This window comes from Lentibacillus daqui (assembly GCF_027186265.1).
Taxonomy (GTDB): domain Bacteria; phylum Bacillota; class Bacilli; order Bacillales; family Amphibacillaceae; genus Lentibacillus_C; species Lentibacillus_C daqui.
On sequence record NZ_CP114176.1, the window covers coordinates 57,672 to 173,014 of the forward strand.

Consider the following 115,343-nt stretch of genomic DNA (forward strand, 5'->3'; position numbering starts at 1 on the left):
ATTAGATTATTTGCCAAATGATGGATTGATTGTACTCGATGAAATGAGCAGAATCCAGGAAACCGCAACCCATTTGGATACGGAAGAGGCGGAATGGTACAGCAGTTTACTGGCTTCCAACCAAATGGTACAACATCATACATTTTCCTTTGATTGGCATGATATTTTCGATGGGATGCAGCAGCGGCAGCGTCTATATATGTCAGTGTTTCTGCGGCATATTCCCAACACACAGCCGGAAAATATCATCAATTTATCAACGCGGGCGATGCAAGAATTTCATGGACAAATGAACTTATTTCAAAACGAATTAAAACGTTGGGAAAAAGGTGGCTATTCCGTTGTGATTATAGCTCCTAATGAACAACGTGCAGAGAAGGTTCAAGCCATTCTTTCTGATTATGATATGGATGCAACGGTAGTTAAGCAGCTAACTTTACCGGTAAGCAAACCAATCATAACCATTGGCCATATCAGCAGTGGTATTGAATTTCCCATGCATAAACTAGTCATTATCACAGAAAATGAATTATTTAAAAAGGTTCCCAAACGTGCCCGAAAGAAACAAAAAATTTCCAATGCTGAACGGATAAAAAATTATCAGGAACTAAAAATCGGTGATTATGTCGTCCACGCCAACCATGGGATTGGTAAATACATCGGCATTGAGACATTGGAAGTCAATGGTTTACACAATGATTACATGCTGATTAAGTACTCCGGTGACGACAAGCTATATGTACCGATCGATCAAATAGATCTGGTACAAAAATTTGTTGCATCTGAAGGAAAAGAACCGAAATTATATAAACTGGGCGGAAGTGAATGGACCAAAGTAAAACGAAAGGTGCAATCATCTGTTGAGGATATTGCCGATGATCTGATCAAGCTTTATGCCGAACGTGAGGCAAGAAAAGGGTATGCATTTTCCGAGGATACAGAACTCCAGCGTGAATTTGAAGCGGCCTTTCCATATCAGGAAACAGAGGATCAATTACGTTGTATTGCAGAAATTAAACAGGATATGGAAAGACAACGGCCAATGGATCGTTTGTTATGCGGAGATGTTGGATATGGCAAAACTGAAGTAGCCATTCGTGCAGCATTTAAAGCGGTTGTCGATGGTAAACAGGTCGCCATTTTAGTACCAACAACGATTTTGGCCCAGCAGCATTTTGAAACGATACGTGAGCGGTTTCAAGACCAGGCAGTAACGATTGGATTGTTAAGCAGATTTCGAACCAAGAAACAACAAAAAGAGACACTTGAGGGCTTGAAACGAGGCACAGTTGATATTGTTATCGGGACACACAGGCTGTTGTCAAAGGATGTTCAATACCGTGACCTTGGTTTATTGGTAGTCGATGAGGAGCAGCGCTTTGGTGTCAAACATAAAGAAAAGATTAAACAATTAAAAACAAATGTGGACGTGCTAACTTTAACAGCAACTCCGATTCCAAGAACATTGCACATGTCCATGCTGGGTGTCCGTGATTTATCCGTTATCGAAACACCACCGGAAAACCGCTTCCCAATTCAAACGTATGTTATGGAATATAACCCTGTTTTTATTAGGGAATCCATTGAGCGTGAAATGGCTCGTGGCGGACAGGTATTCTTTCTTTACAACCGTGTGGAGAATATTGATCGTATTGCCAGGGAAATCGGAATGCTCGTTGATGCCAGAATTGGTGTTGCCCATGGACAAATGAATGAGTCGGAACTGGAGAGTGTCATGTTTGGGTTTTTAGAAGGTGAATTTGATGTGTTGGTTAGCACCACTATTATTGAAACTGGAGTGGATATTCCAAATGTCAACACATTAATTGTCTATGATGCTGACCGTATGGGGCTAAGTCAACTATATCAATTGCGCGGAAGAGTTGGCCGTTCAAACCGGGTTGCCTATGCCTACTTTACGTATCAACGGGATAAAATATTAAGTGAAGTTGCTGAGAAACGATTACAGGCTATTAAAGAATTTACCGAACTTGGATCAGGGTTTAAAATTGCCATGCGGGATTTATCGATCCGCGGAGCAGGTAATCTGCTTGGCGCACAGCAACATGGGTTTATTGACTCAGTAGGTTTCGATATGTATTCACAAATGTTAAAAGATGCTATTGATGCGCGTAAGGAAGGAAAAGAACTGGACGAAATAAAGGCTTTTGAACCAGAACTTAACATTGATCTGGATGCATATATTCCTCAAAGCTATATTAAAGATGGGAAACAAAAAATTGACATGTACAAACGCTTCCAAACGGCGACATCTGCAGACGATCTGGCTGATTTACAAGAAGAATTAATTGACCGATTTGGAGATTATCCTGAAGAAGTGGGTAATTTGTTTATTGTTTCCAAATTGAAAATGTATGCCAAACGTGAAAGAATAGAATCCATCCGGGAGAAAAATAACAAACTCGAGCTGCTCATGGAGGATAAGCGCAGTCAGCGGGTTGATGGTTCAAAACTGTTTGCACTGGCGAATGAATTCGGAAGGGAAGTACAGCTTGGCACAGAAGATAAAAAGTTGAAGATCGTATTTAAATGGTCAAATAAAACGAAAGACAAAAGGTATGATATTGTGACGGAGTTATTGGATCGGCTTTCCACTGTTGATCGGGACAATTAGAGGATGTTCAAAAAGTCCGGTAAAAATGACGCTTCGAATTTCTGCGTTGGCTTGCTTTTCCGCTCCTCATGTACCTTTTATGTACACTCCGGTGCTCAAAGCTACGCCGCCTTGAACTTCTCGGTCCTTTTTATCCTCCTTTTTGAACACGGACAATTAGAAAAAAATGTGTTTTATGCATAGTTCTTACTAGATGATTTATACTAAAATCACACCTGGTGCTTTTTCACATTCGGAACTTAAATGACCGTTCAAAAATAGTGATAAGTGGGCTAGAGTAAAAGATAAAAAAACTTCTGTTGTACAGCTCGAGTGTCATACCAAGGATAATGAAAGAAAAAAGTGGCGGACGCATTTGAACGAAGCGAGTGAAATGGATACCGGAGACGATCATCATAGGAAAGTGAGGCTTCATAGAGATGAAAGCAACAGGAATTGTACGTCGAATTGATGATTTAGGAAGAGTAGTAATCCCGAAAGAAATCAGGAGGACATTACGAATTCGAGAAGGAGATCCATTGGAAATTTTTGTTGACCGGGAAGGTGAAGTGATTTTAAAGAAATACTCCCCAATCAACGAGTTAGGCAACTTTGCACAGGAATATGCTGAAGCATTATTTGATTCATTAAACTATCCCGTTATTATTTGTGACCGAGACGAGATTATTGCCGTTGCCGGAGATTCTAAAAAAGATTACTTAAATAAAAACATTGGAACCAAGCTGGGAAGAACAATTCAGGATCGTTCATCCTTATTCGTGACAGAAACAAGCACATTGGAAATCCTGGAGGGTAATGAGGAAGAGCTTGTTTCCTACAGTGTCAGCCCAATCATTGCTAATGGTGATCCGATTGGTTGCGTAATGATATATGCGAAGGAAGGAAATGCATTAAGCAATGTGGAGCAAAAGGCAACCGAAACAGCTGCGCACTTCCTTGCCAAACAAATGGAATAAACCGGGTCAGTCCCCCACCACACTAACGCATTAAAGTGGTGGGGGACTGACCACTTTTGTTGTACGTTGTTAACCGGGCGCTTGCTCCTTTTATATATGCTATAATGTCAACATGGATAATAAATTAGTAAAAGGTGCCTTGCTCTTAACAGTGGCAGGGTTTATTAGTAAGTTGTTAAGTGCCGGATATCGAATACCGCTACAAAATATGACGGGTGACCTGGGATTTTACATATATCAGCAAGTCTATCCTATCCTCGGAATCGCCCTTGTTTTATCGTTGTATGGATTTCCCTCGGCAATATCAAAGGTAACAGTCGATATGAAAGGGGCGAATAAACAGCTCTCCATTACAAATTTTTATATTCCGCTCTTGTTTATTTTATTCACCATCAATGGAGCGATTGCTGTTGTTCTGTATTTCAATGCCGATACAATAGCCTGCTGGATGGGGAATATCCATTTGCAACAGGGATTGAAGCTTAGTGCCTTTGTTTTTATATTCATTCCCTTTACAGCATTGTTACGTGGGGTATCCCAAGGTAATTATCAAATGAAACCTACTGCGTTATCACAAATTGGTGAGCAATGTACGCGTGTTTGTATTATAATCGCTGCTGCAGCAGTTATCGCGGGAAAACACAATCATATATATGATATTGGTTCAGCAGCCGCAATTGCTGCGATTGCTGGTGGCGTGGTTGCACTTATCATCTTGGTTGGAAGTTTGCAGAAACAAAATTTGCTGAATCGTACCGTTTTTTTCCCGATACCATGGAGATATTATTTAAAAACGGTAGCTATTTTTGGGCTAATTGCTGCCTTGAATCATATGTTGTTATTGCTGATTCAATTTGCGGATGCGTTCACACTTGTACCAGGGTTAGTGAAACATAGCCTGTCTGCGTTTGAGGCAATGGAAGCCAAAGGTGTGTTTGACAGGGGGCAGCCATTGATTCAGCTTGGTACAGTGGTTGGTTCATCGTTTGCCCTGGCATTGATCCCCTCCATCAGCAAAGAAGAACGCTCCCAATCACCCGGGCCATTTTATTTTCATATTCGTGCCGCCATGAAGTGCAGCATCTACTTGGCGATTGGGGCAACAATCGGGTTAGTGATGATTTTTCCGGAAGTTAATATGCTGCTGTTTCAGGATGATAAAGGGACAGGCAGCCTTAGAACTTTGGTGGTTGCTATCCTGCTTTGTTCAGTCGCGATTACTGCTGCTTCTATCCTCCAGGGGTTAGGGTATGTTAAACGTACAGCGATGTTTATTTTGCTGGCACTATTGATTAAATGGCTTCTCAATCAGTTGCTTGTTCCATTATGGGGTCTTACAGGCAGTGCAATAGCCACGGTCACTAGTCTACTTGTTTTGTGCTGTTTGGACTTAATCGAACTCAAACGAAAATTGCCAAAACTGCACTTGGTCAAATCCTTAAAATGGCGATCTTTGATAATACCTGGACTTGGGATGGCCGTTTACCTTTTTTTCATTCAGATAATCACTACCATGGTTGGGATTGAGACGAGGGTTGGCTTACTTATTTATGTTCTGGTGGTTGTATTAACAGGTGCGCTCGTTTATTTGCTATTACTCATAAAGATCGGTGCATTTACAAAAGAGGAAATAAAGTTGCTCCCGTTTTCCTCGTTATTAGCCCGGTTTGGCAAAGGAGAGGATGTCTGCGTATGGAGAAGAAAATAGAAATTATCGGCCTTGGGGCAGGGGATCTTGATCAGTTGCCACTGGGGATTTATAAAAAACTGATTCATTCCCGGGAAAAAATTTATGTTCGGACAATGGACCATCCGGTTATTGCAGCTTTACAGGACGAAGGGGTAATGTTTGCCTCGTTTGATGATGTGTATCAGTCCAAAGACCAGTTCGCTAATGTTTACCAGGAGATTGCGGACCAATTAATAGACATAGCGGCAAATTCTCCGGTGATTTATGCTGTTCCGGGCCACCCGATGTTAGCTGAAAAAACAGTTCAATTGCTACTGGAGCAAAAGCAGGCAGAAGTTACGATAGCGGGCGGGAAAAGCTATCTGGATGATTTGTTTACCAGCTTGCAAATAGATCCAATTGACGGGTTTCAATTTGTTGATGCTACATCATTTAAACGGAATCAACTCGATTATACGCATCATATCATTTTCTGTCAGGTGTATGATCAGTTTGTTGCCTCAAATATCAAGCTTGCCTTATTGGAAGATCTTCCAGCCGATTATCCGGTTACGATTATTGTTGCGGCAGGAAGCAAGGAAGAACATTTGCGAACCATTCCATTGGAAGAACTCGATCACAGGCTTTCAATCAGTAATTTAACCAGTGTTTATATCCCGCCCGTAGCAGCGGATTACCTTCATCATACCTTTAACCGGCTGCGTGAAGTAATTGCAACACTCAGGGGGCCAAACGGTTGTCCGTGGGATAAGAAACAAACACATGAGACATTGCGTCAATATGCGATTGAAGAAGTTTATGAATTAATTGATGCGATTGATGAGCAGGATGATGAAGGGATTATCGAGGAACTCGGTGATGTGCTGTTACAGGTGATGCTGCACAGTCAAATCGGTGAGGATGCCGGTTATTTTACAATTGATGATGTGATTCGGTCTATTACCAATAAAATGATCCATCGTCATCCCCACGTGTTTGCCGATAAAGAGGCCAAAACAGTTGCCGATGTCAATCGAAACTGGGATGCTTTAAAGCAAGCAGAAAAAGAAGGTCAGCGAAAATCTGTGTTGGATGGTGTTCCAAAGAGCATGTCAGCTTTGACCAAAGCGTATCATTTACAGAAACAAGCGGGTAAAGTCGGGTTTGAATGGAAATCCGTTGGAGAAGTTTGGGACAAGTTAAACGAGGAAATTAATGAGGTGCAAGCGGCGATTAAACAAGGAAACGATAACGAGATAGAATGTGAATTTGGCGATGTGCTATTTGTCCTTGCGAATATTTCCAGGTATTATAAAATAAACCCTGAGCTAGCCCTAAATCGAACCAATCAAAAATTCACTTCCAGGTTTTCTTTCATTGAACAAAGGTTAAGCGAAGAAAATAAGGATATCCATAATGCCGATCTTGAGGAAATGGATCAATATTGGAATCAAGCAAAAAGAAATGAGTGATAGTATTGCGTCTTGATAAATTTTTAAAAGTATCCCGGTTAATCAAACGCCGCACACTTGCCAAGGAAATTGCAGATAAAGGGCGAATTACGATAAATGGCAACCAGGCAAAAGCAGCAACTGATGTAGCCATCGGTGATATACTGACCATTCAATACGGACAAAAACTGGTAACTGTTGAAGTAACCGCGTTGAAAGAAGCAGTCAAAAAAGATGAGGCCCAAAACTTATATAAGGTTGTCAAAGAAGAAAAAAGTTAAGTTCTAACCTTGTCCATCCTTTCATAAGCTAATAACGATAAGGAGGGACAAGGCATATGAATTATTATGAGAAAAATTCCACACAAAGCGTACAGCAAGATCACTTTATAAAAATTAACAACCGAAAAAACCTGGAAATCTCCGGTGTTAAAGAGGTAGATAGTTTTGATAATGAAGAGTTTTTATTAGAAACGGTAATGGGCTACCTGATTATTCGTGGACAAAACTTGCAATTGAAAAACCTTGATGTTGGTGAAGGACTAGTTTCTATCAAAGGCAAAATATATGAGCTTTCCTATGTAGACGAACAACATCAGGAGAAAGCTAAAGGAATCTTTAGCAAGCTATTTCGATGACATTAGACGTCCAGTTCCTGACAATGATCGTCATGATTATTAGTGGTATCTACTTGGGAGCGGCACTGGAAACCTTCCTGCGATTCAAGCCATATTGGAAATCCAATTGGTTTATGTTATATTTCATGGAGATTGCCTTTTGGCTGTCACAAGTACTGCTGTTATTTTATGTATTATTTCTTGTTAATGCGGGTGAATTACGTGTTTACGTATTCCTCGCCCTATTTATGGGGTTTGCTGCTTACAAGGCTTTGTTTGCACCGCTATATAAACGTCTGCTGGAATTATTTATTCGGATTATCCTGACGTGTTACCATTTTATTGAAAAGTTGATTAAGACATTGGTGATAGCGCCAATAAAATATATCATTCAATTGTTAATAACACTGATATTATTTATCGTTCAGCTCCTTGTAAAGGTTTTCCTTTTTGTCGTCAAAGTCATTTTCTTCCCAATAAAATGGATATTGATACTTCTTTATCGGATGCTGCCCAAAAATATCCGAAACTTTTTACACAAAACAGCAGGATTTTATAGTACAATGGAGAATATATGTAAAAAGGGCTTGGATTATATCAGGTTTAAAAGGAGGTAGCAAGGCTTTGTCGGCAAATAAACAAACAGTAACACGTTTGGATTCCGAGTATATGCAACAATATGATGCATATATGGAACGCCAAAAAAACAAAAAGAAGCGTCTTGTCCGTCGTCTGATGCTTTTTGCGATCGTTGTTTTCATCGCTTTTGGCAGTATGACTGCATACCATGTTAAACAACGGGCAATACATGCGGAGAAAAAAGAACAATATGCCGAGATGCAGGATAAACTGTCAACACTGCAAGAGGAAGAAAAAACGTTGAATGAGGAAATAAAACTGTTAAAAGATGAGGATTATGTTCTTGATATAGCACGAACGAACTATTTTTTCTCAGACAAAGGGGAAACCATCTTTAAAATTCCTGATGAAGATCCGTCATATTGACACGCTTTCATGTATGTCGCTATAATATAATAGAGGAAGTTCAAAAAGTACGGTAAAAATGAACCATGGAATTTCGACGCACTCAGACGTGCTAGTGTCGGCGTTGCAACAGGACGCCTGAGAACTTAGCCGATCCTGTTCTTTTTATCTCCTTTTTGAACCCGCACTAATTAGTTATATATTTTATACTTTTAAGGAGGAGCATTTTTTTTATGTCAATCGAAGTAGGCAGCAAGCTGCAGGGAAAGGTAACCGGTATTACTAATTTTGGGGCCTTTGTTGAACTCGCGGAGGGTAAAACAGGTCTTGTTCATATTAGTGAGGTTGCCGATAACTATGTGAAAGACATTCATGACCATCTTAGTGTCGGTGATGAGGTTAAGGTAAAAGTCATCAATGTCGAAAAAGATGGCAAAATTGGTCTGTCAATCAAGAAAGCAAAAGATCGGCCACAACGCCAAAGGAACACCCGTGAGCGGACTGAATCATTTGAATCCAAAATGAATCGCTTTCTCAAAGATTCCGAAGACCGTTTAGCCTCTTTAAAGAAGCACACGGAATCCAAACGTGGAGGTCGAGGTGCTAAAAGAGGATAGCAACTGCTGTCTATTTAGGATGCTCTTGTCCAATAAAACAAAAAACAGGTATCAACTGTTGAAAAGTTGATACCTGTTTTTTTATGCGGGGTTTTATTTAAGTTAATGGCGGCGGAGGGGATCGAACCCCCGACCTTACGGGTATGAACCGTACGCTCTCGCCAGCTGAGCTACACCGCCGTAAATAAGTCACAAATGACATATTACAATAGCCAGACTAAGGTGTCAATAGCATAGATCGTATACAGAATAAATAAAAAACACCTTGTTATATTAGAAAGTTTCATGCAATATTCGAGCAATCCCGATAGTAATAAACACTAGTTTACGGGGATTGAACGACAAAACATCTTAAGGTTAGCCGCGATCATTTGTCGCTGCTTTGGGTTAAATGATGGCACGATCAGGTAAATCAAAAGCAGCTGGTACGATAAACTTGCTTGTACACTTGTAGAAAAATTGTTTATTTGGCTGAAACTTAGTCGAACGATTTTGGGAATACACCCCGTTGTTTTGACAAAAAAAGAATCTATCCTATGATTTAATAACTGAAAGTGCATGTTCAAAAGTAGGATAAAAAGGACCGAGAAGTTCGAGGCGGCGTAGTTTCGAGAACGGGCTTGCACGAATGTGCTGACTTCTGCGTTGCCCGAATGGGCGGTTTTAGCAGAAGATCCCCTGAGCAATTAGATACATGAGCAGCGGAGAAACAAGCCAACGAGCTTCTTCAAAGGAAGGCCGACTAAAAACGGGCTTGCGCTCAGGCGTCGGCATACCCCTTTTGCAGGGGCATGTCATTTTTACCGGACTTTTTGAACATCCCTTGAAAGAAGGAGTGGTATTGTATGATGGATTCAATTACTGGAGTAGAAGCGAAAGCAATTGGAAAAGGTGCAAAAAGCGGGCACAAACTGAAGAAAAAGTTACCATCTATAAGTAAAACCATCTTATTGGAAAAAGGATGGCTATTTGTGCTTGTTGGCTTTTTACTTGGACGAGCTGTTATTTTATCGGCTGTATCACCATTTGCTGTCGCGTTTTTGGCGACCATCTGGTTTGCACACAAGAAAAATGCTCTCAAGGTAATGTTGGCCATCATTGCAGGAGCATTAACCTATTCCGGCACACAGGGGATATTTGTTACATTATCAATGGTTTTATTTGTCCTCTTAGCTGGCGTGTTTAAAAAAGCAAATAACCAGCAGATGATCATTCCGCTATTTGTGTTTCTATCTACGATTGCACCGCGATTGTTTCTTTATTCTCTGGCGGGGCAGCTTACATCGTATGAATGGATACTGTTATTTGTTGAGGGTGTGCTTGGTACGGTGTTAGTATTAATTTTTATGCAGAGTATCCCATTATTATCACCAAAAAGGTATAAACCGACCTTAAAAAATGAAGAGATTGTCTGCATGATCATTTTAATTGCTTCCATCTTGACAGGGATGATTGGCTGGCATATATATGATGCATCATTTGAGCAGATATTTTCACGCTATTTTGTCCTGCTGCTTGCTTATGTGGGCGGGGCAGCAGTCGGATCGACAGTTGGTGTTGTTGCAGGCCTCATACTATCCCTGGCAAATGTGGCTAACCTCTATCAAATGGGTCTGCTCGCATTTTCCGGGTTGCTAGGTGGATTACTGAAGGAAGGAAAGAAGATCGGTGTCAGTGTTGGATTATTGGTGGGAACGTTTCTGGTTGGTATTTATGGAGACGCTTCCTCATTGATCCCTTCGATTACAGAGTCATCCATAGCGATTGCTTTCTTCTTTCTTACCCCGGCAAGCTGGTTTAAGCGATTGTCACGTTACATACCCGGAACAGAAGAATACACGAATGAGCAAGAACAATATTTGCAAAAGGTGCGAAATGTAACTGCAAAGCGGGTGGAGCAATTCTCCAATGTGTTTGCCGCCCTGTCAAAAAGTTTCTCGAGTACAGAGAGTATACCTGACGAGGAAACTCACAAAAAACGAGAGACCGATTTTTTCCTTAGTCAGGTAACTGAAAAGACCTGTCAAAATTGCTTTATGAAAAACAAATGCTGGCAGCAGGAATTTGATAAAACATATTCATTGATGGGTGAAATTAAAGATGAACTTGATAAAGGCAAGGAGCCGAATATTAAATTGCATCGGGATTTTGCCAATCATTGTGTTAAGTCTAAACGGGTAATGAATACAATGCGGGATGAAATGACGTTCTTTGAAGCGAATCAACAGTTAAGGGAACAGGTAATGGAGAGTAAGCGATTTGTGGCAGATCAACTGCAAGGTGTCTCTGAAGTCATGGAGAACTTTGCCAAGGAAATAGTAAAAGAAAGACAGCAACATGAAAAACAAGAGGTACAAATTGTTCATGCATTAAAGCATATGGGCATTAATTTGGACAAGCTGGATATTTTTTGTCTGGAAAAAGGGAATGTTGATATTGAAATGACTGTCTCCTTTTACGATTATCACGGAGAAGGCAGCAAATTAATTGCACCAGTGCTTTCAGATATATTGAATGAGATGATTGTTGTCAAACAGGAAGAAATTTCGCCAATCCCTTATGGCTATTGCTACCTAACCTTTGGCTCAGCAAGGGAATTTGTGGTGGAAACTGGGGTAGCCAATGCTGCGAAAGGTGGTGGATTAATTTCCGGTGACAGTTTTACAACGATTGAACTCGGGGCTGGGAAGTATGCTATGGCTATTAGTGATGGGATGGGAAACGGAAAACGAGCCCATGAAGAAAGCGATGAAACACTACGGTTGCTTCAGCAAATATTACAGACCGGTATCCCGGAGAAAGTCGCCATTAAATCAATTAATTCTATCATGTCATTACGGTCGACGGACGAGATGTATGCAACATTGGATCTGGCCGTGATCAATTTGCATAATGCGTTCGTCCGCTTTTTAAAAATCGGGTCAACACCCAGCTTTATTAAACGGGACAATGAAATGATAAAAATTGAAGCAAGTAATTTACCAATGGGCATCATTCGTGAGTTCGATGTGGACATTGTCAGTGAACAGCTGCAGGCAGGGGATATCCTGATTATGATGAGTGATGGCATTTTCGACGGCCCTAAGCATGTAGAGAATACAGATCTTTGGTTGAAACGAAAAATCCGTGAAATAAACACGGAGGACCCACAAGAAATTGCTGATTTATTATTAGAGGAGGTTGTTCGTACCAGATCAGGGATGATTGAGGATGATATGACCGTCATGGTAGCGAAAATCAAAACGAATACACCAAAATGGGCAAACATCCCTGCCTATAGTAAGGAAGCACAATAATAGAGCGTATGCAACGACCCGATGAAAATTGCACTATCGAATTTCCCCCTCTTTTGAACATGGTTTAATAGGAACCTGTCTCTCGATGTAGATGTATATTCCTCTCGTATTCTGGTGATGATGGTACTGGAATAGTTGGGAGGTAAACGAATGAAAAAGGGTACACTAAAGCAAATTTTGTTGCTGACCGATGGATGCTCTAACCGCGGAGAAGATCCGGCTGCTGTGGCGGCAATTGCTGGCCAGCAAGGAATCACAGTGAATGTTATCGGCATATTGGACGATGACCAGACTGAAGATCCGGAGGGACTGCAAGAGATTGAAGACATTGCTTTGTCCGGAAATGGTGTCAGCCAATTGGTGTATAAACAATCATTGGTACAAACGGTGCAAACGGTTACGAAACAGGCGATGACGCAAACATTGCAGGGGTTTGTTAATCAGGAATTAAAGCAAATCCTTGGTCCGGAACAATCGATGGATGATTTGGAACCACAAAAGCGCGGAGAGATCATGGAAGTTGTAGAAGATATGGGTGAGACATGTGATTTAGAAGTGCTTGTGCTTGTCGACACAAGCGCAAGTATGGGTGACAAACTGCCAACAGTAAAAGAGGCATTAATTGATCTGTCTATCAGCTTAAATGCACGAATTGGCCGTAATCGGTTTTGTATTTATAGTTTTCCAGGCCGGCGAAAAAATATTCAAAAGGTTTTTGACTGGTCACCTAAACTTGATGCTGTCTCAACCGCATTTCCCAAACTGACAAGTGGAGGGATTACACCGACAGGACCAGCCATTCGCGAGGCGATGTATCAATTCGGTAAAAAAAGCTTGTTAAGGGGCTTTAAACATGAAGATGAATCAGTCGCAGAAGAAGAAACAGGGTATTGATTTATATGCAGGTATGACGATACAAGGCAAGTGGCACCACCAACATTATGTCATTAAACGAAAACTGGGAAGTGGTGCAATTGGATCTGTCTATCTCTGTGAACATAATGGCAAAGAACGTGCGTTAAAAATTAGTGATAACAGCGCATCGATGACGATGGAAGTCAATGTATTACAATCGCTGGCAAAGGTCCAAGGATATCGACTTGGACCTTCTTTGTTCGATGTGGATGATTGGATATCACCACAAGGGACAACATATGTATTTTATATCATGGAATATTTGCATGGTGAAGGAATTTCCACGTTCATCAAGCGTAACGGCAGTGAATGGATTGGTGTATTGATGCTGCAGTTGTTAGATGATTTGGAAAGGCTGCATAAGCAAGGGTGGATATTTGGTGATTTAAAGACAGATAATCTCCTGGTTTTATCCTCGCCGGTAAAAATTCGTTGGGTGGATGTTGGGGGGACAACAAAGCAAGGCAGGGCAATTAAGGAATATACCGAGTTTTATGATCGAGGATACTGGGGAATGGGATCGCGTCAGGCAGAACCAAGCTATGATTTGTTTGCGTTTGTAATGGTGTTTTTAGAAATATTTTATCCAAAGCGATTTAGCAAAGATACCCATCCAAAAAAACAGTTGCTTCACAAAGTTGATCGAATTCGACCGTTAAAGATGTATCGGCCCTGTCTGCAAAAGGCAATAGAGGGAAACTACCAAACGAGTGCACAAATGAAAGAAGATATCGCAAAAATACTCTATCGGGTACAACCTGACAAGCCCTCTGTACGGCGTATGATGAGAAATCATGCAACAGTGAAAACACCAATAACAATCGAACTTGCCGGGATTTCTGTTTTATCAATTTTCTATTACGTATCCTCTCTTTTGCTTCCATAAGAAACAGGATGCTATAATAGTAACGATCGTATCAGTTTAATTGCGTGTTCAAAAAGAACAGGACGTGGGCGATTTTGGCAGAAGATCTTTTTTTAGAGGCACGTCATTTTTACCGGACTTTTTGAACATCCTCGAAAATGGGGTTGTTGATATATGCGTGAAGCGGTAACAGCGTTTATGAACAAACATCAACTACTGGCCAAGCAAAAGACAGTGATCATCGGAGTATCCGGCGGCCCTGATTCAATGGCATTACTGCACTTTTTTGAATCGATAAGAACATCATATCAATTGCAGATCATCGCATGTTCAGTTGATCATCAGCTGCGTGGTGAACAATCCCAAGCAGATCTTTTATATGTTCAGCAGAAATGTGCAGAATGGGATATTGAATTTTTTGGTACCTCTGTAGATGTTCCCGCCTATGCGGAAAATAAAAAAATTGGTGTAGAGGTTGCAGCACGGGAATTACGTTACCGGGTTTTCGCTGAGCAAATGCAGAAATATCATGCTGATTACCTGGCGCTTGGACATCATGGGGATGATCAGGTTGAAACGATGCTAATGGCCCTTGTGCGCTCGGCAAATGTAAAAGCTTTGGCAGGAATTCCGGTCACCCGGCCATTTGCATGTGGGTTTATTATCCGTCCTTTCCTGGGGGTAACGAAGGATGAAATTGAAACCTATTGCAAAAAACATCGTATTGTTCCAAGACGGGATTCTACAAATGATGAAACCAAATTCACCAGAAATTATTTCCGGAAAAAAATTGTTCCGTTAATAAAAGTGAAAAATAATAATATACATACTACAGTACAGCATTTAAGTAATGCCTTGCAACAAGATGAGCAGTTTTTGCATGAAGAGGCAAAACGGCTATTTGATGATGTCGTTACATTGGATCAAACTTACAGATCAGCGGTTTTTCAAATTGATCATTTTCAATCCTTTCCCAATGCTTTACAACGGAGGTTCTATCATCTAATATTAAACTATCTATATGATGAATTACCTAAAGATTTGTCCTATACTCATGAGGAACAGTTTTTTGCGTTATTATTAAGTAAAAAAGCGAATACTGGCGTAGACTTTCCATTACACCTTAAAGTGGAAAAGTCCTACCAAAAAGTGTATTTTCGTTTCCATGTTCATGAATCACAATCAATTCATGAAACCCTTCATATTCCAGGAGAAATTCGTTTGCCGGACGGATCAATCATAAGTGCTGAATGGACGGATATGCCAACCTGGACGGAGGATACATATGTTTGTGGAACAGATCAAATCGCATTGCCTCTACATATTAGAACACGATGGGCTGGAGACCGGATGAGCTGGAAGGGCTTAAACGGCAGTAAAAAGGTGAAAGATATCTTTATCGATGCAAAAATTCCGCCAAAAGAACGGGATAAATGGCCGATTGTTACCGATAATAATGGGGAGATCCTTTGGCTTATCGGTTTGAAAAAAGGGCAGCCAAAAAAGCAGACAAACAGTGCCTCATTGATTAAACTGAGTTATAAGAATAGCGCAAAAGACTGTTAAAAACGACTTGAAGGGGACATTGCAGGAGGATTGAAAATGCATCAGGATATTGAAAAAATATTGGTTTCACAAGAGGAGATTGCCAAAAAATGTGCTGTGATCGGCAAGCAACTGACGGAAGAATATGAAGGCAAATTTCCGTTAGCGGTAGGGGTGTTAAAGGGTGCATTACCATTTATGTCAGACGTACTGCGGTATACCGAAACCTATCTGGAAATGGACTTCATGGATGTATCAAGCTATGGCGGGGAAATGCGTTCATCCGGTGAAGTGAAAATTGTCAAGGATTTGGATACAAAGGTAGAGGGCCGTGACCTGTTGATTATTGAAGATATTATTGACAGTGGGTTAACGTTAAGCTATTTGGTAGATTTGTTTAAATACCGTAAAGCAAAGTCCATTAAGATTGTAACATTGCTTGATAAGCCATCAGGACGGACGGCAAATATTAAAGCAGATATGATTGGTTTTAAGGTGCCCAACGAATTTGTTGTTGGGTACGGTCTGGATTACCAGGAAAAATATCGTAATTTGCCATACATTGGTGTATTAAAGCCAAAAATTTACGGCGGAGAAAAATAAAAGGCCTTAGAGCAAATTCCCGATAGCATATCGTGTTAACCTATAAAAAACCAGTAAGAAATTTAACGCTATTGAAGAGGAATTAGTTGTATTTGAACTTTTTCATATGGTACTATGTAATATAGTTTTTCCCGCTTGGGAGGAGGTAGGCAATGAACCGACTATTTCGGAATGTGATCTTTTATTTCCTTATATTTCTTGTCATTATTGGCGTAATAGGAGTATTTAAAGGACAAAATGATCAAGCAGAACAATTAAATGTTGAAGAGTTTATGCAATCGTTAAATAATGGTGAAGTCGCCGAAATGACGATGCAGCCTGCAAATGGGATTATTCGCTTAACAGGGACGTTACAAAAGGATGACAAACAATTCGTTGCCCAAGTCCCGGATAATACTGACATTGTTGCTGATATAACCGCAAAAGCGCAGGAACAAAGCGTACTCAAAGTCAAGGAAGAGGAACAGCCAAGCGGGTGGGTTACCTTTTTGACGACGATGATTCCATTTTTGATTATAGGACTATTTTTCTTCTTTATTCTTAGTCAATCGCAAGGCGGCGGCGGTCGCGTGATGAATTTTGGTAAGAGTAAAGCGAAAATGTATAGTGAAGATAAAAAGAAAGTTCGTTTTAAGGATGTAGCAGGAGCTGATGAAGAGAAACAGGAACTTGTAGAAGTTGTTGAATTTCTGAAGGATCCGCGTAAATTTGCAACTATTGGTGCGCGTATTCCAAAAGGTGTCCTGTTGGTAGGACCACCGGGAACAGGTAAAACTTTATTAGCGCGCGCTGTTGCCGGTGAAGCAGGCACACCGTTTTTCTCCATAAGTGGATCAGATTTTGTGGAGATGTTTGTCGGTGTCGGTGCATCACGAGTACGCGACTTATTTGAAAATGCGAAGAAGAATTCGCCATGTATTATATTCATCGATGAGATTGATGCTGTTGGTCGTCAACGTGGAGCCGGACTTGGCGGTGGCCATGATGAACGGGAACAAACCTTAAACCAATTGCTTGTTGAAATGGATGGGTTTGGAGCAAATGAAGGAATCATTATTATCGCTGCAACCAACCGTCCGGATATCCTTGACCCGGCATTGCTTCGTCCGGGCCGATTTGACCGTCAAATTCCGGTAGGCCGGCCAGATGTAAAAGGTCGTCAGGAAGTATTAAAAGTACATGCTAAAAACAAACCGCTTGATGAATCAGTCGATCTGAAGGTTATCGCAATGCGGACCCCTGGTTTCTCGGGGGCTGATTTGGAAAACCTGCTAAACGAAGCTGCATTGGTCGCTGCACGTCGGGATAAGAATAAAATCGACATGTTTGACATTGATGAAGCGACCGATCGTGTAATTGCCGGTCCTGCTAAGAAAAGCCGGGTGATCTCTGAAAAAGAACGAAAAATCGTGGCATATCATGAAAGTGGGCATACGATTATCGGTATGGTCCTTGATGATGCCGATATGGTTCATAAAGTCACCATTGTCCCCCGCGGGCAAGCTGGGGGTTATGCTGTCATGCTTCCAAGAGAAGATCGTTACTTTATGACCAAACCGGAGCTATTTGATAAAATTACAGGTCTGTTGGGTGGCCGGGTATCAGAGGAAATTAATTTTGGTGAAGTAAGCACAGGCGCATCCAATGACTTTGAACGTGCGACAAGTATTGCCCGCAAAATGATTACCGAGTACGGAATGAGTGACAAAATTGGTCCGCTGCAATTCAGCAGTGGCGGCGGTGGAAATGTCTTCCTCGGCCGTGATATTCAAAACGAGCAGAATTACAGTGATACCATTGCTTATGAGATTGATAAGGAAATGCAAAGCTTTATCAATTACTGTTATGACCGTGCGAAGAAAATTCTTACCGAGCATAAAGATAAGCTGGAACTTATGGCCCAAACATTGCTTGAAGTGGAAACATTAGATGCCAAGCAAATAAAAGGTCTGTTTGAAGATGGCGTCCTTCCTGAACCGGCAGAACCGGAAGAGGCAATGCGGAAACCATCTGATTCGGATGATCTGCGTGTAAACATTCAATATAAAGATGACGAAGAAAGTCCGGAAAGCTATGATGAGGCAAAACAAAAAGCAGAAGAAAAGCTGAACCGCGATCAGGATGAGCAAAACCCGGATAAAAATGACTCATCCGATGACAAAAAAGAATAGATTTCAAAAATAACCTCCGCATGTAAATGGGAGGTTATTTTATGGTGTTTTTGCAAAAATAAGGTATAGTGTAAGAAAGTATACGGGTATTGATAACTAAGAAATGAAAACAAAGTAACTTAAAAAAGAAGAAACCAGATAAGAAGGGTTGAGGCGCCGATGCTTTTTGTACTTGATGTAGGGAATACGAATACGGTTCTTGGTGTATTCGACAATGACAAGTTAAAACATGAATGGCGAATAAAGACGGACAAACATAAAACGGAAGATGAGTTTGGTGTATTAATCAAATCATTATTTGATCATAAGGGTGTCGCATTTTCCGATATTCATGGAGTGATTATTTCTTCTGTGGTTCCGCCGATGATGCGTGCATTGGAACGGATGTGTGCCATTTATTTTAATATACAGCCACTTATCATCGGCAGGGATACCGTTCATTCCTATTTAAAAATGGGATATCCAAATCCAAAAGAAATTGGTGCTGACCGGATTGTCAACGCGGTTGGTGCCATTGCTGAATATGGCTCACCACTAATAATTATTGATTTTGGTACGGCAACCACGTATTGTTATGTCGATGAAGAGGAAAAATATCAAGGTGGACTAATCGCCCCCGGAATTCAAATTTCCATGGAGGCGCTATACACAAGGGCATCGAAATTACCCAAGATTGAAATAGAAGCACCAGAGCATGTGATTGGCAACTCTACAGTGGAGGCCATGCAATCCGGCATGTTTTACGGATATGTTGGCCAGGTAGACGGTATTGTAGCGCGTATGAAACATCAAACGAAAATGGATCCTAAAGTAATTGCAACTGGAGGTCTTGCCCCGCTTATTTCCGATGCATCACCGGCAATTGATATTGTGGATCAGCATCTAACATTAAAGGGACTCCATATAATTAACCAAAAAAACAGATAAGGAGGTTGTACATATGAATGATTACTTGGTAAAAGCAACAACATTCCAGGGAATGGTACGGGCATATGCAATTATCTCAACCAATTTGGTAGAAGAGGTCAGACAGCGTCAGGATACATGGGCTACAACATCCGCTGCGATCGGACGTACGGTTACGATTACCGCCATGATGGGTGCGATGCTAAAAGGTGATGACTCGTTAACGGTAAAAGTAGAGGGAAATGGTCCAATAGGTGCGATGGTTGCGGATGCCAATGCCAAAGGGGAGGTTCGCGGTTATGTAACCAATCCGCATGTCGACTTTGACCTGAATGACCGGGGGAAGCTGGATGTTGCTCGGGCAGTTGGTACCCAAGGAAATCTGAGTGTGGTGAAAGATTTAGGCTTAAAAGATTATTTCACTGGTCAGGTACCAATCGTTTCCGGGGAAATTGGTGAGGATTTCACATATTATTATGCAAACTCGGAACAAATTCCTTCTGCTGTCGGTGCAGGTGTATTGGTCAATCCGGATCAATCGATTTTGGCCGCTGGCGGGTTTATCGTTCAGGTGATGCCTGGCGCTGATGAAGAGGTAATCACCAGACTGGAGGAACAAATTCAATCATTTCCGGCAATCTCCGCATTAGTTAGGGAAGGAAATAATCCAGAGCAAATTTTACAGCGGTTGTTTCCGGATGAACAGGTAACCATTCATGAGCAAATGCCTGTTGCGTTCCATTGCAAATGTTCCCGTGAACGTTTTGCCAATGCAATTAAAGGTCTTGGGGATGAGGAAATCGAGGACATGATTAACGAAGATCATGGTGCAGAGGCAATTTGCCACTTTTGTAATGAAACTTATCATTTTTCAGAGGCTGAACTCAGGGCATTACAATAAGGGCTCTATTTACGGGTATTATTTTGCTTTTTCTGTTGACAAATTACAGTTTAAAACGTACATTATAATTAAATCCTATTATTTTACTAGGGATTGAGGAGGTAATCATCAAATGAGAGTTGCTAATAACATTGCTGGGCTAGTTGGTAAAACACCAATAGTGAAATTGAATCGTGCAGCCGAAAAAGATGGTGCAGACATTTATTTAAAATTGGAATTTATGAATCCGGCAAGCTCCGTTAAAGATCGGATAGCGGTTGCCATGATTGAGGCTGCAGAGAAAGCAGGAGTATTAAAAGAAGACGATACAATTATTGAACCTACCAGCGGGAACACAGGAATTGGTTTAGCTATGGTCGGTGCCGCAAAGGGATATAAAACAGTGATTGTTATGCCGGATACGATGAGTAAGGAGCGTCGGAATTTATTACGTGCGTATGGAGCAAAATTGGTATTAACCCCTGGAGCCGATGGCATGAAGGGGGCCATTCAGAAAGCGGAAGAACTGAAAGAAGAAAATGGCTATTTTATGCCGCAGCAATTTAGTAATCAGGCGAACCCGGAGGTACATGCACGTACAACCGGTGAAGAAATTGTTGAACAAATGAAAGATGGTGTAGACGCATTTGTATCTGGAATCGGAACAGGCGGTACGATCACAGGTGCAGGGAAAGTATTGAAAAATCACTTTGACAACGTAAAAATTTATGCAGTTGAACCGGAGGACTCAGCCGTATTATCGGGTGGAAATCCCGGACCGCATAAAATTCAGGGACTGGGTGCCGGTTTTGTCCCTGAGGTTCTTGATACAGATGTTTACGAGGATGTCATTCGCATTTCCACTGATGAAGCATTTCAAGCAGCTCGCGAGGCAGCAAGATTGGATGGAATTCTGGGGGGCATATCTTCCGGTGCTGCTATTGCTGCTGCAAAAAAGGTTGCCAAAAAGTTAGGTGAAGGAAAAAAAGTGCTGGCGGTCCTTCCAGATAATGGGGAGCGTTATTTATCAACACCGCTTTATCAATTTGATGAAGAATAATACAAAAACGCACATAGCTTGGGTCAGTACCAATTTATCTGATACTGATCCTTTTTTTGTAGTACGATAAAAGCAATGCCTGTTTTAGTCACCAGGCTAGGAGAAAAGCGTCAAAAGGAGGATCAGGAATATGATGTTAAAGACAAGTACAAAAGCATTTGATTTAACGGCACGGACTCATATCATGGGGATTTTAAATGTGACCCCAGATTCATTTTCAGACGGTGGCAACTATGTATCTCTTGAAAATGCAGTTAAACAGGCGATATTGATGGAACAACAGGGTGCGGATATGATTGATATCGGTGGTGAGTCCACAAGACCAGGTCATCAGCAAGTTTCTGCAAAAGAGGAATTAAAGCGGATTTTACCAGCCATTACGGCTGTGAAACAAGAAATTAATATCCCGCTCTCTATCGATACATATAAGGCGGAAACAGCTAGACAAGCAGTGGAAGCCGGTGCTGAAATCATTAATGATATATGGGGTGGGAAAAAGGACCCCGAAATCCTGAACGTTGCCGCCATATACAATGTTCCGATTATCCTGATGCATAACCGGACCGACATGAATTATACGTCTTTAATTGATGATATGAAGCGTGATCTACAAGAAAGCATTGATATGGCTATTCAAAGAGGAGTGCCTGAAAAGAACATTATTCTTGATCCTGGTATTGGTTTTGCTAAAACAGCCGCCGATAATTTGGTTGTCATGAATCATCTGGAGGAGTTTTCCGATTTAGGGTATCCTATTTTACTAGGGACATCAAGAAAAGGTTTTATCGGGAAAATTCTCGATCTCCCCGCGGCTGAACGGGATAATGGTACAGGTGCAACAACATGTCTTGGTATTGTAAAAGGGGCACACATCGTCAGAGTTCATCATGTAAAAATAAATGTGGAGCTGGCCAGGATGATGGATGCCATGTTAAGTGAAGGAGTGACAGCAAATGGATAAAATTATTATCAAGCAAATGGAATTTTACGGCTACCATGGTTTATTCCCGGAAGAGACGAAACTGGGTCAACGATTCCTGGTGGATGTCGAGTTATTTCTCGATTTAAAGAAACCGGGGACGAGTGACCAGATGGAAGATTCAATTGATTATGGACATGTATATGGTATCATTAAAGATATTTTGGAAGGCGAACCTAAGAATCTAGTTGAGGCCGTTGCTGAGCAAGTAGCCAATGAGTTATTACAATCCCTGGAGTTATTAAACGCTTGTACAGTGAAAGTAATCAAACCGGATCCGCCAATACCTGGTCATTACCAATCCGTAGCCGTGGAAATTCACCGGGAGAAAACAAAATGACACGCGTATATATTGCATTAGGGTCAAATATTGAACCACGATATAACTATTTGATGGATGCCATTTTATTACTGGGGGAACAGGAAACAATCACTCTTAACAAGCAATCATCTGTTTATGAGACAAAGCCTGTTGGATATACAGAGCAAGCGGATTTTTTAAATATGGTTATTGAGATAGATACATCCCTTTCCGCTTCCCAATTACTTGTTGCTTGCCAAGCAATTGAGCAGCAACTGGGAAGGAAAAGGGAAATACGATTCGGACCACGCACAGTGGATCTGGATATTTTGCTTTATCGTCAGAAACAAATGGAAACGAAACGACTGACGATACCCCATCCAAGAATGCATGAACGGGCCTTTGTGCTGGTTCCATTAGCGGAAATAGCTCCCGATTTAAAAATAACGGGTTTTAATCGCACTGTCTCTGAAATGGTCAAAGACTTACCGGCAGCGGACAGGCAAGGTGTTGTAAAGTGGGCCCCAACAGATATTTCGGATTGATAAATGAGCTTTATAATTGATATCAGGAATCATATAAGGATCAAGATGTATTAATTGGTGATATATCGTTCCGAACTGGTCGCGCTAGCTTCGATGGCCAATATTTCCAACTATGCGTTTCATTTGACTGCCAATGAGTTTGGGGTAAGATTGGTTACAGTGGAAATGGAAAGCGGTATGGGGAGTATCAGCCAAAGATAACGATGAAAATGCTCTGCTGGTTGCTTGACCCTGCATGATTGACTCTATCAGCTGATTTTTCTATACTATTGATGGAGCGTATCTGCCAGCAAGTCACTGGCAGTTTTTTATTTAATAAAGGATGTTCAAAAGATTGGAAATCCTCTTGAACGGTAATTAAAATATTGGAGTTGATGATGGTGTCAGAAGAAGCAAACATGCATATGCAGGTAAGGAAGGAAAAGTTGGATACGTACCGCGAACATGGACTTGACCCGTTTGGAAATAAATATAATCGAACAGATATGGCACAAGATTTGTTCGATAAATATGAGCAATTTACCAAAGAAGAATTGGAAGAAAAACCGGACAAGGTTACCATTGCAGGCCGGATTATGACCAAACGTGGCAAAGGAAAAGCGGGATTTGCCCACTTGCAGGATTTATCTGGACAGATTCAGATTTATGTTCGTAAAGATGCAATTGGTGAGGATGCCTATGAAATTTTTCAATCCATCGATTTGGGGGATATTGTCGGTGTAACAGGTGTCATGTTCCGAACCAAAGTCGGTGAGCTATCTGTCAAAGCAACCGAATTTGTTTTATTGACGAAATCACTGCGTGCCTTGCCGGAAAAATATCATGGATTAAAAGATGTAGAACAACGGTATCGTCAACGTTATCTCGATTTAATTACAAATCCTGAAAGCAAGGAGACGTTCATCCTCAGAAGTAAAATAATAAGATCAATGCGGCGTTATTTGGATGAACAGGGCTTTTTAGAAGTAGAGACACCAATGATGCATGCTATTCCCGGAGGAGCCGCTGCACGCCCATTTAAAACACACCACAATGCCTTGGATATCCCCTTGTATATGCGCATAGCCATTGAATTACACTTAAAACGTCTAATTGTCGGCGGCATGGAGAAAGTCTATGAAATTGGGCGTGTATTCCGTAATGAAGGTGTATCCACACGGCATAATCCCGAATTTACCATGATGGAATTGTATGAAGCATATGCTGATTTTCACGATGTTATGACGCTAACCGAGAATTTAATTGCGCATATTGCAGATGAAGTATTGGGCAGCACAACAATTACGTATGGTGAGCATGAGGTATCTCTTAAGCCGGAATGGACAAGGTCGCATATGGCTGATGCGGTAAAAGAATATACTGGAGTAGACTTTTGGGATCATATGAGTGATGAGCAGGCAAGGGCACTGGCGCACGAACATGGCGTTGAAATAAAAGAAACAATGACATTTGGCCATGTTGTAAACGAATTTTTTGAACAAAAAGTGGAAGAAAAGCTGATTCAGCCTACGTTTATCTATGGGCATCCAGTGGAAATCTCCCCACTTGCGAAAAAGAATAAAGAGGATAGTCGTTTTACCGATCGATTCGAACTATTCATTGTCGGTCGTGAACACGCAAACGCATTTAGTGAGTTGAATGATCCGATTGATCAGCGTGAACGTTTTGAAGCACAACTAAAGGAACGGGAACAGGGAAATGATGAAGCACATCTAATGGACGAGGACTTTCTCGAGGCATTAGAGTACGGGATGCCGCCGACTGGAGGATTAGGTATAGGTGTTGATAGACTCATCATGCTGTTAACCAATTCGCCATCAATACGGGATGTTTTATTGTTCCCGCAGATGCGGAATAAATAATGGAATGATAAAGAAGCCAGGTGATTGAGAATTCTTTCAACATCTGGCTTTTTCTTATACCCCGGTGTAACTGTGGTTTTTGGTTTGGGTGGATGATTGCCATACCGTTTGAGCAATGTATTACAGCTATCAGATGGGTGATAATATAATTTGAAAATAGGAACATTAATTTTACTATTGCGCTTGGGGAATATTCGTGGTAAATTAGTAAACGTTGCGCTGCTAGTTCAGCGAAACAAAAAAGCGACAAAAAATAATTTAAAAAGTTATTGACAACAATCAATAAAGTTGCTATACTAATCAAGTCGCCAAAAACGAAGGCGATCAGAAATTTGCTCTTTGAAAACTGAACAAAACAACCAGTATGTAACAGATGTCAGAGGTTGAGGTTAGAAGTTAGATCAATTGATTTGATGGAAAACGCAGACCCTGGAATCAATTTTTGCAGCTAAGAATTTAGATAAAATTAATTGGTGTTAATTTTATCACAAACTTTTTGGAGAGTTTGATCTTGGCTCAGGACGAACGCTGGCGGCGTGCCTAATACATGCAAGTCGAGCGCGGGAAGCAAGTGGATCCTCATCTGAGGTGACACTTGTGGAACGAGCGGCGGACGGGTGAGTAACACGTGGGCAACCTGCCTGTAAGATCGGGATAACTCGCGGAAACGTGAGCTAATACCGGATAATACTTTTTCCTGCATGGGAGGAAGTTGAAAGATGGCTTAGGCTATCACTTACAGATGGGCCCGCGGCGCATTAGTTAGTTGGTGGGGTAAAGGCTCACCAAGGCGACGATGCGTAGCCGACCTGAGAGGGTGATCGGCCACACTGGGACTGAGACACGGCCCAGACTCCTACGGGAGGCAGCAGTAGGGAATCTTCCGCAATGGACGAAAGTCTGACGAAGCAACGCCGCGTGAGTGATGAAGGTCTTCGGATCGTAAAACTCTGTTGTGAGGGAAGAACAAGTATTGTTCGAACAGGGCAGTACCTTGACGGTACCTCACCAGAAAGCCCCGGCTAACTACGTGCCAGCAGCCGCGGTAATACGTAGGGGGCAAGCGTTGTCCGGAATTATTGGGCGTAAAGCGCGCGCAGGCGGTCTTTTAAGTCTGATGTGAAATCTTGCGGCTTAACCGCAAGCGGTCATTGGAAACTGGAGGACTTGAGTGCAGAAGAGGAGAGTGGAATTCCACGTGTAGCGGTGAAATGCGTAGAGATGTGGAGGAACACCAGTGGCGAAGGCGACTCTCTGGTCTGTAACTGACGCTGAGGCGCGAAAGCGTGGGTAGCGAACAGGATTAGATACCCTGGTAGTCCACGCCGTAAACGATGAGTGCTAGGTGTTAGGGGGTTTCCGCCCCTTAGTGCTGAAGTTAACGCATTAAGCACTCCGCCTGGGGAGTACGGCCGCAAGGCTGAAACTCAAAAGAATTGACGGGGGCCCGCACAAGCGGTGGAGCATGTGGTTTAATTCGAAGCAACGCGAAGAACCTTACCAGGTCTTGACATCCTCTGATGACGGTAGAGATACCGAGTTCCCTTCGGGGACAGAGTGACAGGTGGTGCATGGTTGTCGTCAGCTCGTGTCGTGAGATGTTGGGTTAAGTCCCGCAACGAGCGCAACCCTTAATCTTAGTTGCCAGCATTAAGTTGGGCACTCTAAGGTGACTGCCGGTGACAAACCGGAGGAAGGTGGGGATGACGTCAAATCATCATGCCCCTTATGACCTGGGCTACACACGTGCTACAATGGATGGAACAAAGGGCAGCGAAGCGGCGACGCATTAGCTAATCCCATAAAACCATTCTCAGTTCGGATTGCAGGCTGCAACTCGCCTGCATGAAGCCGGAATCGCTAGTAATCGCGGATCAGCATGCCGCGGTGAATACGTTCCCGGGCCTTGTACACACCGCCCGTCACACCACGAGAGTTGGCAACACCCGAAGTCGGTGAGGTAACCTTTTGGAGCCAGCCGCCGAAGGTGGGGCCAATGATTGGGGTGAAGTCGTAACAAGGTAGCCGTATCGGAAGGTGCGGCTGGATCACCTCCTTTCTAAGGATTATATTACGGAACGGGAAGTTTATTCCTAAGACATACTCGGTTGTTTGGTTCAGTTTTGAGAGAGTAAATCTCTCTATTTGTACCTTGAAAACTAAATAAGAGCAAGACAAACAACGACATCAACTTTTAAAGTTCTTAAATATAGTTAAGTGAAAAAGAGCGCACGGTGGATGCCTTGGCACTAGGAGCCGATGAAGGACGGGACTAACACCGATATGCCTCGGGGAGTCGTAAGTAGACTGATCCGGGGATTTCCGAATGGGGGAACCCGCTGCTCGTAATGGAGCAGTACACCTATCTGAATACATAGGGTAGGTGAGGCAGACCCGGGGAACTGAAACATCTCAGTACCCGGAGGAAGAGAAAGCAAACGCGATTTCCCAAGTAGCGGCGAGCGAAACGGAAACAGCCCAAACCAACAGGCTTGCCTGTTGGGGTTGTAGGACACTCCAATGGAGTTACCAAGAAATTCTTTAGATGAATCGATCTGGAACGATCAGCCATAGCGGGTAAGAGCCCTGTAATCGAAAGAGAATTTCCTCCGGAGTGGATCCTGAGTACGGCGGAACACGTGGAATTCCGTCGGAATCCGGGAGGACCATCTCCCAAGGCTAAATACTCCCTAGTGACCGATAGTGAACCAGTACCGTGAGGGAAAGGTGAAAAGCACCCCGGGAGGGGAGTGAAAGAGAACCTGAAACCGTGTGCTTACAAGTAGTCGAAGCCCGTTAATGGGTGACGGCGTACCTTTTGTAGAATGGACCGGCGAGTTACGATCGTATGCAAGGTTAAGTGGAAGACACGGAGCCGTAGCGAAAGCGAGTCTGAACAGGGCGTTTGTAGTATGCGGTCGTAGACCCGAAACCGTGTGATCTACCCATGTCCAGGGTGAAGGTCAGGTAACACTGACTGGAGGCCCGAACCCACGTATGTTGAAAAATGCGGGGATGAGGTGTGGGTAGGGGTGAAATGCCAATCGAACACGGAGATAGCTGGTTCTCTCCGAAATAGCTTTAGGGCTAGCCTCAAGAAAGGGAAGTACTGGAGGTAGAGCACTGATTGGACGAGGGGCCCTCACCGGGTTACCGAATTCAGTCAAACTCCGAATGCCAGCTACTTGATCTTGGGAGTCAGACTATGGGTGATAAGGTTCATAGTCGAAAGGGAAACAGCCCAGACCGCCAGCTAAGGTCCCAAAGTATACGTTAAGTGGAAAAGGATGTGGCGTTGCTTAGACAACCAGGATGTTGGCTTAGAAGCAGCCATCATTTAAAGAGTGCGTAATAGCTCACTGGTCGAGTGACGCTGCGCCGAAAATGTACCGGGGCTAAACGTATCACCGAAGCTGCGGATTGTTCTGAAAGAACAATGGTAGGAGAGCGTTCGAAGTGCTGTGAAGTCAGACCGTGAGGACTGGTGGAGCGCTTTGAAGTGAGAATGCCGGTATGAGTAGCGAAAAAAGAGTGAGAATCTCTTTCACCGAATGCCTAAGGTTTCCTGAGGAAGGCTCGTCCTCTCAGGGTTAGTCGGGACCTAAGCCGAGGCCGACAGGCGTAGGCGATGGACAACAGGCAGATATTCCTGTACCACCTCATGACCGTTTGAGCAATGGGGAGACGCAGAAGGATAGGGAAAGCGCACCGATGGATGTGTGCGCCCAAGCAGTAAGCGAGTTGGATAGGCAAATCCGTCCAGCAATCGCAAGCTGTGATGGGGAGTGAAAATGGTCACGAAGTTCCCGATTTCACACTGCCAAGAAAAACCTCTAGCGAGGTCACAGGTGCCCGTACCGCAAACCGACACAGGTAGGCGAGGAGAGAATCCTAAGGTGATCGGGAGAACTCTCGTTAAGGAACTCGGCAAAATGACCCCGTAACTTCGGGAGAAGGGGTGCTTCTTGCATGAGAAGCCGCAGTGAATAGGCCCAAGCGACTGTTTAGCAAAAACACAGGTCTCTGCGAAGCCGAAAGGCGAAGTATAGGGGCTGACACCTGCCCGGTGCTGGAAGGTTAAGGGGAAACGTTAGCTCACAGGAGCGAAGCGTTGAACCGAAGCCCCAGTAAACGGCGGCCGTAACTATAACGGTCCTAAGGTAGCGAAATTCCTTGTCGGGTAAGTTCCGACCCGCACGAAAGGTGCAACGACTTGGGCACTGTCTCAACGAGAGACCCGGTGAAATTATACGATGCGTGAAGATGCGCATTACCCGCGACAGGACGGAAAGACCCCGTGGAGCTTTACTGTAGCCTGATATTGCATGTTGGTACAGCTTGTACAGGATAGGTGGGAGCCATTGAAACCGGAGCGCCAGCTTCGGTGGAGGCACCCGTGGGATACCACCCTGGTTGTACGGACATTCTAACCCAGAACCGTGATCCGGTTCGGAGACAGTGTCAGGCGGGCAGTTTGACTGGGGCGGTCGCCTCCTAAAAGGTAACGGAGGCGCCCAAAGGTTCCCTCAGAATGGTTGGAAATCATTCGCAGAGTGTAAAGGCACAAGGGAGCTTGACTGCGAGACCTACAAGTCGAGCAGGGACGAAAGTCGGGCTTAGTGATCCGGTGGTTCCGCATGGAAGGGCCATCGCTCAACGGATAAAAGCTACCCCGGGGATAACAGGCTTATCTCCCCCAAGAGTTCACATCGACGGGGAGGTTTGGCACCTCGATGTCGGCTCATCGCATCCTGGGGCTGTAGTCGGTCCCAAGGGTTGGGCTGTTCGCCCATTAAAGCGGTACGCGAGCTGGGTTCAGAACGTCGTGAGACAGTTCGGTCCCTATCCGTCGTGGGCGTTGGAAGTCTGAGAGGAGCTGTCCTTAGTACGAGAGGACCGGGATGGACACACCGCTGGTGTACCAGTTGTTCCGCCAGGAGCATAGCTGGGTAGCTACGTGTGGCAAGGATAAGTGCTGAAAGCATCTAAGCATGAAGCCTCCCTCAAGATAAGACTTCCCATCACTTCGAGTGAGTAAGATCCCTCAGAGACGATGAGGTTGATAGGTCCGAGGTGGAAGCGTGGTGACACGTGGAGCTGACGGATACTAATCGATCGAGGACTTATCTATATTATTTGATTCGTTGATACCATCTTCTCTTATTTAGTTTTCAGGATATAAAAACATTTGCATTTTTTATTAGAAATGCATATAATATATCTTGTCCTTGTTTTTAACACTTCTGTAAAGAGAAGATAAACAAGGTGATCATATCTAAAGGTCTGGTAGCCATAGCGGAGAGGTCACACCTGTTCCCATGCCGAACACAGCAGTTAAGCTCTCCAGCGCCGATGGTAGTTGGGGCTTTGCCCCTGCAAGAGTAGGACGCCGCCGGGCTTACATATATCCAGGAGGATTAGCTCAGCTGGGAGAGCACCTGCCTTACAAGCAGGGGGTCGCAGGTTCGAGCCCTGCATCCTCCACCATTTCTTTTTGAATATTATAACGCCGGCCTAGCTCAATTGGTAGAGCAACTGACTTGTAATCAGTAGGTTGGGGGTTCAAGTCCTCTGGCCGGCACCATTAATTATTCAGAGCCATTAGCTCAGTCGGTAGAGCATCTGACTTTTAATCAGAGGGTCGGAGGTTCGAATCCTCCATGGCTCACCATTAGTTACGCGGGTGTGGCGGAATTGGCAGACGCGCTAGACTTAGGATCTAGTGTCTTTTGACGTGGGGGTTCGACTCCCTTCACCCGCACCATGATTATGTGCGGAAGTAGTTCAGTGGTAGAACACCACCTTGCCAAGGTGGGGGTCGCGGGTTCGAATCCCGTCTTCCGCTCCAATTCCCATGCCGGGGTGGCGGAATTGGCAGACGCACAGGACTTAAAATCCTGCGGTAGGTTACTACCGTGCCGGTTCGAGTCCGGCCCTCGGCACCATATGCGCCCGTAGCTCAATTGGATAGAGCGCTTGACTACGGATCAAGAGGTTAGGGGTTCGACTCCTCTCGGGCGCGCCATTTAACGGGAAGTAGCTCAGCTTGGTAGAGCACATGGTTTGGGACCATGGGGTCGCAGGTTCGAATCCTGTCTTCCCGACCATTTAAAAACGGGGCCTTAGCTCAGCTGGGAGAGCGCCTGCTTTGCACGCAGGAGGTCAGCGGTTCGATCCCGCTAGGCTCCACCAACTTCAATAATTTAAAAAGTTATTGACAACAATCAATAAAGTTGCTATACTAATCAAGTCGCCAAAAACGAAGGCGATCAGAAATTTGCTCTTTGAAAACTGAACAAAACAACCAGTATGTAACAGATGTCAGAGGTTGAGGTTAGAAGTTAGATCAATTGATTTGATGGAAAACGCAGACCCTGGAATCAATTTTTGCAGCTAAGAATTTAGATAAAATTAATTGGTGTTAATTTTATCACAAACTTTTTTGGAGAGTTTGATCTTGGCTCAGGACGAACGCTGGCGGCGTGCCTAATACATGCAAGTCGAGCGCGGGAAGCAAGTGGATCCTCATCTGAGGTGACACTTGTGGAACGAGCGGCGGACGGGTGAGTAACACGTGGGCAACCTGCCTGTAAGATCGGGATAACTCGCGGAAACGTGAGCTAATACCGGATAATACTTTTTCCTGCATGGGAGGAAGTTGAAAGATGGCTTAGGCTATCACTTACAGATGGGCCCGCGGCGCATTAGTTAGTTGGTGGGGTAAAGGCTCACCAAGGCGACGATGCGTAGCCGACCTGAGAGGGTGATCGGCCACACTGGGACTGAGACACGGCCCAGACTCCTACGGGAGGCAGCAGTAGGGAATCTTCCGCAATGGACGAAAGTCTGACGGAGCAACGCCGCGTGAGTGATGAAGGTCTTCGGATCGTAAAACTCTGTTGTGAGGGAAGAACAAGTATTGTTCGAACAGGGCAGTACCTTGACGGTACCTCACCAGAAAGCCCCGGCTAACTACGTGCCAGCAGCCGCGGTAATACGTAGGGGGCAAGCGTTGTCCGGAATTATTGGGCGTAAAGCGCGCGCAGGCGGTCTTTTAAGTCTGATGTGAAATCTTGCGGCTTAACCGCAAGCGGTCATTGGAAACTGGAGGACTTGAGTGCAGAAGAGGAGAGTGGAATTCCACGTGTAGCGGTGAAATGCGTAGAGATGTGGAGGAACACCAGTGGCGAAGGCGACTCTCTGGTCTGTAACTGACGCTGAGGCGCGAAAGCGTGGGTAGCGAACAGGATTAGATACCCTGGTAGTCCACGCCGTAAACGATGAGTGCTAGGTGTTAGGGGTTTCCGCCCCTTAGTGCTGAAGTTAACGCATTAAGCACTCCGCCTGGGGAGTACGGCCGCAAGGCTGAAACTCAAAAGAATTGACGGGGGCCCGCACAAGCGGTGGAGCATGTGGTTTAATTCGAAGCAACGCGAAGAACCTTACCAGGTCTTGACATCCTCTGATGACGGTAGAGATACCGAGTTCCCTTCGGGGACAGAGTGACAGGTGGTGCATGGTTGTCGTCAGCTCGTGTCGTGAGATGTTGGGTTAAGTCCCGCAACGAGCGCAACCCTTAATCTTAGTTGCCAGCATTAAGTTGGGCACTCTAAGGTGACTGCCGGTGACAAACCGGAGGAAGGTGGGGATGACGTCAAATCATCATGCCCCTTATGACCTGGGCTACACACGTGCTACAATGGATGGAACAAAGGGCAGCGAAGCGGCGACGCATTAGCTAATCCCATAAAACCATTCTCAGTTCGGATTGCAGGCTGCAACTCGCCTGCATGAAGCCGGAATCGCTAGTAATCGCGGATCAGCATGCCGCGGTGAATACGTTCCCGGGCCTTGTACACACCGCCCGTCACACCACGAGAGTTGGCAACACCCGAAGTCGGTGAGGTAACCTTTTGGAGCCAGCCGCCGAAGGTGGGGCCAATGATTGGGGTGAAGTCGTAACAAGGTAGCCGTATCGGAAGGTGCGGCTGGATCACCTCCTTTCTAAGGATTATATTACGGAACGGGAAGTTTATTCCTAAGACATACTCGGTTGTTTGGTTCAGTTTTGAGAGAGTAAATCTCTCTATTTGTACCTTGAAAACTAAATAAGAGCAAGACAAACAACGACATCAACTTTTAAAGTTCTTAAATATAGTTAAGTGAAAAAGAGCGCACGGTGGATGCCTTGGCACTAGGAGCCGATGAAGGACGGGACTAACACCGATATGCCTCGGGGAGTCGTAAGTAGACTGATCCGGGGATTTCCGAATGGGGGAACCCGCTGCTCGTAATGGAGCAGTACACCTATCTGAATACATAGGGTAGGTGAGGCAGACCCGGGGAACTGAAACATCTCAGTACCCGGAGGAAGAGAAAGCAAACGCGATTTCCCAAGTAGCGGCGAGCGAAACGGAAACAGCCCAAACCAACAGGCTTGCCTGTTGGGGTTGTAGGACACTCCAATGGAGTTACCAAGAAATTCTTTAGATGAATCGATCTGGAACGATCAGCCATAGCGGGTAAGAGCCCTGTAATCGAAAGAGAATTTCCTCCGGAGTGGATCCTGAGTACGGCGGAACACGTGGAATTCCGTCGGAATCCGGGAGGACCATCTCCCAAGGCTAAATACTCCCTAGTGACCGATAGTGAACCAGTACCGTGAGGGAAAGGTGAAAAGCACCCCGGGAGGGGAGTGAAAGAGAACCTGAAACCGTGTGCTTACAAGTAGTCGAAGCCCGTTAATGGGTGACGGCGTACCTTTTGTAGAATGGACCGGCGAGTTACGATCGTATGCAAGGTTAAGTGGAAGACACGGAGCCGTAGCGAAAGCGAGTCTGAACAGGGCGTTTGTAGTATGCGGTCGTAGACCCGAAACCGTGTGATCTACCCATGTCCAGGGTGAAGGTCAGGTAACACTGACTGGAGGCCCGAACCCACGTATGTTGAAAAATGCGGGGATGAGGTGTGGGTAGGGGTGAAATGCCAATCGAACACGGAGATAGCTGGTTCTCTCCGAAATAGCTTTAGGGCTAGCCTCAAGAAAGGGAAGTACTGGAGGTAGAGCACTGATTGGACGAGGGGCCCTCACCGGGTTACCGAATTCAGTCAAACTCCGAATGCCAGCTACTTGATCTTGGGAGTCAGACTATGGGTGATAAGGTTCATAGTCGAAAGGGAAACAGCCCAGACCGCCAGCTAAGGTCCCAAAGTATACGTTAAGTGGAAAAGGATGTGGCGTTGCTTAGACAACCAGGATGTTGGCTTAGAAGCAGCCATCATTTAAAGAGTGCGTAATAGCTCACTGGTCGAGTGACGCTGCGCCGAAAATGTACCGGGGCTAAACGTATCACCGAAGCTGCGGATTGTTCTGAAAGAACAATGGTAGGAGAGCGTTCGAAGTGCTGTGAAGTCAGACCGTGAGGACTGGTGGAGCGCTTTGAAGTGAGAATGCCGGTATGAGTAGCGAAAAAGAGTGAGAATCTCTTTCACCGAATGCCTAAGGTTTCCTGAGGAAGGCTCGTCCTCTCAGGGTTAGTCGGGACCTAAGCCGAGGCCGACAGGCGTAGGCGATGGACAACAGGCAGATATTCCTGTACCACCTCATGACCGTTTGAGCAATGGGGAGACGCAGAAGGATAGGGAAAGCGCACCGATGGATGTGTGCGCCCAAGCAGTAAGCGAGTTGGATAGGCAAATCCGTCCAGCAATCGCAAGCTGTGATGGGGAGTGAAAATGGTCACGAAGTTCCCGATTTCACACTGCCAAGAAAAACCTCTAGCGAGGTCACAGGTGCCCGTACCGCAAACCGACACAGGTAGGCGAGGAGAGAATCCTAAGGTGATCGGGAGAACTCTCGTTAAGGAACTCGGCAAAATGACCCCGTAACTTCGGGAGAAGGGGTGCTTCTTGCATGAGAAGCCGCAGTGAATAGGCCCAAGCGACTGTTTAGCAAAAACACAGGTCTCTGCGAAGCCGAAAGGCGAAGTATAGGGGCTGACACCTGCCCGGTGCTGGAAGGTTAAGGGGAAACGTTAGCTCACAGGAGCGAAGCGTTGAACCGAAGCCCCAGTAAACGGCGGCCGTAACTATAACGGTCCTAAGGTAGCGAAATTCCTTGTCGGGTAAGTTCCGACCCGCACGAAAGGTGCAACGACTTGGGCACTGTCTCAACGAGAGACCCGGTGAAATTATACGATGCGTGAAGATGCGCATTACCCGCGACAGGACGGAAAGACCCCGTGGAGCTTTACTGTAGCCTGATATTGCATGTTGGTACAGCTTGTACAGGATAGGTGGGAGCCATTGAAACCGGAGCGCCAGCTTCGGTGGAGGCACCCGTGGGATACCACCCTGGTTGTACGGACATTCTAACCCAGAACCGTGATCCGGTTCGGAGACAGTGTCAGGCGGGCAGTTTGACTGGGGCGGTCGCCTCCTAAAAGGTAACGGAGGCGCCCAAAGGTTCCCTCAGAATGGTTGGAAATCATTCGCAGAGTGTAAAGGCACAAGGGAGCTTGACTGCGAGACCTACAAGTCGAGCAGGGACGAAAGTCGGGCTTAGTGATCCGGTGGTTCCGCATGGAAGGGCCATCGCTCAACGGATAAAAGCTACCCCGGGGATAACAGGCTTATCTCCCCCAAGAGTTCACATCGACGGGGAGGTTTGGCACCTCGATGTCGGCTCATCGCATCCTGGGGCTGTAGTCGGTCCCAAGGGTTGGGCTGTTCGCCCATTAAAGCGGTACGCGAGCTGGGTTCAGAACGTCGTGAGACAGTTCGGTCCCTATCCGTCGTGGGCGTTGGAAGTCTGAGAGGAGCTGTCCTTAGTACGAGAGGACCGGGATGGACACACCGCTGGTGTACCAGTTGTTCCGCCAGGAGCATAGCTGGGTAGCTACGTGTGGCAAGGATAAGTGCTGAAAGCATCTAAGCATGAAGCCTCCCTCAAGATAAGACTTCCCATCACTTCGAGTGAGTAAGATCCCTCAGAGACGATGAGGTTGATAGGTCCGAGGTGGAAGCGTGGTGACACGTGGAGCTGACGGATACTAATCGATCGAGGACTTATCTATATTATTTGATTCGTTGATACCATCTTCTCTTATTTAGTTTTCAGGATATAAAAACATTTGCATTTTTTATTAGAAATGCATATAATATATCTTGTCCTTGTTTTTAACACTTCTGTAAAGAGAAGATAAACAAGGTGATCATATCTAAAGGTCTGGTAGCCATAGCGGAGAGGTCACACCTGTTCCCATGCCGAACACAGCAGTTAAGCTCTCCAGCGCCGATGGTAGTTGGGGCTTTGCCCCTGCAAGAGTAGGACGCCGCCGGGCAATATATCAAACACCATGATACAGTTTTGTATCGTGGTGTTTTTTCATTGGCATACCCAGCAAACCTGTAAGGTCTATTGCAAATATATTGGCATAGGCCTGGAAAACAGTCAAATCCAAAAATGGGAATAGATAAGTATCAATCCATGATATTGTTGACTACTATGTGGAATTAGGTTTATTGAAACTTTTACAACGAACGAAGAGAATTAATTACATACTGAGGAATGATAAGTGGACTTTATCCAATAAAAAACGAATGGCGAAATGTTTTTAATATTTTCCGTACATTATCATAAATTTGTAAATACCCCTATAAAATGAAGAATTTGGTATAAGGTTTGAATTTTTCCTAGACGATGATTTATCAAAAAGTTGGCGATACCATAGGGATAATCACCATTGTTTAAATTTTGCTGGTAATATGTTTTGTTTTACGTTAATATTGTCTACAATAAATAGCAAAGATGTATTTGCATCTCTTCCAATTTGTCGTATAATAGAGGTAAAGTCAAAGATAGTCAAGGTCAAAATGAAACGCTGTAGTGCGTTGACTGGAGGAGGGAGCTTATGAGTAACATCTCTGACGTCATCGAGCAGTACTTGAAAAAAATTCTCGAGCAGGCAGCACAAGATGCGATTGAAATTAAGCGTAGTGAGATTGCTGATCAATTTCAATGTGTTCCGTCCCAGATAAATTACGTTATCAATACAAGATTTACAATAGAGAAAGGATATATTGTCGAGAGCAAGCGTGGTGGCGGTGGGTATATTCGAATTATCCGGGTTAAGCATCAGGAGAAGTCCGAGTTAATTGATGAAATCATTGAAATGATTAATCCAACGGTGACCCAACAGGCTGCTGTTGATGTTTTGGAGCGGTTGTTGGAGGAAAAATTAATTACAGCGCGTGAGGCAAAAATTATGTTAAGTGCGATTGGCAGAAATACGCTGGCATTTCAACTGCCGCTTCGTGATGAAGTTCGCGCACGTGTGCTAACAGCCATGCTGACAACTTTAAAATATTTAAATAAATAGTTCGCATTTCAAAAAGGAGGTTAAAAAGGATCGTGGTCGAATAACCCTATGCAAAGGTTATTTTTACCGTGCTTTTCGAACATTCTTTAAATAGTTTGTGTATAAAGGGAGGGAAACAAATGGAGTGCCAGGAATGCCATAAACGACCTGCAACATTACATTTTACCCAGGTTGTTAACGGGAAAAAAATGGAAGTTCATGTCTGTGAAGTGTGTGCGAAGGAAAAGGGATATATGACGTATCCAGAAGACAGTTTTTCCTTTCAAAATTTGTTGACGAGTTTATTTAATGTTGAATCGTCGCCATTGGGGAATAACGGTAATTCTAATTCTGTATTTACACCAGCTGAAGACATCCAATGCGAACAATGCGGGATGACCTTTTCTGAGTTTAAACGGATTGGTAAATTTGGCTGTGCGTCTTGTTATCATACATTTTCGGACCGCCTGGATCCCATTTTTCGCCGGGTTCATAGCGGAAATACCAAACACCATGGAAAAATCCCGAAGCGGCAAGGTGGCGATTTACATGCCAAGCGACAATTGGAAGAGTATAAATTAAAGTTAAAAGAATTGATTGATCAGGAGGCATTTGAAGAGGCTGCCAATGTTCGTGATCAAATTAAAGCACTGGAAACAAAAATGCGGGGTGATGATAAATGACCTTACAACATTTCGTTGACGAGGCAACAAGCCCTTGGATGCGTGACGAAGGGCCTGACAATGATATTGTTTTAAGTTGTCGGATACGATTAGCACGTAACTTTGCCAATGTGTCTTTTCCGCTTGCCGCCGAAGAAGATGAGCTGGAAAAGATTATGCAGTTTTTTCAGCAAGAATATACGCATCAGTCATTTCAGGATTTTCAAGATTTGGAGTTTGTTCCAATCGAGGAGCTTACACCGACAGAAAAGCGTGTATTGGTTGAAAAACATTTGATCAGTCCTCATTTGGCAAAATATACGAAGGCTGCTGCCGCTGTTATCTCGAAAAATGAGCAAGTTTCTGTCATGATTAACGAAGAAGACCATATCCGTATTCAACTATATTTCCCTGGTTTGCAATTGGATAAAGCGTTAAATAAAGCATTTGAATTTGACGATTGGCTGGAAGAGAAAGTTAATTATGCATTTGATGAATCCCGTGGCTATTTAACCAGCTGTCCAACGAATGTGGGTACGGGAATGCGGGCTTCTGTTATGATGCATTTACCATCATTAGTATTAACCAGACAAATAAACCGAATGATTCCGGCAATTAATCAGCTTGGTTTAGTCGTTCGTGGGATTTATGGGGAAGGAAGCGAAGCAATCGGCAACATCTTCCAAATATCCAACCAGATTACATTGGGTAAATCCGAAGAAGATATTGTAGAAGATTTACAAAGTGTTGTAAAACAGTTGATTGAACAAGAGCGCAAAGCACGAACCCGATTAATGGAACAGTCAGGTATGCGTCTTGAGGATCGGGTTTATCGTTCATACGGAGTGTTAAAATACAGCCGGATCATTGAATCAAAAGAAGCTGCCAACTGTTTGTCAAATGTGCGATTAGGGATTGATTTGGGAATGATTGAACATGTTCCAAGAAGCATTTTAAATGAACTAATAATACTGACCCAACCAGGCTTTTTACAGCAATACGCAAAGAAAAACTTAACCGCCAATGAACGGGATGTATTAAGGGCATCACTTATTCGGGAACGGTTAAAATTAGAAAACGAGTAGGAGGACAACAATATGATGTTTGGACGTTTTACAGAACGAGCGCAAAAAGTTTTGGCGCTGTCTCAAGAAGAAGCGGTCAGACTTGGCCATAACAATATTGGTACAGAACATATTCTCTTGGGACTTGTTCGTGAAGGTGATGGTATTGCTGCCAAAGCATTGCAATCCTTAGGCCTTGAGGTAGAGAAGATCCAGCAGGAAGTAGAGGAATTAATTGGTGTTGGCAAGCAGGCCATGCAAACGATACATTATACACCACGTGCCAAAAAGGTAGTTGAGTTATCACAAGATGAAGCAAGAAAGTTAGGTCATTCCTATGTTGGTACGGAACATATTCTATTAGGATTGATTCGGGAAGGGGAAGGTGTCGCTGCACGGGTGTTAAATAACCTGGGAGTCAGCTTGAATAAAGCGCGTCAGCAGGTACTTCAACTGCTCGGTAGTAATGAATCACAAGCGGGCAGACAAGGCCGTGGCCAGTCGGCTAATGCTAATACTCCGACACTGGATTCATTGGCAAGGGATCTGACGGCAACAGCCAAGGACGGCAATGTTGACCCTGTAATTGGCCGTAGTAAAGAAATTGAACGTGTGATTCAAGTACTAAGCAGACGGACCAAGAATAATCCGGTATTAATCGGTGAGCCTGGTGTTGGGAAAACCGCTGTTGCGGAAGGTCTGGCCCAGCAAATCGTTGATAATGAGGTTCCGGAAACATTGCGCGATAAACGGGTGATGACGCTTGACATGGGGACCGTTGTTGCTGGTACCAAATACCGCGGAGAGTTTGAAGATCGCCTCAAGAAGGTGATGGAGGAAATCCGCCAGGCAGGCAATATTATTTTATTTATTGATGAATTGCATACATTAATCGGGGCCGGTGGTGCAGAAGGTGCGATCGATGCATCAAATATCTTGAAACCATCCCTGTCCCGCGGTGAATTGCAGTGCATTGGTGCGACAACTTTAGATGAATATCGTAAATATATTGAAAAGGATGCCGCGCTTGAACGCCGATTCCAGCCAATTCAGGTGGATGAACCAACATTGGAGGAAACGGTCTTGATCTTAAAGGGGCTTCGCGATCGTTATGAAGCACATCACCGGGTAACGATTACTGATGAGGCGATTGATGCGGCCGCAAATTTATCTGATCGCTACATATCAGATCGGTTTCTCCCGGATAAGGCGATTGATTTGATTGATGAGGCTGGATCCAAGGTGCGCCTGCGTTCATATACAGTTCCACCAGATCTAAAGCAATTGGAACAAAAATTGGAAGAAGTACGTAAGGAAAAAGATGCGGCAGTGCAAAGTCAGGAGTTTGAAAAGGCAGCATCTTTACGTGACTCCGAACAACGGTTGCGGGAAGAACTGGAGACAACGAAAAACCAGTGGAAAGAAAAACAGGGGCAAGAGAGTTCCGAAGTCACTGTAGAAGATATTGCCAACGTTGTATCCATCTGGACTGGTGTTCCAGTTGCAAGGCTTACCAAAGATGAGAGCGAACGGTTATTGAACATGGAAGAAATCTTACATGATCGGGTGATTGGCCAGCAAGAAGCAGTAAATGCAGTTGCCAAAGCGATTCGCCGGGCTCGTGCCGGATTGAAGGATCCAAAGCGTCCGATTGGTTCATTTATCTTTCTTGGACCTACAGGGGTTGGAAAAACGGAATTAGCGCGTGCTTTGGCCGAAGTCATGTTTGCCGATGAAGATGCGATGATTCGTATTGATATGTCGGAATACATGGAAAAACATGCAACATCAAGGTTGGTAGGTTCACCTCCAGGATATGTCGGCTATGAAGAAGGCGGGCAGCTAACAGAAAAAGTACGTAGAAAACCATATTCGGTAGTATTGCTTGATGAAATCGAAAAGGCACATCCGGAAGTTTTTAATATTTTGTTGCAAGTACTGGAAGATGGACGGTTAACTGACTCTAAAGGCAGGGTGGTTGACTTTCGTAATACCGTATTAATTATGACTTCAAACGTTGGTGCCAGCGAGTTAAAGCGTAACAAGTATGTTGGCTTTAATCTTGGTGATGAAACCAGTGAATATAAAGATATGAAGTCGAAGGTAATGAATGAGTTGAAAAAAGCTTTCCGTCCCGAGTTTTTAAACAGGATCGATGAAACAATCGTCTTCCATTCATTGGAGAAAAAACATATGCGCAATATTGTCGAACTAATGGTTAAACAATTGCAGCAACGCCTATCTGAACAGGAAATTAATTTCTCACTAACGGATAAGGCACTTGACAAAATTGCCAATGAAGGTTTTGATCCCGAATACGGGGCTCGGCCGTTACGCCGGTCAATCCAAAAAAACGTGGAAGACTTGCTTTCAGAGGAATTATTAAAAGAAACGATAGCCAAGGGACAAAAGGTAAAAATCGGTTTAAACAATAAAGGTGAATTTATTGTATTGACGTAAGGTAAAGATAAAAGAGCCAGTAGGGATACCTGCTGGCTTAAATATTAAAAAGTTAAGTAGTATAAAAATCCAGCCTCTATTCAGCATATGCCAGAATAGGCTCCGTCCGGCTCCAGCGCCCAGCTGCTAGTGTGCTTCCTTTATCTCCTGCGGTAGGAATGTTCGGTTAAAACCGCTGCTTTGCGCAGCAACACCGAACCACCCGTGTTGCACGGGCGCAGCACATACGCCGCTAACCGGGTGCTTGCGCCTTTGCTCTTTGTATGTGGCATTTTTATGGAATGGGAACTGGGGAATTGATAGATTGTTGTAACCTGAAAGATAGGTTTTTCGTGTACAATAGAGGAGAAGCGGAAAGGAATGGATAGTGTGGCAAAACGCAAGACGAAATTTGTGTGTCAGGCGTGCGGCTATGAATCAGCAAAGTGGATGGGGAAATGTCCAGGCTGTAATAGCTGGAATACGCTTGTGGAGGAAGTCGAAATAACCGGCGGCAAAAATGGACATCAAACAGAGCTGGATACCAAACAGGCAAGTAAACCGGAAAGGATAACGGCGATTGCATCACAAAAGGAACCACGGGTGACAACATCGTTAAAAGAATTCAACCGGGTATTGGGTGGCGGGATTGTTCCGGGTTCGCTTGTATTGATTGGTGGTGACCCAGGTATTGGCAAGTCCACATTGCTATTACAAATTTCCGCACAGCTTGCTGAAAAAGACCTTCAAGTGCTTTATATCTCTGGAGAAGAATCGGCCAGACAGACAAAACTTCGTGCCGATCGTCTGGGAATAACGGCCGATTCATTATACGTTTTGTCTGAAACCAATTTATTCGATATTTCCAATCAGATTGAGAAAATCAGTCCATCACTTGTTGTTATTGATTCAATTCAGACGATTTTTCGCGAAGAAGTTACCAGTGCTCCCGGTAGTGTATCACAGGTCCGGGAATGTACAAGTGAATTGATGAAAATCGCTAAAACCAATAGCATACCGATATTTATTGTTGGCCATGTAACCAAAGAAGGTGCCATCGCCGGGCCAAGGATGCTGGAGCATATGGTTGATGCTGTACTTTATTTTGAAGGGGAACGCCATCACACATACCGCATTTTGCGTAGTGTGAAAAATCGTTTTGGCAGTACCAATGAAATGGGAATCTTTGAAATGAAGGAGGCCGGTCTGCGTGAAGTGTTAAATCCATCAGAAATCTTTTTGGAAGAACGATCACGTGGGGCATCCGGATCAACTGTTGTAGCCTCGATGGAAGGAACAAGACCTGTGCTTGTGGAGATTCAGGCATTGATATCACCCTCCAGTTTTGGAAATCCACGTCGAATGGCAACAGGAGTGGATGCTAACCGGGTTCCATTATTAATGGCTGTATTGGAAAAACGGGTTGGATTAATGTTACAGAACCAGGATGCATATATTAAAGTTGCAGGTGGAGTGAAATTGGATGAACCGGCAATTGATTTGGCAATAGCAGTTGCGATTGCTTCCAGTTTTCGGGATCAGTCGACAAAGCCTGATGATATTTTTATTGGTGAGGTAGGATTAACAGGTGAAGTCAGACGTGTGTCCAGAATTGAACAACGTGTCAGAGAGGCAGCCAAGCTTGGTTTTAAACGTGTGATCTGTCCTGACAATAATTTGGACGGGTGGACGGCACCATCGTCCATTGAAGTAATTGGTGTGAAATCGGTGGAAGAGACACTGGAAGTGGGGCTTAAGTACTAAAACAGTCTGTGAATCTAGTTATTTTGGATTGACTTTATTTTCATTTTGTGATAAAATTTTAAATTTATTCAATTGACTCACAGCTGTGCTATTCTATATAATGTTAGTAGCTATAATTTTATTTTCTCGGTTAATTTTTGAAAGAACAGGTAATACTATTGGTTAGGAGGTGACAGTAATGCTGAAAAAAATTGTACATCTATTTTTCATTCTTACAGGTGGTACCATTGGGTATTTATATATACCGGATATCATTAAGTTATTAGATTTTACTAGTGCGAAATGGATCACATCCCCATATCTGGGCTTAATAATTGGTGCAGTAATTTTATTTATTTTCTCCTATTTGGTGGCAGATTATATTGTTAACTTCTTAAGATGGATAGAAGATGCATTGATTAGGATTCCCGTTGGAGATTTGTTGTTTGGAAGTTTAGGATTGATTGCCGGGCTGGTTGTTGCCTATCTTATCAACATACCATTAAGGTATATTGAGATTAGCCTGGTTTCACAGTTTGTTCCGTTATTTGTAACAATCTTGCTGGGCTACTTCGGTTTTCAAATCGGTTTTAGGCGCAGGGAAGAATTAATGAACCTGTTTAATTTTAACAGAAAAGAAAAGAAGTCGGTGACGCCCCAGAATGAAAAGGCGGCGGAGCAACAGCAGCCAAAAGCAAAGATACTTGATACAAGTGTTATTATTGATGGTCGGATTGCCGATATATGCCAAACGAAATTTTTAGAAGGAACCATTGTGATTCCACAATTTGTTTTAGGGGAGTTGCAGCATATTGCTGATTCATCGGATGCATTGAAGCGAAATCGGGGAAGACGTGGACTTGATGTACTGAACCGTATTCAAAAAGAATTGCCTGTAAAGGTTGAAATCTATGAAGGTGATTTTGAGGACATTCAAGAGGTCGATAGTAAACTGATTAAACTTGCCAAGGTTATTAACGGAATTGTAGTAACGAACGATTTTAACTTGAACAAGGTATGTGATCTGCAAGGTGTACGCGTTCTGAATATTAATGACCTGGCAAATGCAGTCAAGCCGGTTGTACTCCCGGGTGAGGAATTGGTTGTGCAGGTGATTAAGGACGGCAAAGAGCAGAATCAGGGCATCGCTTATTTGGATGATGGTACAATGATAGTTGTAGAAGAAGGGCGTAATTATATCGGCAAAACAATTGAAGTATTGATAACCAGTGTTTTGCAAACCTCTGCAGGCCGCATGATTTTCGCCAAACCAAAATTACTTGAAAAAGCATTGTAAAAGAGGTATAACTTATTAAGAGTAGAAAAAGTGATAACATAAGTATAATGTTATCACTTTTTAATTTAAGGTTGTTTTCCAAAAGATATTGCTTCGGAATGAGGGAAAAACCTTTTGGATGCGCTGGCTAAATAAAAAAGCGAGCATTAGGGTAAGACGTGCTCATACGAGTTAATGGGAATAATGAAGATGTAAAGGAAGGGGTACCATTCATGACCAATCAAGTACGTGTCCGTTATGCGCCAAGCCCAACCGGCCATTTGCATATTGGGAACGCAAGAACGGCACTTTTTAATTATTTATATGCAAAACATTTCGATGGCAAGTTTATTGTTCGTACAGAAGACACGGACGAAAAGCGGAATGTCGAAGGTGGCGAAGAGAGCCAATTTTATTATTTGAAATGGCTTGGTATCGAGTGGGATGAAGGTGCTGATGTTGGCGGCGAATATGGTCCATATCGGCAAATGGAGCGGCTGGATATTTATCAAAAGTATATTGATAAGTTGCTGGAAAGAGGTCTTGCATATAAATGCTATATGACCGAAGAAGAGCTTGATGCAGAACGTGAGGAACAACGGGCAAAAGGACAAGCACCAAAGTACTCCGGGGCGCATCGCGATTTAACTGCGGAACAAATTGCGGGCTATGAAGCCGAGGGTCGCAAACCAAGTATTCGTTTCCGTGTTCCGGATAACAAAACCTATACGTTCCCGGATATTGTTCGAGGAAATATTACCTTTGAATCAAGTGATTTTGGTGACTGGGTGATTGTTAAAAAGAACGGCATACCAACTTATAATTTTGCGGTGGCAGTTGATGATCATTTGATGCAAATCTCCCATATACTACGTGGGGAAGAGCATATTTCCAATACACCGAAACAAATGATGATTTATGAAGCGTTTGGCTGGGAGCCGCCGCAATTTGGACATATGACCCTGATCTTGAATGAAGACCGGAAAAAGCTGAGTAAACGTGATGAACATATTGTCCAATTTATTGAGCAATATCGTAATCTGGGGTATTTGCCGGAAACTTTATTCAACTTTATTACATTACTCGGCTGGTCACCGGTTGGCGAGGAAGAAATCTTTACAAAGGATCAATTGATAGAGATGTTTGACCCGGATCGGTTGTCTACCTCCGCTGCTGTTTTCGACCCGCAAAAGCTAAAATGGATGAACAATGAATATATTAAGGCATTGGATATGGAGACGTTTATTGACCTGACCTTACCGTATTTAGTTAAAGAAGGCAAAATACCGGCTGATATGGATGAAGATACAAGAGTGTGGGCGGAAAAGGTAGTTGCCTTGTACAAGGAACAGTTACGATATGGTGCAGAAATCGTAGAACTAACCGAATTGTTCTTCAGGAAACATATTGACTATGATGAGGCCTGCATGGAAGTATTACGGGAGGAACAGGTTCCGGAAGTACTTCAGGTATTTACCGATAAACTGATTCATCTGGACGATTTTAATAAAGACACGATCAAAGCACAAATTAAAGCTACCCAAAAAGAAACGAAACATCGGGGTAAAAAGTTGTTTATGCCGATTCGCGTAGCAACTACCGGCCAAATGCATGGTCCGGAGTTGCCAATGGCTATTGAGCTATTGGGAAAAGAAGTGGTGCTGGCCCGTCTGGATAAAATTCTTACACAGCTTGGGGCGTAATGTGTTCACATTTAGGTGAAAATATAATATAGTAAAGGTAAGTATAACAAAATATTGAACGTGGATAAGGAGAAGTAAAAAACGTCTTTTTACTCAGAGAGAATCACCATTGGCTGCGAGTGATTTTAAAAACCGTTTTCGAAATGCACCTTGGAGTCCGTTGTGGGGAGACAATCAACATGGCGGCGGTACCTTGCCGTTATCTGGATAGAAGTTGGGAGAGTATATCTCCAAGCAGAGTGGGACCGCGCATTGGCGTCTCTGTGTAGTCGTTTTACACAGAGGCGCCTTTTTATTAGAAAATTAAGGGGGTCGCTCGAATGGGAATTTTTAAACGAATGAAAGAAGATATGGACGTTGTTTTTGAACAGGATCCTGCTGCACGCACTTATTTTGAGGTTTTTCTGACATATTCCGGCTTGCATGCCATCTGGTCCCATCGGATTGCCCATGCCTTATATAAGCGGAATTTAAGGTTTCTTGCTCGGGCGATTTCGCAATTAAGCCGGTTCTTCACCGGAATAGAAATCCATCCAGGCGCAAAAATTGGCCGGCGTTTTTTCATTGACCATGGCATGGGGGTTGTCATTGGTGAGACGTGTGAAATCGGAGATAACGTGACAGTATTTCAGGGCGTCACGTTAGGTGGTACAGGAAAGGAAAAAGGCAAACGCCATCCAACAGTAAAAGATAATGCCTTGATCTCCACGGGTGCCAAGGTGCTGGGGTCCATTACGATTGGTGAAAGTGCTAAAGTGGGCGGCGGATCGGTAGTGTTACATGATGTTCCCGATCATGCAACGGTGGTCGGTATCCCCGGGAAAGTCGTTAAACAAAATGGGGAAAAGGTACGCCGTGATTTAGACCATCATAAAATGCCGGATCCCATTACTGATCGGTGTCAACAATTGCAGGAGGAAATCGACTCATTGCGAAAAGAACTAGCAGAATTGAAGGAAGGGAAACAACATGTCAATAACTCTTTATAATACACTGACACGCAAAAAGGAGACATTTGAACCGCTGGTACCGGGAAAGGTAAGCATGTATGTTTGCGGGCCGACCGTTTACAATTATATTCATATCGGGAATGCCAGGCCGGCGATTGTTTTTGATACGGTAAGAAGATATCTGGAATATAGCGGGTATGATGTTGACTATATATTAAATTTCACCGATGTGGATGATAAGATTATTAAAGCAGCGAAAGAGGCAGGTGAAGACGTCCCGGAATTGGCAGATCGCTTTATTCAAGCATATTTGCAAGATGTCGGTGCATTGGGCGTAAAACAGGCAACATTGAATCCGCGCGTAACCGAAACAATGGACGATATTATCGATTTTATCGCCACATTAATAGATAAAGGCTATGCCTATAGTGTGGATGGGGATGTGTATTTTAAACCACGTGCATTTGCCGGTTATGGAAAACTATCGCATCAATCCATCGATGAGCTCAGATCCGGTGCCAGAATTCAAATCGGCGAGAAAAAGACTGATCCTCTTGATTTTGCTTTATGGAAAAAGGCAAAATCCGATGAAATTGCCTGGGAAGCTCCCTGGGGGAAAGGGCGCCCTGGCTGGCATATAGAATGTTCGGCTATGGCGAGAAAGTATCTGGGTAACACAATCGATATCCATGCGGGCGGACAGGATCTGACTTTCCCGCATCATGAAAATGAAATCGCCCAGTCGGAGGCATTGACGGGGGAGCCATTTGCGAGATATTGGATGCATAATGGCTATATCAACATTGATAATGAAAAAATGTCCAAATCACTCGGGAACTTTGTTTTAACCAGAGAATTAATTGAGCAGCATGATCCACAGGTTATCCGTTTCTTTATGCTAAGTGTCCATTACCGTAATCCGATTAATTTTAGTGCGGAATTGCTGGAAAGCGCCAAAAACAGTCTGGAACGAATCAAGACCGCCTATCATAACCTTGGATATCGCAAACAAACAAGTATGAATTTAAAACAGGATACAGATCAATGGTTGTTGAAAATAAACGATCTAAGGAAACAGTTTGAAACAGAAATGAATGATGATTTTAATACGGCGAATGCAATTTCGGTATTATTTGACCTGACGAAAGAAGCAAATGTTTATTTGGAATCCAGTCAAACCTCAACAATGGTTATTGATGCTTTTCAAACAACAATAAAAGATTTACTTGGCGTTCTGGGCTTAACAATCGAGGAAGAGGAGGAGCTCCTGGATAATGAGATTGACGCACTTATTCAGGAACGGTCTCAGGCAAGGAAGGATCGCAATTTTAAACGAGCCGACGAAATTCGTGAGACGTTAAAGGCGAAACAGATTATTCTGGAAGATACCCCGCAAGGAACACGCTGGAAAAGGGGCTAATCATGGAGCTTGAAGTAAAACAGTTGAAAAGTTTGGCCCTTGCCTATATGGGTGACGCAGTTTATGAGATGCATATTCGGGAACACCTGCTTCGTTCGGGACAGGTGAAACCGAATCAACTGCATCGCCAAGCGGTCACCTTTGTTTCAGCGAAGGCACAGGCAGCGATTATTTTACATTGGCTGGACATAAACTTGTTGACCGAAGAAGAAGAACGGGTTGTTGCTCGGGGACGTAATGCAAAGTCGGGTTCCACTCCGAAAAACACCAACGTCCAGACTTATCGATACAGCACAGCATTTGAGGCATTAATTGGCTATCAATATTTACTGGAAAACAAGGAACGGCTGCATGAACTGTTATCAAGAGCTGTATTGTTTATCGAGGGAGGGAGCTAAAAATAGATGGGACAGGAAATCATTATTGGTAAAAATCCAGTTATTGAAGCATTGAAGTCTGGCAGACCCGTTAATAAATTATTGCTTTCTGAGCAATTGAATGCAAATGTCCAGGGAAAATTACAGCATCTTGCCAAACAAGCCGATACCATGGTGCAAAAGGTACCGAAAAGCAAACTGGACAAGCTGGCAAATGGCAACCACCAGGGAGTGATCGCCTATGTCGCCGCTTACCAATACGCATCAATCGATGACTTATTCGCCAAGGCTGACAAACAAAATGAAGTACCTTTTTTTATTGTTTTGGATGAACTGGAAGACCCGCACAATCTTGGTTCGATACTAAGGACGGCAGATGCGGCTGGTGCCCATGGTGTGATTATCCCGAAACGGCGTTCTGTTGGTTTGACCGCGGTGGTAGCAAAAACCGCCGCCGGTGCACTGGAGCATGTACCGGTTGCTAGGGTAACCAATATTGCCACAACGATTGAATCATTAAAAGCTAAAAACGTTTGGGTTGTGGGAACTGCGGCAGAGGGGACGGAAGATTATCGTTTGCTTGAAGGTTCGTTACCAATTGCGATTGTCATAGGCAATGAAGGTAAGGGTATGAGCCGTCTGGTGAAAGAAAAATGTGACTGGACCGTCAGTCTGCCAATGACAGGACATGTCTCTTCCTTGAATGCATCTGTTGCTTGCGGCCTGCTTTTGTATGAAGTGTTCAGGAAACGGTATCCGCTCGGTGATTGACCAATGAATGTAATTGTTGTTGATGGCTATAACGTTATCGGCGCCTGGGAAGAACTTAAGCGGCTAAAGGAAAAGGATATGTCACAAGCCAGAGATCGTTTAATCGAAAAGATGGCGGAGTATCAATCATTTACGAATCAGCGGGTCATTGTTGTATTCGATGCTTACTTTGTAAAAGGTCTTGCCAATAAATATAATGAATCCAAAGTTGAAGTTATTTATACAAAGGAGAAGGAAACAGCGGATGAATGTATTGAGCGAATTGTTAAGGATTTAAAGAATGTCGACAATCAGGTATATGTGGCAACCTCTGATTATGCTGAACAACGTACGATTTTTGGACGGGGTGCGTTACGTAAATCAGCCAGGGAGCTGTTTATTGAATTGAAAAATATCGAAATGGAAATTGAGGAAAGTATTGACCAATATACGAAGGAAAAGCCGCAACGAAAAATATTGCTTGAAAAGGATATACTGGAAACATTTGAAAAATGGCGGCGCGGGGATAAATGATCAACGCGTCGTTTTAACTAAACATTCGCTTTCACTTTTCTGTTGAACTCTGCAAGCGGTTACGATATACTGATTTTATATGGACTGTTCAGTCGAGGAGGTCGTACTTGGTGAGTGTCAAGCTAAAAGAAACGTATTATAGCAAACTAGAGATGCTTGATGATGATGCGATCATCCAATTGATCCAGGGTGGAAATGGCCATGCACTTGATTATTTGATTCACAAGTACCGAAGTTTTGTACGCGCAAAGGCACGTACCTATTTTTTAATTGGCGCAGATAAGGAAGATATTGTACAAGAAGGAATGATTGGCCTGTATAAGGCAATTCGGGACTATGATGGGGAAAAACTGTCATCGTTCAAAGGGTTTGCAGAGCTTTGTATAACCCGGCAAATCATTACCGCGGTTAAAACAGCAACAAGGCAAAAGCATATTCCGCTCAATTCCTATGTATCCCTGGACAAGCCAATCTATGATGAAGAATCCGATCGCACCCTGCTTGATGTGATCGCAGGCTCAAAAGCGATTGATCCGCAAGAATTGTTAGTGAATAGAGAACGGTATGGTGATATGGAAGATAAATTATCTGAATTGCTAAGCAGCTTGGAACAGCAGGTATTAAATTTATATTTGGACGGACAAACCTATCAGGAAATTTCAGTGGAATTAAAACGACATGTGAAGTCAATCGACAATGCGCTGCAACGGATAAAACGTAAACTTGAACATTTACTTGACTCAAGTGAACTTAGTTTATAAGTAGTGTTCAAAAGGGGGATAAAAAGGACCGAGGTTTTAGCAGAAGATCCTTTTCCTGGTACATGAGGAGCGAAAAAGCAAGCCAACGAACTTTTTCAAAGGAGGCCGACTAAAAACGGGCTTGCGCTCAGGCGTCGGCATACCCCTTTTGCAGAAGCACGTCATTTTTACCGGACTTTTTGAACATCCTCTATGAGCAAACATTGACATTGTTTATTAACAGTGCTACATTATTGTGAGGACTTTGTTGCGGGTTTAACAATGTTCCATATCCCTCTGACAGAGGTGAGATGATGAATAAAAAGGTAACATTGGCATGTGCAATATGTTCAAGTCGAAATTATACAACAAGTAAGAATCCATCCGCTCAACCCTTACGCTTGGAAGTACGGAAATATTGCAAAACATGCGGAAAACATACATTACACCGTGAAACGAAGTAAGCTGGAGCCGGACGTGATTTACTTTGGCGCAATCGGAATAGAGAGTGACTCTTTATACTTTCTTCTTTTTTAACGATAGGGATAATTTGGGGGACAAGCACATGAAAATCTTTACTTTTTTTAAAAATGTGACCCGGGAAATGAAAAAGGTTAGCTGGCCAAAAGGAAATGAATTATCAAGCTATACAATAACAGTTGTAGCGACAGTTGTTTTTGTCACTGTTTTCCTTACATTGGTCGATCTTGGGGTAACACAAATACTAGAATTGTTTTAACTGAATAATAATGACATTTTTATGTTATAATGAAAATAAACAGAATAAAGATTCTTTCTTGGAAACCCGGGATTAACGGGTTTTTTAATATTGATTGATAATGGTTTAAAAGTTTCGCCTGGTTTGGGGTGAGGAATGAGTCTTGCCTCCTGCTAATCTATGGCAACTAAAAAGGAGGGAAGGACAAGCGGTTTGTCCGGTTCTGATGGAGAAAAAATGGTATGTTGTTCATACGTATTCAGGGTATGAAAATAAGGTAAAAACGAATTTGGAAAAACGTGTAGAATCAATGGGTATGGAAGATAACATTTTTCGTGTAATTGTTCCTGAGGATGAAGAAACAGAAATTAAAAATGGCAAGAAGAAAGTAATGAAGAAGAAATTTTTCCCGGGGTATGTATTAACCGAAATGATTATGACCGATGATTCATGGTATGTTGTGAGAAATACGCCTGGTGTCACCGGGTTTGTTGGTTCAAGTGGTCATGGATCAAAACCAACGCCATTGTTGCCTGATGAGGTTGATGCAGTGTTAAAACGAATGGGGATGGCTGATTCTGCCGCGCAGGTTGATTTTGAAATCAAGGAAAATGTGACAGTTACTGAAGGACCATTTGAGAACTTTACCGGTACAATTGAGCAAATCGATACCGATAAACAGAAAGTGAAGGTGCATGTCAATATGTTTGGCAGAGAAACACCGGTTGAATTAGACTTCTCTCAGATCCAAAAACTGTAGAATTGAAAGAATAAGCCTTGCATTATTTGCTGTTTCATGCTAAAATTCTTTTGTTATTCATGACCTCCGTGTTTCATTGGAGGGCGATATGAGTGGGAGGGGAAATCCCTATTACCACATCACGGACTTTAAGGAGGTGTGTCTCGTGGCTAAAAAAGTAATCAAATTAGTAAAATTGCAAATCCCGGCTGGAAAAGCAAACCCAGCACCACCGGTAGGACCGGCATTAGGTCAAGCGGGTGTAAACATCATGGGATTTTGTAAGGAATTTAATGCACGTACGCAAGATCAAGCTGGTATGATTATTCCGGTTGAAATCACGGTTTTTGAAGACCGTTCATTTACATTTGTTACAAAAACTCCCCCTGCAGCTGTTCTGCTGAAAAAAGCAGCTGGAATAGATACTGCATCAGGTGAGCCGAATCGTAATAAAGTCGCCACAGTAAAACGCGACAAAGTAAAAGAAATTGCGGAAACCAAAATGCCTGACTTAAATGCTGCTGATGTAGATGCAGCGATGCGTATGGTTGAAGGAACAGCCAAAAGCATGGGCATTGCGATAGAAGACTAATACAAAAAGCGTAAACGGCCGCTGGAGCTAGACTAACACAACTAGACTAACACAAAAAGTTGAATGCTCATCATTTGATAGTACAGGTTGCGATAACGGGTGTTGTTTTGCCCTCGCAGCCTTTTTCGTGAAAGACAGGCATCGTACGGTAAGCCAAGGATAAGGGTCTCAATCAGATGGATCTGGTCTTGGCAAGCGGGGGAACAGGAAGGGTTGTTTTCCCAAGTGGGAGGTATAACCGCTATAAACCACAAACCATAGGAGGAAATAAAATGGCTAAAAAAAGTAAAAGGTATCAAGAAGCAGTAAAGCTTGTTGATCGTTCAAAATCATATGAACCACAAGAAGCGATTGCATTAGTAAAACAAACGGCTAAGGCCAACTTTGATGAAACGGTTGAAGCTGCATTTCGTTTGGGTGTAGATCCGAAGAAAGCTGACCAGCAAATTCGTGGTGCTATGGTACTACCACACGGAACCGGTAAAACACAACGTGTACTGGTTTTTGCAAAAGGTGACAAAGCAAAAGAGGCAGAGGCCGCTGGTGCAGATTATGTAGGAGATCAGGATCTCATCAATAAAATCAACCAAGGATGGTTTGATTTTGATGTTATTGTTGCAACACCAGACATGATGGCTGAGGTTGGTAAATTGGGACGTGTGCTTGGACCAAAAGGTTTAATGCCTAACCCTAAAACTGGTACAGTTACTTTTGAAGTGGAAAAAGCCGTTAACGAAATTAAAGCTGGTAAAGTAGAATACCGTGTTGATAAATCAGCAAACATTCATGTACCAATCGGCAAAATTTCATTTGATAATGAAAAATTGGTTGATAATTTCGCGGCAATCACCGAACAACTGATCAAGGTTAAGCCACAGGCAGCAAAAGGTGTTTATATGCGTAATGCCAGTGTAACATCAACAATGGGTCCTGGAGTTCGCGTAGATATCTCCAGTTATCGTTAAATCGAGGATTGACTTTTTGTTTGCAAAACGTTATACTAAGTTGCGTTATTAAATCGAATACGTTATACCGTAGACAGCAGGTGCGAGATAATCGCTTAATTTCCCGCCGAGGTGGTTAAAGACAAATATATTATCATTGATAACTATTTTTGTTGGAAAAGCCTTCATGTCTACATGAAGGCTTTTCCTTTGATGTCCGGTATGATGGAGAACATTACAGGAGGTGGAATAATGGCAAACACAAATGTTATTGAGCAAAAGAAACAACTTGTCCAAGATATAGCTGACAAATTTAGTGCCAGTCAATCAACGGTATTAGTTGATTATCGCGGCCTTGATGTTGCTGAAGTGACCGAGTTACGTAAACAACTTCGCGATGCAAACGTTGAATTTAAAGTTTACAAGAACTCCATGGCCCGCCGTGCTGTTGAATCTGCGGAACTTGGAGAACTAACTGATGTACTGGTTGGTCCGACCGCCATTGCATTTAGTAATGAAGATGTTATTGCACCAGCCAAAATTTTGAATAGCTTTGCCAAGGAACATGACGCATTGGAAATCAAAGGCGGCGTTATTGAAGGCGAAATTGCCACGCTTGAACAAATCAGCGAACTTGGTAACCTGCCAAACTACGAAGGTATGGTCGCTATGTTGCTTAGTGTATTACAAGCTCCGATCCGCAACTTTGCATATGCTGCAAAATCGGTTGCTGATCAAAAAGAAGAACAAGGTGCTTAAACCACAACCTATTCTGGAATAAACGAATAATTAAATGAAATTAGGAGGAAAAATCATGACAAAAGAGCAAATTATTGATGCTATTAAAGAAATGTCAGTTCTAGACTTGAACGATCTTGTTAAAGCAATTGAAGAAGAATTTGGAGTAACAGCTGCAGCACCAGTTGCAGTAGCAGGTGGCGCTGGCGGCGGAGAAGCTGCTGAGGAGCAAACAGAATTTGATGTTGTACTTGAAAGTGCCGGAGATTCTAAAATTAAAGTTGTTAAAGCAGTTAAAGAAATCACTGGCCTTGGCTTGAAAGATGCAAAAGATTTAGTAGATAACGCTCCAAAAGCTATTAAAGAAGCTGTATCTAAAGATGAAGCTGAAGAATTAAAAGGTAAACTTGAAGAAGTTGGAGCAACTGTTGAACTGAAGTAGTTAGATAAGAAAGCCTGCTGGATTCCAGTGGGCTTTCCATCTGTTTGGTAAAGCGAGGATGCCGGATCCAGACATTGAACATCCTCTAAAGTGATTCTTTTGGTTTCACTTTTTCTTCCTTAGTACACTATAAACAAAGTGGGTGCAAAATGGCCGAGCAATACTTTTCACAACAACCCCAATCTGAAAGTTCACCCAAGACATGGAGCTATCAATTAAAAGGCAAATTGTATACATTCACAAGTGATCATGGCGTATTTTCGAAAAACGAGGTTGATTTTGGTTCGCGGTTATTGATCGAGGAATTTAAAGAACCGGATCAACATGGAGATTTGCTCGATCTTGGCTGCGGATACGGACCAATCGGTATTTGCGTTGCCGACCATTTATCAAATCGGCGTGTAGTAATGACTGACATTAATGAACGTGCCTTAAAATTGGCTCGTGAGAATGCGGCTATGAACCATGTTAATAATGTAGAGCTTTTCCACAGTGATCGATTTGCCAATTTATTGGATCGAAAATTCGCTGCCATCCTTACTAATCCACCGATAAGGGCCGGCAAAAAAACCGTTCATGCCATGTTGGAAGAAAGCAAACTCGCCTTATTAGACCAAGGTGAATTATGGGTAGTCATGCAAAAGAAGCAAGGAGCACCATCAACGAAAGACAAATTACAAACATTATTTGGAAATGTAGAGGTGGTCGCGCGTTCGAAAGGCTATTATATTATGCGCGCTAAAAATTAGAGTAATGTTATTACCATGCTTGATTAAATCTAAAGTGTAACGTTTGACCTTGTATTTCTACTATGGTATTATAATAAAATGCTAACATGGAAATGCTTTGTCAAGGGGAATTTTTGTGGAAATCAAACGTATATTTCATTGGTGAACGGAGACAATGATAAAATGGGAAACTTATCTAATTAGAGAAGCCGCACGTTTTTTATTTTAATGCTTCTCGCTATAGGCTCCCTGTTGATGGTTTATGCAGCGGTTAAGTTTTGTTGATATCCGCTCATCACGAATTGATTTTATCATTCCATCAAGACCACCTTACATTTATAGTAGCATGTTTAGCAGATTTTAGTAAGAGTTTATTTTATGTTTATGATTCGAGGAACAGAACCGAAATGGCAAATCGTTTTGGTTATGTTTTTCTAATATAATAGTTGTTTTTCAAGTTTGTGTGATGAAAAATGATGGATTTGAGAGGTGAAGCAGTTGACAGGTCAATTAGTTCAATATGGACGGCACCGCCAACGCAGGAGCTATGCGCGCATTAGTGAGGTTTTGGAACTACCTAACCTAATCGAAATCCAAACCGCTTCTTATCAATGGTTTTTAGAAGAAGGATTGCGGGAAATGTTTCAGGACATTTCACCGATTGAGGATTTTACTGGAAACCTATCATTGGAATTTGTCGATTATAGTTTAGGTGAACCCAAATACCCTGTCGATGAATCGAAGGAACGAGATGTTACGTATAATGCTCCGCTTCGTGTGAAGGTTCGTTTAATTAATAATGAAACCGGTGAAGTAAAAGAGCAGGAAGTATTTATGGGTGACTTCCCGCTTATGACTGATACAGGCACATTTATTATCAATGGAGCCGAGCGTGTTATCGTGTCACAGCTTGTTCGCTCTCCAAGTGTCTATTACAACGAAAAAATTGATAAAAATGGGAAAAGGGGCATCACTGCAACAGTCATCCCAAATCGTGGGGCATGGTTGGAGTTTGAAACAGATGCAAAAGATGTTGCCTATGTCCGGATTGACCGAACACGTAAACTGCCAATTACCGTGTTATTACGTGCGCTTGGATTTGGAACAGATCAGGAAATCATTGACCTGATCGGTGAAAATGAATACTTGAAAAATACATTAGATAAAGATAATACAGAAACAACGGAAAAGGCACTCCTTGAAATTTATGAGCGTTTACGTCCTGGTGAACCACCAACCGTAGACAACGCCAAAAGTCTATTAATTTCCCGTTTTTTTGATCCTAAACGGTATGATTTAGCACATGTTGGCAGATACAAGATGAACAAGAAACTGCACATAAAAAATCGTTTGTTTAATCAGGTCCTGGCTGAACCGGTTGTTGATCAGGAGACTGGAGAAGTGTTGGCGCAAAAAGGGGATCGACTAGAACGGAAATTACTAAACAAACTGCTCCCTTATTTGGAAAAAGACGAAGAAATGCTGGGCGAACAAATCCTTGAACCACATGACGGTGTGTTGGAAGAGCCGATTCGGATTCAGTCGATTAAAATTATGGATCCAACTGACCCTAGTGGAGAACGGGAATTAACAGTTATCGGTAACGCAGGGATTGAAAACAGTGCGAAAAACATCATGCCTGCAGATATATTATCAGCAATTAGTTATTTCTTTAACCTGCTGTACAAAGTTGGCGATACGGATGATATCGACCATCTTGGTAACAGAAGGTTGCGTTCCGTTGGTGAATTGCTGCAAAACCAATTTCGCATTGGGCTATCCCGTATGGAACGTGTTGTGCGTGAAAGGATGTCTATTCAGGACACATCCAGTATTACACCACAGCAACTAATTAATATTCGCCCGGTAATTGCTTCTATCAAAGAATTTTTTGGCAGTTCGCAGCTGTCACAATTTATGGATCAAACCAACCCACTGGCAGAGCTTACTCATAAGCGGCGTTTATCTGCATTAGGACCTGGTGGATTAACGCGGGAACGTGCCGGAATGGAAGTTCGTGACGTACACTATTCACACTACGGTCGTATGTGTCCGATTGAAACTCCTGAAGGTCCTAATATCGGTTTGATTAACTCGTTGTCCAGTTATGCCAAAGTAAATAAGTTCGGCTTTATCGAAACACCATATCGTCGGGTTGACCCGGATACTGGCAGAGTAACTGCACAAATTGATTATCTGACCGCTGATGAAGAGGATAATTATGTTGTTGCTCAGGCAAACGCACCTTTAAACGAGGATGGAAGCTTTAGTGAGGAAGAGGTTATTGCTCGTTTCCGCGGGGAGAACACAGCCGTACCGAGAGAACGTATTGATTATATGGACGTATCACCAAAACAAGTTGTTTCGGCAGCGACAGCATGTATTCCGTTCTTGGAAAATGACGACTCCAATCGTGCGTTGATGGGTGCGAACATGCAACGTCAAGCGGTGCCATTGATGAATCCGGAAGCACCGATCGTCGGAACAGGCATGGAGTATGTTTCCGGAAAAGACTCCGGTGCAGCAATTATCTGTCGTCACGCCGGCATTGTGGAACATGTAGAAGCCAAAGAAGTACACGTGCGCCGAATTGCAGAAGTTGACGGAAAAGAAGTTAAAGGTGACCTGGATCGTTATAAATTGCAGAAATATATCCGTTCCAATCAGGGGACATGTTACAACCAGCGTCCAATTGTCAGTGCTGGAGACCGGGTAACTAAAGGTGAGATCCTTGCTGATGGTCCTTCGATGGAAAAAGGTGAGCTGGCACTTGGAAGAAATCCGCTCGTTGCCTTTATGACCTGGGAAGGATATAACTATGAAGATGCGATCATTATGAGTGAGCGTCTTGTAAAAGATGATGTTTATACATCCATTCACGTGGAGGAATATGAATCAGAGTCGCGGGATACCAAGCTCGGACCGGAAGAGATTACAAGGGATATTCCGAACGTTGGTGAAGACGCCTTAAAGAATCTCAACGAACAAGGGATCATCCGTATTGGCGCTGAAGTTACTGATGGCGATATTTTGGTCGGGAAAGTAACACCAAAAGGCGTCACAGAGCTATCCGCAGAAGAACGTCTGCTTCATGCCATTTTTGGTGAAAAAGCGCGTGAAGTTCGTGATACATCACTACGGGTACCGCATGGCGCTGGTGGAATTGTTCTGGATGTCAAGATCTTTAACCGTGAAGACGGCGATGAACTGCCTCCTGGAGTAAATCAGCTTGTACGTGTTTATATTGTACAAAAACGTAAAATTCATGAAGGCGACAAAATGGCAGGCCGCCACGGTAACAAAGGGGTTATCTCGAAAATCTTGCCAGAAGAGGATATGCCGTTTTTACCAGATGGTACCCCAGTTGATATTATGCTTAACCCATTAGGTGTTCCGTCACGAATGAATATTGGACAGGTGTTCGAATTGCACTTGGGTATTGCAGCAAGACGATTAGGTATTCATGTGGCAACACCGGTATTTGATGGTGCAAGGGAAGAAGACGTGTGGGAAACCCTGGAAGAGTCCGGTATGCCGCGGGATGCTAAAACAATACTGTATGATGGCAGAACCGGGGAACCGTTTGATAACCGTGTTTCTGTTGGGGTCATGTATATGATCAAACTGGCACACATGGTTGACGATAAGTTACATGCCCGTTCAACCGGGCCATATTCACTCGTTACACAACAACCGCTCGGTGGTAAAGCACAATTTGGCGGTCAGCGCTTTGGTGAAATGGAAGTTTGGGCGCTTGAAGCATATGGTGCTGCCTATACCTTGCAAGAAATTCTTACTGTTAAATCAGATGATGTTGTTGGTCGTGTGAAAACGTACGAATCGATCGTCAAAGGTGATAATGTACCTGAACCTGGTGTACCAGAGTCATTTAAAGTATTAATTAAAGAACTACAAAGTCTTGGGTTAGACGTCAAGGTTCTATCAAGTGACGAAGAAGAAATTGAAATGCGGGAAATCGAGGAAGAGGATACCGAATCTGCAAGCAAACTTAACCTGGAAGTTGAACAAAGTTAATTACAACCAAAGATGTTGGCATGGAACTTGCTAACATCTTTAGGTTTTAGCATAATGAGGAAATCGGACACTAAAAAGGGAGGTAGGCCCCTTGCTAGATGTAAACAACTTTGAGTATATGAAAATTGGTTTAGCATCATCAGAGAAAATCCGCTCATGGTCATATGGTGAGGTTAAAAAGCCGGAAACGATTAATTATCGTACATTAAAGCCGGAGAAGGATGGGCTTTTTTGTGAGCGTATTTTTGGACCCACGAAGGATTGGGAATGTCATTGCGGAAAGTATAAACGAGTGCGCTACAAGGGTGTTGTATGTGACCGTTGTGGTGTGGAGGTAACCAAGGCAAAAGTTCGTCGTGAGCGGATGGGACATATTGAGCTTGCCGCACCAGTTTCACATATTTGGTATTTTAAAGGAATCCCGAGCAGAATGGGACTCGTACTGGATATGTCACCACGTGCATTGGAAGAGGTTATTTATTTCGCGGCATATATTGTCACTGATCCCGGCAGTACGCCATTGGAGAGGAAGCAATTATTATCCGAGAAAGAATACCGTGCCTATTATGATAAATATGGGAAAACGTTCAAGGCACAAATGGGCGCCGAGGCAATTCGCAAACTTCTTGAGGATATTGACCTCGACAAAGAGGCGGATATACTAAAAGAAGAACTCAAAACGGCGCATGGTCAACGACGCACCCGTGCAATTAAACGATTGGAAGTACTGGAGGCATTCCGTCATTCCGGTAATGAACCGTCCTGGATGGTTATGGATGTGTTGCCGGTTATCCCGCCTGAAATCAGGCCGATGGTTCAATTGGACGGCGGACGTTTTGCAACCTCTGATTTAAATGATTTATATCGTCGCGTTATTAACCGCAATAATCGTTTGAAGCGCCTCCTGGATCTTGGTGCACCAAGTATTATTGTGCAAAATGAGAAACGAATGCTGCAGGAAGCAGTCGATGCTTTAATCGATAACGGTCGCCGCGGCCGCCCGGTAACCGGCCCAGGTAACCGGCCGTTAAAATCATTGTCACATATGCTGAAGGGAAAACAAGGTCGCTTCCGCCAAAACTTATTAGGTAAGCGGGTTGATTATTCCGGCCGTTCTGTTATCGTTGTTGGACCACACTTGAAAATGTACCAGTGTGGCTTGCCAAAGGAAATGGCTTTGGAACTGTTTAAACCGTTTATCATGAAAGAACTTGTGGAAAAGGGATTGGCGCATAACATTAAATCAGCCAAACGTAAAATTGAGCGGGTTCATCCTGAGGTTTGGGATGTTTTAGAAGATGTTATTAAAGAACATCCGGTATTGCTTAACCGGGCTCCAACCTTACACCGACTTGGGATTCAGGCTTTTGAACCGACATTGGTTGAAGGTCGTGCGATTCGTTTGCATCCACTTGTTTGTACAGCATACAATGCCGATTTTGATGGAGACCAAATGGCGGTACACGTACCGTTGTCAGCTGAAGCGCAGGCGGAAGCACGAATTTTAATGCTTGCTGCCCAGAACATCCTGAACCCGAAAGATGGCAAACCAGTTGTTACGCCGTCTCAGGACATGGTGTTGGGAAACTATTATTTAACGCTTGAACGGGAGAATGCAATTGGTGAAGGCTCTGTTTTTAACGATATCAATGAAGCGTTAATTGCTTACCAAAATGGTTATGTACATTTGCACACACGAATAGCTGTTAAGGCATCTAGTGTAAACAATGAGACCTTTACTGAAAAACAGCAAAATCAATTGTTACTAACAACGGTAGGGAAATTAATATTTAATGAGATTTTATCTGATTCGTTCCCATATATTAACGAACCAACCAAGACCAATCTTGAGGTTCGGACACCGGAGAAATATTTCGTGGAAAACGGAACGAATATAAAAGAGGAAATTGAAAAACGTGAGCTGATCAAACCATTCAAAAAAGGGTTTTTGGGCGATATTATTGCGGAAGTATTCAAGAAATTTAAAGTCAGTGAAACTTCCAAAATGCTTGACCGCATGAAGGACCTTGGCTACAGCTTTTCTACCAAGGCTGGTATGACAGTTGGGGTATCCGATATTGTGGTATTGAAAGAAAAAGAGGATATTCTGGAAGATGCACAGCAAAAAGTAGATAAGGTATTGAAACAATTTCGTCGTGGTTTAATCACGGAGGAAGAACGCTATGACCGTGTTATTGCGGTATGGTCACAAGCGAAGGATACCATTCAGGATAAATTGATGGGGTCGCTGAATGCTCGTAACCCAATTTTCATGATGAGCGATTCCGGAGCACGTGGTAATGCTTCCAACTTCACGCAGCTTGCTGGTATGCGCGGTCTAATGGCTAACCCATCTGGACGTATTATTGAGTTACCGATTAAATCAAGCTTCCGTGAAGGGCTAACTGTATTGGAGTACTTTATTTCCACACACGGAGCCAGAAAAGGATTAGCCGACACGGCATTGAAGACAGCTGACTCTGGTTACTTAACGCGTCGTCTTGTTGATGTTGCTCAAGATGTTATTGTCAGGGAAAACGATTGTGGAACAGATCGAGGCTTAACTGTTGAGGCGTTAACAGATGGTACTGAAGTGATCGAACCGCTTGTGGACCGTCTCATTGGCCGGACCGCATTTGAAACAGTGCGTCATCCGGAAACAGGTGATACAATCGCTGAATTTAACACGTTAATCACGGAAGATCAGGCAAAACAAATCGTTGAAGCAGGTATTGAGCAGGTTACTATTCGTTCCGCATTTACATGTAACACGAAACACGGGGTATGTAAGAAATGTTATGGCCGTAACCTGGCAACTGGTGATGAGGTTGAAGTTGGTGAGGCAGTTGGAATCATCGCAGCCCAATCAATTGGTGAACCTGGTACACAGTTAACTATGCGTACTTTCCATACAGGCGGAGTTGCTGGTGATGATATCACACAAGGTCTCCCTCGTATTCAGGAATTGTTTGAGGCGCGTAATCCAAAAGGTCAGGCCGTAATCACAGAAATTTTTGGAACGGTTAAAGAGATTAAAGAAGTAAAAGACAAACAGGAAATTGTCATCCAGGGTGACGTAGAAGAAAAGTCATACGCTGTTCCGTACAATGCACGGCTTAAAGTATCACTTGATGATCAAGTCATTGCCGGACAGGAATTGACTGAGGGTTCTGTGGATCCGAAAGAATTGCTGCGCGTACAAGGTGTAGATGGCGTACAGAATTACCTCCTGCGTGAAGTGCAGCGTGTATATCGCATGCAGGGTGTTGAAATTGGCGATAAACACGTGGAGGTTATGGTACGACAAATGCTTCGTAAAATCCGCATTATGGATGGCGGTGATACGGATGTTCTGCCTGGTTCATTACTGGAAATACACCAGTTTAAAGAGGCCAATCAGGAAGTCCTTCATGAAGAAAGACAGCCGGCTGTTGGCAAACCGGTATTACTCGGTATTACAAAAGCATCGTTGGAAACAGATTCATTCCTGTCTGCTGCGTCCTTCCAAGAAACAACGCGTGTCTTAACGGATGCTGCTATAAAAGGAAAACGGGATGAGCTGCTTGGTTTGAAAGAAAACGTCATTATTGGTAAGCTGGTACCTGCTGGAACAGGTATTGACAGGTACCGGAAAATTGAAGCAGCTATTGATGAGCCACAGGAAGATGAACAAGAAGAAGTAGTGCAATAAACAGCAAAAAAAGAAGTAGAGATAAAGAAAAAGTATAGTAAGTAATCGGAAGCACCTTATAGTGCGTGTTCAAAAAGGAGGATAAAAAGGACCGAGAAGTTCTAGGCGGCGTAGCTTTGAGCACCGGAGTGTACATAAAAGGTACATGAGGAGCGGAAAAGCAAGCCAACGACGAAATTCGACGTGTCATTTTTACCGGACTTTTTGAACATCCTCTTATATGAGTTTCATCTAAATTTGTGTTGACATTAAAAAAAGACAATGGTACTATATTCAAGGTGCTTCCGATTATACTTGTTTGCTTTGGAGGATATTACGATGTCTTATGAAAAAGTAACTCAGGTTCGCTCAGGATTAATAATCGGTATAAAGCAGACGCTTAAAGCCATGGAAAAAGGCGTCATCAGTGAAGTAGTTGTTGCGAACGATGCAGATCAGCAAATGATTGAAGAGGTAGTGCGTTTGGCTGATGAACTAAATATTTCCATAGATCGTGTTGATTCAATGAAAAAGCTTGGCGCAGCTTGTGGAATAGATGTTGGTGCATCAACTGTAGCAATTAAACATGATTAGTTTTGGCGAGGGCCCTCGTGAAAGCTTTGTTTTTTGTTTAAAAATGAACCACCTGGGTACGTGGTATTACAAATTGCTGTGGCACCAGGTGGTACAAGACGATATTTTTACAGTTTATACTTGAAGGGAGGATAATAAAGTGCCTACAATTAACCAACTTGTACGTAAAGGCCGTGTCAGCAAAACAAAACAATCTGACTCACCTGCATTAAACAAAGGGTACAATAGTTTTAAAAAATCATTCACCGATCTTTCGTCTCCGCAAAAACGTGGTGTTTGTACCCGTGTAGGAACATTGACACCGAAGAAGCCTAACTCGGCACTTCGTAAATATGCCCGTGTTCGTTTGTCAAACAACATTGAGGTAACAGCTTATATTCCTGGTATTGGCCACAACTTGCAAGAACATAGTGTTGTGCTTATCCGCGGCGGACGTGTAAAAGACCTGCCAGGGGTACGGTACCATATTGTTCGCGGTGCACTTGACACAGCCGGTGTTGAAGGACGTGCACAAGGACGTTCAAAATATGGAACAAAGAAAAAGAAATAATAACAGCCAGGTATAAAGCGTTCAAAAAGGCAATTAAAGGGAATCGTTCTTTTTTCGTGCCTTTTGAACTTCAACCAAGATTCTGAGAAAGGAGGGGGACATATGCCACGAAAAGGACCAGTACCTAAACGCGATGTCTTACCGGATCCATTATACAATTCAAAATTAGTAACTCGTTTAATCAATCAAATCATGGTTGACGGCAAACGAGGCAAAGCACAAAAAATTCTTTATAAAGCATTTGAACTTGTTGGCGAACGAAGCGGTCAAAACGCAATGGAAGTTTTTGAACAAGCAATGAAAAATGTTATGCCAGTACTTGAGGTGCGTGCCCGCCGTGTTGGTGGATCAAACTACCAGGTACCAATGGAAGTGAGACCTGAACGACGTCAAGCATTGGGGCTTCGTTACATTGTTAACTATTCTCGACTCCGCGGAGAGAAAACAATGGAAGAACGCCTTGCAAACGAAATTCTGGACGCATCAAACAACACAGGTGCATCTGTTAAAAAACGCGAAGAAATGCACAAGATGGCAGAAGCAAACAAAGCATTTGCTCACTATCGTTGGTAAAATTTCAGGCGTGTTCAAAAGAAAAATAAAAGAACCGGGGTCGGCTAAGATTTTTGTCGTTCTGTTGTAATGCCAATACTATATCCGAAATTCGGAGTTCATTTTATACTTTTTGAACAGCTTATACACTAAATGTTTTCACAAGAAAGGAGAAGAATACATGCCGAGAGAGTTCTCCTTGGAAAAGACGCGCAATATTGGTATTATGGCGCATATTGACGCAGGTAAAACCACTACAACTGAGCGTATTCTTTTCTATACAGGACGTATTCATAAGATTGGTGAAACACATGAAGGTGCCTCTCAAATGGACTGGATGGAGCAAGAGCAGGAACGCGGAATTACGATTACTTCCGCTGCAACGACTGCCCAATGGAAGAACCATCGTATTAACATCATTGATACACCAGGCCACGTAGACTTCACAGTTGAGGTGGAACGTTCATTGCGTGTCCTTGATGGTGCTGTAACAGTCCTTGATGCACAGTCGGGTGTTGAACCACAAACAGAAACAGTGTGGCGCCAAGCAACCACATATGGCGTGCCACGTATTGTGTTTATTAACAAAATGGATAAGATCGGTGCTGACTTCATGTATGCGACCGGTACACTAAAACAACGGTTAGGTGCCAATGCCCATCCGGTTCAATTGCCAATTGGTGCAGAGGATAATTTTGAAGGTCTCATTGATCTAGTCACGATGGAAGCTTATTACTATGAGGACGATTTAGGAACTCGTGCAGATGCCCGGGAAATTCCTGATGAGTATAAAGACAAAGCTCAAGAAATGCGCGATTCATTAGTTGAAGCTGTTGCCGAACTTGATGAAGATTTGATGATGAAATATTTGGAAGGCGAAGAGATTTCCGAAGAGGAACTAAAAGCCGCCATTCGTCAGGCAACATTGAATGTTGAATTCTACCCAGTGTTTGGTGGATCAGCATTTAAGAACAAAGGTGTTCAATTAATGCTTGATGGTGTTATTGATTACCTTCCAGCACCAACGGATGTACCGCCAATCGAAGGTATCATGCCAGATTCTGAAGAGAAAGTGACACGGCCGTCAGATGACGATGCACCATTTTCAGCGCTGGCATTTAAAGTAATGACAGACCCGTATGTTGGTAAACTGACATTCTTCCGCGTTTATTCCGGAACATTGGACTCCGGTTCATATGTGAAGAACTCAGTAAAAGACAAACGGGAACGGGTTGGACGGATTCTGCAAATGCACGCCAATCACCGTCAGGAAATTTCCACTGTTTATTCTGGTGAAATCGCTGCTGCAGTAGGATTGAAGGATACCGGAACCGGTGATACGCTATGTGCCGAAAAAGACACGGTCATCCTGGAATCCATGGAATTCCCGGAACCGGTTATTTCCGTAGCGATTGAACCAAAAACCAAAGCTGACCAGGATAAAATGGGCATTGCATTAGGGAAGCTTGCGGAAGAAGATCCAACATTTAAAACGGAAACAAACGTTGAGACTGGTCAAACAATCATTTCCGGTATGGGAGAACTTCACCTGGATGTCATTGTTGACCGCCTGAAACGCGAATTCAAAGTAGAAGCCAATGTTGGTGCGCCACAAGTTGCGTACCGTGAAACTTTCCGTTCTTCTGCTGAGGTTGAAGGTAAATTCATTCGTCAATCTGGCGGACGTGGACAATATGGTCACGTTTGGGTTAAATTTGAACCTAATGAAGAAGGAGCAGGCTTTGAGTTTGAAAACAAAATTGTTGGCGGAGTTGTTCCACGTGAATACATTCCCGCTATCGAAGCAGGCATTAAAGAATCCATGGAAAATGGTGTGTTAGCCGGTTATCCGTTAATTGATGTCAAAGCTACATTATTTGATGGCAGCTACCATGATGTTGACTCTAATGAAATGGCATTTAAGATTGCTGCATCAATGGCGTTGAAGGCAGCGAAAAACAAATGTAACCCAGTACTGCTTGAACCAATTGAGAAGGTTGAAATCACCATTCCTGAAGAATATATGGGTGACATTATGGGAGATGTAACCTCCCGTCGCGGACGTGTAGAAGGCATGGAAGCACGTGGCCCAGCGCAAATGATCAAAGCATTTGTACCCCTTTCGGAAATGTTTGGTTATGCAACTGCATTGCGTTCAAACACACAAGGACGTGGACAATATACGATGCATTTTGATCACTATGAAGAAGTGCCAAAAAGCATCTCTGAAGAAATTATCAAAAAAAATGCTGGTGAATAATTGATTTTTTGATAAATCTAAAGTATAACTTTAATGAAGGTAAGGAAAATAACCCAAATAAGTTATTTTCCTACCATCATAATATACATGTTCATTTAATTAAAGGAGGAAATATAAATGGGTAAAGAAAAATTCGATCGCTCGAAAAGTCACGTAAACATTGGAACAATCGGTCACGTTGACCATGGTAAAACAACATTAACTGCAGCAATTACCACTACATTGCATAAGAAATCAGGTAAAGGTACTGCAATGGCATACGATCAAATCGACGGTGCTCCAGAAGAAAAAGAACGTGGAATCACGATTGCAACTTCACACGTTGAGTATGAAACGGATTCCCGTCACTATGCGCACGTTGACTGTCCAGGCCACGCTGACTATGTTAAAAACATGATCACTGGTGCAGCACAAATGGACGGTGCGATTCTGGTAGTATCTGCTGCCGATGGTCCAATGCCGCAAACTCGTGAACATATCCTGTTGTCACGTAACGTTGGTGTACCTGCTATCGTTGTTTTCCTGAACAAATGTGACATGGTTGATGACGAAGAGCTATTAGAATTGGTAGAAATGGAAGTTCGCGATCTATTAACTGAGTACGACTTCCCTGGTGATGATGTACCAGTAATCAAAGGCTCTGCATTAAAAGCACTTGAAGGTGACGCTGACTATGAAGCTAAAATCTTTGAATTGATGGATGCAGTTGACGAATATATTCCAACACCAGAACGTGATCATGAAAAAGCATTCATGATGCCTGTTGAGGACGTATTCTCTATCACTGGCCGTGGTACAGTTGCTACTGGTCGTGTAGAACGCGGAACTGTTAAAGTTGGTGATGAAGTTGAAATCATCGGCCTTAACGAAAAACCAGGAAAAACTACTGTTACTGGTGTAGAAATGTTCCGTAAGTTGCTTGACTATGCAGAAGCTGGTGATAACATCGGTGCATTACTTCGTGGTGTAGCCCGTGAAGATATCAATCGTGGTCAAGTGTTGGCTAAACCAGGCTCAATCACACCACACACGAACTTTAAAGCTGAAGTTTATGTATTGTCAAAAGAAGAAGGTGGACGTCATACACCATTCTTTGCTAACTATCGTCCACAATTCTATTTCCGTACAACGGATGTGACTGGTGTTATTACACTACCAGAAGGCGTAGAAATGGTAATGCCTGGCGATAACATTGAAATGACTGTTGAACTCATTTCACCAATCGCTATTGAAGATGGTACCCGCTTCTCTATCCGTGAAGGTGGACGTACTGTTGGATCAGGCGTTGTAACAACTATTGAAAAATAATTGTTGATAAAATAAGCTAGCTTGAAATGTTAGACAGGCGGTGTGACGACACCGTCTGTTTTTTTGGTTTATGGAAGCTGCGTGTGATGGGTATTTGTTGTTGGGGAGTTTAGCTCCTGTTGTGAGTTCGGCACGTACGTCGCCAACCGGGCGCTAACTTGTTTAAAAAAACTCCCGTCATCCCTTGCATTCCGTGTAAAAAGTAAGTATAATACATAAATGTGCAATCTAATGGGTACAAGTGTTAAATTAGGCTTATGACCATACATGATGACGGTTATACTTATATTAACCAGAAAAAAAGGGTTGCATTGACCATCATGATTCTATATAATTGAAATGTTGGTCACAAGGCGATGAAGTGGAAGGTTGTTGGCACACCCGGCCCCTTTGCCATGGCGGGTGGTCAAGAAATTTTCACGGAGAATGTCTATTATAAAATGGGCGTAAAGGAGGGAAAATAATGGCAAAAGAAAAGATTAGAATCCGTTTAAAAGCGTACGATCATCGAATTTTGGATCAGTCCTCAGAAAAAATTGTAGATACTGCAAAGCGATCTGGAGCAGCCGTTTCCGGTCCAATCCCGTTACCTACAGAGAAATCTGTTTATACGGTGTTGCGTGCAGTGCACAAATACAAAGATGCACGTGAGCAATTCGAAATGCGCACACATAAACGGTTGATAGATATTGTTAATCCAACACCACAAACGGTGGATTCATTAATGCGTCTTGATTTACCATCCGGTGTGGATATTGAAATTAAACTTTAATAAATTTTGTACCAAATAGGAGGTGTAACGGATGACGAAAGGAATCTTAGGTCGTAAAATCGGCATGACACAGCTTTTTTCTGAGAACGGAGAATTGCTTCCTGTTACAGTTATTCAAGCTGAGCCAAACGTAGTCCTGCAGAAACGGACGATGGAGAATGACGGCTATGAAGCTATTCAAATTGGATTTGCTGATGAAAAGGAATCTCGCACGAATAAAGCAGAAAAAGGGCATGCTGAAAAAGCAAACACAACCCCTAAGCGCTACGTTCGTGAAATCCGTAACGCAAATCTTGATGAATATGAAGTAGGTCAGGAAATTAGCGTTGAAGTATTTCAAGCTGGAGACAAAATTGATGTAACTGGAACATCAAAAGGGAAAGGTTTCCAAGGTGCAATCAAACGGCACAATCAGCAGCGCGGACCAATGGGACACGGGTCACACTTCCATCGTGCACCTGGTGCAATGGGTGATATTGATCCAATGCGTGTCTTCAAAGGAAAAAGTCTGCCAGGTCAAATGGGCGGCGAACAGGTTACGATCCAAAACCTTGAAGTAGTTAATGTAGATGCACAGCGCAATCTAATTCTTGTCAAAGGTAATGTACCTGGTGCGAAAAAGTCATACGTAAAAGTCACAAGTGCAATCAAGGCTAACTAATTATACAAACGAAGGGAGGATATGTCATGCCTAAAGTAGCACTATTTAAACAAGATGGTTCACAAGCAGGAGATATGGAGTTGACCGATTCCGTTTTTGGCATTGAACCGAATACCCATGTATTACATGAAGCTGTTGTTATGCAACAGGCATCATTGCGTCAAGGCACCCATGATGTGAAAAATCGTTCAGAAGTACGTGGCGGTGGTCGCAAACCATGGCGTCAAAAAGGTACCGGCCGTGCTCGTCAAGGTTCCATTCGTGCTCCGCAATGGGTAGGCGGCGGAACAGTTTTTGGTCCAACACCACGGAGTTACAGCTACAAATTGCCGAAAAAGGTACGTCGTCTGGCACTTAAATCAGCGCTATCTTCCAAAGTAAATGAAGAAAATCTGGTTGTTCTTGACGGTATAACAATCGATGTCCCAAAAACAAAAGAAATTGTCAACATGCTTCAAGCTTTGAACGTGGATAACAAGGCATTAATTGTTACAGCGGAAAAAGATGAAACGGTAATCCGTTCAGCAAACAACCTTCAAACAGTAAAAGTACTTACTGTAGAAGAAGTGAATGTAGTTGATTTACTCACGCATGACAAGCTGATTCTGACGAAGGATGCGGCTGAAAAAGCAGGGGAGGTGCTTGCATAATGGAAGGTTCAAGAGATATTATTAAGCGCCCTGTCATTACAGAGAACTCTGCCGAATTAATGGCAGATAAGAAATATACGTTCGAAGTAAGCCCCAAAGCGAATAAAACACAAATCAAAGATGCTGTGGAAGATGTCTTTGGTGTGAAAGTAATTAAAGTAAACACGTTAAATGTAAAAGGTAAATTCAAACGAATGGGTCGGTATGGCGGTTATCGCTCAGATCGTAAAAAGGCTATCGTCCAGCTTTCGGAAGACAGTAAAGAACTGGATTTCTTTGAAGGCTAAAAGTTAATGTGAAGGAGGGAAAACAAGATGGCGATTAAAAAATTCAGACCAACTTCAAATGGTCGACGTAATATGTCGATATCTGATTTTGCGGAGATTACAACAGATCAACCAGAAAAATCCCTGTTAAGCCCGATATATAAACGTGGCGGCCGCAATAACCAGGGAAAATTAACTGTTCGTCATCAAGGTGGTGGACACAAGCGTCAATACCGGATGATCGATTTCAGACGGAATAAAGACGGTATACCCGGACGCGTTGCTACTATTGAGTATGATCCTAACCGCACAGCAAATATTGCTTTAATTCATTATGCAGACGGTGAAAAACGCTATATATTAGCACCAAAAGGACTCAAAGTAGGCCAGCAAATTGAATCTGGCGAGAATGCTGATATTAAACTAGGTAATGCACTGGCACTAAAAGATATTCCGGTTGGTACAGTTGTTCATAACATTGAATTAAAACCGGGGAATGGTGGTCAATTAGCCAGATCTGCTGGTGCTGAGGCACAAATTCTTGGTCGCGAAGGAAAATATAGTTTGGTACGTTTAGGTTCTGGAGAGGTTCGGTTAGTTTTATCAACTTGCCGTGCAACAATTGGCCAGGTTGGTAATGTGGAACATGAACTTATTCGTGTTGGTAAAGCGGGCCGCACGCGTTGGTTAGGCAAGCGCCCAACCGTACGTGGATCTGTTATGAACCCTAATGATCACCCACATGGTGGTGGTGAAGGACGCGCACCAATCGGACGCAAATCACCAATGTCACCTTGGGGTAAACCTACACTTGGATACAAAACACGTCAACGCAATAAGCAAACAGATAAGTATATCGTGCGTTCACGTAAAAAATAACGGTATAGACGGGAAGTTCCCCCGTATCTAACTTTGAAAGGAGGTTTATCCATGGGTCGCAGTTTGAAAAAAGGACCTTTTGCAGATGACCATCTAATGAAGAAGATAGAGAAATTAAATGAAGACGACAAGAAACAGGTTGTAAAAACGTGGTCTCGTCGTTCAACTATATTCCCTCAATTTATTGGTCACACTGTGGCTGTTTATGACGGGCGCAAACATGTGCCAGTTTATATTACGGAAGACATGGTCGGACATAAATTAGGTGAATTCGCGCCAACCCGGACGTTTAAAGGGCACGCAGGCGATGATAAGAAAACAAAACGCTAATGAGAGGAGGCGCTCTATATGCAAGCTAAAGCCGTTGCTAAATCCGTTCGTATTGCTCCTCGTAAAGTTCGCTTAGTAATAGATTTAATTCGAGGAAAAAACGTTGGTGAGGCTATTGCCATTTTACGCCATACCCGACGTGGTGCTTCTCCAGTCGTAGAAAAGGTGCTCAACTCAGCAATCGCAAATGCCGAACACAACTACGAAATGGATACAGACAGTTTGGTTATATCAGAAGCATTTGTAAATGAAGGTGCTACGCTGAAACGTTTTCGTCCACGGGCACAAGGACGTGCAAGTAAAATCAACAAACGCACAAGCCACATTACAGTGGTTGTCACAGAAAAGAAGGAGGGATAGTCAGTGGGTCAAAAGGTAAATCCTCAAGGTCTGCGTGTCGGTATAATTCGTGACTGGGAGTCAAAATGGTACGCAGGCAAAGACTATGCAGACTTACTACATGAAGATATTAAAATCAGAGAATATCTTGAAAACCGTCTACGTATTGCTGCTGTGTCTTCTATTGAAATTGAACGTGCAGCAAACCGTGTTAACATCACCATTCACACTGGTAAGCCAGGTATGGTAATCGGTAAAGGCGGTTCAGAAGTAGAAGCTTTACGTAAATCATTAAACAGCTTGACTGGCAAACGTGTCCATATTAATATTGTTGAGATCAAAAAAGTGGATTTGAATGCTACATTAGTTGCTGAAAATATTGCTCGTCAATTAGAGAATCGTATCTCTTTCCGCCGTGCACAAAAGCAGGCTATTCAACGTGCTATTCGTGGAGGCGCAAAGGGAATAAAAACACAAGTATCCGGACGTCTGGGTGGAGCGGATATCGCCCGTGCGGAGCATTATAGTGAAGGAACAGTACCATTGCACACATTGCGCGCTGACATTGATTATGGAACAGCTGAAGCAGACACTACTTATGGTAAATTGGGTGTTAAAGTGTGGATCTATCGTGGTGAAATCCTTCCAACAAAAACTGATAACTAAGGAAGGGGGCAATGCATTATGTTAATGCCAAAACGTGTAAAATATCGTAGACAACACCGTGGCCGTATGAAAGGTCAAGCAAAAGGTGGTAAAACAGTAGCATTTGGTGAGTACGGCCTGCAAGCAATTGATGCATCATGGATTACAAGTCGTCAAATTGAGGCTGCTCGTATTGCTATGACCCGTTACATGAAACGTGGCGGTAAAGTGTGGATTAAAATTTTCCCAGATAAACCTTATACCAAAAAACCTCTTGAAGTTCGTATGGGATCCGGTAAAGGGGCCCCTGAAGGATGGGTCGCTGTTATAAAACCTGGGAAAATCATGTTTGAAATCGCCGGTGTATCTGAGGAAGTCGCACGTGAAGCATTGCGTCTTGCTTCTCATAAACTGCCGATTCGAACCAAATTCGTAAAACGTGAAGAAATTGGTGGTGAAATCAATGAAGGCTAATGAGATTAGAGAGCTAACCACTGCCGAAATTGAACAAAAGGTCAAAACGTTAAAGGAAGAACTATTTAATTTGCGCTTTCAATTAGCAACTGGACAATTGGAAAATACGGCACGAATTCGTGAAGTTAAGAAATCAATTGCACGTATGAAAACAGTTGTACGTCAACGTGAAATAAGTGTGAATAACTAACGTAAATAAGAGAGGAGGTTAGCCTCAAAATGACTGAACGTAACAATCGTAAAGTATATACCGGCCGTGTAGTATCAGATAAAATGGACAAAACGATCACAGTTTTGGTTGAAACCTATAAGTTCCATAAATTATACGGTAAACGTGTAAAATACTCGAAAAAATTTAAAACACATGATGAAAACAATCAGGCAAAAATTGGTGATATCGTACGCATCATGGAAACACGCCCGCTTTCAGCCACTAAGCGTTTCCGTTTGATTGATGTTGTTGAAGAAGCGGTCATTATTTAATAAAAGTTCGCTCAGGAAGATCCGAAGGGAGGTCACTCTTTATGATTCAACAGGAAACTAGTTTAAAAGTTGCAGACAACTCTGGTGCCCGTGAAGTTCTAGCAATTAAAGTATTAGGCGGATCTGGACGTAAAACAGCTAATATTGGTGATGTCATTGTTTGTTCGGTGAAACATGCAACACCAGGCGGCGTTGTCAAAAAAGGTGAAGTTGTTAAAGCTGTTATTGTACGCAGCAAATCCGGAATGCGCCGTAAAGATGGATCGTATATTCGTTTTGATGAAAATGCTGCCGTAATTATCCGTGATGACAAAAGTCCAAGAGGTACACGTATCTTCGGACCAGTTGCTCGGGAATTGCGTGATGCAAAGTTCATGAAAATCGTATCTCTAGCTCCAGAAGTTTTATAAACCAAATGTTTAGACCTTGCCAAGGAGGTGCGTAAAGCATGCATGTAAAAAAAGGTGATAAAGTCAAAGTTATTTCCGGAAAAGATCGTGGCAAACAAGGGACTATTTTAGAAGCATATCCTAAAAAAGAACGTGTCATTGTCGAAGGAATCAACATGGTGAAAAAGCACGCCAAGCCTTCACAAGATAATCCTCAGGGTGGAATTCTCGATCAGGAAGCTGCTATTCATGTTTCCAATGTAATGCCAATTGACCCGAAATCAGGTGAACCAACTCGTGTTGGGTATGAAGTACGGGACGGCAAAAAGGTTCGTATCGCGAAAAAATCCGGTGAAGCATTAGATAAGTAATTTTCGGCGAAAGGAGGGCGCTCGTGATGAATCAACTTAAACAAAAATATCAAGATGAGATTTTGCCATCTTTGATGAATAAATTCAATTATGAATCTGTTATGCAAGTGCCAGCAATCGAAAAAATTGTTATCAATATGGGTGTTGGCGATGCAGTTTCAAACTCAAAAGCATTGGATAGTGCAGTTGAAGAACTAGCTTTAATTTCTGGGCAAAAACCAATGATAACCCGCGCAAAGAAATCTATTGCAGGTTTCCGTTTGCGTGAAGGAATGCCAATTGGAACTAAAGTTACGCTTCGTGGTGAACGCATGTATGAATTCCTGCAGAAACTTATTTCCGTTTCATTACCACGGGTTCGTGACTTCCGCGGAATTTCAAAAAAAGCTTTTGATGGTCGCGGTAATTACACATTAGGTATTAAAGAACAACTGATTTTCCCGGAAATTAATTATGATAAAGTAAACAAAGTGCGTGGTATGGACGTTGTTGTTGTAACAACATCAAATACTGATGAAGAAGCGCGTGAGTTGTTGGCTCAGCTAGGCATGCCTTTCCAAAAGTAAGAGAGGTCGTTATGAAGAGAGCTAATACAAGGAGGGAAAATTGTGGCTAAGAAATCAATGATTGCGAAACAAAAACGCCCACAAAAATATCAAGTTCGTGAATATACACGTTGTGAACGTTGTGGTCGTCCACATTCTGTAATACGCAAATTTAAATTATGCCGTATTTGTTTCCGTGAACTTGCCTATAAAGGTCAAATTCCTGGTGTCAAAAAAGCAAGCTGGTAAAACCCGTTTCGGGAAGGAGGTAATGATTAATGGTTATGACAGATCCAATTGCAGATATGCTAACTCGTATTCGCAATGCTAATATGGTAAAACACGATAAGCTTGAGCTTCCTGCATCTAAAATCAAAAAAGAGATCGCTGATATCTTGAAACGTGAAGGATTCGTACGTGATTATGAATTCATTGAGGATGCCAAGCAAGGTGTTTTGCGTATATTCCTTAAGTACGGTGCAAATAGTCAACGAGTAATTACAGGTATCAAACGAATTAGTAAACCAGGTTTGCGTGTTTATGCAAAAGCCGATGAGGTACCACGAGTGCTAAACGGTCTGGGTATTGCAATCGTATCAACATCCAAAGGTGTGTTATCCGATAAAGAAGCACGCTCACAAGCTGTAGGCGGCGAAGTTCTTGCCTATGTCTGGTAATTAACATTTTCAAATTGAGGAGGTGCGTAAAATGTCTCGTATAGGATTTAAGCCAATACAAATTCCTGAAGGTGTCGAAATTAATCTTGACGGAACTCACATGACTGTAAAGGGCCCAAAAGGTGAATTATCCAGAAGCTTAAATGGTGAAATGAAAGTTGTCATTGAAGATAATGTTATCACTGTTGAACGCCCTAGTGATAATAAGGAACATCGTGCAATGCATGGTACTACCCGCAGCCTGATTGCCAATATGGTTGAAGGTGTCTCAAAAGGATTTGAAAAAGGTCTGGAAATCATTGGTGTCGGTTATCGGGCACAAAAGCAGGGAAATAAAGTAGTTATCAATGCCGGGTATTCCCATCCAGTCGAAATTGAACCACAAGATGGCATTGAAATTGAAGTTCCGAAAAACACGCAATTGGTCGTTAAAGGAATTGACAAAGAACTAGTTGGTGCGATTGCGTCAAAGATTAGAGCGATTAGACCGCCTGAACCATATAAAGGAAAAGGTATTCGCTATGTAAATGAATATGTACGTCGTAAAGAAGGTAAGACGGCGAAGTAAGCAGGTAGGGTAGAGAAAGGAGTGACTTAAATGATCACAAAGCCTGACAAAAATGCAGTACGCAAAAAAAGACATGTACGCGTTCGTAAAAACCTTTATGGAACAGAACAACGCCCACGTTTGAATGTATATCGTTCAAATAAACACATTTACGCACAATTAATTGATGATATTAATGGTACGACATTAACAAGTGCATCTACAAACGATAAAGAATTGCAAATACAAGCAACTGGTAATGTTGAGGCAGCCAAACAAGTCGGTGAACTGATCGCAAAACGTGCCCAGGATAAAGGTTGCAAATCGGTTGTATTTGACCGCGGAGGCTATCTTTATCATGGTCGTGTAAAAGCTTTGGCAGATGCTGCAAGAGATGCAGGTCTTGAATTTTAATCGATAAAGGAGGGACATACATGCATAATAGTATTGATCCAAACAAATTAGATCTTGAAGAACGCGTTGTTACAATTAACCGTGTTGCAAAAGTAGTAAAAGGTGGACGTCGTTTCCGTTTTGCTGCATTGGTGGTAGTTGGCGATAAAAACGGGCATGTAGGGTTTGGTACTGGTAAGGCGCAAGAAGTACCGGAAGCAATCAAAAAAGCAGTTGACGATGCGAAGAAAAACTTGATTGAGGTACCTATTGTCGGCACAACGATCCCACATGAAATCAATGGACGCTTTGGCTCTGGTAATGTATTAATGAAACCAGCTTATGAAGGTACTGGAGTTATTTCCGGTGGTCCGGTTCGTGCCGTGTTGGAACTTGCCGGCGTTGGTGACATTTTAACAAAATCACTTGGAGCAAACACACCTATCAATATGATTCGTGCTACTTTAAATGGATTAACAAACTTAAAACGCGCAGAAGAAGTTGCAAAACTACGCGGAAAGTCTGTAGAAGAACTGTTAGGATAAGGAGGGAAATACTATGTCTAATAAGTTAGAAATCACCCTCAAGCGCAGTGTTATTGGTCGAACAGAAGGGCAAAAGCAAACTGTTCAAGCATTAGGACTTAAAAAAATCAGGTCAACTGTTACCCGTGAGGATACACCGTCAGTTAGAGGCATGATTAATAAAGTATCCCATCTTGTAACGGTTAAAGAGGTTTAATAAAACATTAGCGTAAAGGGAGGTGCTCGCATGAAACTTCATGAATTGAAGGCATCAGAAGGAACTCGCAAAAATAGGAACCGTGTTGGTCGAGGCATGTCATCTGGAAATGGTAAGACTTCCGGAAGAGGACATAAAGGACAAAAAGCACGTTCCGGCGGTGGTACTCGTCTAGGCTTTGAAGGTGGTCAAATGCCATTATTCCAAAGCTTGCCAAAACGTGGCTTTACGAACATTAACCGTAAAGATTTTGCTATTGTGAATCTGGATGCATTAAATCGTTTTGCAGACGGTACAGAAGTTACACCTGAGCTATTACTTGAAGAAGGTGTCGTTAGCAGAGTGAAATCCGGCATTAAAGTGCTTGGAAATGGTGCTATCGAGAAGAAACTTACGGTAAAAGCTCACAAGTTCTCTGCTTCGGCTAAAGAGGCTATAGAAGCAGCGGGCGGTCAAACCGAGGTGATTTAATGTTTCGTACAATCTCCAATTTTATGCGCATAGGTGATATCAGACGGAAGATTATTTTCACATTGTTGATGTTAATTATATTCCGTCTTGGTACATTTATTCCTGTGCCATACACAAATAAAGAAGCGATTGACTTTATGAACCAGCAGAATGTGTTTGGATTCTTAAACACGTTTGGTGGTGGGGCATTACAGAACTTCTCTATTTTTGCAATGGGAATTATGCCCTACATTACAGCTTCGATTATTATGCAATTACTGCAAATGGATGTTGTACCGAAATTTGCTGAATGGAAAAAGCAAGGTGAAATGGGCCGCAAAAAACTTGCGCAAATCACCCGTTATGGAACTGTGGTGCTTGCTTTTATTCAGGCAATAGCAATGTCGATCGGATTTAATGCCATGGCCGGCGGGCAGTTGATATCGAACCCCGGCATTCTGACATTCCTGGTGATTGCAGTTGTCTTGACGAGTGGAACAACCTTTTTGATGTGGCTTGGTGAGCAAATTACTGCAAATGGAGTCGGAAATGGGATTTCGATTATCATCTTTGCCGGTATCGTCGCAGCCATACCTAATGGTGTAAAACAGTTGTATATTCAGTATTTTGATAAGCCAGGTGACGAATTGTTTATTAATATCGTCATTGTTGCATTAATTATTTTGGTTGTTCTGGCAGTTACTGTTGGTGTTATTTTTATTCAGCAAGCACTGCGGAAAATCCCAATCCAATATGCCAAAAAGCTTGTTAATCGTTCGCCAGTCGGTGGTCATTCCACCCACTTGCCACTTAAAGTAAATGCTGCAGGGGTTATTCCGGTAATTTTTGCGATCGCATTTATTATGGCACCAAGAACGGTAGCAGGACTGTTTGAAGGCAATAAGGTTGCGGCTACAATTGAAAATATCTTTGATTATACAAAACCAGCTGGGATGGCCATTTATGTTGTATTAATCATTGCGTTCACATTTTTCTACTCATTTGTTCAGGTTAATCCCGAACAAATGGCAGAGAATTTGCAGAAACAAGGTGGGTACATCCCGGGAATTCGGCCTGGTAAGAAGACGCAAAACTATCTTACCCGGGTGTTATATCGTCTTACAACGGTAGGATCGATCTTCTTGGCAGCTGTTGCAGTTTTACCTATGATCTTAGGTAAAATTGGAAATCTGCCTACATCAGTACAAATCGGCGGTACGAGTTTACTGATTGTTGTTGGTGTCGCATTGCAAACCATGAAAAAATTGGAGAGTCAGCTTGTCAAACGGCACTACAAGGGCTTTATCAAGTAAAACTCGGTCCTAGGCTTGAGAGCGAGGGGAAAGTTGTTGAATTTAATCTTAATGGGTCTTCCTGGTGCTGGTAAGGGTACCCAGGCAGAAAAAATAGTTGAAAAATATCACATCCCTCATATTTCTACAGGAGATATGTTCCGATTAGCAATTAAAGAAGGAACAGAGCTTGGTAAAAAGGCAAAAGAATTTATGGATCAAGGTGCACTTGTGCCGGATGAGGTAACAACAGGCATTGTTGACGAACGTTTGCAAAAAAGCGATTGTCAGAATGGGTTTTTACTAGACGGTTTTCCGCGGACAATTGCACAAGCTAAAAGCTTACAATCCATATTAGCCAATATGAACAAAGCAATTGATTATGTCCTGCACATTAAAGTTCCGGAGAAGAAATTGGTTGAGCGTCTGACCGGGCGCAGAATCTGTCCGACATGTGGGGCTACCTATCATGTGGTGTATAATCCTCCGAAACAAGACGGCATCTGCGATAAAGATGGGTCTCCATTAATCCAGCGGGATGATGATAAAGCTGAAACAGTAAAGAATCGATTGGCTGTTAATATTGATCAGATGCAGCCGATGCTGGATTTCTATGAGGAGAAAGGATACTTGGTAACGGTAGACGGTGATCAGGAAATTGAACAAGTATTCCAGGATATTCAATCAAAAATAGAAAAATAAGCATTCTGCTGTATAGGGGTGCATTTCTGTCTGTTAAAATGTATAATATAACAGTGTGTAATTTGGGTAGCACATTGATTACTTGATATAGCAGTGACACAGGTAGTAACACATGATAACTTTAAAACCTTCAAGAGAAGGGATTTATTATAACTATAGCCTAAGTGAAGGTGATCGTTGTGGAGGAAGCTGATTCGGTTCCGCAAATAGGTCAAGTTGTTCGAATTATGCAGGGACGCGAGACTGGCCAATATGCAGTAGTCATAAAAATAGTTGACGAACGGTATGTCTTACTAGCAGATGGGGAAAAACGTAAATATGATCGGCCAAAGAAAAAGAATTTACATCATATTGAAATTACGGATTATATATCCCCAGAAGTCCAAAACAGCCTTCTAGAAACTGGTCGTGTCACAAATGGGAAATTACGGTTTGCCGTAACTAAATTTGTCAATGAGGTTGTGACTGATTTGAAGAAGGGAGATCAACACGATGGCGAAAGACGATGTAATTGAAGTGGAAGGTACCGTAACGGAAACATTGCCAAATGCAATGTTTAATGTCGAGCTTGAAAATGGTCATACCGTTTTGGCTCATGTGTCTGGTAAAATTCGTATGCATTTCATTCGTATCTTACCCGGTGATAAAGTAACGGTAGAACTTTCACCATATGATTTAACCAGGGGACGGATTACGTACCGTTACAAGTAATAAGGAGCTCCGATATAAAAGGAGGTAAAGATGATGAAAGTAAGAGCATCTGTTAAACCAATTTGCGAGAAATGTAAAGTTATCAAACGCAAAGGTAAAGTAATGGTGATTTGTGAAAATCCTAAGCATAAACAAAAGCAAGGCTAACAGAGGTTAGATAGGATTAAAAAATTATAGGAGGTGCTAATTTTTATGGCACGTATTGCAGGTATAGATATCCCACGTGAAAAACGTGTAGTTATCGCGTTAACCTATATTTATGGTGTTGGGAAAACAACCGCAAAGGAAGTCCTTAAAGAAGCAGGCGTTTCAGAAGACACTCGTGTACGTGATCTTACAGAAGATGAGTTGGGACGAATTCGTAAAGCAATAGACGGATATACAATTGAAGGTGATCTTCGCCGTGAAGTTTCCCTGAACGTCAAACGTTTGATTGAAATCGGATCTTACCGGGGAATTCGTCATCGCCGTGGTTTGCCAGTACGCGGACAAAAAACGAAAAATAATTCCCGTACTCGTAAAGGCCCACGTCGTACAATTGCAAACAAGAAAAAATAAGTGAAGGAGGGTAATAGCAATGGCTCGTAAAACAAATACACGTAAACGTCGTGTGAAAAAGAATATTGATACGGGTGTGGCACATATCCGTTCGACATTTAATAATACAATTGTAACGATTACCGATGCCCAAGGTAATGCAATTGGCTGGAGTTCTGCAGGTGCTTTGGGTTTTAAAGGTTCTCGAAAATCAACACCATTCGCCGCTCAAATGGCAGCTGAAACGGCTGCAAAATCTGCTGTGGAAAATGGTATGAAAACACTGGAAGTAACGGTGAAAGGTCCAGGTGCAGGACGTGAAGCTGCAATCCGTTCACTTCAGGCAGCAGGATTAGAAGTTACAGCAATTCGCGATGTAACACCAGTTCCTCATAATGGCTGCCGCCCGCCAAAACGTCGTCGTGTGTAAATTTTACCGTATATAATTTGTCACCCTGTCTATAATGGGTTATGATGGCTAAAAGTGTAAGGATTCTTTTTATGAACTACCTTAACTGACAGCATCTCAGTTGACAAGAAGATACGAATAAGATAATAGTGCAGAAACGCCAACTGCCTATTTGAGGAATTTCGGTTAGACAGTGGAGTCTAACCGGGGTTTCGACGTTTTGAAGGAGGGTTTTATAGAATGATCGAAATTGAAAAACCAAAAATTGAAACGGTAGAGATCAGCGATGATGCCAAATTTGGAAAATTCGTCGTCGAACCGCTTGAACGTGGATATGGTACTACTCTAGGAAACTCCTTGCGTCGTATCCTATTATCCTCACTTCCAGGCGCTGCTGTAACGTCAGTTCAAATTGATGGTGCACTACACGAATTTTCAACAATCGATGGAGTTGTTGAAGATGTGACCACTATCATTTTGAATTTAAAAAAGCTTGCTTTAAAGATTTACTCTGACGATGAGAAGACATTAGAGATTGACGTGCAGGGAGAAGGAACAGTAACGGCTGCAGATCTGACATATGATAGTGATGTAGAAGTATTAAACCCGGATCTTCCTATTGCTACGGTAAGCAGTAAAGGGAACCTGCATATGAAAATCACCGCTGAACGTGGTCGAGGCTATCGGCCGGCAGACGCAAATAAACGTGATGATCAGCCGATTGGGGTTATTCCAATTGATTCGATCTTCACACCAGTATCACGCATCACATATCAAGTTGAAAATACCCGAGTAGGACAAGTTGCAAACTACGATAAATTAACACTGGATGTATCAACAGATGGAAGTATTCGCCCTGAAGAGGCTGTTTCATTGGGTGCCAAAATATTTACAGAGCATCTCAATATTTTTGTAGGATTAACTGATGAAGCACAAAATGCCGAGATCATGGTTGAAAAAGAGGAAGATCAGAAGGAAAAAGTAATGGAAATGACCATTGAAGAGCTTGATCTTTCTGTTCGATCCTATAACTGTTTGAAACGTGCCGGAATTAATACAGTCCAGGAGCTTGCAAATAAATCGGAAGAAGATATGATGAAAGTCCGTAACCTTGGTCGTAAATCACTGGAGGAAGTAAAAGTAAAACTAAGTGATTTAGGCTTGGGATTACGTAATGATGACTAATAGATAGGACATTTTTAGATTGGCATGTAGTTCTATGCAAAATGCTTACCTATCTATAGTTACCGGATATTAGTAGTTCCTAGCAACAGGAAAGGGAGGGATAGTCCATGGCTAGAAAACTAGGTCGCACAACAGACCATCGCATGGCATTACTTCGCAACCTTGCATCTGATTTAATTATTCATGAACGGATTGAAACAACGGAAGCAAAAGCGAAGGAATTAAAGTCAGTAGTTGAAAAAATGATTACACTCGGAAAACGCGGTGATCTTCATGCACGTCGCCAAGCTGCGGCATTTTTATACAATCAGGAAGCAAACGAAAGCGAAAATGTTGTTCAAAAACTTTTTGATGACGTAGCTGCACGTTACGAAGATCGCCAAGGTGGATATACACGCGTTCTTAAACTTGGTGAACGTCAAGGTGATGGCGCCAAAATGGCAATCATTGAACTTGTTTAATGCAAAATAAGAACGCTAAGGGCAGGACTGAATCTCTTCCACGAGGTGAATCCAAGCCCTTTTTTATTAGGAAAAGTGCAGCGGGCTTGCCCAGCGACGTATGGCATAGGCAAGAGACCGTAAAGCGCCCGGTTTTTGGCGCTTGGAGTGTCTATTACCTATGGCAGTAGTCGCTAGCCCACGCGCAACTAGATCATAAAAGGGCAGCGGGGCCGTTTAGCAACGGAGGGCAGGCAGCTATCGACCAAAAAGTAATGGATATCAACCTTAATAGGGCGAGTATCAACCGAATTTCTTCAATATCGACCCTGTGGTGCGAATATCAACCCAAATCATCAAGTCATCGGGTGAATTGGACGAGATATCAACCAGATACTAGTAAATATCAACATAGTTGGGTAAACATGATCAAAGTTTCCAAGGGGGGGATTACCCTTGTGTAAAAAAATTAAATCAATAATAGATTGATCCTTCTATATATCTCCACTTACATTCCACAGATATATTATAGAGGAGGAGCCACATCATGGAGCGCCAGAGGATGATTGAGTTTAAAAATGTTTCCTTCCGATATGGGGAAGATGAACCATGGGTCTTAAAGAATTGCTCGTTCGTTGTTTATGAAAATGAGTGGCTGGCAATTATCGGGCATAATGGCTCGGGAAAATCAACGATCGCCAAATTAATGAATGGACTGTTATTTCCTCAAGAAGGAGAAATTGTTATTCATGGTAAGCCGGTAAATGAGGAAACCATTTGGGATATTCGAAAAGATGTTGGGATGGTTTTTCAAAATCCGGATAATCAATTTGTTGGGACAACTGTACAGGATGATGTAGCGTTTGGCATGGAAAACCGCGGGATACCGAGGGAAGAGATGGTAAAGCGGATTGATCGAAGTTTAACTGCTGTCGGGATGCAGGATTATCGCATGACGGAGCCACATCGCTTGTCAGGCGGGCAAAAGCAGCGGGTGGCAATTGCCGGAGTCTTGGCAGTTTCACCTAAGGCACTTATTTTGGATGAGGCTACGGCAATGCTTGATCCTCGGGGACGTAAAGAGATTATGAACACTGTTTCAGCGGTTATGCGGGAAAATAAACTCTCCTTGATCACGATTACTCATGATTTACAGGAGGTAGTACAGGCTGAACGGGTCATCGTAATGAATCATGGCGTGATCTGGGATGAAGCGACACCGCGGGAGATTTTTACAAAGCAGAAAGCATTACGGGAAATTGGACTGGATGTGCCATTTGTTGCTATATTAACAGATGAACTGAAGAAAAATGGAATGAACGTGACAAATGAACCCTTAAACCAAGAAGAACTGTTGGAGGAACTATGGACATTACATTCGAAAACGTGAGCTATATCTATCAAGAAGGCAGTCCGTTTGCCCATAAGGCAATTGACGATTTATCATTTCATATTCCCTCGGGTTCATTTGTAGCCATTATCGGACATACCGGTTCTGGCAAATCAACGTTAATTCAGCACTTAAATGGATTGATTTTGCCAAGCGCCGGAACGGTAACGATAGGGGACTACCAGCTTACCCATGAGGAAAAGCCGAAAAACATCAAGCAATTGCGCAGTAAAGTTGGTGTAGTCTTTCAATACCCGGAACACCAATTATTTGAAGAAACGGTGGAAAAGGACATTGCTTTTGGGCCAAAGAATTTTGGTGTTTCAGAAGCAGAGGTCAGTCAGCGAATCAAGGAGATTGTTCCGGAGGTAGGTATACCTGAACCGTTGCTGAAGCGATCCCCATTTGATTTAAGTGGTGGGCAAATGCGGAGAGTGGCGATTGCTGGTGTATTGGCCATGAAACCGGATGTGTTAGTCTTGGACGAGCCGACAGCTGGTCTGGATCCGCGCGGGCAAAAAGAGATCATGAACATGTTTTATCAGCTGCATCAGCGTGCCGGGCTGTCAACGGTGCTTGTAACGCATAGTATGGAAGATGCGGTCACATATGCCGATCATGTCATAATATTAAATAAAGGCAAGAAGTATATGGAGGGAAAACCAGAAGACGTCTTAATCCGGCAAACGGCATTGAATCGTGTACAGCTGGATGTTCCAGAAGCGGTACAATTTCTGAAACGCTTTTCGGATCGATTTGGTGTAACGATTCCATTTCACCGGCAAACAACGGAAGAAATTGCTCAAGCCGTAGCACGCCATCTCAAAGGGGGACAAGTGTTAAATGAGTGATAAGTTAATTATTGGTCAATATGTCCCTGGAGATTCTCTTATTCACCGTTTGGATCCACGTACAAAAATTACGGTGATTTTTTTCTTTGTTATTATCGTATTTTTCGCAAATTCATTATACAGTTATTTGCTGCTTACGGCATTTGCGCTGGCTAGTGTTATCACAACCCGGATTCCGGTCAAGTTTATTATAAAGGGTTTAACGCCAGTCTGGTTCTTAATTATCTTTACGTTTCTGCTGCATTTATTTATCACGAAGGAAGGGACCGTTTTATTACAAATTTTTTCTTTCAAACTTTATTCAGGGGCGATTATCCAGGGAATTGCCATTTCAATGCGGTTCTTCTTGCTGATATTGGTAACATCATTATTAACATTGACAACAACACCGATTGAAATCACCGATGCAATTGAGGAGATGCTCCATCCGTTGAAAAAAATCAAATTCCCGGTTCATGAGCTAGCATTAATGATGTCGATCTCATTGCGATTTATTCCGACATTGATGCAGGAAACGGAAAAAATTTCACGTGCACAGGCATCGCGTGGGGTGGACTTTCGGACAGGTCCTGTAAAAGACCGTATTAAAGCAGTTGTTCCGCTATTGGTGCCATTGTTTGTTAGTGCTTTTAAACGTGCAGAAGAACTGGCAATGGCGATGGAAGCACGCGGCTATCAAGGTGGAGAAGGCCGGACAAAATTGCGGGAATTAAGCATAAAACGGCGAGATATAGCTATTTATTTTTTATTTATTTGTGTGATTGCCGGATTATTTTTGACCAGAAATTATTCATAAGGGGGGGCTGGATTCAGTTGAAAAAGCTTAAATGTACAATCAGTTATGATGGCAGTCATTTCAATGGTTTTCAAATCCAGCCAAACCAACGAACCATCCAAGGTGAGGTGGAACGGGTATTAACAAAGATACATAAAGGAAAACAGACCCGGTTGTATGCATCAGGACGAACCGATAAAGGGGTTCATGCCAAAGGGCAAACGATTCATTTTGAAACACCGCTGACAATTCCGGAAGCCAACTGGAAGCATGCGCTTAATACACTGCTGCCACAGGATATTTATGTGCGTGATGTCGAGACAGTGCCGGCGTCATTCCATGCTCGTTTTGATGTTGTGGGCAAGGAGTACCGCTATTATATTTTGAACGAACAGGAAACAGATGTTTTCAAGCGTAACTATGTTTATCAATATCCTTATGCGCTGGATATAGAAGCGATGCAGCAGGCTTGTGAATATTTTGAAGGGGAACATGACTTTACAACGTTTTCATCGGCAAAAGCTACCGCAAAAGGAAGTAAGGTACGTACGCTATATCAAGTGTTATGCACAAAGCATGTAAGCGAGATTGAATTTATTTTTCGGGGAAGCGGTTTTTTATATAATATGGTACGGATCCTGGTCGGAGTCTTGCTGGAAGTTGGCAGGGGAAGACTTCGCGCCGATGCTATACCGTATCTAATGGAACAAAGAGATCGCCGGCTTGCAGCAGATACGGTGCCGCCTCAGGGTTTGTATTTGTGGCAAGTGAAATACGGGGAATAAAATGGGGAAAAGCTTCACAGGGCTTGACATTCACCATGAGATTGGTATACTATGAGTTATGGCATTTTATTTCTAAAACCATGATTAGCCCCGGAAACTAATTATGTTAGATATAGGAATAACGGAAAACAATGAATTATGGAGGGAAACCATCATGCGCACAACTTTCATGGCGAATGAGAATAATATCGAACGCAAATGGCTTGTTGTGGATGCTGAAGGAGAGCGGTTAGGTCGCTTAGCTAGTGAAGTTGCTGCAATTCTTCGAGGAAAGCATAAACCAACTTACACGCCACATGCAGATACAGGTGACAATGTCATCATTATCAATGCGGAAAAAATAGAACTTACCGGTAACAAAATTACCGACAAAAAATATTACAATCACTCAGGTTATGTCGGTGGATTAAGAGAACGTAATGCATACGAAATGCGTACTAAATACCCTGAGCAAATGATCGAGCTGGCTGTTAAAGGTATGTTACCTAAAGGTTCGCTTGGCCGCAAAATGGGTAAAAAACTGCACGTATACAAAGGTTCTGAACACAAACACCAAGCACAAAAACCGGAAGAATACAAGCTTCGTGGATAATTAAGAGGAGGTTAATCAATTGGCACAAGTACAATACTATGGCACAGGACGTCGTAAGAAATCAACTGCACGTGTACGTTTAGTTCCAGGAACCGGCCGTGTTGTGATTAACGATCGTGATGCTAAAGACTATTTTCCATATGAAACACAATTATTAATTCTGAACCAACCACTTGTGGCTACGGAAACACAAGGCACATACGATGTGATGGTAAACGTTCATGGCGGTGGATTTACCGGTCAAGCTGGTGCTATCCGCCACGGTGTCGCCCGTGCACTTTTAAAGGCGGATCCGGAATACCGTAAATCATTGAAAGAAGAAGGATATCTTACTCGTGACCCACGTGCTAAAGAACGTAAAAAATACGGTCTTAAGAAAGCTCGTCGTGCACCACAATTTTCAAAACGTTAATCAATGTATATATGGAATTACAGCCCATTTTCTCTATCATGGAAATGGGCTGTTTTGCATTTCGTATTGGATATGTCCATGGTCGATATTATACGAATTCGGCTGATGTTCAGGTACAGAGGTCGATAATACCGCGAATCCGGTTGATACCCACGTTCCAAGGTCGATGATGCTGCGAATTGGTTGATGTTCCTGCATCAAGGTTGATATTCCCCGATTATAGTGATTACCCGCACTCCTGTGTTTGATGGACCTGTACTATTCCTCAATCTCGCCGTTTTCGGTCAACTTTTGTGGATGAGCCAGCTTATCCTGCCCACACTTGTCAGTTTTACTTTTATGGTGTTCGTGAACAGCAGGATGAGATTTCGTTTCTTTAAGCTTATTTGGTTTCTTTATTTGTTTGAAACAGAAGTCGATATGATATTCCTTATTGAGTACGACGATAGCAACGGGATAGGTAAGCACCTGGATGTTGAAACTACCCTGTTTGGGTGCTTTCACTTGATAATGAACAAAGACTGTCTGGTTACCAGAGGATGGTTTCACAAGCTCGATTTGTTTGACGGAAACACGATAACCACCTGTTGACTTTTGCCCCAGCTGAACAATGACATATGTTTTCCCGTTTACGAGAAATACCTTGTTTACTTCCTTCGTGCGCTCTTTTTCAAGCCAATTTTGCACCTGCTTTGGTGAATCATCTGCATGGATGGTTTGGAAAGATAGATCCGTTACTTCATCACCTGTATTTCTTTCTTTTTCATGCATAAAATCACCCCCCATATCCTCTTGTTTACAATTGGACGGCATAATAGTTGTTAAAACAGCAACAAAGACGTCTTAGCAACCTGCCATCCTTCCTTTATTGTATATTCCACAAAGACTGCAGTCGCAAGCAAGCGATTTTTATCATATTTTTATCATACCATGTTACAATGTAATAGTGGATTATTTAACGTTAATTGTTACGGGTCTTTGTAAATAGCAGTGAAATAAACGGTATAATGGGAACGTCTTCGCAAAATGAACCAGTAACGTTCCTTGATTGGAAAATGATGATTACCGGCTGGGAATGGGTAATCATCTAGTAATGGAGGGGGTTAAAAGGTGAACATTGTTGGGATTTCCGGGACCATTACCGGCTCCAAAACCAGGATAGCCATGGATTATGTCATGAATCGGATACATGAACAATATCCTGATGCAGAAACAATTTTATTGGATTTGAAGGATCTGTCCATTGTGTTTAGCGATGGACGTAATTATATGGATTATGAGGGTGACACCAAATATGTGGCTGAAGCGATCATGGCAGCGGATGTATTGATCATTGGTACGCCAACTTTTCAGGCATCTATACCTGGTACATTGAAGAATGTGTTTGATTTATTGCCGTCCAATGCCTTTTTGGGCAAGGTTATCGGGATGGTGGTCACTGCAGGTTCGCCAAAACATTTTTTGATGTCCGAACAGCAGCTAAAACCAATTTTAGCCTATATGAAAGCAACCATCGTATCAACTTATGTCTTTATCGAGGAACAGGACTACCATCGCAAACAAATTATTAATGATGACGTTCTGTTTCGTCTGAATGATTTGGTAGATGATACAGTTGAAACGTTTCAGGCTATGGAAATCGTCAGGAAAAAGAAAGAAGATGCATACGGTTTTTGATAATGGGCGCGTAATATCGAAAAGACGAAAATTGATCGGGACAAAGAAGTATGTAATCAATGATTGTCTACATCGGTTGAACGCGCTTTAACCTTGTCCGAAATTAATTCCATTCTTTATATATCATTGTTCTCTATTATTTATGCGATGTTTTTCTTTAAAATGCATTCATTGATACATAATTTTTCTGATAGCTTGAAAGTTGTAGAGTTTTGTTAAATCTTAGGTTAAAATGGATCTATCTAACATGTTTAAATAAAAAGGGATGTATATCATGGTCTATCATCAAAATCTGCTAAAATTTTTCTTTTCCATGGATGACCATCTATACCGGATTCGTAAAGCGGAAACGGTGAATCATGTACGGAAATGGTGTCTGCTATTATGTTTGTTCAGCATCATTATTTATGGATGGATGGCTTCTTTGGGGATAGGTTCCGATTTTATATCGAGTACTCGGACCGGATTAAGTATGCAAGAATATGAATCAAGCAAACTGGATTTTGTTATTGGGCGCTGCGTGTATGCGGTTTTGCTGACTGCTGTTATATTATTTCTTTCCGCTCTATTGTTTTATGCAGTATTCGACATACCTTTTTGGCGGCTTTTGATCATGCAGCAGGCTGTTTTGTTCATCATGCTTCTCGAACGGATCGTTTGGGTGCCATTGATGCTGATTTGGGGTTTGGACTGGTATGTTTCCCCGCTATCGTTTGGAATTATTGCATCTTATTTAACCGGGAATAACTGGATAATCTTTTTCTTTGGCGCAATATCCATTGTCCAATTATGGATTATTTGGTTTCAGGTAAAATATTTACGTTTTATGTCATCTTATGGCAAAGGTAGAGTTTGGCTAATGGTTATTTTGCTGCACCTTTTCTATTGGATCGTTGCTGCTACAGTGGCATCAGTTGATAACCATTTGTTGAGAGGGTGGTTTGGATGAAGTGGAGACGGATCATCGGTATCGTTATTCTATTATTTATCATCTGTAACTGTATCTTGCTGGTTGTTGATAAGGACGAAAAAGTTGAACGAACATCATACATAAAAAATTGGACGAAAACAGCGAGCGCCAATATGTATGAACAGATAGATAAAAAAGGTGTGCTTGCTGCTGTGAACCAACATCACATATACTTTGATGACACCATGGGAGCTTTCGAGGAATTTTTGGTCGACGAGGGTGCTGAGGTCCATGAAGGTGATGCATTGTATACCTATAAGGTTGCCGATTTTGATGATACGAAAGCAACATTGGAGGCGGAAACAGACACGATAAATGAGGAAATTTCCGCAATTGAACAGGCGATGTCAGCTGTTTCGGCTTACCAGTTGCAAAATCCTGGTACAATGCCAAATAACAGTAGCCGAACAGAAGAGGACAATCAAGCAGAAAACAAAGATTCAGCAGAAATGAATCAAATAAAAACTGCTTCCTCAGTGACAGAAGCTGATTATTTAAAAGAACAATATCTTGCCGAAAAGAAAAAAGAACTTGAACAAAAACAAGCACGGCTGAAAAGTGTTCAAACCCAGTTAACTGATTTGCAAGCGAGCGGGGATACGATTACAGTGGATAGCCCATATACAGGAAATGTCACAGAACTGTCCGATTCATTGGGAAATCCAGTGATGACAATCGCCTCGACTGATGTACATGTCGAAGGTGAATTAACGGAAACGGAACGGATGAAATTTGAAAAGGGTATGCCCGCAGAGATAGCTATTTCAGAAAATAAGAAGAAGCTAAAAGGGACGATTGAGGAGATTAATGACAATCCGAAAACAGTCTCGCTGCATGGAAAGAGCATTTATCCATTTTATGTTTCTTTTACAGATCAAGGGGATATGAAGGATTTGCTGCCTGGGTATCATACAAAAGTATCGATTACAACAGATGAATCAAAAAATGCCACTGTTGTTCCAAATGATGCCTTATTTGGCCACGCGGTTTGGAAAATGACCCAGGGAGGGAAACTTGTCAAACAGCCAGTAACAACAGGCATTGAAATGAAGGGGAAAACTGAAGTAACAAAAGGTGCCAAACTTGGTGAATGGGTAGCGGGGGATCAACAGGCTCCGTTTCGTCATGGAACATCATTTATTACCCCATTACAACTGGATCAACTGAAATGGAAACAATTTGTTAAACAAAAAGATTGGAAAGAGGATTTCATTGCTGGATTGTTAACACGATAAAAACATATGATGTAAAAATAAGCCTTTATGGAAGAGGCTTATTTTTGTTTCCTGTCACCAGTCATAAATGCCAAACCTGTCCCATAAAATAGTCCAAGCAGAAGAATAAGGAGCGAATGAGATATGGGACGTGTTGGTAAAGTTGTGTGCTGGGGGGCAGGATTGGTACTGCTAGCCTTCTTAATTCAGTTTCCAATTCAAAAAACGGAAAACACCTGGAAAACATGGTCATTGCCCCTTGCCGGTAAAACGATTGTTATTGATCCTGGACATGGTGGCCCTGACGGAGGAGCCGAGGGGAAAGACAACACCCAGGAAAAAGATATTACCCTGAACGTCGCCAAAAAAGTGCGGAACTATTTGCAGCAATCAGGCGCACTTGTTTACCTAACCAGGGAAGAGGATATAGACCTGGCTGACAAGGGTACAAGTGGACTATCACGGAGGAAGTCGGAGGATATTCGCAAGCGGGTTGCTTTTATTCAGGAAAAACATGCCGACTTTTTTGTATCGATACATTTGAATGCCATCCCGTCATCCAGATGGCATGGTGCACAAACCTTTTACTACCCAAAATTTGAAGAGAGCAAGCATCTGGCTAAGATGATCCAGTCTGAAGTGATTCGTAATCTGGAAAACACAAACCGCACGCCTTTAGCACTCAATACGGTCTATTTATTAAAGCATGCCGGAGTTCCCGGTGCCTTGGTAGAACTTGGCTTTCTATCCAATGAACAGGAGCGGGAACAGTTAAAGCAGGATGACTATCAATTGAAAATGGCCGGCAGTATTTATGAAGGGATTTTACGGTATGCGACAGAGGATATGGAGGAAGGGGAAGATTAAATGGAGTGGGCGATGATGTGTGTTGATTGCGGAACTTGAAGAATCAGACCGGGAATGGGGATATCAAAAAGTGTGAGGATATCGCCTTGGCAATGGGATTTATCGACCAGAAAACGTGATATATCAATTGCAAATGTGAAGATATCAACCAATGGCATACGCGTTTCGACCTAAAGGTGTAAGGTATCGACCAAGAAGCATGTACTATCAACCCATTGGACAAGAATATCGACCGGGGTGCGGAAAATATCGACCAAATTGCAAGCTATATCGACCAAATCTGATAAAATATCAACCTGCCCAAAGAGGTGTGAATATTAATTAAATCAGTTCGCCGTTATATTAACAATGGAACTGATCAGCTGTGACCATCAACATGATTCATATCACTTAGATTTATGTTATACTAGCAAGTAATGACAGAATAACGTTCATGTTCTGTCGATGCTAGGAAAGGAATGGTGATTTACCGTGTTACAGAAGGAAGAAGTCATTCAGTTACTGAGCTCGGTTAAGGATCCTTTTTTACATAAAACACTGGAAGAAACGGGTGGTGTAAAAGAGGTTACCATAAAGGAAGAGAAGAAACATGTCAGTGTCAAATTGGCAATCGGGAAGACAAATACTAGCGAGCAAATGCAGCTGCAACAGCAAGTCGTCGGTATTTTGAAGAAGAATGGTGCCACTACAGTTGGACTGCGTTTTGAACAGTTGCCTGATGAGGTGATTCAGAAATTCCAGCCAGCTGCAGAAAAAGCGCAAGAGGCATCATTAATGGGTGGAAATTCCAATCCGAATTTTATCGCTATTTCCAGTGGTAAAGGGGGCGTTGGGAAATCGACTGTAACCGTTAACCTGGCGATTGCTTTACATCGTCTTGGCAAGAAGGTTGGCATTATCGATGCAGATATTTACGGATTTAGTGTCCCTGATATGATGGGAGTGGAGACACGTCCAGTCGTTCGCAATGAAAAAATCTACCCGGTTGAACGGATGGGTGTAAAAGTTATTTCCATGGGTTTCTTTGTAGAGGACAACTCCCCAATCATTTGGCGCGGACCAATGCTTGGGAAAATGTTAAATAGCTTTTTCAAGGAAGTGGAATGGGGCGATTTGGATTATTTGCTTCTTGATCTGCCACCGGGAACAGGGGATATTGCCATGGATGTGCATGAACTGTTACCGACTTGTAAGGAAGTCATTGTGACAACACCACATCCAACTGCAGCATTTGTAGCGGCTCGGGCAGGGCAAATGGCGATTAAAACAAATCACCAAATCCTGGGCGTTGTCGAAAATATGGCTTATTTTGAAAGTGAGAAAACCGGTGAAAAGGAATATGTATTCGGCCATGGTGGCGGTAAAAAGTTGGCAGAAGTATTAAAAACCAAAGTTCTTGGACAGCTGCCACTAAAACAGCCATATGAGGAAGAGGATGTATTTGCACCATCTGTATATCAGCAAGATCATCCACTTGGACAAGAATATCACCGGATGGCATCGAAAATTGTGGCTGAAGTGGAAGGGTAAAGCATTACAATTTATGTGATAAAAAAGAGGTGGCCGTTGAGTCTCACCTCTTTTTTATTTATCCAATTCCTTCTTCAGAGGCATTATCCCCTTTGTTGCCTTTATCCCCTTTTCCTTGTTTTTGCTGCCCTTGTTCCTCAGCAGCCTTTAACAGGGTTTCTGTCATTTTTGCCTGGAATGTTGGACTTTGCAATGTTTCTTTAACAGTGTCCTGCAAATGATCACGGAATTTCTGGCTTTGCATTACGTTTAGCATTTGCTCTTGCATTTGCGGATTTTTGAGGAGGCTTAGCATTTGCTTCTGATAATCGGGATCCTTCATGAGTTCCTTCATCAACTTTTGATGCTCGGTTGCCATTGATTTAGCAAAACTGTTCACAAATGTTGGATCACTAAAAAGCTTCTCCCACATCTGTTTCCCTTCATCAGAGACAAGCGCCTCATTAACCGCTTTTTTGACGGTATCATCCTGCATAACAAGCTGTTGTTTCATTTGTTCATCAGCCAATAATTCTTTAAGTGCTTTTTTTCCATCTTCCGTTTGTAATATATCTAAAACCATTTTCTTCGTTGTATCGTAGTCTGATTTCTGTACGGCAGAGCTTTGTCCGTCGCTACAGGCAGATAGGCTTAGGATGGCCAGCGCAGCAAAGGATATAAAAATTGCCCGAAGCATTTTAATCCTCCTTCCCTTACATACCCTTAATATGAGGAAAAAAGCAAGAAGTATGCACCTTGAGAAGGAAAAATACGTTGGTTCGTGATAAAATACAATTTAGTGGATGTTCAAAAGAGGATGTTCAAAGGGGAACTTCTCTCTACAAGCGTCACGTCCTGTATAAGTCAATGATTGGCGCAAATCGATGCAATGTTAAAAATACATAGCTTAAAAACGGCAGGAGGATTCAGATTGAATAGTCGTAAATGGGTAAGGCTGTTTTTTACCACACTGGCATTAGGTGGTGCAGCTGGATTAATAACCAGCTTCTTTGTAAAAACGGCTTCTTATGCAGAATGGTTAAACCCGTTTGATTTCTTTGATTTATTGGGTGTGCTCATCTTTTTTATTGGCCTTGGATTTGTATTTAGTCTTGTTAGCCAGACGGGTTTTTTTGCGTATTTGTTTATTAACCAGTTCGGCCTGGGAATATTCCGGACGTTTTGGCCAACTGTACAAGTACTGCTAATTGCGTTTGTTGTCTTTGATTTGGTTTATTTCCCTTATAATGCCTCAGATGGCAATGGGTCACTAATTACATATATTGGTATAGCAGCTGCAATACTTGTGTATGGATGGATCATTGCAAAGATCAAGGCAAAGCAAACCAATCAGCGAGCATTTATCCCGGCATTATTCCTTATGGTTGTCATGACAACAGTGGAATGGGTTCCCGGGCTTAGGACAAGCGGTATGGATTACGCATGGTTGATGATTGTTCCTTTATTAGTTTGTAACACATACCAGTTATTAATTCTGCACCACATTAATAAGCCGGATCACAAGCAGGTATCGAGTACCAAACAACCATCAAGGAATACCAGCGCAAAAGCCGGCAAAAAGGGAAGTAAAAAAGCATAATTTAATGATTAGAAACGAAGGCTATTCCAGATGGATGCCTTCGCTTTCTATTTTGACGAAGTAGACAATGGCGTTCTCAGGTTTGGGACGTTTCCTCTATCCAATGGTCTTCCTTCCATAGCGTTACTTTTCGTCTACTCGATTGGTTTCGATTTGGCATGTGCCTGATTAATGAACTCGGATATGGTTACAAAGTGGAATCCTTTATTTTTTAATCCGGGTAAAATGGTTTTTAATGCTTCATTCGTTTGTTTAACGGAGTCCGACGCATGTAATAAAATAACATCACCGTTAGAAGTCTGCTTCATAACAAAATCAGTAATAGCCTCCGTTCCAGGGTTTTTCCAGTCATTTGGATTTACATTCCAGTGGACCACTGTAAGACCAAGGTTTTCCGCCAGTTTAATGATCTCTTTGTCAAATTGACCACTTGGTGGACGTACAAGATTGATGTCATCGAGACCTAGCTTCTGGAATACTTCTTTCGCATGCAACAAATCCTTTTTCACCTGTTCAGGTTTTTGGTTGAGGTAGCTTTTATAACGGTAGCCAAGCATGCCAAGTTCATGTTTACCATCAGTGATTTCTTCAAGTATTTCCGGGTGTCTCTCCGCCCATTCGCCACTCACAAAAAAAGTAGCTTGTACATTTTCTTCCTTTAAACGTTCTAAAATAGCATGTATCTTTTTTTCACCCCAGCTAATGTCAAATGTTAAGGCGATGTTTGCCTCATCTTTATTACCTTTTGATAATGCTGCAGTTTGCTTTTCATGGGAAAAAATTGAAAATGTTCCATCGCGTTCAAACCATACAAAGGTTGCGGTGAATAAGGCAAGTAAAACGATAACCGTCCAACTTTTCCACTTCAAATGGAAGGTGTAAAAATGGCCCATAGTAGTCCTCCTAAAACTTCTTTATACCAGTTTATGAATGAAACATCATAATATGAACAAGCTAGGAAACAAGGTGATTTTTTCCGGAAATACATATTTATTAATTGCTGACTAGTGAAGAAGTGCACAGAAAACCGACAAAATCTAATATGGGTTTCGAATACATGTGGGTAATCATGTAACAAGTACATAAAAACAATAAAGTTCGGCAAAGGTCTTGGGCGCTGGAGCCGGGTTGGCCTGCTTTGGCAAGAACAGAGCTTAAATTTATACTTATCAAATAAAACTTGGCAACAGATTAAATTAAGCAGATAAAGTTTGGAGTGACGGCAATGTTAGGGTTATTAATTAATGATATTGAACAAAAGGAAATGGAATATTTACTAAAACGCGAACTGGAAGAATTACTCATGGATTTTGAAGATCATCGCATTGATCATTTGGTGAAACGGGCAATGCGTGAGCGGTATCGGATTCTCTTTCAACTGCTTCGTCGTGTTGCAAGTGAACAAGAATGTCTCAAATATATACTGAAGCGAACGGAGAATGAATAAATGGATGTTCGTTATTGATGAGCAATGGCAAAAGCTGTTGTTCATTTATTTTTAGTTTTAGGTTTTATCCTTGGTATCATATCGGCGATCTTTTACAGCCTTGTTTCTTCTGTAATAAAAAATTGTAACTTTCTTAGGGAAACTTGTTGAAATATAATAATGTATATGCTATATTAATATCTGTTGTCAGGAAAGCCCAAATACAATTCAAATGGTTCGTTAAAAATTATTTAAAAAAACTATTGACTTTATGCGGGGATCTTGATAGAATATAACTTGTCGCTAAAACGACAACGGAAAAAATTGCTCTTTGAAAACTGAACAAAACAACCAGTATGTAACAGATGTCAGAGGTTGAGGTTAGAAGTTAGATCAATTGATTTGATGGAAAACGCAGACCCTGGAATCAATTTTTGCAGCTAAGAATTTAGATGAAATTAATTGGTGTTAATTTTATCACAAACTTTTTTGGAGAGTTTGATCTTGGCTCAGGACGAACGCTGGCGGCGTGCCTAATACATGCAAGTCGAGCGCGGGAAGCAAGTAGATCCTCATCTGAGGTGACACTTGTGGAACGAGCGGCGGACGGGTGAGTAACACGTGGGCAACCTGCCTGTAAGATCGGGATAACTCGCGGAAACGTGAGCTAATACCGGATAATACTTTTTCCTGCATGGGAGGAAGTTGAAAGATGGCTTAGGCTATCACTTACAGATGGGCCCGCGGCGCATTAGTTAGTTGGTGGGGTAAAGGCTCACCAAGGCGACGATGCGTAGCCGACCTGAGAGGGTGATCGGCCACACTGGGACTGAGACACGGCCCAGACTCCTACGGGAGGCAGCAGTAGGGAATCTTCCGCAATGGACGAAAGTCTGACGGAGCAACGCCGCGTGAGTGATGAAGGTCTTCGGATCGTAAAACTCTGTTGTGAGGGAAGAACAAGTATTGTTCGAACAGGGCAGTACCTTGACGGTACCTCACCAGAAAGCCCCGGCTAACTACGTGCCAGCAGCCGCGGTAATACGTAGGGGGCAAGCGTTGTCCGGAATTATTGGGCGTAAAGCGCGCGCAGGCGGTCTTTTAAGTCTGATGTGAAATCTTGCGGCTTAACCGCAAGCGGTCATTGGAAACTGGAGGACTTGAGTGCAGAAGAGGAGAGTGGAATTCCACGTGTAGCGGTGAAATGCGTAGAGATGTGGAGGAACACCAGTGGCGAAGGCGACTCTCTGGTCTGTAACTGACGCTGAGGCGCGAAAGCGTGGGTAGCGAACAGGATTAGATACCCTGGTAGTCCACGCCGTAAACGATGAGTGCTAGGTGTTAGGGGGTTTCCGCCCCTTAGTGCTGAAGTTAACGCATTAAGCACTCCGCCTGGGGAGTACGGCCGCAAGGCTGAAACTCAAAAGAATTGACGGGGGCCCGCACAAGCGGTGGAGCATGTGGTTTAATTCGAAGCAACGCGAAGAACCTTACCAGGTCTTGACATCCTCTGATGACGGTAGAGATACCGTGTTCCCTTCGGGGACAGAGTGACAGGTGGTGCATGGTTGTCGTCAGCTCGTGTCGTGAGATGTTGGGTTAAGTCCCGCAACGAGCGCAACCCTTAATCTTAGTTGCCAGCATTAAGTTGGGCACTCTAAGGTGACTGCCGGTGACAAACCGGAGGAAGGTGGGGATGACGTCAAATCATCATGCCCCTTATGACCTGGGCTACACACGTGCTACAATGGATGGAACAAAGGGCAGCGAAGCGGCGACGCATTAGCTAATCCCATAAAACCATTCTCAGTTCGGATTGCAGGCTGCAACTCGCCTGCATGAAGCCGGAATCGCTAGTAATCGCGGATCAGCATGCCGCGGTGAATACGTTCCCGGGCCTTGTACACACCGCCCGTCACACCACGAGAGTTGGCAACACCCGAAGTCGGTGAGGTAACCTTTTGGAGCCAGCCGCCGAAGGTGGGGCCAATGATTGGGGTGAAGTCGTAACAAGGTAGCCGTATCGGAAGGTGCGGCTGGATCACCTCCTTTCTAAGGATTATATTACGGAACGGGAAGTTTATTCCTAAGACATACTCGGTTGTTTGGTTCAGTTTTGAGAGAGTAATTTCTCCATTAAATTAAATAGTAGATGGGCCTGTAGCTCAGCTGGTTAGAGCGCACGCCTGATAAGCGTGAGGTCGGTGGTTCGAGTCCACTCAGGCCCACCATCTACAGTTAATATGGGGCCTTAGCTCAGCTGGGAGAGCGCCTGCTTTGCACGCAGGAGGTCAGCGGTTCGATCCCGCTAGGCTCCATTTTGTACCTTGAAAACTAAATAAGAGCAAGACAAACAACGACATCAACTTTTAAAGTTCTTAAATATAGTTAAGTGAAAAAGAGCGCACGGTGGATGCCTTGGCACTAGGAGCCGATGAAGGACGGGACTAACACCGATATGCCTCGGGGAGTCGTAAGTAGACTGATCCGGGGATTTCCGAATGGGGGAACCCGCTGCTCGTAATGGAGCAGTACACCTATCTGAATACATAGGGTAGGTGAGGCAGACCCGGGGAACTGAAACATCTCAGTACCCGGAGGAAGAGAAAGCAAACGCGATTTCCCAAGTAGCGGCGAGCGAAACGGAAACAGCCCAAACCAACAGGCTTGCCTGTTGGGGTTGTAGGACACTCCAATGGAGTTACCAAGAAATTCTTTAGATGAATCGATCTGGAACGATCAGCCATAGCGGGTAAGAGCCCTGTAATCGAAAGAGAATTTCCTCCGGAGTGGATCCTGAGTACGGCGGAACACGTGGAATTCCGTCGGAATCCGGGAGGACCATCTCCCAAGGCTAAATACTCCCTAGTGACCGATAGTGAACCAGTACCGTGAGGGAAAGGTGAAAAGCACCCCGGAAGGGGAGTGAAAGAGAACCTGAAACCGTGTGCTTACAAGTAGTCGAAGCCCGTTAATGGGTGACGGCGTACCTTTTGTAGAATGGACCGGCGAGTTACGATCGTATGCAAGGTTAAGTGGAAGACACGGAGCCGTAGCGAAAGCGAGTCTGAACAGGGCGTTTGTAGTATACGGTCGCAGACCCGAAACCGTGTGATCTACCCATGTCCAGGGTGAAGGTCAGGTAACACTGACTGGAGGCCCGAACCCACGTATGTTGAAAAATGCGGGGATGAGGTGTGGGTAGGGGTGAAATGCCAATCGAACACGGAGATAGCTGGTTCTCTCCGAAATAGCTTTAGGGCTAGCCTCAAGAAAAGGAAGTACTGGAGGTAGAGCACTGATTGGACGAGGGGCCCTCACCGGGTTACCGAATTCAGTCAAACTCCGAATGCCAGCTACTTGATCTTGGGAGTCAGACTATGGGTGATAAGGTTCATAGTCGAAAGGGAAACAGCCCAGACCGCCAGCTAAGGTCCCAAAGTATACGTTAAGTGGAAAAGGATGTGGCGTTGCTTAGACAACCAGGATGTTGGCTTAGAAGCAGCCATCATTTAAAGAGTGCGTAATAGCTCACTGGTCGAGTGACGCTGCGCCGAAAATGTACCGGGGCTAAACGTATCACCGAAGCTGCGGATTGTTCTGAAAGAACAATGGTAGGAGAGCGTTCGAAGTGCTGTGAAGTCAGACCGTGAGGACTGGTGGAGCGCTTTGAAGTGAGAATGCCGGTATGAGTAGCGAAAAAAGAGTGAGAATCTCTTTCACCGAATGCCTAAGGTTTCCTGAGGAAGGCTCGTCCTCTCAGGGTTAGTCGGGACCTAAGCCGAGGCCGACAGGCGTAGGCGATGGACAACAGGCAGATATTCCTGTACCACCTCATGACCGTTTGAGCAATGGGGAGACGCAGAAGGATAGGGAAAGCGCACCGATGGATGTGTGCGCCCAAGCAGTAAGCGAGTTGGATAGGCAAATCCGTCCAGCAATCGCAAGCTGTGATGGGGAGTGAAAATGGTCACGAAGTTCCCGATTTCACACTGCCAAGAAAAACCTCTAGCGAGGTCACAGGTGCCCGTACCGCAAACCGACACAGGTAGGCGAGGAGAGAATCCTAAGGTGATCGGGAGAACTCTCGTTAAGGAACTCGGCAAAATGACCCCGTAACTTCGGGAGAAGGGGTGCTTCTTGCATGAGAAGCCGCAGTGAATAGGCCCAAGCGACTGTTTAGCAAAAACACAGGTCTCTGCGAAGCCGAAAGGCGAAGTATAGGGGCTGACACCTGCCCGGTGCTGGAAGGTTAAGGGGAAACGTTAGCTCACAGGAGCGAAGCGTTGAACCGAAGCCCCAGTAAACGGCGGCCGTAACTATAACGGTCCTAAGGTAGCGAAATTCCTTGTCGGGTAAGTTCCGACCCGCACGAAAGGTGCAACGACTTGGGCACTGTCTCAACGAGAGACCCGGTGAAATTATACGATGCGTGAAGATGCGCATTACCCGCGACAGGACGGAAAGACCCCGTGGAGCTTTACTGTAGCCTGATATTGCATGTTGGTACAGCTTGTACAGGATAGGTGGGAGCCATCGAAACCGGAGCGCCAGCTTCGGTGGAGGCACCCGTGGGATACCACCCTGGTTGTACGGACATTCTAACCCAGAACCGTGATCCGGTTCGGAGACAGTGTCAGGCGGGCAGTTTGACTGGGGCGGTCGCCTCCTAAAAGGTAACGGAGGCGCCCAAAGGTTCCCTCAGAATGGTTGGAAATCATTCGCAGAGTGTAAAGGCACAAGGGAGCTTGACTGCGAGACCTACAAGTCGAGCAGGGACGAAAGTCGGGCTTAGTGATCCGGTGGTTCCGCATGGAAGGGCCATCGCTCAACGGATAAAAGCTACCCCGGGGATAACAGGCTTATCTCCCCCAAGAGTTCACATCGACGGGGAGGTTTGGCACCTCGATGTCGGCTCATCGCATCCTGGGGCTGTAGTCGGTCCCAAGGGTTGGGCTGTTCGCCCATTAAAGCGGTACGCGAGCTGGGTTCAGAACGTCGTGAGACAGTTCGGTCCCTATCCGTCGTGGGCGTTGGAAGTCTGAGAGGAGCTGTCCTTAGTACGAGAGGACCGGGATGGACACACCGCTGGTGTACCAGTTGTTCCGCCAGGAGCATAGCTGGGTAGCTACGTGTGGCAAGGATAAGTGCTGAAAGCATCTAAGCATGAAGCCTCCCTCAAGATAAGACTTCCCATCACTTCGAGTGAGTAAGATCCCTCAGAGACGATGAGGTTGATAGGTCCGAGGTGGAAGCGTGGTGACACGTGGAGCTGACGGATACTAATCGATCGAGGACTTATCTATATTGTTTGATTCGTTGATACCATCTTCTCTTATTTAGTTTTCAGGATATAAAAACATTTGCATTTTTTATCAGAAATGCATATAATATATCTTGTCCTTGTTTTTAACACTTCTGTAAAGAGAAGATAAACAAGGTGATCATATCTAAAGGTCTGGTAGCCATAGCGGAGAGGTCACACCTGTTCCCATGCCGAACACAGCAGTTAAGCTCTCCAGCGCCGATGGTAGTTGGGGCTTTGCCCCTGCAAGAGTAGGACGCCGCCAGGCTTTACTTTTTGCATTTATATGCAAAACATGGTACACTACAACATATATTGAGATTGTTCCACAGTAGCTCAGTGGTAGAGCTATCGGCTGTTAACCGATCGGTCGTAGGTTCGAATCCTACCTGTGGAGCCATTTTTATGCTTCCATAGCTCAGTAGGTAGAGCACTTCCATGGTAAGGAAGGGGTCAGCAGTTCGAGTCTGCTTGGAAGCTTTCCGCTGAAACGCTTGTCCTGTAAGGGATTAAGCGTTTTTTATTTATCTATAATTATTCTAAAATGACCCGTTCGGATGACACTTTTTGAATATGGAATATTTGTTCTTATAAATGATAAAGAAAAAACACCATATAAAATGAAGTTCAAATTGTGACAAGTGGCATAATTTATATATAATCTTCATCAAGCATATCTGCAATCTTTTGGTCTGCTTCTTCCAAGTAATGACTATATATTAAATGTTGTTCCAATAATAGCATGTCCTAAACGTTTTGATGTAGAATGAATGTTGGCTCCCTTATTTATTAAATCCGTTGCTGCAGTGTGCCTTGGATCATGGAAGCGGATCTTTTTAAGTTGTGGTTTGTCATTCTTTTTAATTCCTTATTTACCCGAGTTAAAAACCTATTTCACCATCTATTAGGAACGCTAGGATAGAATGGTTTTCCTAAGTACGTAGAGAATATAAAGAAATAACTACCACGTTCCCATCATTCGGCAGCTCCATCCACTCTGTACCTTTTTAAGTTTATGCTTTTTTTAATTTTATCCATCAGCTTTTTAGGTGGTGCTACTGGACCCTTTTGTCTAAGACTTTTTTATTTATAACCTTTTGCTAAGCTCAGAGAATGAATACACTTATTGTATTGGTGGGAAAGTCTACATCATCCCATTGTAGAGCGAGCAATTCCCCTTTACGCATCCCTGTTTTAAGAGCCATTTTAACCATTAGCACCATTTGTATGTTTTTTCCTCCCTTAGTAGCGTGAACAGTAGGGGACAGTAAAATCAGGATAAGAAGCAGCTCATTCTATGCGGAGAATGAGCTGCTTCTTATATATTTTCATTTTAAGCTCCGGCTTTTTGCTTTTTATCCGGATAGAGTAAAGAAAATACAATTCCGACAATCAAACAGATAAAGAAGGTTGCGGCTTTGGCAGATACAATTACTTCGAGCGGTGAAAGGGACCAGACGACAGCACTGACTGCACCGACAATAATAGTTGCAATGACCCCGATCCCAGAGACTCGTTTCCAAAAGAAGATCAACAGAACAACGACGGAAAATGTATTGCCGATCCCTGCCCATGCAAAAGATACGAGACTGTAAATAACAGATTCTGATTTCAAGGAAATAATAATGCCGATGATACCGCTGATCAGCGCCACGAAACGGGATAAATGTACAAGTTTTCTGCTGGTAATATTCCATCTGAGAGTCTTATGGATAACGTCCTCGCTGATGGAAGTTGTAATAACCAATAACTGTGAAGATGCTGTCGACATAATAGCAGCCAGAATCCCTGCCAAGATAATCCCGGAAACCCATGGTGGTAAAATATCAAAAATCATATGCGGCAGAATCATTTCTGGATCAGCCAATGTACCTTGTGCGTATAAAGCAGAAGCAAAAATAGCTGATAGAAAGGCTCCCACATAGACAATCATTGTCCAGATTATCGCCATGTTTCGACCGGTAACCCGCTCTTTTTCTGTTGTAATCGCCATAAACCGGGAGCTTAGCTGTGGCTGTCCGCCGAGCCATCCAAAAACCCAGGAAAAGTTGGTAAAAAGCATTGCACCTAAGGCAAGTCCGTTTAAACCGCCAGTCCAGCTGTCGGCTCCTCCACCCCTTAGGGAAAGTTCTGTGGAAACACTTAACCCCTGATTCTGAATCTCCATAAAGGCAACGATAGGTACGATTATAAAGGATATCAGCATTAAAAAGCTTTGCACGGCGTCTGTCCAGACAACGGACATGAAGCCTCCTAGGCAGGAATACGCAATAATAATTGCTGCGATAATGATCGTTCCCCATGTAATGCTGAATCCGGAAATGGAATAAACGGTTTTACCCATTCCTGAGAATTGTGCAGCTAAATAACAGACAAAGAAAAATACCATGACGATAGAAGCCAACCAGCGGATAATATCTGCATGCCTTGGAAATTTAACTGCAATATAGTCTGTTAAACTATTTACCTTGTATTTTTGTTGTTCCATCATAAATCGTTTGGACAGGAATAGCCAGGAAGCGAGCACTCCGAAGAACATACCTGATAAAACCCAGATACCGGATAAACCGGCTACATAAATAAATCCAATTGCTCCAAGGAACATGTAAGCAGATTCCCCGGTAGCACGTTCCGAAAAGGCAAGTACCCAGCCGGGGACTTTGTTGCCTCCGAGAAAATAATCGTTATGCGTTAAATCTTTTTTGCCAAAATAAATTCCTATTGCAAGCATTGCGAGCAAATAGAGAACAATTTCTATGTAAATTACTGTTTGCACAAGCCCTTTCCTCCATCAAAACTTAAATAAAATAATACCAATTGGTTTTATCAGATATTAAGCCGTTTTTAAAAATTTGTCAATCATCATTTAAAACCTGAATTATTCACTGAAATTCTATAATACAGTTTAAATGCTTATCTGACAGTCGGTTTAGCCAAAACATTTATTCATCTAATAAATGAAAAAAGAACCCATTTTCTGTTACAGTTAAAGTACCAACAAAAACCAACAGAAAGGGGTTCTTATATTGGCTACTTTACCGCAAATACCGCTAGATTTCAATCGCCAAATCAAATTATCTAACGATGGTGGTGCACTTTCATCCGATACAGGTGAACTCTTATTCCGAGAGTTCGATGAAAAGATTGGCTTCTTCTCAACGCTGACAAAGCATTTAAAGCTTAAAGATGATCGACGTTACTATGTTCACTCCAATGAACAGTTACTTCGCCAAAAGATGTATCAAATCATTGCTGGATATGCCGAAGATGACGCAGCTGATCAATTAACGAATGATCCTGTCTTTACGCAGGTTGTAGGAACAGATGCTTTAGCTTCCCAGCCAAGTTTATCCCGGCTTTTCCCACGATTTGATGATGAATCGATGGAACAATTAAACCAGGCAAACCAGGAACTTTTAGACAAGGTGCATCAATATAGAAATGCCAAGTCGATTATTCTGGATTTGGATTCCACTCATGCAGATACATATGGCGATCAGGAGGATGCAACATTCAATACGCATTATGGAACCATTGGATTTCATCCTTTAGTTGCTTTTGACGGTATCACCGGCGATTTTTTGAAAGCAAAACTACGCCCAGGCAATGTCTATACTTCCAATGGCGTGGTGGATTTTATCGAGCCTGTTATCAACCATTACAATGAGCAGTTTCCTGAAACCATCCCGTTTCTGCGTGGTGACAGTGGCTTCGCCGTCCCGGGTCTATATGAACTGTGCGAGGATGAATCGGTTTATTATGTGATTCGTTTGAAATCCAATCCTAATTTGCAGCGACTTGCCGATGAGCTGCATCCTTCCACTGTTCCAACCGATGTGACAAAATCGGAAATCTATTATGAAGAAGCCGAGTATCAGGCAAAATCATGGTCCAAGCCAAGAAAAGTGATCATCCAATCCGTTCGTCCGGCCGGTGAATTGTTTTTTACGCACGCTTTCTTTGTAACGAACCTGACTGATGTCTTCTCTCCTAAAGATATTGTTCATTCCTACCAGAAAAGAGGAACGATGGAGAATTATATCAAGGAATCCAAAAATGGGTTTAACCTGGATCGCATGAGCAGCCATAAATTTGAATGCAATGAGGTTAGAATGATGCTTAGTTTGTTAGCTTATAACCTTACGAATTGGATGCGTACGCTTTGTTTTCCTGAAGAACAGAAAAACATGCGGATCCAAACGATACGAACTAGAATCATTAAAGTCGCCAGTAAATTGGTAAAGTCAGGACGATCTCTTTACTTTAAATTAGCCTCCAGCTTTGTGTATCAATCGTTTTTCTGGAAAGTATTACAGCGAATTCAAAGATTACAATTAGAGTGAGGCCATACCGCTGTTCTCTAAGCACATTTAAAAAACCATCGTAAGACCAAGGGAGTCGTATGTCCAAAAAATAGAGATTTTCAAGGATCTCTAGTTTAAGCAAACCATTTCTGGAAAGGTTCCATCTTATTTTACGAAAATAACCCAGGGCTAAGCTTCATTTATCTTTTTGGTTAGAAGTATGAATAATTCAGGTTTATATTGAAGAACTTCCTCTTTGAATCGCTGTCCATTGCATGTTTCGCAAGTGGTTCTGACTCCTTCAAGAAATGCAAGATCGGAATAAATGAATCCAGTTCCTCCGCATTCCGGACAGGCTCCTTTTGAATTAAAGCTAAAGAGTGATTTACTTACTTTGTTGGCTTTTGCAAAATAAGTCCGAATGGAATCCATCATCCCCGTATAAGTTGCCGGATTAGATCGGATCGATGTACCAATAGGCTTTTGATCAATGACGATGGTATCTGGGTGTTGTGTCACAAGCTCACCAAAAATTAGTGTGCTTTTCCCTGAACCGGCTACTCCGGTAATTGCCGTTAGCACACCCGAAGGAATATCAACGGTCACGTTCTTTAAATTGTGTTTTGTACCATTGATGATAGAAAGATGTCCGTCAGGTTTCCGTATTTGCTTTTTTATGGTTGGTTCCGTCCGCATGTATTTTCCAGTAAGTGTATCTGAATCATATAGACCGTGAACATTTCCTTGATAGACAATTTCTCCCCCATTTGTGCCTGCACTAGGACCGACATCCACAATATGATCGGCTATTTTAATGACATTCTGGTCATGTTCAACTACTAAGATGGTGTTTCCTTTATCACGCAATTTTATCAGCATTTGATTGAGTCGATACACATCCCGAGGGTGTAACCCTATACTCGGTTCATCGAAGATATAGATCATATCCGTCAGACTGCTGTTAAGATGTCGTATCATCTTCACTCGTTGTGATTCTCCACCGGACAATGTTGATGTTTCACGATTTAGCGAAAGATAGTAAAGCCCCATGCCAATGAGGTGTTGTAATCGAATCGTCATGCCATCAATGATTGGTATTGCAATTCGATTTTCAATCCCTTTTAGAAAAGATAAAAGTTCACCTAGTTCTAATGCCGAAATCTCCGCAATGTTATGTCCGTCAATCTTGCAATTCAAAACAGTTGGATTCAATCTAGCTCCTTCACAGGAAGGGCAGGGCTTTAACGATGTGAACTGTTGAATCTGCGCACGGGTTTTTTCTGAATGCTGGCTGGCTTCCTTCTGAATATAAAGTCGTTTAAATTTCACCAGAACGCCTTCATAATCGGAATGAACAGATCCACCACTTTCCAAAGGGATTTCCATACGTCCACCTTTACCGTAGAGCAATGTATGCCATTCATCTGCCGTATAGTCATCGAGTTTTTTGTCATTATCAAATAAACCGGAATACACATATCTCTTCCAATAGGCACTACCAACAGAAAAAGTCGGATACAAAATAGCCCCTTCATTAAGAGATTTTGTCTTATCAAATAATTTCTCTAAATCCGGCTCAATCTTACGTCCAATGCCCTCACACTCTGGACACATGCCTTTTGGATTATTAAAAGAAAAAATATCAGACTCACCGGTATAAGGCTCTCCGATACGGGAAAATAACAACCGCAATAAAGAGTCGATATCGGTAGCCGTGCCAAGTGTTGATCGCGCATTACCTCCTAAACGTTTTTGGTCAATCACAATGGCAGGAGAAAGGTTTTCAATTGATAGAGCATCAGGCTGACTGTATTTGGGTAAGCGATTTTGAATAAACGTCGTAAACGTTTGATTTAACTGTCGCTGTGCTTCCCGGCTAATCGTATCAAAGACAATGGATGACTTTCCCGATCCAGATACACCCGTAAAAATTGTGATTCTTTTCTTCGGAATTTTAAGGGAAATGTTTTTTAAATTATTTTCATTTACTTCACGTAAAATAATATGATCGTGCTCGTGCATTATCTGCTTAACCTCCTGAGAGATATCAGTTATAAGTCTTGGAAATGTTCAAATTGCACAGAGATCCAGTAGCAAATAGTTAGTTGGAATATATAAAAGTAATCTTGATAACCTATTTCAATGTTTTAAGTAGTTCAGAATATCTGTGATATGGATCGTCAAGTAGCGAAATACAATCCTTTCCCTTTAATCTTGGAGGATTTGACAAAAAGAAGATAAATGGGGTTATTCCCTTATTATCTTCTTTTGTCATTACTTCATTAAATTTTTTTGGAAATGGGAATTTTTAATTTGGAACAACCGGAGTCGGTAAATATCCAGTTTTTTGAAAGTATCTTAATGTCTTCTTAATTAATTCTGCATCTATAATTGGTAATTAATTCCTACTGACTTTTTATAAACAAAAAGAAATATTTGCTATTTTAATATTATCAAATTATAATTAACTAGGTCAACTATTTCTCTAGTACTTAAATTCAGTTGTAAATAATTTATAGTTTCATTGAAAGTCACTAGTAACATGAACAAAAATAAAAATTCATCTAAGAAGCAAGAGAAAATAAATAAAAAAGGCTCTAGATTATTTTCCAAGGGAGGATAAATTTTGGATAATTTCTATAAATTCAAACAGGAATTTGTTCCATTTCAATGCAGAATTGTTTCTCATCATAATAAATTTAATGTCGATGGTATTACTTCATCTCAATACAATATTATCGACTTATTAGAAAGGAGAGGCCCCAAAACTACACGATCACTATCAGAGGAGTTAGGAATTTCATTATCAGCAGTGTCAAAATTAGTAAAAAAGCTTATAGATAAATCCTTAATAATACAGGAACGCGACCAGAATGACAGACGTTCTTATCACCATACTATTACCGAAAAAGGGCATGCTTTTTTGAGGAAAGCAGAGAAATCCCGAAACGAAGTAATGGAATTAATTCACAAAACGTTAACAAAAGACGAATTGGTGGCATTTACCAATATTTGTAAAAAGTTAAATCAAATATCTACTTCCACTAACGATGAAGAAGAAATGAAATAATAAGAAACTTAAAATGAAAAACATGAATGATTTATAGGCTGTACACTTAGGAAATAAATTACCAAACCGTCAATTTAATTTATTATTAAATGATCTACCTGAAGATCATCAAAAACATATAAGGAAGTTTCATTTTTGGACGGATCGTCAACGGTCTTTGCTGTCTATTAAATTAATAATGTTCACCTTTTCGGGGGGATGGGCAGAAACACCCATAATTGAAGAGAGATTCTTTTGGGTGGGACCTATAATTTTCCCAATTTGGATGATGGTTTTAGCGGTAAGAAGAGTTTGAAAATTAAAAGATGAAAAGTGAAAAGATCAAATTAATTATTCTATAAACTAAAATTACAGTGTAACAATCGGGAGCTTTAACAGGTAAATATATGACCATAACAGGTTATATTATAGACTAATATGATGAAAGTTGTGTTGTTGTATGGCATTGTTTTTTACATATGTTCTTGCAGGGCTTGCCGTTGCAATGCCGGTTGGAGCAATTACAGTAGAGATGATAAGGCAGGGTCTTAAAAATGGATTTATGCACGGTTGGGCAGCTGGGTTGGGTGGGATGACCATTGATTTTGCTTTAATATTAGCCCTTTACTTAGGGTTGGCATCTTTTTTGCAGTTTCCTTTTATTCAAATACCGATGTGGTTAATTGGTGCGGTCTTTTTATTTTTAATTGCTTATGACTCGATTAAAAATGCAGAAAGTGATATTACTTTGTCAGGTGAGAAGCCGACTAAATCTTTTGGTTCTTCTTTTCGTAATGGCTTTCTTGTTGCGATATCACCTGGAAATGTTGTTTTTTGGGTAAGTGTATTTGGGGCAGTTCTGTCTGATTCATATACTTCTACTGGTTCAACCAACTTTTTAATCATAGCAGCAGGTGTCTTAACAGGAATATTACTGCACGATATAGGATTATTAACAATTGTGGCTACTACGAGAAAAGTAATGAACCGTTCAATGATTAAAGGGTTTTCTATCATTGCAGGGGTAGTATTAATGGGCTTTTCGGGATACTTTGTTTATCGATTCATTATCGCAATATTAGATGTAATCTAAATTAAGGTATTCCGTAGATGGCCGTTGGTACAGCTCCACGGGAATTTCACCCCTGCAAGTATTTCTTCCAGCCCTACTCATCGTTTGTGACGCTTTGAACGCTCGAACCATGACGGTAGGGGAGTATCATTATCCTAACTGATGAGTTATCGCTAGCAATCCACCACGATTGCATTAGACTCACAGATTATCGCTCGTTTCCAAAAAAAGCCATGGCGTCTGAATCAAGTGGTTCGTCATATCAGTAGAACGTATCTGATTTTTTAGTTTATACTGCACAGCCTTATCTTCCGTGCTTCCTCAAAGAACAAATATATGATGAATGAAAGGGAAAACCTAATCATTATTTATTCAAATCCTGAAATCTAAAACAGATTGCATAAGCTTTGAACGTAAGCGTTCGCGAGTATCTTCATCGATGCCCCAATAAGTGATTCCTTGTTCATCACGGAGCTTACGCATGGATAGGCTTGTCATATAGCTTCCATAATGCAAAACGACTACTTTCATTGCTTCTGGCTCACCCTTATTTGCAGCTAAAATAATTGGGTACGGCAATAAACCACGTTCGTTGTTTTCAACATTAGTATTAATCACTACATTCATCTGCATGTTCCTCCAAAAATCGTTTTAACCTTTTGAAAGAGCTTGTCCGCCTATACTGAACGGTACTACGTGGAATATTGAGTAGTTCAGCTATTTCTACATCTGATTTGTCAAAAAAGTAGTATAATAGGACGGTCTTACGCTTTTCTTTTGGCAAAGTACGCAATGCTTCAGCAAGTAATTTCGGAGTTACTTTCTTTCCAGCCACTTGAAAACTTTGTCCTTCTTCACCTTCGTATTGCTTATCTAAGGTATAGAGCTCATTTTCTTCTTGTGGGGTGAGATCAGAAAATGTCATCTCCTTTGCTTGTCGTTGTTTTCTTTCATTAAAAATATTGATTGCTTCATTCTTCAAAACACGTTTACAAAAAGCATTAAATGTACAGCGAACTTGCCACTCGGTACGATCCGGTTCTATCATGCATTTCCTCTCCCTTCGCAACTGCAAAGGTGGGCGATGATTTCCCCACAAAAAGCCCAACTGAACATAAATCAGCAGGGCATAAGAGTTTGTATATCGTATTATGTAGTTTGTGTAGGTAGATTCATGGCCGTAATAATCCCATAGAACTTCAAGAACTTTTTTAATATGTAGAATGGTATCAAATCAGGAAAAAAGTAAATAAACACGGCGATAACCTCCTTCATACCGCCGTGTCCTAAAAAAGGGCGCACTTAATACACCCTCTCCGAAATCCTATTTTTAAAAAGGGAAAACGGCGGCTTTGAATTTTCTTAATTTCAAAACCGCCGTTTGATATATTAGCTGTCTGTATTGTTTTTGCACTCTAAACAAACAACGGTTTTAGGTTGTATTAGTGAGTGAAGAAATATGCAGTATGCTCAAAAAATCAGATCCCATTTTTAAGATTTTAAAATTTTTCTGTTTAGACCTCAGTCAAAAACCTAATGTGCTTATAAATTTTATAGGATAATCCGATTACCCTAAAATATTTCTAATGGTTTTTTCATCAACACCGACAGTTTCAGCTATCTTTACGCAAAGATTTTGTCAAGAGATTGTTCCTCAACCAGCTTTTTAAAGTTTTTCAGTCATTTTTCGATTTCTATCGACTGAAATAACTCATTCGGAGCCGCTAAATGTAATTAAAAAGTATCCCGCTTAGTAAAATTCCGTAAACCATATATTAGTAAAACTACGAAGGTTCCAATAACTAGTGTATAAAATAACAAGTAAGACTGAATAGGTGATTCATCTTCAGGTGACATAGCTAGCATAGGTTGCGTCCAAGGATAAATCTGTCCTAAAGGTGTGCTGGCAACTATAATAGCTGGGAGAGTAAAAACAATACTAACAGCTAATGGTATACCAAAGGTTTTAGCCCTTATGGATATCGTTAGTTGTAGAAGAATCAATGGTAAACAAGCAAAAATCCCTCTAATCACGAATCCGAATATTGAAAATATCGGAAGACTGCCTTCTATTCCTTGTACATAACCAAATCCTATAAAAAAGATTAATAGGATAACCATTGAAATAACTACCATTTTTACTACCGTTAAAAATTTCCCTAAGAAGATCTCCGAATATTTGATTGGTAAGGCTAATAATTGTTTCCATCCTCCGCCGACATGTTCACTTCTGCAAACAAGAGCCGTGAATACCCCCACTAGGATTGGCAATACAAAAGGACCCATAAATAATGCTACTTGTGTCCACGCCTCTATCCATTCATTATCCCCAGGCTGCATAAAAAGGTCATAGTTTTTAAAGAAATTGATATAAGCCAGGCACACACCTAATAACGGACCTAGCAAATAAAGTAACCACAACTTGGAGCGTTTTAACTTTAATCGTTCAACATATAATATATTTTTCAACATAATCCCCCCTTACTGCACATTCTGTTTAGCAAAATGTATAGTTCCGATAAACATTAGGATGATACCTAATAACAAATTGATGACGAGGAAGGCAGAAAAATCTTGATTATACCCTAATCCTTCATATTGCAATATAATCGTTGAGACTTGACTTGGATAGGCTAAGGGTAACCATCTTGTCGTTTGAGCAGCTGCTAAAAATAAACCCATAATAGCAGAAATTGCTCCAATAAGAATTGAGAAAGCCTGATTTTTAATGGTCATGGATAACCAAAATTGAAACGCCATAATTGGTAATACGGTAATCAACATGCCGTAACTGTCGCCTATCAATAAGCCCCATGGAATATCCCCTTCAAATCCGAGTACCTTCCCTAGAAAAACCATTCCAATCAGAAAAATAGTAACAGAAAGGAATAGACTAATCGTTAACCAAATAAATTTACTTAAATAGATTTTTCCTCTTGAAATAGGCATTGAAAGGGTTTGTTTCCATCCATTTGCCTGATGTTCAATATTTGCTATCACAGATGCAGTAAGTGTAACGGCTAATGGGAAACCTAGTCCAAATAACAAGCTATTGTCATACAATAAATACATCCACATGGAATCAGCACCGAACATCTCCGCTTGTTTTTCCACAAACTCAGCACGATAGGTGAAATTCACCAACTCATATGCCAAGATAAGTAATGGAACCAATAATACAATAATTAATAACGATGAACGTTTTAATTTTAATTGTTCTGCCCACAATATCTTTCTCATAAGCTACCCTCTGTACCCGTTAATTCTAAGAAGATATCTTCAAGTGTTCTTTTCACTTCTTCCAGTCGGTAGACAGATACACCCGAATGAACCAAAGTAGCGTTAATATCTGAAACAAACGCGGGTTCCGTTTGGGCTAACCACAAGAAATCGTTTTGTAAATCAGCCTTTACCCCTTGCTCTTTTAATATTGCATTTGCTTTCATGACATCACTAACGCCGACTTTTAATAGTGGTTTCTGTTTTTGTCTTAAGCGTTCAATCGAATCTTGGAAAATCATTTTTCCATTATTAATGATCCCTACCTGTGTAGCCATTTGATCTATTTCACTTAACAAGTGGCTGGATACAAGAACACTCATTCCTGCTTCAGGCAATTTTTTAATCAACTCCCTAATCTCTTGGATACCAGATGGATCTAAACCATTAGTTGGCTCATCAAGTATTAATAAATCTGGATTACTAAGCATTGCAGCCGCAATCCCCAGACGTTGCTTCATTCCAAGAGAATATTCTTTTGTTAGCCGGTTCGCAACTTTGCTTAATCTAACTATTTCCAATACTTCATTCACACGTTTTTCTGGAAGATCCCGTAACCTTCGAACCGCCTCTAAATTTTCACGGCCAGTTAAATTTCCATAGTATGTTGGGGACTCCACCAACGATCCAATCTG

Annotated in this window: 110 protein-coding genes, 14 tRNA genes, 9 rRNA genes, 1 pseudogene and 2 other annotated features (2 of these 136 cut by a window edge); of the genes and pseudogenes, 119 read left to right on the forward strand and 15 right to left on the reverse strand. The window is 42.5% G+C overall.

Annotated elements, in window-relative coordinates; all coding sequences use genetic code 11:
• From mfd to O2S85_RS00350, 9 genes are all read left to right on the forward strand, one after another.
• Positions 1-2,635, forward strand: partial view of a transcription-repair coupling factor gene (gene mfd, locus O2S85_RS00310; protein WP_269410831.1) — the 3' portion only. 890 nt of this gene lie to the left of the window's left edge; the window shows 2,635 of its 3,525 coding nt (coding positions 891-3,525); its start codon lies beyond the left edge, outside the window; its stop codon occupies positions 2,633-2,635.
• Positions 2,636-3,054: 419 nt separating this feature from the next.
• Complete coding sequence (gene spoVT / locus O2S85_RS00315; RefSeq protein WP_269410832.1) at positions 3,055-3,591, forward strand: stage V sporulation protein T; 537 nt, start codon at positions 3,055-3,057, stop codon at positions 3,589-3,591.
• 112 nt (positions 3,592-3,703) lie between these two features.
• A complete protein-coding gene (locus O2S85_RS00320) occupies positions 3,704-5,299 on the forward strand; it encodes a putative polysaccharide biosynthesis protein (protein ID WP_269410833.1) in 1,596 nt (531 codons plus the stop codon).
• A complete protein-coding gene (gene yabN / locus O2S85_RS00325; protein WP_269410834.1) occupies positions 5,284-6,732 on the forward strand; it encodes a bifunctional methyltransferase/pyrophosphohydrolase YabN in 1,449 nt (482 codons plus the stop codon). The genes O2S85_RS00320 and yabN overlap by 16 nt, the downstream gene beginning before the upstream one ends.
• 5 nt (positions 6,733-6,737) lie before the next feature.
• Positions 6,738-6,992: an RNA-binding S4 domain-containing protein gene (locus tag O2S85_RS00330; protein ID WP_269410835.1), complete on the forward strand. Its 255-nt coding sequence runs from the start codon at positions 6,738-6,740 to the stop codon at positions 6,990-6,992.
• Positions 6,993-7,048: 56 nt separating this feature from the next.
• Positions 7,049-7,348 carry a sporulation protein YabP gene (yabP, locus tag O2S85_RS00335; RefSeq protein ID WP_269410836.1) on the forward strand — a complete coding sequence of 100 codons (300 nt, stop codon included), beginning with the start codon at positions 7,049-7,051 and terminating at the stop codon, positions 7,346-7,348.
• Positions 7,345-7,944 carry a spore cortex biosynthesis protein YabQ gene (yabQ, locus tag O2S85_RS00340; RefSeq protein ID WP_269410837.1) on the forward strand — a complete coding sequence of 200 codons (600 nt, stop codon included), beginning with the start codon at positions 7,345-7,347 and terminating at the stop codon, positions 7,942-7,944. Before yabP ends, yabQ begins: the two co-directional genes overlap by 4 nt.
• A 7-nt stretch (positions 7,945-7,951) precedes the next feature.
• Complete coding sequence (locus O2S85_RS00345; RefSeq protein WP_269410838.1) at positions 7,952-8,332, forward strand: FtsB family cell division protein; 381 nt, start codon at positions 7,952-7,954, stop codon at positions 8,330-8,332.
• Positions 8,333-8,544: 212 nt separating this feature from the next.
• Positions 8,545-8,928, forward strand: a complete 384-nt coding sequence (locus O2S85_RS00350) for a S1 domain-containing RNA-binding protein (RefSeq protein ID WP_269410839.1) — start codon at positions 8,545-8,547, stop codon at positions 8,926-8,928.
• A 106-nt stretch (positions 8,929-9,034) separates the two neighbouring features.
• Here O2S85_RS00350 and O2S85_RS00355 read toward each other — a convergent pair.
• Positions 9,035-9,108, reverse strand: a tRNA-Met gene (locus tag O2S85_RS00355).
• 665 nt (positions 9,109-9,773) lie between these two features.
• Between O2S85_RS00355 and spoIIE the strand changes: the two genes are divergently transcribed.
• From spoIIE to rpsI, 93 genes are all read left to right on the forward strand, one after another.
• Positions 9,774-12,224, forward strand: coding sequence for a stage II sporulation protein E (gene spoIIE / locus O2S85_RS00360; protein WP_269410840.1), 2,451 nt, complete (start codon positions 9,774-9,776; stop codon positions 12,222-12,224).
• Positions 12,225-12,374: 150 nt separating this feature from the next.
• Complete coding sequence (locus O2S85_RS00365) at positions 12,375-13,118, forward strand: VWA domain-containing protein (RefSeq protein WP_269410841.1); 744 nt, start codon at positions 12,375-12,377, stop codon at positions 13,116-13,118.
• Positions 13,078-14,025, forward strand: coding sequence for a serine/threonine protein kinase PrkT (gene prkT, locus O2S85_RS00370; RefSeq protein ID WP_269410842.1), 948 nt, complete (start codon positions 13,078-13,080; stop codon positions 14,023-14,025). Before O2S85_RS00365 ends, prkT begins: the two co-directional genes overlap by 41 nt.
• A gap of 153 nt (positions 14,026-14,178) precedes the next feature.
• Entirely contained in the window at positions 14,179-15,570 is a 1,392-nt protein-coding gene (gene tilS, locus O2S85_RS00375; RefSeq protein ID WP_269410843.1) for a tRNA lysidine(34) synthetase TilS, read from the forward strand.
• Between the two features lie 36 nt (positions 15,571-15,606).
• On the forward strand, positions 15,607-16,152 hold the full coding sequence (gene hpt, locus O2S85_RS00380) for a hypoxanthine phosphoribosyltransferase (RefSeq protein ID WP_269410844.1): 546 nt from the start codon (positions 15,607-15,609) through the stop codon (positions 16,150-16,152).
• Between the two features lie 152 nt (positions 16,153-16,304).
• Entirely contained in the window at positions 16,305-18,323 is a 2,019-nt protein-coding gene (gene ftsH, locus O2S85_RS00385) for an ATP-dependent zinc metalloprotease FtsH (RefSeq protein ID WP_269410845.1), read from the forward strand.
• A gap of 159 nt (positions 18,324-18,482) precedes the next feature.
• Complete coding sequence (locus tag O2S85_RS00390; RefSeq protein WP_269410846.1) at positions 18,483-19,250, forward strand: type III pantothenate kinase; 768 nt, start codon at positions 18,483-18,485, stop codon at positions 19,248-19,250.
• 13 nt (positions 19,251-19,263) lie between these two features.
• Positions 19,264-20,130, forward strand: a complete 867-nt coding sequence (hslO, locus tag O2S85_RS00395; RefSeq protein ID WP_269410847.1) for an Hsp33 family molecular chaperone HslO — start codon at positions 19,264-19,266, stop codon at positions 20,128-20,130.
• 112 nt (positions 20,131-20,242) lie between these two features.
• Positions 20,243-21,169 (forward strand): cysteine synthase A, encoded by a 927-nt coding sequence (cysK, locus tag O2S85_RS00400; RefSeq protein ID WP_269410848.1) that lies wholly within the window; start codon positions 20,243-20,245, stop codon positions 21,167-21,169.
• Positions 21,170-21,299: 130 nt separating this feature from the next.
• Positions 21,300-22,130 (forward strand): dihydropteroate synthase, encoded by an 831-nt coding sequence (gene folP / locus O2S85_RS00405; protein WP_269410849.1) that lies wholly within the window; start codon positions 21,300-21,302, stop codon positions 22,128-22,130.
• Complete coding sequence (gene folB / locus O2S85_RS00410; protein ID WP_269410850.1) at positions 22,123-22,488, forward strand: dihydroneopterin aldolase; 366 nt, start codon at positions 22,123-22,125, stop codon at positions 22,486-22,488. Before folP ends, folB begins: the two co-directional genes overlap by 8 nt.
• Entirely contained in the window at positions 22,485-22,994 is a 510-nt protein-coding gene (gene folK, locus O2S85_RS00415) for a 2-amino-4-hydroxy-6-hydroxymethyldihydropteridine diphosphokinase (RefSeq protein WP_269410851.1), read from the forward strand. The genes folB and folK overlap by 4 nt, the downstream gene beginning before the upstream one ends.
• A 57-nt stretch (positions 22,995-23,051) precedes the next feature.
• Positions 23,052-23,195 carry a hypothetical protein gene (locus tag O2S85_RS00420; RefSeq protein WP_269410852.1) on the forward strand — a complete coding sequence of 48 codons (144 nt, stop codon included), beginning with the start codon at positions 23,052-23,054 and terminating at the stop codon, positions 23,193-23,195.
• A 176-nt stretch (positions 23,196-23,371) separates the two neighbouring features.
• Entirely contained in the window at positions 23,372-24,856 is a 1,485-nt protein-coding gene (gene lysS, locus O2S85_RS00425) for a lysine--tRNA ligase (RefSeq protein WP_269412410.1), read from the forward strand.
• Positions 24,857-25,349: 493 nt separating this feature from the next.
• A 16S ribosomal RNA gene (locus O2S85_RS00430) occupies positions 25,350-26,915 on the forward strand.
• Positions 26,916-27,067: 152 nt separating this feature from the next.
• Positions 27,068-29,987: ribosomal RNA gene (locus tag O2S85_RS00435) — 23S ribosomal RNA — on the forward strand.
• 151 nt (positions 29,988-30,138) lie between these two features.
• Positions 30,139-30,254: ribosomal RNA gene (gene rrf / locus O2S85_RS00440) — 5S ribosomal RNA — on the forward strand.
• Between the two features lie 13 nt (positions 30,255-30,267).
• A tRNA-Val gene (locus O2S85_RS00445) sits at positions 30,268-30,343 on the forward strand.
• Between the two features lie 21 nt (positions 30,344-30,364).
• Positions 30,365-30,440, forward strand: a tRNA-Thr gene (locus tag O2S85_RS00450).
• 11 nt (positions 30,441-30,451) lie between these two features.
• Positions 30,452-30,527 (forward strand) — tRNA-Lys (locus O2S85_RS00455).
• 8 nt (positions 30,528-30,535) lie between these two features.
• Positions 30,536-30,620, forward strand: a tRNA-Leu gene (locus tag O2S85_RS00460).
• Between the two features lie 9 nt (positions 30,621-30,629).
• Positions 30,630-30,704, forward strand: a tRNA-Gly gene (locus O2S85_RS00465).
• An 8-nt stretch (positions 30,705-30,712) separates the two neighbouring features.
• Positions 30,713-30,801: transfer RNA gene (locus O2S85_RS00470), tRNA-Leu, on the forward strand.
• Between the two features lie 3 nt (positions 30,802-30,804).
• Positions 30,805-30,881, forward strand: a tRNA-Arg gene (locus tag O2S85_RS00475).
• Between the two features lie 5 nt (positions 30,882-30,886).
• Positions 30,887-30,963, forward strand: a tRNA-Pro gene (locus O2S85_RS00480).
• 9 nt (positions 30,964-30,972) lie between these two features.
• Positions 30,973-31,048: transfer RNA gene (locus O2S85_RS00485), tRNA-Ala, on the forward strand.
• A gap of 247 nt (positions 31,049-31,295) precedes the next feature.
• Positions 31,296-32,860 (forward strand): 16S ribosomal RNA (locus O2S85_RS00490).
• Between the two features lie 152 nt (positions 32,861-33,012).
• Positions 33,013-35,931 (forward strand): 23S ribosomal RNA (locus tag O2S85_RS00495).
• 151 nt (positions 35,932-36,082) lie between these two features.
• Positions 36,083-36,198, forward strand: a 5S ribosomal RNA gene (gene rrf, locus O2S85_RS00500).
• The 16S, 23S and 5S rRNA genes sit together here with 9 tRNA genes alongside, the layout of an rRNA operon.
• A gap of 570 nt (positions 36,199-36,768) precedes the next feature.
• Entirely contained in the window at positions 36,769-37,236 is a 468-nt protein-coding gene (locus O2S85_RS00505) for a CtsR family transcriptional regulator (protein WP_269410853.1), read from the forward strand.
• A 119-nt stretch (positions 37,237-37,355) separates the two neighbouring features.
• Positions 37,356-37,898 carry a protein-arginine kinase activator protein McsA gene (gene mcsA, locus O2S85_RS00510; RefSeq protein ID WP_269410854.1) on the forward strand — a complete coding sequence of 181 codons (543 nt, stop codon included), beginning with the start codon at positions 37,356-37,358 and terminating at the stop codon, positions 37,896-37,898.
• Positions 37,895-38,962 carry a protein-arginine kinase McsB gene (gene mcsB, locus O2S85_RS00515; protein ID WP_269410855.1) on the forward strand — a complete coding sequence of 356 codons (1,068 nt, stop codon included), beginning with the start codon at positions 37,895-37,897 and terminating at the stop codon, positions 38,960-38,962. The genes mcsA and mcsB overlap by 4 nt, the downstream gene beginning before the upstream one ends.
• A gap of 12 nt (positions 38,963-38,974) precedes the next feature.
• Positions 38,975-41,401: an ATP-dependent protease ATP-binding subunit ClpC gene (gene clpC, locus O2S85_RS00520; protein ID WP_269410856.1), complete on the forward strand. Its 2,427-nt coding sequence runs from the start codon at positions 38,975-38,977 to the stop codon at positions 41,399-41,401.
• Positions 41,402-41,770: 369 nt separating this feature from the next.
• The gene (radA, locus tag O2S85_RS00525) at positions 41,771-43,144 is read left to right on the forward strand and encodes a DNA repair protein RadA (RefSeq protein ID WP_269412411.1); all 1,374 of its coding nucleotides are present in this window, start codon (positions 41,771-41,773) and stop codon (positions 43,142-43,144) included.
• A 178-nt stretch (positions 43,145-43,322) separates the two neighbouring features.
• Positions 43,323-44,420 (forward strand): PIN/TRAM domain-containing protein, encoded by a 1,098-nt coding sequence (locus tag O2S85_RS00530; protein WP_269410857.1) that lies wholly within the window; start codon positions 43,323-43,325, stop codon positions 44,418-44,420.
• Positions 44,421-44,632: 212 nt separating this feature from the next.
• On the forward strand, positions 44,633-46,102 hold the full coding sequence (gene gltX, locus O2S85_RS00535; RefSeq protein ID WP_269412412.1) for a glutamate--tRNA ligase: 1,470 nt from the start codon (positions 44,633-44,635) through the stop codon (positions 46,100-46,102).
• Positions 46,103-46,154: 52 nt separating this feature from the next.
• Positions 46,155-46,368 (forward strand) — a binding site (T-box leader).
• Between the two features lie 54 nt (positions 46,369-46,422).
• Complete coding sequence (cysE, locus tag O2S85_RS00540) at positions 46,423-47,091, forward strand: serine O-acetyltransferase (RefSeq protein WP_269410858.1); 669 nt, start codon at positions 46,423-46,425, stop codon at positions 47,089-47,091.
• Entirely contained in the window at positions 47,072-48,472 is a 1,401-nt protein-coding gene (gene cysS, locus O2S85_RS00545; RefSeq protein ID WP_269410859.1) for a cysteine--tRNA ligase, read from the forward strand. The genes cysE and cysS overlap by 20 nt, the downstream gene beginning before the upstream one ends.
• Before the next feature lie 2 nt (positions 48,473-48,474).
• Positions 48,475-48,870 (forward strand): Mini-ribonuclease 3, encoded by a 396-nt coding sequence (locus O2S85_RS00550; protein WP_269410860.1) that lies wholly within the window; start codon positions 48,475-48,477, stop codon positions 48,868-48,870.
• 6 nt (positions 48,871-48,876) lie between these two features.
• On the forward strand, positions 48,877-49,620 hold the full coding sequence (gene rlmB, locus O2S85_RS00555) for a 23S rRNA (guanosine(2251)-2'-O)-methyltransferase RlmB (RefSeq protein WP_269410861.1): 744 nt from the start codon (positions 48,877-48,879) through the stop codon (positions 49,618-49,620).
• 3 nt (positions 49,621-49,623) lie between these two features.
• Complete coding sequence (locus tag O2S85_RS00560) at positions 49,624-50,133, forward strand: NYN domain-containing protein (RefSeq protein WP_269410862.1); 510 nt, start codon at positions 49,624-49,626, stop codon at positions 50,131-50,133.
• Between the two features lie 110 nt (positions 50,134-50,243).
• Complete coding sequence (gene sigH, locus O2S85_RS00565; RefSeq protein WP_269410863.1) at positions 50,244-50,894, forward strand: RNA polymerase sporulation sigma factor SigH; 651 nt, start codon at positions 50,244-50,246, stop codon at positions 50,892-50,894.
• A gap of 293 nt (positions 50,895-51,187) precedes the next feature.
• Positions 51,188-51,337: a 50S ribosomal protein L33 gene (gene rpmG, locus O2S85_RS00570; RefSeq protein ID WP_269412413.1), complete on the forward strand. Its 150-nt coding sequence runs from the start codon at positions 51,188-51,190 to the stop codon at positions 51,335-51,337.
• Positions 51,338-51,438: 101 nt separating this feature from the next.
• Positions 51,439-51,612 carry a preprotein translocase subunit SecE gene (gene secE, locus O2S85_RS00575; protein ID WP_269410864.1) on the forward strand — a complete coding sequence of 58 codons (174 nt, stop codon included), beginning with the start codon at positions 51,439-51,441 and terminating at the stop codon, positions 51,610-51,612.
• A 205-nt stretch (positions 51,613-51,817) separates the two neighbouring features.
• On the forward strand, positions 51,818-52,351 hold the full coding sequence (gene nusG, locus O2S85_RS00580) for a transcription termination/antitermination protein NusG (RefSeq protein ID WP_269410865.1): 534 nt from the start codon (positions 51,818-51,820) through the stop codon (positions 52,349-52,351).
• A 145-nt stretch (positions 52,352-52,496) separates the two neighbouring features.
• Positions 52,497-52,922 (forward strand): 50S ribosomal protein L11, encoded by a 426-nt coding sequence (gene rplK / locus O2S85_RS00585; protein ID WP_269410866.1) that lies wholly within the window; start codon positions 52,497-52,499, stop codon positions 52,920-52,922.
• A 272-nt stretch (positions 52,923-53,194) separates the two neighbouring features.
• Positions 53,195-53,887, forward strand: coding sequence for a 50S ribosomal protein L1 (gene rplA, locus O2S85_RS00590; protein WP_269410867.1), 693 nt, complete (start codon positions 53,195-53,197; stop codon positions 53,885-53,887).
• Between the two features lie 49 nt (positions 53,888-53,936).
• Positions 53,937-54,084 (forward strand) — a sequence feature (ribosomal protein L10 leader region).
• 34 nt (positions 54,085-54,118) lie between these two features.
• The gene (gene rplJ / locus O2S85_RS00595) at positions 54,119-54,625 is read left to right on the forward strand and encodes a 50S ribosomal protein L10 (protein WP_269410868.1); all 507 of its coding nucleotides are present in this window, start codon (positions 54,119-54,121) and stop codon (positions 54,623-54,625) included.
• Between the two features lie 55 nt (positions 54,626-54,680).
• Entirely contained in the window at positions 54,681-55,046 is a 366-nt protein-coding gene (gene rplL, locus O2S85_RS00600; RefSeq protein WP_269410869.1) for a 50S ribosomal protein L7/L12, read from the forward strand.
• A 149-nt stretch (positions 55,047-55,195) separates the two neighbouring features.
• Positions 55,196-55,795, forward strand: coding sequence for a class I SAM-dependent methyltransferase (locus O2S85_RS00605; RefSeq protein WP_269410870.1), 600 nt, complete (start codon positions 55,196-55,198; stop codon positions 55,793-55,795).
• Between the two features lie 477 nt (positions 55,796-56,272).
• Entirely contained in the window at positions 56,273-59,809 is a 3,537-nt protein-coding gene (gene rpoB, locus O2S85_RS00610; RefSeq protein WP_269410871.1) for a DNA-directed RNA polymerase subunit beta, read from the forward strand.
• 91 nt (positions 59,810-59,900) lie between these two features.
• Positions 59,901-63,500 carry a DNA-directed RNA polymerase subunit beta' gene (gene rpoC, locus O2S85_RS00615; protein WP_269410872.1) on the forward strand — a complete coding sequence of 1,200 codons (3,600 nt, stop codon included), beginning with the start codon at positions 59,901-59,903 and terminating at the stop codon, positions 63,498-63,500.
• Positions 63,501-63,818: 318 nt separating this feature from the next.
• Entirely contained in the window at positions 63,819-64,073 is a 255-nt protein-coding gene (locus tag O2S85_RS00620; protein WP_269410873.1) for a 50S ribosomal protein L7ae-like protein, read from the forward strand.
• 139 nt (positions 64,074-64,212) lie between these two features.
• Complete coding sequence (rpsL, locus tag O2S85_RS00625) at positions 64,213-64,623, forward strand: 30S ribosomal protein S12 (protein WP_269410874.1); 411 nt, start codon at positions 64,213-64,215, stop codon at positions 64,621-64,623.
• A 102-nt stretch (positions 64,624-64,725) separates the two neighbouring features.
• Positions 64,726-65,196: a 30S ribosomal protein S7 gene (rpsG, locus tag O2S85_RS00630; protein WP_269410875.1), complete on the forward strand. Its 471-nt coding sequence runs from the start codon at positions 64,726-64,728 to the stop codon at positions 65,194-65,196.
• A 160-nt stretch (positions 65,197-65,356) separates the two neighbouring features.
• Positions 65,357-67,435, forward strand: coding sequence for an elongation factor G (gene fusA, locus O2S85_RS00635; RefSeq protein WP_269410876.1), 2,079 nt, complete (start codon positions 65,357-65,359; stop codon positions 67,433-67,435).
• A 117-nt stretch (positions 67,436-67,552) separates the two neighbouring features.
• Entirely contained in the window at positions 67,553-68,743 is a 1,191-nt protein-coding gene (tuf, locus tag O2S85_RS00640; protein ID WP_269410877.1) for an elongation factor Tu, read from the forward strand.
• A gap of 463 nt (positions 68,744-69,206) precedes the next feature.
• The gene (gene rpsJ / locus O2S85_RS00645) at positions 69,207-69,515 is read left to right on the forward strand and encodes a 30S ribosomal protein S10 (protein ID WP_269410878.1); all 309 of its coding nucleotides are present in this window, start codon (positions 69,207-69,209) and stop codon (positions 69,513-69,515) included.
• 31 nt (positions 69,516-69,546) lie between these two features.
• Entirely contained in the window at positions 69,547-70,176 is a 630-nt protein-coding gene (rplC, locus tag O2S85_RS00650; protein WP_269410879.1) for a 50S ribosomal protein L3, read from the forward strand.
• A gap of 26 nt (positions 70,177-70,202) precedes the next feature.
• Entirely contained in the window at positions 70,203-70,826 is a 624-nt protein-coding gene (rplD, locus tag O2S85_RS00655) for a 50S ribosomal protein L4 (protein ID WP_269410880.1), read from the forward strand.
• Positions 70,826-71,113, forward strand: coding sequence for a 50S ribosomal protein L23 (gene rplW, locus O2S85_RS00660; protein ID WP_269410881.1), 288 nt, complete (start codon positions 70,826-70,828; stop codon positions 71,111-71,113). The genes rplD and rplW overlap by 1 nt, the downstream gene beginning before the upstream one ends.
• Before the next feature lie 27 nt (positions 71,114-71,140).
• Positions 71,141-71,971: a 50S ribosomal protein L2 gene (rplB, locus tag O2S85_RS00665; RefSeq protein WP_269410882.1), complete on the forward strand. Its 831-nt coding sequence runs from the start codon at positions 71,141-71,143 to the stop codon at positions 71,969-71,971.
• A 51-nt stretch (positions 71,972-72,022) separates the two neighbouring features.
• Positions 72,023-72,301: a 30S ribosomal protein S19 gene (gene rpsS / locus O2S85_RS00670; protein WP_269410883.1), complete on the forward strand. Its 279-nt coding sequence runs from the start codon at positions 72,023-72,025 to the stop codon at positions 72,299-72,301.
• An 18-nt stretch (positions 72,302-72,319) separates the two neighbouring features.
• On the forward strand, positions 72,320-72,661 hold the full coding sequence (gene rplV, locus O2S85_RS00675; RefSeq protein WP_269410884.1) for a 50S ribosomal protein L22: 342 nt from the start codon (positions 72,320-72,322) through the stop codon (positions 72,659-72,661).
• 3 nt (positions 72,662-72,664) lie between these two features.
• Positions 72,665-73,306 (forward strand): 30S ribosomal protein S3, encoded by a 642-nt coding sequence (gene rpsC, locus O2S85_RS00680; RefSeq protein WP_269410885.1) that lies wholly within the window; start codon positions 72,665-72,667, stop codon positions 73,304-73,306.
• Between the two features lie 18 nt (positions 73,307-73,324).
• Positions 73,325-73,759 carry a 50S ribosomal protein L16 gene (gene rplP / locus O2S85_RS00685; RefSeq protein WP_269410886.1) on the forward strand — a complete coding sequence of 145 codons (435 nt, stop codon included), beginning with the start codon at positions 73,325-73,327 and terminating at the stop codon, positions 73,757-73,759.
• Entirely contained in the window at positions 73,749-73,949 is a 201-nt protein-coding gene (gene rpmC / locus O2S85_RS00690) for a 50S ribosomal protein L29 (protein ID WP_269410887.1), read from the forward strand. Before rplP ends, rpmC begins: the two co-directional genes overlap by 11 nt.
• Positions 73,950-73,978: 29 nt before the next feature.
• On the forward strand, positions 73,979-74,242 hold the full coding sequence (gene rpsQ / locus O2S85_RS00695; protein ID WP_269410888.1) for a 30S ribosomal protein S17: 264 nt from the start codon (positions 73,979-73,981) through the stop codon (positions 74,240-74,242).
• A gap of 41 nt (positions 74,243-74,283) precedes the next feature.
• Positions 74,284-74,652, forward strand: coding sequence for a 50S ribosomal protein L14 (gene rplN / locus O2S85_RS00700; RefSeq protein ID WP_269410889.1), 369 nt, complete (start codon positions 74,284-74,286; stop codon positions 74,650-74,652).
• 38 nt (positions 74,653-74,690) lie between these two features.
• Positions 74,691-75,002, forward strand: coding sequence for a 50S ribosomal protein L24 (gene rplX, locus O2S85_RS00705; RefSeq protein WP_269410890.1), 312 nt, complete (start codon positions 74,691-74,693; stop codon positions 75,000-75,002).
• Between the two features lie 26 nt (positions 75,003-75,028).
• Positions 75,029-75,568, forward strand: a complete 540-nt coding sequence (rplE, locus tag O2S85_RS00710; protein ID WP_269410891.1) for a 50S ribosomal protein L5 — start codon at positions 75,029-75,031, stop codon at positions 75,566-75,568.
• 42 nt (positions 75,569-75,610) lie between these two features.
• Positions 75,611-75,796, forward strand: a complete 186-nt coding sequence (locus O2S85_RS00715) for a type Z 30S ribosomal protein S14 (RefSeq protein WP_019375521.1) — start codon at positions 75,611-75,613, stop codon at positions 75,794-75,796.
• A gap of 29 nt (positions 75,797-75,825) precedes the next feature.
• Positions 75,826-76,224 (forward strand): 30S ribosomal protein S8, encoded by a 399-nt coding sequence (gene rpsH / locus O2S85_RS00720; protein ID WP_269410892.1) that lies wholly within the window; start codon positions 75,826-75,828, stop codon positions 76,222-76,224.
• A 31-nt stretch (positions 76,225-76,255) separates the two neighbouring features.
• The gene (rplF, locus tag O2S85_RS00725) at positions 76,256-76,792 is read left to right on the forward strand and encodes a 50S ribosomal protein L6 (RefSeq protein ID WP_269410893.1); all 537 of its coding nucleotides are present in this window, start codon (positions 76,256-76,258) and stop codon (positions 76,790-76,792) included.
• 30 nt (positions 76,793-76,822) lie between these two features.
• Positions 76,823-77,185, forward strand: a complete 363-nt coding sequence (gene rplR / locus O2S85_RS00730; protein ID WP_269410894.1) for a 50S ribosomal protein L18 — start codon at positions 76,823-76,825, stop codon at positions 77,183-77,185.
• Positions 77,186-77,205: 20 nt separating this feature from the next.
• The gene (rpsE, locus tag O2S85_RS00735) at positions 77,206-77,709 is read left to right on the forward strand and encodes a 30S ribosomal protein S5 (protein ID WP_269410895.1); all 504 of its coding nucleotides are present in this window, start codon (positions 77,206-77,208) and stop codon (positions 77,707-77,709) included.
• Positions 77,710-77,722: 13 nt separating this feature from the next.
• Positions 77,723-77,905, forward strand: a complete 183-nt coding sequence (gene rpmD, locus O2S85_RS00740) for a 50S ribosomal protein L30 (protein WP_269410896.1) — start codon at positions 77,723-77,725, stop codon at positions 77,903-77,905.
• A gap of 30 nt (positions 77,906-77,935) precedes the next feature.
• A complete protein-coding gene (gene rplO / locus O2S85_RS00745; RefSeq protein ID WP_269410897.1) occupies positions 77,936-78,376 on the forward strand; it encodes a 50S ribosomal protein L15 in 441 nt (146 codons plus the stop codon).
• Complete coding sequence (gene secY, locus O2S85_RS00750; RefSeq protein WP_269410898.1) at positions 78,376-79,668, forward strand: preprotein translocase subunit SecY; 1,293 nt, start codon at positions 78,376-78,378, stop codon at positions 79,666-79,668. Before rplO ends, secY begins: the two co-directional genes overlap by 1 nt.
• A 36-nt stretch (positions 79,669-79,704) precedes the next feature.
• Positions 79,705-80,349, forward strand: a complete 645-nt coding sequence (locus tag O2S85_RS00755; RefSeq protein WP_269410899.1) for an adenylate kinase — start codon at positions 79,705-79,707, stop codon at positions 80,347-80,349.
• 179 nt (positions 80,350-80,528) lie between these two features.
• Positions 80,529-80,864: a KOW domain-containing RNA-binding protein gene (locus tag O2S85_RS00760; RefSeq protein WP_269412414.1), complete on the forward strand. Its 336-nt coding sequence runs from the start codon at positions 80,529-80,531 to the stop codon at positions 80,862-80,864.
• Positions 80,842-81,060: a translation initiation factor IF-1 gene (gene infA / locus O2S85_RS00765; protein ID WP_010095735.1), complete on the forward strand. Its 219-nt coding sequence runs from the start codon at positions 80,842-80,844 to the stop codon at positions 81,058-81,060. The genes O2S85_RS00760 and infA overlap by 23 nt, the downstream gene beginning before the upstream one ends.
• A gap of 33 nt (positions 81,061-81,093) precedes the next feature.
• Positions 81,094-81,207, forward strand: a complete 114-nt coding sequence (rpmJ, locus tag O2S85_RS00770) for a 50S ribosomal protein L36 (RefSeq protein WP_010095733.1) — start codon at positions 81,094-81,096, stop codon at positions 81,205-81,207.
• A gap of 45 nt (positions 81,208-81,252) precedes the next feature.
• A complete protein-coding gene (gene rpsM, locus O2S85_RS00775; RefSeq protein WP_269410900.1) occupies positions 81,253-81,618 on the forward strand; it encodes a 30S ribosomal protein S13 in 366 nt (121 codons plus the stop codon).
• Between the two features lie 19 nt (positions 81,619-81,637).
• Complete coding sequence (gene rpsK / locus O2S85_RS00780; RefSeq protein ID WP_269410901.1) at positions 81,638-82,027, forward strand: 30S ribosomal protein S11; 390 nt, start codon at positions 81,638-81,640, stop codon at positions 82,025-82,027.
• A gap of 219 nt (positions 82,028-82,246) precedes the next feature.
• Complete coding sequence (locus O2S85_RS00785) at positions 82,247-83,191, forward strand: DNA-directed RNA polymerase subunit alpha (protein WP_269410902.1); 945 nt, start codon at positions 82,247-82,249, stop codon at positions 83,189-83,191.
• A gap of 107 nt (positions 83,192-83,298) precedes the next feature.
• Positions 83,299-83,652 carry a 50S ribosomal protein L17 gene (gene rplQ, locus O2S85_RS00790; RefSeq protein WP_269410903.1) on the forward strand — a complete coding sequence of 118 codons (354 nt, stop codon included), beginning with the start codon at positions 83,299-83,301 and terminating at the stop codon, positions 83,650-83,652.
• Between the two features lie 526 nt (positions 83,653-84,178).
• Positions 84,179-85,021 carry an energy-coupling factor ABC transporter ATP-binding protein gene (locus tag O2S85_RS00795; protein WP_269410904.1) on the forward strand — a complete coding sequence of 281 codons (843 nt, stop codon included), beginning with the start codon at positions 84,179-84,181 and terminating at the stop codon, positions 85,019-85,021.
• A complete protein-coding gene (locus O2S85_RS00800) occupies positions 84,997-85,872 on the forward strand; it encodes an energy-coupling factor ABC transporter ATP-binding protein (protein WP_269410905.1) in 876 nt (291 codons plus the stop codon). Before O2S85_RS00795 ends, O2S85_RS00800 begins: the two co-directional genes overlap by 25 nt.
• Positions 85,865-86,668 (forward strand): energy-coupling factor transporter transmembrane component T family protein, encoded by an 804-nt coding sequence (locus O2S85_RS00805; protein ID WP_269410906.1) that lies wholly within the window; start codon positions 85,865-85,867, stop codon positions 86,666-86,668. Before O2S85_RS00800 ends, O2S85_RS00805 begins: the two co-directional genes overlap by 8 nt.
• Before the next feature lie 17 nt (positions 86,669-86,685).
• Positions 86,686-87,432: a tRNA pseudouridine(38-40) synthase TruA gene (gene truA, locus O2S85_RS00810; protein WP_269410907.1), complete on the forward strand. Its 747-nt coding sequence runs from the start codon at positions 86,686-86,688 to the stop codon at positions 87,430-87,432.
• Between the two features lie 154 nt (positions 87,433-87,586).
• On the forward strand, positions 87,587-88,024 hold the full coding sequence (gene rplM / locus O2S85_RS00815) for a 50S ribosomal protein L13 (RefSeq protein ID WP_269410908.1): 438 nt from the start codon (positions 87,587-87,589) through the stop codon (positions 88,022-88,024).
• A 19-nt stretch (positions 88,025-88,043) separates the two neighbouring features.
• Positions 88,044-88,436 carry a 30S ribosomal protein S9 gene (rpsI, locus tag O2S85_RS00820; protein WP_269410909.1) on the forward strand — a complete coding sequence of 131 codons (393 nt, stop codon included), beginning with the start codon at positions 88,044-88,046 and terminating at the stop codon, positions 88,434-88,436.
• Between the two features lie 36 nt (positions 88,437-88,472).
• On the opposite strand, the gene O2S85_RS00825 is transcribed toward rpsI, so the two are convergent.
• Positions 88,473-88,634: a hypothetical protein gene (locus O2S85_RS00825; RefSeq protein ID WP_269410910.1), complete on the reverse strand. Its 162-nt coding sequence runs from the start codon at positions 88,632-88,634 to the stop codon at positions 88,473-88,475.
• 60 nt (positions 88,635-88,694) lie between these two features.
• Complete coding sequence (locus O2S85_RS00830; protein ID WP_269410911.1) at positions 88,695-89,207, reverse strand: protease complex subunit PrcB family protein; 513 nt, start codon at positions 89,205-89,207, stop codon at positions 88,695-88,697.
• A gap of 339 nt (positions 89,208-89,546) precedes the next feature.
• On the opposite strand from O2S85_RS00830, the gene O2S85_RS00835 reads away from it, so the two are divergent.
• From O2S85_RS00835 to cwlD, 4 genes are all read left to right on the forward strand, one after another.
• Positions 89,547-90,113: an NADPH-dependent FMN reductase gene (locus tag O2S85_RS00835; RefSeq protein ID WP_269410912.1), complete on the forward strand. Its 567-nt coding sequence runs from the start codon at positions 89,547-89,549 to the stop codon at positions 90,111-90,113.
• 274 nt (positions 90,114-90,387) lie between these two features.
• On the forward strand, positions 90,388-91,062 hold the full coding sequence (locus O2S85_RS00840; RefSeq protein ID WP_269410913.1) for a hypothetical protein: 675 nt from the start codon (positions 90,388-90,390) through the stop codon (positions 91,060-91,062).
• Positions 91,059-92,318 carry an efflux RND transporter periplasmic adaptor subunit gene (locus O2S85_RS00845; RefSeq protein WP_269410914.1) on the forward strand — a complete coding sequence of 420 codons (1,260 nt, stop codon included), beginning with the start codon at positions 91,059-91,061 and terminating at the stop codon, positions 92,316-92,318. The genes O2S85_RS00840 and O2S85_RS00845 overlap by 4 nt, the downstream gene beginning before the upstream one ends.
• 123 nt (positions 92,319-92,441) lie before the next feature.
• A complete protein-coding gene (gene cwlD / locus O2S85_RS00850) occupies positions 92,442-93,164 on the forward strand; it encodes an N-acetylmuramoyl-L-alanine amidase CwlD (protein ID WP_269410915.1) in 723 nt (240 codons plus the stop codon).
• On the opposite strand, the gene O2S85_RS00855 is transcribed toward cwlD, so the two are convergent.
• Positions 93,161-93,322, reverse strand: a complete 162-nt coding sequence (locus O2S85_RS00855; RefSeq protein ID WP_269410916.1) for a hypothetical protein — start codon at positions 93,320-93,322, stop codon at positions 93,161-93,163. The two genes, cwlD and O2S85_RS00855, sit on opposite strands and share 4 nt — an antisense overlap.
• Positions 93,323-93,635: 313 nt before the next feature.
• Here O2S85_RS00855 and salA point away from each other — a divergent pair, with 313 nt between their 5' ends.
• Entirely contained in the window at positions 93,636-94,694 is a 1,059-nt protein-coding gene (gene salA / locus O2S85_RS00860) for an iron-sulfur carrier protein/transcriptional regulator SalA (protein WP_269410917.1), read from the forward strand.
• A gap of 58 nt (positions 94,695-94,752) precedes the next feature.
• On the opposite strand, the gene gerD is transcribed toward salA, so the two are convergent.
• Complete coding sequence (gene gerD, locus O2S85_RS00865; protein WP_269410918.1) at positions 94,753-95,370, reverse strand: spore germination lipoprotein GerD; 618 nt, start codon at positions 95,368-95,370, stop codon at positions 94,753-94,755.
• Between the two features lie 234 nt (positions 95,371-95,604).
• Between gerD and O2S85_RS00870 the strand changes: the two genes are divergently transcribed.
• Entirely contained in the window at positions 95,605-96,273 is a 669-nt protein-coding gene (locus O2S85_RS00870; protein ID WP_269410919.1) for a KinB-signaling pathway activation protein, read from the forward strand.
• Positions 96,274-96,407: 134 nt separating this feature from the next.
• Here the strand turns inward: O2S85_RS00870 and pdaB are convergent, their stop codons facing one another.
• Complete coding sequence (pdaB, locus tag O2S85_RS00875; protein WP_269410920.1) at positions 96,408-97,166, reverse strand: polysaccharide deacetylase family sporulation protein PdaB; 759 nt, start codon at positions 97,164-97,166, stop codon at positions 96,408-96,410.
• 332 nt (positions 97,167-97,498) lie between these two features.
• On the opposite strand from pdaB, the gene O2S85_RS00880 reads away from it, so the two are divergent.
• From O2S85_RS00880 to O2S85_RS00915, 8 genes are all read left to right on the forward strand, one after another.
• Positions 97,499-97,720, forward strand: coding sequence for a hypothetical protein (locus O2S85_RS00880; RefSeq protein ID WP_269410921.1), 222 nt, complete (start codon positions 97,499-97,501; stop codon positions 97,718-97,720).
• 465 nt (positions 97,721-98,185) lie between these two features.
• Positions 98,186-99,751: ribosomal RNA gene (locus O2S85_RS00885) — 16S ribosomal RNA — on the forward strand.
• A 102-nt stretch (positions 99,752-99,853) separates the two neighbouring features.
• Positions 99,854-99,930, forward strand: a tRNA-Ile gene (locus O2S85_RS00890).
• 14 nt (positions 99,931-99,944) lie between these two features.
• Positions 99,945-100,017, forward strand: a tRNA-Ala gene (locus O2S85_RS00895).
• 68 nt (positions 100,018-100,085) lie between these two features.
• Positions 100,086-103,005, forward strand: a 23S ribosomal RNA gene (locus O2S85_RS00900).
• A 151-nt stretch (positions 103,006-103,156) separates the two neighbouring features.
• Positions 103,157-103,272: ribosomal RNA gene (rrf, locus tag O2S85_RS00905) — 5S ribosomal RNA — on the forward strand.
• A gap of 57 nt (positions 103,273-103,329) precedes the next feature.
• Positions 103,330-103,404 (forward strand) — tRNA-Asn (locus O2S85_RS00910).
• 7 nt (positions 103,405-103,411) lie between these two features.
• Positions 103,412-103,484 (forward strand) — tRNA-Thr (locus tag O2S85_RS00915).
• A gap of 232 nt (positions 103,485-103,716) precedes the next feature.
• Here O2S85_RS00915 and O2S85_RS18670 read toward each other — a convergent pair.
• From O2S85_RS18670 to O2S85_RS00925, 3 genes are all read right to left on the reverse strand, one after another.
• Positions 103,717-103,869 (reverse strand): tyrosine-type recombinase/integrase, encoded by a 153-nt coding sequence (locus tag O2S85_RS18670; protein ID WP_367749148.1) that lies wholly within the window; start codon positions 103,867-103,869, stop codon positions 103,717-103,719.
• 241 nt (positions 103,870-104,110) lie between these two features.
• Entirely contained in the window at positions 104,111-104,227 is a 117-nt protein-coding gene (locus O2S85_RS00920) for a tyrosine-type recombinase/integrase (protein ID WP_367749143.1), read from the reverse strand.
• Between the two features lie 110 nt (positions 104,228-104,337).
• Entirely contained in the window at positions 104,338-105,780 is a 1,443-nt protein-coding gene (locus O2S85_RS00925) for a sodium/proline symporter (RefSeq protein WP_269410922.1), read from the reverse strand.
• A 250-nt stretch (positions 105,781-106,030) separates the two neighbouring features.
• Between O2S85_RS00925 and O2S85_RS00930 the strand changes: the two genes are divergently transcribed.
• Entirely contained in the window at positions 106,031-107,347 is a 1,317-nt protein-coding gene (locus O2S85_RS00930) for an IS1380 family transposase (protein ID WP_269410923.1), read from the forward strand.
• A gap of 195 nt (positions 107,348-107,542) precedes the next feature.
• Here the strand turns inward: O2S85_RS00930 and O2S85_RS00935 are convergent.
• Positions 107,543-109,330 (reverse strand): annotated as a pseudogene (locus O2S85_RS00935) (excinuclease ABC subunit UvrA); the annotation flags it as partial.
• A 604-nt stretch (positions 109,331-109,934) separates the two neighbouring features.
• On the opposite strand from O2S85_RS00935, the gene O2S85_RS00940 reads away from it, so the two are divergent.
• Both O2S85_RS00940 and O2S85_RS00945 read left to right on the forward strand, forming a co-directional pair.
• Positions 109,935-110,378 carry a MarR family winged helix-turn-helix transcriptional regulator gene (locus tag O2S85_RS00940; RefSeq protein ID WP_269410924.1) on the forward strand — a complete coding sequence of 148 codons (444 nt, stop codon included), beginning with the start codon at positions 109,935-109,937 and terminating at the stop codon, positions 110,376-110,378.
• A gap of 439 nt (positions 110,379-110,817) precedes the next feature.
• Positions 110,818-111,450: a LysE family transporter gene (locus O2S85_RS00945; protein ID WP_269410925.1), complete on the forward strand. Its 633-nt coding sequence runs from the start codon at positions 110,818-110,820 to the stop codon at positions 111,448-111,450.
• A gap of 351 nt (positions 111,451-111,801) precedes the next feature.
• Here O2S85_RS00945 and O2S85_RS00950 read toward each other — a convergent pair whose 3' ends face one another.
• The 5 genes from O2S85_RS00950 to O2S85_RS00970 all read right to left on the reverse strand — a co-directional run.
• Positions 111,802-112,056 carry a helix-turn-helix domain-containing protein gene (locus O2S85_RS00950; RefSeq protein WP_269410926.1) on the reverse strand — a complete coding sequence of 85 codons (255 nt, stop codon included), beginning with the start codon at positions 112,054-112,056 and terminating at the stop codon, positions 111,802-111,804.
• A complete protein-coding gene (locus O2S85_RS00955) occupies positions 112,040-112,477 on the reverse strand; it encodes an RNA polymerase sigma factor (protein WP_269410927.1) in 438 nt (145 codons plus the stop codon). Before O2S85_RS00955 ends, O2S85_RS00950 begins: the two co-directional genes overlap by 17 nt.
• Before the next feature lie 686 nt (positions 112,478-113,163).
• Positions 113,164-113,901, reverse strand: a complete 738-nt coding sequence (locus O2S85_RS00960) for an ABC transporter permease (RefSeq protein WP_269410928.1) — start codon at positions 113,899-113,901, stop codon at positions 113,164-113,166.
• 9 nt (positions 113,902-113,910) lie between these two features.
• Positions 113,911-114,669: an ABC transporter permease gene (locus O2S85_RS00965; RefSeq protein ID WP_269410929.1), complete on the reverse strand. Its 759-nt coding sequence runs from the start codon at positions 114,667-114,669 to the stop codon at positions 113,911-113,913.
• Positions 114,666-115,343 carry the 3' portion of an ABC transporter ATP-binding protein gene (locus O2S85_RS00970; protein WP_269410930.1) on the reverse strand. It continues 234 nt past the right edge of the window, so only the last 678 of its 912 coding nucleotides appear in the window; the start codon falls outside the window, past its right edge; it ends in the stop codon at positions 114,666-114,668. Before O2S85_RS00970 ends, O2S85_RS00965 begins: the two co-directional genes overlap by 4 nt.

Excerpts from the sequence above, each read along its gene's own strand:
- rpsM (WP_269410900.1), top strand. The coding sequence starts at position 81,253 with ATGGCACGTATTGCAGGTATAGATATCCCACGTGAAAAACGTGTAGTT.
- rplL (WP_269410869.1), top strand. The coding sequence starts at position 54,681 with ATGACAAAAGAGCAAATTATTGATGCTATTAAAGAAATGTCAGTTCTA.
- O2S85_RS00965 (WP_269410929.1), bottom strand. The coding sequence starts at position 114,669 with ATGAGAAAGATATTGTGGGCAGAACAATTAAAATTAAAACGTTCATCG.
- O2S85_RS00830 (WP_269410911.1), bottom strand. The coding sequence starts at position 89,207 with ATGCATGAAAAAGAAAGAAATACAGGTGATGAAGTAACGGATCTATCT.
- rpsE (WP_269410895.1), top strand. The coding sequence starts at position 77,206 with ATGCATAATAGTATTGATCCAAACAAATTAGATCTTGAAGAACGCGTT.
- mcsA (WP_269410854.1), top strand. The coding sequence starts at position 37,356 with ATGGAGTGCCAGGAATGCCATAAACGACCTGCAACATTACATTTTACC.
- rplD (WP_269410880.1), top strand. The coding sequence starts at position 70,203 with ATGCCTAAAGTAGCACTATTTAAACAAGATGGTTCACAAGCAGGAGAT.
- folB (WP_269410850.1), top strand. The coding sequence starts at position 22,123 with ATGGATAAAATTATTATCAAGCAAATGGAATTTTACGGCTACCATGGT.
- secY (WP_269410898.1), top strand. The coding sequence starts at position 78,376 with ATGTTTCGTACAATCTCCAATTTTATGCGCATAGGTGATATCAGACGG.
- rplQ (WP_269410903.1), top strand. The coding sequence starts at position 83,299 with ATGGCTAGAAAACTAGGTCGCACAACAGACCATCGCATGGCATTACTT.
- fusA (WP_269410876.1), top strand. The coding sequence starts at position 65,357 with ATGCCGAGAGAGTTCTCCTTGGAAAAGACGCGCAATATTGGTATTATG.
- rpsK (WP_269410901.1), top strand. The coding sequence starts at position 81,638 with ATGGCTCGTAAAACAAATACACGTAAACGTCGTGTGAAAAAGAATATT.
- rplJ (WP_269410868.1), top strand. The coding sequence starts at position 54,119 with ATGGCAAACACAAATGTTATTGAGCAAAAGAAACAACTTGTCCAAGAT.
- O2S85_RS00605 (WP_269410870.1), top strand. The coding sequence starts at position 55,196 with ATGGCCGAGCAATACTTTTCACAACAACCCCAATCTGAAAGTTCACCC.
- O2S85_RS00390 (WP_269410846.1), top strand. The coding sequence starts at position 18,483 with ATGCTTTTTGTACTTGATGTAGGGAATACGAATACGGTTCTTGGTGTA.
- infA (WP_010095735.1), top strand. The coding sequence starts at position 80,842 with ATGGCGAAAGACGATGTAATTGAAGTGGAAGGTACCGTAACGGAAACA.
- O2S85_RS00845 (WP_269410914.1), top strand. The coding sequence starts at position 91,059 with ATGAAGTGGAGACGGATCATCGGTATCGTTATTCTATTATTTATCATC.
- rplO (WP_269410897.1), top strand. The coding sequence starts at position 77,936 with ATGAAACTTCATGAATTGAAGGCATCAGAAGGAACTCGCAAAAATAGG.
- yabN (WP_269410834.1), top strand. The coding sequence starts at position 5,284 with ATGGAGAAGAAAATAGAAATTATCGGCCTTGGGGCAGGGGATCTTGAT.
- rpmG (WP_269412413.1), top strand. The coding sequence starts at position 51,188 with ATGAATAAAAAGGTAACATTGGCATGTGCAATATGTTCAAGTCGAAAT.
- O2S85_RS00505 (WP_269410853.1), top strand. The coding sequence starts at position 36,769 with ATGAGTAACATCTCTGACGTCATCGAGCAGTACTTGAAAAAAATTCTC.
- O2S85_RS00320 (WP_269410833.1), top strand. The coding sequence starts at position 3,704 with ATGGATAATAAATTAGTAAAAGGTGCCTTGCTCTTAACAGTGGCAGGG.
- cysS (WP_269410859.1), top strand. The coding sequence starts at position 47,072 with ATGTCAATAACTCTTTATAATACACTGACACGCAAAAAGGAGACATTT.
- O2S85_RS00950 (WP_269410926.1), bottom strand. The coding sequence starts at position 112,056 with ATGAATGTAGTGATTAATACTAATGTTGAAAACAACGAACGTGGTTTA.
- O2S85_RS00550 (WP_269410860.1), top strand. The coding sequence starts at position 48,475 with ATGGAGCTTGAAGTAAAACAGTTGAAAAGTTTGGCCCTTGCCTATATG.
- rpsG (WP_269410875.1), top strand. The coding sequence starts at position 64,726 with ATGCCACGAAAAGGACCAGTACCTAAACGCGATGTCTTACCGGATCCA.
- rpmC (WP_269410887.1), top strand. The coding sequence starts at position 73,749 with ATGAAGGCTAATGAGATTAGAGAGCTAACCACTGCCGAAATTGAACAA.
- rplF (WP_269410893.1), top strand. The coding sequence starts at position 76,256 with ATGTCTCGTATAGGATTTAAGCCAATACAAATTCCTGAAGGTGTCGAA.
- O2S85_RS00560 (WP_269410862.1), top strand. The coding sequence starts at position 49,624 with ATGAATGTAATTGTTGTTGATGGCTATAACGTTATCGGCGCCTGGGAA.
- cysK (WP_269410848.1), top strand. The coding sequence starts at position 20,243 with ATGAGAGTTGCTAATAACATTGCTGGGCTAGTTGGTAAAACACCAATA.
- O2S85_RS00795 (WP_269410904.1), top strand. The coding sequence starts at position 84,179 with ATGGAGCGCCAGAGGATGATTGAGTTTAAAAATGTTTCCTTCCGATAT.
- O2S85_RS00825 (WP_269410910.1), bottom strand. The coding sequence starts at position 88,634 with ATGCAGGAACATCAACCAATTCGCAGCATCATCGACCTTGGAACGTGG.
- tuf (WP_269410877.1), top strand. The coding sequence starts at position 67,553 with ATGGGTAAAGAAAAATTCGATCGCTCGAAAAGTCACGTAAACATTGGA.
- gerD (WP_269410918.1), bottom strand. The coding sequence starts at position 95,370 with ATGCTTCGGGCAATTTTTATATCCTTTGCTGCGCTGGCCATCCTAAGC.
- O2S85_RS00920 (WP_367749143.1), bottom strand. The coding sequence starts at position 104,227 with ATGGTGCTAATGGTTAAAATGGCTCTTAAAACAGGGATGCGTAAAGGG.
- rplM (WP_269410908.1), top strand. The coding sequence starts at position 87,587 with ATGCGCACAACTTTCATGGCGAATGAGAATAATATCGAACGCAAATGG.
- folP (WP_269410849.1), top strand. The coding sequence starts at position 21,300 with ATGATGTTAAAGACAAGTACAAAAGCATTTGATTTAACGGCACGGACT.
- rplW (WP_269410881.1), top strand. The coding sequence starts at position 70,826 with ATGGAAGGTTCAAGAGATATTATTAAGCGCCCTGTCATTACAGAGAAC.
- rpmD (WP_269410896.1), top strand. The coding sequence starts at position 77,723 with ATGTCTAATAAGTTAGAAATCACCCTCAAGCGCAGTGTTATTGGTCGA.
- O2S85_RS00785 (WP_269410902.1), top strand. The coding sequence starts at position 82,247 with ATGATCGAAATTGAAAAACCAAAAATTGAAACGGTAGAGATCAGCGAT.
- hslO (WP_269410847.1), top strand. The coding sequence starts at position 19,264 with ATGAATGATTACTTGGTAAAAGCAACAACATTCCAGGGAATGGTACGG.
- O2S85_RS00945 (WP_269410925.1), top strand. The coding sequence starts at position 110,818 with ATGGCATTGTTTTTTACATATGTTCTTGCAGGGCTTGCCGTTGCAATG.
- rplB (WP_269410882.1), top strand. The coding sequence starts at position 71,141 with ATGGCGATTAAAAAATTCAGACCAACTTCAAATGGTCGACGTAATATG.
- clpC (WP_269410856.1), top strand. The coding sequence starts at position 38,975 with ATGATGTTTGGACGTTTTACAGAACGAGCGCAAAAAGTTTTGGCGCTG.
- O2S85_RS00880 (WP_269410921.1), top strand. The coding sequence starts at position 97,499 with ATGTTAGGGTTATTAATTAATGATATTGAACAAAAGGAAATGGAATAT.
- rplC (WP_269410879.1), top strand. The coding sequence starts at position 69,547 with ATGACGAAAGGAATCTTAGGTCGTAAAATCGGCATGACACAGCTTTTT.
- rpsS (WP_269410883.1), top strand. The coding sequence starts at position 72,023 with ATGGGTCGCAGTTTGAAAAAAGGACCTTTTGCAGATGACCATCTAATG.
- rplR (WP_269410894.1), top strand. The coding sequence starts at position 76,823 with ATGATCACAAAGCCTGACAAAAATGCAGTACGCAAAAAAAGACATGTA.
- spoIIE (WP_269410840.1), top strand. The coding sequence starts at position 9,774 with ATGATGGATTCAATTACTGGAGTAGAAGCGAAAGCAATTGGAAAAGGT.
- O2S85_RS00365 (WP_269410841.1), top strand. The coding sequence starts at position 12,375 with ATGAAAAAGGGTACACTAAAGCAAATTTTGTTGCTGACCGATGGATGC.
- pdaB (WP_269410920.1), bottom strand. The coding sequence starts at position 97,166 with ATGGGCCATTTTTACACCTTCCATTTGAAGTGGAAAAGTTGGACGGTT.
- rplX (WP_269410890.1), top strand. The coding sequence starts at position 74,691 with ATGCATGTAAAAAAAGGTGATAAAGTCAAAGTTATTTCCGGAAAAGAT.
- cwlD (WP_269410915.1), top strand. The coding sequence starts at position 92,442 with ATGGGACGTGTTGGTAAAGTTGTGTGCTGGGGGGCAGGATTGGTACTG.
- rplA (WP_269410867.1), top strand. The coding sequence starts at position 53,195 with ATGGCTAAAAAAAGTAAAAGGTATCAAGAAGCAGTAAAGCTTGTTGAT.
- O2S85_RS00960 (WP_269410928.1), bottom strand. The coding sequence starts at position 113,901 with ATGTTGAAAAATATATTATATGTTGAACGATTAAAGTTAAAACGCTCC.
- rpmJ (WP_010095733.1), top strand. The coding sequence starts at position 81,094 with ATGAAAGTAAGAGCATCTGTTAAACCAATTTGCGAGAAATGTAAAGTT.
- rpsJ (WP_269410878.1), top strand. The coding sequence starts at position 69,207 with ATGGCAAAAGAAAAGATTAGAATCCGTTTAAAAGCGTACGATCATCGA.
- tilS (WP_269410843.1), top strand. The coding sequence starts at position 14,179 with ATGCGTGAAGCGGTAACAGCGTTTATGAACAAACATCAACTACTGGCC.
- folK (WP_269410851.1), top strand. The coding sequence starts at position 22,485 with ATGACACGCGTATATATTGCATTAGGGTCAAATATTGAACCACGATAT.
- O2S85_RS00855 (WP_269410916.1), bottom strand. The coding sequence starts at position 93,322 with ATGCCATTGGTTGATATCTTCACATTTGCAATTGATATATCACGTTTT.
- rplN (WP_269410889.1), top strand. The coding sequence starts at position 74,284 with ATGATTCAACAGGAAACTAGTTTAAAAGTTGCAGACAACTCTGGTGCC.
- rpsH (WP_269410892.1), top strand. The coding sequence starts at position 75,826 with ATGGTTATGACAGATCCAATTGCAGATATGCTAACTCGTATTCGCAAT.
- nusG (WP_269410865.1), top strand. The coding sequence starts at position 51,818 with ATGGAGAAAAAATGGTATGTTGTTCATACGTATTCAGGGTATGAAAAT.
- hpt (WP_269410844.1), top strand. The coding sequence starts at position 15,607 with ATGCATCAGGATATTGAAAAAATATTGGTTTCACAAGAGGAGATTGCC.
- rplE (WP_269410891.1), top strand. The coding sequence starts at position 75,029 with ATGAATCAACTTAAACAAAAATATCAAGATGAGATTTTGCCATCTTTG.
- spoVT (WP_269410832.1), top strand. The coding sequence starts at position 3,055 with ATGAAAGCAACAGGAATTGTACGTCGAATTGATGATTTAGGAAGAGTA.
- rpsQ (WP_269410888.1), top strand. The coding sequence starts at position 73,979 with ATGACTGAACGTAACAATCGTAAAGTATATACCGGCCGTGTAGTATCA.
- prkT (WP_269410842.1), top strand. The coding sequence starts at position 13,078 with ATGAAGATGAATCAGTCGCAGAAGAAGAAACAGGGTATTGATTTATAT.
- O2S85_RS00805 (WP_269410906.1), top strand. The coding sequence starts at position 85,865 with ATGAGTGATAAGTTAATTATTGGTCAATATGTCCCTGGAGATTCTCTT.
- gltX (WP_269412412.1), top strand. The coding sequence starts at position 44,633 with ATGACCAATCAAGTACGTGTCCGTTATGCGCCAAGCCCAACCGGCCAT.
- yabP (WP_269410836.1), top strand. The coding sequence starts at position 7,049 with ATGAATTATTATGAGAAAAATTCCACACAAAGCGTACAGCAAGATCAC.
- rlmB (WP_269410861.1), top strand. The coding sequence starts at position 48,877 with ATGGGACAGGAAATCATTATTGGTAAAAATCCAGTTATTGAAGCATTG.
- O2S85_RS00840 (WP_269410913.1), top strand. The coding sequence starts at position 90,388 with ATGGTCTATCATCAAAATCTGCTAAAATTTTTCTTTTCCATGGATGAC.
- secE (WP_269410864.1), top strand. The coding sequence starts at position 51,439 with ATGAAAATCTTTACTTTTTTTAAAAATGTGACCCGGGAAATGAAAAAG.
- rplP (WP_269410886.1), top strand. The coding sequence starts at position 73,325 with ATGTTAATGCCAAAACGTGTAAAATATCGTAGACAACACCGTGGCCGT.
- O2S85_RS00530 (WP_269410857.1), top strand. The coding sequence starts at position 43,323 with ATGCTGAAAAAAATTGTACATCTATTTTTCATTCTTACAGGTGGTACC.
- ftsH (WP_269410845.1), top strand. The coding sequence starts at position 16,305 with ATGAACCGACTATTTCGGAATGTGATCTTTTATTTCCTTATATTTCTT.
- mcsB (WP_269410855.1), top strand. The coding sequence starts at position 37,895 with ATGACCTTACAACATTTCGTTGACGAGGCAACAAGCCCTTGGATGCGT.
- cysE (WP_269410858.1), top strand. The coding sequence starts at position 46,423 with ATGGGAATTTTTAAACGAATGAAAGAAGATATGGACGTTGTTTTTGAA.
- yabQ (WP_269410837.1), top strand. The coding sequence starts at position 7,345 with ATGACATTAGACGTCCAGTTCCTGACAATGATCGTCATGATTATTAGT.
- O2S85_RS00955 (WP_269410927.1), bottom strand. The coding sequence starts at position 112,477 with ATGATAGAACCGGATCGTACCGAGTGGCAAGTTCGCTGTACATTTAAT.
- O2S85_RS00620 (WP_269410873.1), top strand. The coding sequence starts at position 63,819 with ATGTCTTATGAAAAAGTAACTCAGGTTCGCTCAGGATTAATAATCGGT.
- O2S85_RS00350 (WP_269410839.1), top strand. The coding sequence starts at position 8,545 with ATGTCAATCGAAGTAGGCAGCAAGCTGCAGGGAAAGGTAACCGGTATT.
- rplV (WP_269410884.1), top strand. The coding sequence starts at position 72,320 with ATGCAAGCTAAAGCCGTTGCTAAATCCGTTCGTATTGCTCCTCGTAAA.
- lysS (WP_269412410.1), top strand. The coding sequence starts at position 23,372 with ATGGTGTCAGAAGAAGCAAACATGCATATGCAGGTAAGGAAGGAAAAG.
- O2S85_RS00800 (WP_269410905.1), top strand. The coding sequence starts at position 84,997 with ATGGACATTACATTCGAAAACGTGAGCTATATCTATCAAGAAGGCAGT.